This is a genomic window from Bacillus sp. Bvel1 (assembly GCF_014872755.1).
Classification (GTDB): Bacteria; Bacillota; Bacilli; order Bacillales; family Bacillaceae; genus Bacillus; species Bacillus velezensis.
The window spans coordinates 396,707-511,231 of record NZ_JAAOBZ010000006.1 but is presented as its reverse complement, the minus strand read 5'-3'; the positions used below and the strand labels follow the sequence as shown (position 1 = coordinate 511,231).

General features: G+C 46.5%; 110 protein-coding genes, 2 pseudogenes, 7 riboswitches and 1 other annotated feature (1 of these 120 running past the window's edge). Of the genes and pseudogenes, 33 read left to right on the top strand and 79 right to left on the bottom strand.

Annotation, left to right across the window (positions count from 1 at the left end; all coding sequences use genetic code 11):
• Positions 1-5 precede the first annotated feature (5 nt).
• The 4 genes and pseudogenes from HAP68_RS06765 to fadH form a co-directional block, all read right to left on the bottom strand.
• A complete protein-coding gene (locus HAP68_RS06765) occupies positions 6-245 on the bottom strand; it encodes a YkuJ family protein (RefSeq protein WP_003154613.1) in 240 nt (79 codons plus the stop codon).
• A gap of 442 nt (positions 246-687) precedes the next feature.
• Positions 688-1,908 carry an EAL domain-containing protein gene (locus HAP68_RS06760; RefSeq protein WP_003154615.1) on the bottom strand — a complete coding sequence of 407 codons (1,221 nt, stop codon included), beginning with the start codon at positions 1,906-1,908 and terminating at the stop codon, positions 688-690.
• Positions 1,909-2,051: 143 nt separating this feature from the next.
• Positions 2,052-2,597: pseudogene (locus HAP68_RS19530) on the bottom strand (hypothetical protein).
• Positions 2,598-2,706: 109 nt separating this feature from the next.
• Positions 2,707-3,471: a 2,4-dienoyl-CoA reductase gene (fadH, locus tag HAP68_RS06745; RefSeq protein WP_003154618.1), complete on the bottom strand. Its 765-nt coding sequence runs from the start codon at positions 3,469-3,471 to the stop codon at positions 2,707-2,709.
• A gap of 143 nt (positions 3,472-3,614) precedes the next feature.
• Here fadH and HAP68_RS06740 point away from each other — a divergent pair, with 143 nt between their 5' ends.
• The 4 genes from HAP68_RS06740 (at position 3,615) to HAP68_RS06725 (ending at position 7,002) form a co-directional block, all read left to right on the top strand.
• Positions 3,615-4,478: a metallophosphoesterase gene (locus HAP68_RS06740; RefSeq protein ID WP_024085238.1), complete on the top strand. Its 864-nt coding sequence runs from the start codon at positions 3,615-3,617 to the stop codon at positions 4,476-4,478.
• A 74-nt stretch (positions 4,479-4,552) separates the two neighbouring features.
• Positions 4,553-5,047 (top strand): L,D-transpeptidase family protein, encoded by a 495-nt coding sequence (locus HAP68_RS06735; RefSeq protein ID WP_088037173.1) that lies wholly within the window; start codon positions 4,553-4,555, stop codon positions 5,045-5,047.
• Between the two features lie 75 nt (positions 5,048-5,122).
• Complete coding sequence (locus HAP68_RS06730; protein WP_024085236.1) at positions 5,123-6,415, top strand: MFS transporter; 1,293 nt, start codon at positions 5,123-5,125, stop codon at positions 6,413-6,415.
• Between the two features lie 122 nt (positions 6,416-6,537).
• A complete protein-coding gene (locus HAP68_RS06725; protein WP_003154622.1) occupies positions 6,538-7,002 on the top strand; it encodes a YkyB family protein in 465 nt (154 codons plus the stop codon).
• A gap of 42 nt (positions 7,003-7,044) precedes the next feature.
• Here HAP68_RS06725 and cheV read toward each other — a convergent pair whose 3' ends face one another.
• A complete protein-coding gene (cheV, locus tag HAP68_RS06720) occupies positions 7,045-7,956 on the bottom strand; it encodes a chemotaxis protein CheV (RefSeq protein WP_007409609.1) in 912 nt (303 codons plus the stop codon).
• Positions 7,957-8,144: 188 nt separating this feature from the next.
• Here cheV and HAP68_RS06715 point away from each other — a divergent pair, with 188 nt between their 5' ends.
• Both HAP68_RS06715 and HAP68_RS06710 read left to right on the top strand, forming a co-directional pair.
• Entirely contained in the window at positions 8,145-8,306 is a 162-nt protein-coding gene (locus HAP68_RS06715; RefSeq protein ID WP_007409608.1) for a hypothetical protein, read from the top strand.
• A 200-nt stretch (positions 8,307-8,506) separates the two neighbouring features.
• Positions 8,507-9,726: pseudogene (locus HAP68_RS06710) on the top strand (aminotransferase A).
• On the opposite strand, the gene HAP68_RS06705 reads toward HAP68_RS06710, so the two are convergent.
• Positions 9,702-11,522: a PAS domain-containing protein gene (locus HAP68_RS06705; RefSeq protein WP_015417363.1), complete on the bottom strand. Its 1,821-nt coding sequence runs from the start codon at positions 11,520-11,522 to the stop codon at positions 9,702-9,704. The pseudogene HAP68_RS06710 and the gene HAP68_RS06705 overlap by 25 nt on opposite strands.
• A 177-nt stretch (positions 11,523-11,699) precedes the next feature.
• Positions 11,700-13,832, bottom strand: coding sequence for a peptidoglycan D,D-transpeptidase FtsI family protein (locus tag HAP68_RS06700; protein ID WP_024085235.1), 2,133 nt, complete (start codon positions 13,830-13,832; stop codon positions 11,700-11,702).
• A 340-nt stretch (positions 13,833-14,172) separates the two neighbouring features.
• Between HAP68_RS06700 and HAP68_RS06695 the strand changes: the two genes are divergently transcribed.
• Positions 14,173-14,949: a CAP domain-containing protein gene (locus HAP68_RS06695; protein ID WP_021493761.1), complete on the top strand. Its 777-nt coding sequence runs from the start codon at positions 14,173-14,175 to the stop codon at positions 14,947-14,949.
• Positions 14,950-14,985: 36 nt separating this feature from the next.
• Here the strand turns inward: HAP68_RS06695 and HAP68_RS06690 are convergent, their stop codons facing one another.
• From HAP68_RS06690 to HAP68_RS06650, 9 genes are all read right to left on the bottom strand, one after another.
• Complete coding sequence (locus tag HAP68_RS06690) at positions 14,986-15,852, bottom strand: NAD(P)-dependent oxidoreductase (protein ID WP_024085234.1); 867 nt, start codon at positions 15,850-15,852, stop codon at positions 14,986-14,988.
• Between the two features lie 80 nt (positions 15,853-15,932).
• On the bottom strand, positions 15,933-17,900 hold the full coding sequence (locus HAP68_RS06685) for a methyl-accepting chemotaxis protein (RefSeq protein ID WP_024085233.1): 1,968 nt from the start codon (positions 17,898-17,900) through the stop codon (positions 15,933-15,935).
• Positions 17,901-18,027: 127 nt separating this feature from the next.
• Positions 18,028-19,056, bottom strand: coding sequence for a spore photoproduct lyase (splB, locus tag HAP68_RS06680; protein ID WP_003154644.1), 1,029 nt, complete (start codon positions 19,054-19,056; stop codon positions 18,028-18,030).
• An 84-nt stretch (positions 19,057-19,140) separates the two neighbouring features.
• A complete protein-coding gene (gene splA, locus HAP68_RS06675) occupies positions 19,141-19,380 on the bottom strand; it encodes a splAB operon transcriptional regulator SplA (protein WP_003154646.1) in 240 nt (79 codons plus the stop codon).
• An 87-nt stretch (positions 19,381-19,467) separates the two neighbouring features.
• A complete protein-coding gene (ptsP, locus tag HAP68_RS06670) occupies positions 19,468-21,183 on the bottom strand; it encodes a phosphoenolpyruvate--protein phosphotransferase (RefSeq protein ID WP_015417356.1) in 1,716 nt (571 codons plus the stop codon).
• On the bottom strand, positions 21,183-21,449 hold the full coding sequence (locus HAP68_RS06665; RefSeq protein ID WP_003154654.1) for a phosphocarrier protein HPr: 267 nt from the start codon (positions 21,447-21,449) through the stop codon (positions 21,183-21,185). Before HAP68_RS06665 ends, ptsP begins: the two co-directional genes overlap by 1 nt.
• Positions 21,450-21,545: 96 nt before the next feature.
• Complete coding sequence (gene ptsG / locus HAP68_RS06660) at positions 21,546-23,642, bottom strand: glucose-specific PTS transporter subunit IIBC (RefSeq protein ID WP_003154656.1); 2,097 nt, start codon at positions 23,640-23,642, stop codon at positions 21,546-21,548.
• Between the two features lie 230 nt (positions 23,643-23,872).
• Positions 23,873-24,739 (bottom strand): glucose PTS transporter transcription antiterminator GlcT, encoded by an 867-nt coding sequence (gene glcT, locus HAP68_RS06655; protein ID WP_012117426.1) that lies wholly within the window; start codon positions 24,737-24,739, stop codon positions 23,873-23,875.
• 50 nt (positions 24,740-24,789) lie between these two features.
• Positions 24,790-25,755: a LacI family DNA-binding transcriptional regulator gene (locus HAP68_RS06650; protein WP_014304909.1), complete on the bottom strand. Its 966-nt coding sequence runs from the start codon at positions 25,753-25,755 to the stop codon at positions 24,790-24,792.
• 99 nt (positions 25,756-25,854) lie between these two features.
• Here HAP68_RS06650 and HAP68_RS19625 point away from each other — a divergent pair, with 99 nt between their 5' ends.
• On the top strand, positions 25,855-25,980 hold the full coding sequence (locus HAP68_RS19625) for a hypothetical protein (protein ID WP_003154659.1): 126 nt from the start codon (positions 25,855-25,857) through the stop codon (positions 25,978-25,980).
• A gap of 57 nt (positions 25,981-26,037) precedes the next feature.
• On the opposite strand, the gene HAP68_RS06645 is transcribed toward HAP68_RS19625, so the two are convergent.
• The 6 genes from HAP68_RS06645 to HAP68_RS06620 form a co-directional block, all read right to left on the bottom strand.
• Positions 26,038-27,132, bottom strand: a complete 1,095-nt coding sequence (locus HAP68_RS06645; protein WP_003154660.1) for a M24 family metallopeptidase — start codon at positions 27,130-27,132, stop codon at positions 26,038-26,040.
• Between the two features lie 113 nt (positions 27,133-27,245).
• Complete coding sequence (locus HAP68_RS06640) at positions 27,246-29,159, bottom strand: heavy metal translocating P-type ATPase (RefSeq protein WP_024085232.1); 1,914 nt, start codon at positions 29,157-29,159, stop codon at positions 27,246-27,248.
• Positions 29,160-29,401: 242 nt separating this feature from the next.
• Positions 29,402-29,896, bottom strand: a complete 495-nt coding sequence (gene stoA / locus HAP68_RS06635) for an endospore biogenesis thiol-disulfide oxidoreductase StoA (RefSeq protein WP_024085231.1) — start codon at positions 29,894-29,896, stop codon at positions 29,402-29,404.
• 62 nt (positions 29,897-29,958) lie between these two features.
• Complete coding sequence (locus HAP68_RS06630) at positions 29,959-31,299, bottom strand: polysaccharide biosynthesis protein (RefSeq protein WP_003154663.1); 1,341 nt, start codon at positions 31,297-31,299, stop codon at positions 29,959-29,961.
• A gap of 115 nt (positions 31,300-31,414) precedes the next feature.
• Positions 31,415-32,038 (bottom strand): cell wall hydrolase, encoded by a 624-nt coding sequence (locus HAP68_RS06625; RefSeq protein ID WP_024085230.1) that lies wholly within the window; start codon positions 32,036-32,038, stop codon positions 31,415-31,417.
• A 272-nt stretch (positions 32,039-32,310) separates the two neighbouring features.
• Positions 32,311-32,505: a hypothetical protein gene (locus HAP68_RS06620; RefSeq protein ID WP_003154667.1), complete on the bottom strand. Its 195-nt coding sequence runs from the start codon at positions 32,503-32,505 to the stop codon at positions 32,311-32,313.
• A 163-nt stretch (positions 32,506-32,668) separates the two neighbouring features.
• On the opposite strand from HAP68_RS06620, the gene HAP68_RS06615 reads away from it, so the two are divergent.
• Positions 32,669-32,854 carry a YkvS family protein gene (locus tag HAP68_RS06615; protein ID WP_003154669.1) on the top strand — a complete coding sequence of 62 codons (186 nt, stop codon included), beginning with the start codon at positions 32,669-32,671 and terminating at the stop codon, positions 32,852-32,854.
• A 72-nt stretch (positions 32,855-32,926) separates the two neighbouring features.
• Here the strand turns inward: HAP68_RS06615 and HAP68_RS06610 are convergent, their stop codons facing one another.
• From HAP68_RS06610 to HAP68_RS06580, 7 genes are all read right to left on the bottom strand, one after another.
• Positions 32,927-33,202 carry a DUF3219 family protein gene (locus tag HAP68_RS06610; protein ID WP_024085229.1) on the bottom strand — a complete coding sequence of 92 codons (276 nt, stop codon included), beginning with the start codon at positions 33,200-33,202 and terminating at the stop codon, positions 32,927-32,929.
• A 349-nt stretch (positions 33,203-33,551) separates the two neighbouring features.
• Positions 33,552-34,046: a preQ(1) synthase gene (gene queF / locus HAP68_RS06605; protein WP_003154673.1), complete on the bottom strand. Its 495-nt coding sequence runs from the start codon at positions 34,044-34,046 to the stop codon at positions 33,552-33,554.
• Positions 34,047-34,063: 17 nt separating this feature from the next.
• On the bottom strand, positions 34,064-34,795 hold the full coding sequence (gene queE, locus HAP68_RS06600) for a 7-carboxy-7-deazaguanine synthase QueE (RefSeq protein WP_014304903.1): 732 nt from the start codon (positions 34,793-34,795) through the stop codon (positions 34,064-34,066).
• Positions 34,788-35,228: a 6-carboxytetrahydropterin synthase QueD gene (gene queD / locus HAP68_RS06595; protein WP_003154678.1), complete on the bottom strand. Its 441-nt coding sequence runs from the start codon at positions 35,226-35,228 to the stop codon at positions 34,788-34,790. Before queD ends, queE begins: the two co-directional genes overlap by 8 nt.
• Complete coding sequence (gene queC, locus HAP68_RS06590; protein WP_003154679.1) at positions 35,229-35,888, bottom strand: 7-cyano-7-deazaguanine synthase QueC; 660 nt, start codon at positions 35,886-35,888, stop codon at positions 35,229-35,231.
• A 96-nt stretch (positions 35,889-35,984) separates the two neighbouring features.
• Positions 35,985-36,029, bottom strand: a riboswitch (PreQ1 riboswitch).
• 108 nt (positions 36,030-36,137) lie between these two features.
• Positions 36,138-37,259, bottom strand: a complete 1,122-nt coding sequence (locus HAP68_RS06585) for a hypothetical protein (protein ID WP_024085228.1) — start codon at positions 37,257-37,259, stop codon at positions 36,138-36,140.
• Positions 37,260-37,356: 97 nt separating this feature from the next.
• Entirely contained in the window at positions 37,357-38,394 is a 1,038-nt protein-coding gene (locus HAP68_RS06580; RefSeq protein ID WP_003154681.1) for a YkvI family membrane protein, read from the bottom strand.
• Between the two features lie 401 nt (positions 38,395-38,795).
• Between HAP68_RS06580 and clpE the strand changes: the two genes are divergently transcribed.
• From clpE to motB, 3 genes are all read left to right on the top strand, one after another.
• Positions 38,796-40,892, top strand: a complete 2,097-nt coding sequence (gene clpE / locus HAP68_RS06575; protein WP_024085227.1) for an ATP-dependent protease ATP-binding subunit ClpE — start codon at positions 38,796-38,798, stop codon at positions 40,890-40,892.
• A 169-nt stretch (positions 40,893-41,061) separates the two neighbouring features.
• Positions 41,062-41,877, top strand: coding sequence for a flagellar motor stator protein MotA (gene motA / locus HAP68_RS06570; protein WP_003154684.1), 816 nt, complete (start codon positions 41,062-41,064; stop codon positions 41,875-41,877).
• The gene (gene motB, locus HAP68_RS06565) at positions 41,849-42,634 is read left to right on the top strand and encodes a flagellar motor protein MotB (protein ID WP_003154685.1); all 786 of its coding nucleotides are present in this window, start codon (positions 41,849-41,851) and stop codon (positions 42,632-42,634) included. Before motA ends, motB begins: the two co-directional genes overlap by 29 nt.
• Positions 42,635-42,669: 35 nt before the next feature.
• On the opposite strand, the gene mhqR is transcribed toward motB, so the two are convergent.
• Entirely contained in the window at positions 42,670-43,116 is a 447-nt protein-coding gene (gene mhqR, locus HAP68_RS06560; RefSeq protein ID WP_003154686.1) for a MarR family transcriptional regulator MhqR, read from the bottom strand.
• 198 nt (positions 43,117-43,314) lie between these two features.
• Between mhqR and HAP68_RS06555 the strand changes: the two genes are divergently transcribed.
• Complete coding sequence (locus HAP68_RS06555) at positions 43,315-44,832, top strand: ATP-binding protein (RefSeq protein WP_046559543.1); 1,518 nt, start codon at positions 43,315-43,317, stop codon at positions 44,830-44,832.
• 210 nt (positions 44,833-45,042) lie between these two features.
• Here HAP68_RS06555 and spo0E read toward each other — a convergent pair whose 3' ends face one another.
• The 6 genes from spo0E to HAP68_RS06525 all read right to left on the bottom strand — a co-directional run bounded on the left by spo0E (position 45,043) and on the right by HAP68_RS06525 (position 50,052).
• Positions 45,043-45,303: an aspartyl-phosphate phosphatase Spo0E gene (gene spo0E, locus HAP68_RS06550; RefSeq protein ID WP_003154690.1), complete on the bottom strand. Its 261-nt coding sequence runs from the start codon at positions 45,301-45,303 to the stop codon at positions 45,043-45,045.
• Between the two features lie 280 nt (positions 45,304-45,583).
• Entirely contained in the window at positions 45,584-46,120 is a 537-nt protein-coding gene (locus HAP68_RS06545; protein WP_024085226.1) for a 1,2-dihydroxy-3-keto-5-methylthiopentene dioxygenase, read from the bottom strand.
• 15 nt (positions 46,121-46,135) lie between these two features.
• Positions 46,136-46,765, bottom strand: a complete 630-nt coding sequence (locus tag HAP68_RS06540) for a methylthioribulose 1-phosphate dehydratase (RefSeq protein WP_046341248.1) — start codon at positions 46,763-46,765, stop codon at positions 46,136-46,138.
• Positions 46,723-47,427: a 2-hydroxy-3-keto-5-methylthiopentenyl-1-phosphate phosphatase gene (gene mtnX, locus HAP68_RS06535; RefSeq protein WP_003154696.1), complete on the bottom strand. Its 705-nt coding sequence runs from the start codon at positions 47,425-47,427 to the stop codon at positions 46,723-46,725. Before mtnX ends, HAP68_RS06540 begins: the two co-directional genes overlap by 43 nt.
• Positions 47,424-48,638 carry a 2,3-diketo-5-methylthiopentyl-1-phosphate enolase gene (mtnW, locus tag HAP68_RS06530; RefSeq protein WP_024085224.1) on the bottom strand — a complete coding sequence of 405 codons (1,215 nt, stop codon included), beginning with the start codon at positions 48,636-48,638 and terminating at the stop codon, positions 47,424-47,426. The genes mtnX and mtnW overlap by 4 nt, the downstream gene beginning before the upstream one ends.
• Before the next feature lie 81 nt (positions 48,639-48,719).
• A riboswitch (SAM riboswitch) is annotated at positions 48,720-48,819 on the bottom strand.
• Between the two features lie 36 nt (positions 48,820-48,855).
• Entirely contained in the window at positions 48,856-50,052 is a 1,197-nt protein-coding gene (locus HAP68_RS06525; RefSeq protein WP_024085223.1) for a pyridoxal phosphate-dependent aminotransferase, read from the bottom strand.
• A 92-nt stretch (positions 50,053-50,144) separates the two neighbouring features.
• On the opposite strand from HAP68_RS06525, the gene HAP68_RS06520 reads away from it, so the two are divergent.
• From HAP68_RS06520 to mtnA, 3 genes are all read left to right on the top strand, one after another.
• Positions 50,145-50,924: a carbon-nitrogen family hydrolase gene (locus HAP68_RS06520; RefSeq protein ID WP_024085222.1), complete on the top strand. Its 780-nt coding sequence runs from the start codon at positions 50,145-50,147 to the stop codon at positions 50,922-50,924.
• Positions 50,925-51,015: 91 nt separating this feature from the next.
• Positions 51,016-51,171, top strand: a riboswitch (SAM riboswitch).
• A 109-nt stretch (positions 51,172-51,280) separates the two neighbouring features.
• Complete coding sequence (gene mtnK / locus HAP68_RS06515) at positions 51,281-52,465, top strand: S-methyl-5-thioribose kinase (protein WP_024085221.1); 1,185 nt, start codon at positions 51,281-51,283, stop codon at positions 52,463-52,465.
• A 6-nt stretch (positions 52,466-52,471) separates the two neighbouring features.
• Positions 52,472-53,533 carry an S-methyl-5-thioribose-1-phosphate isomerase gene (gene mtnA, locus HAP68_RS06510; protein WP_003154704.1) on the top strand — a complete coding sequence of 354 codons (1,062 nt, stop codon included), beginning with the start codon at positions 52,472-52,474 and terminating at the stop codon, positions 53,531-53,533.
• Between the two features lie 241 nt (positions 53,534-53,774).
• Here mtnA and HAP68_RS06505 read toward each other — a convergent pair whose 3' ends face one another.
• Together HAP68_RS06505 and HAP68_RS06500 are read right to left on the bottom strand one after the other, a co-directional pair.
• The gene (locus HAP68_RS06505) at positions 53,775-54,272 is read right to left on the bottom strand and encodes a methylated-DNA--[protein]-cysteine S-methyltransferase (protein WP_015388319.1); all 498 of its coding nucleotides are present in this window, start codon (positions 54,270-54,272) and stop codon (positions 53,775-53,777) included.
• Positions 54,269-56,488 (bottom strand): PAS domain-containing sensor histidine kinase, encoded by a 2,220-nt coding sequence (locus tag HAP68_RS06500; RefSeq protein WP_024085220.1) that lies wholly within the window; start codon positions 56,486-56,488, stop codon positions 54,269-54,271. Before HAP68_RS06500 ends, HAP68_RS06505 begins: the two co-directional genes overlap by 4 nt.
• A gap of 255 nt (positions 56,489-56,743) precedes the next feature.
• Here HAP68_RS06500 and HAP68_RS06495 point away from each other — a divergent pair, with 255 nt between their 5' ends.
• The gene (locus HAP68_RS06495; RefSeq protein WP_003154708.1) at positions 56,744-57,766 is read left to right on the top strand and encodes an acyltransferase family protein; all 1,023 of its coding nucleotides are present in this window, start codon (positions 56,744-56,746) and stop codon (positions 57,764-57,766) included.
• Between the two features lie 41 nt (positions 57,767-57,807).
• Here HAP68_RS06495 and HAP68_RS06490 read toward each other — a convergent pair whose 3' ends face one another.
• The 4 genes from HAP68_RS06490 to htpX form a co-directional block, all read right to left on the bottom strand.
• Entirely contained in the window at positions 57,808-57,978 is a 171-nt protein-coding gene (locus tag HAP68_RS06490; RefSeq protein ID WP_003154711.1) for a hypothetical protein, read from the bottom strand.
• 1 nt (position 57,979) lies between these two features.
• Positions 57,980-58,654: a DUF421 domain-containing protein gene (locus tag HAP68_RS06485; RefSeq protein ID WP_014304895.1), complete on the bottom strand. Its 675-nt coding sequence runs from the start codon at positions 58,652-58,654 to the stop codon at positions 57,980-57,982.
• Positions 58,655-58,749: 95 nt separating this feature from the next.
• Complete coding sequence (locus HAP68_RS06480) at positions 58,750-60,102, bottom strand: TrkH family potassium uptake protein (protein WP_014304894.1); 1,353 nt, start codon at positions 60,100-60,102, stop codon at positions 58,750-58,752.
• A gap of 158 nt (positions 60,103-60,260) precedes the next feature.
• Positions 60,261-61,154, bottom strand: a complete 894-nt coding sequence (gene htpX / locus HAP68_RS06475; RefSeq protein ID WP_003154715.1) for a protease HtpX — start codon at positions 61,152-61,154, stop codon at positions 60,261-60,263.
• Between the two features lie 148 nt (positions 61,155-61,302).
• On the opposite strand from htpX, the gene HAP68_RS06470 reads away from it, so the two are divergent.
• Together HAP68_RS06470 and HAP68_RS06465 are read left to right on the top strand one after the other, a co-directional pair.
• Positions 61,303-62,004 carry a DUF1836 domain-containing protein gene (locus HAP68_RS06470; RefSeq protein ID WP_003154716.1) on the top strand — a complete coding sequence of 234 codons (702 nt, stop codon included), beginning with the start codon at positions 61,303-61,305 and terminating at the stop codon, positions 62,002-62,004.
• Between the two features lie 134 nt (positions 62,005-62,138).
• Positions 62,139-62,333: an alpha/beta-type small acid-soluble spore protein gene (locus HAP68_RS06465; RefSeq protein WP_003154717.1), complete on the top strand. Its 195-nt coding sequence runs from the start codon at positions 62,139-62,141 to the stop codon at positions 62,331-62,333.
• A gap of 6 nt (positions 62,334-62,339) precedes the next feature.
• Here the strand turns inward: HAP68_RS06465 and HAP68_RS06460 are convergent, their stop codons facing one another.
• From HAP68_RS06460 to HAP68_RS06445, 4 genes are all read right to left on the bottom strand, one after another.
• Positions 62,340-63,518, bottom strand: coding sequence for an anti-sigma-I factor RsgI family protein (locus HAP68_RS06460; RefSeq protein WP_024085219.1), 1,179 nt, complete (start codon positions 63,516-63,518; stop codon positions 62,340-62,342).
• A complete protein-coding gene (sigI, locus tag HAP68_RS06455) occupies positions 63,515-64,270 on the bottom strand; it encodes an RNA polymerase sigma factor SigI (protein WP_003154719.1) in 756 nt (251 codons plus the stop codon). Before sigI ends, HAP68_RS06460 begins: the two co-directional genes overlap by 4 nt.
• Positions 64,271-64,546: 276 nt before the next feature.
• A complete protein-coding gene (locus HAP68_RS06450; RefSeq protein WP_014304892.1) occupies positions 64,547-65,329 on the bottom strand; it encodes a TerC family protein in 783 nt (260 codons plus the stop codon).
• 246 nt (positions 65,330-65,575) lie between these two features.
• Entirely contained in the window at positions 65,576-66,211 is a 636-nt protein-coding gene (locus HAP68_RS06445; protein WP_370648482.1) for a DedA family protein, read from the bottom strand.
• A 580-nt stretch (positions 66,212-66,791) separates the two neighbouring features.
• On the opposite strand from HAP68_RS06445, the gene ku reads away from it, so the two are divergent.
• Both ku and HAP68_RS06435 read left to right on the top strand, forming a co-directional pair.
• Positions 66,792-67,673 (top strand): non-homologous end joining protein Ku, encoded by an 882-nt coding sequence (ku, locus tag HAP68_RS06440; protein WP_003154722.1) that lies wholly within the window; start codon positions 66,792-66,794, stop codon positions 67,671-67,673.
• A 2-nt stretch (positions 67,674-67,675) separates the two neighbouring features.
• Positions 67,676-69,511, top strand: coding sequence for a DNA ligase D (locus tag HAP68_RS06435; RefSeq protein WP_024085217.1), 1,836 nt, complete (start codon positions 67,676-67,678; stop codon positions 69,509-69,511).
• A 9-nt stretch (positions 69,512-69,520) separates the two neighbouring features.
• On the opposite strand, the gene HAP68_RS06430 is transcribed toward HAP68_RS06435, so the two are convergent.
• The 4 genes from HAP68_RS06430 to HAP68_RS06415 all read right to left on the bottom strand — a co-directional run bounded on the left by HAP68_RS06430 (position 69,521) and on the right by HAP68_RS06415 (position 71,287).
• Positions 69,521-70,075, bottom strand: coding sequence for a YkoP family protein (locus tag HAP68_RS06430; RefSeq protein ID WP_003154727.1), 555 nt, complete (start codon positions 70,073-70,075; stop codon positions 69,521-69,523).
• Positions 70,076-70,253: 178 nt separating this feature from the next.
• Positions 70,254-70,718 carry a MarR family winged helix-turn-helix transcriptional regulator gene (locus tag HAP68_RS06425; protein ID WP_007610911.1) on the bottom strand — a complete coding sequence of 155 codons (465 nt, stop codon included), beginning with the start codon at positions 70,716-70,718 and terminating at the stop codon, positions 70,254-70,256.
• 142 nt (positions 70,719-70,860) lie between these two features.
• Positions 70,861-71,043 (bottom strand): Fur-regulated basic protein FbpA, encoded by a 183-nt coding sequence (gene fbpA, locus HAP68_RS06420; RefSeq protein ID WP_003154731.1) that lies wholly within the window; start codon positions 71,041-71,043, stop codon positions 70,861-70,863.
• 88 nt (positions 71,044-71,131) lie between these two features.
• The gene (locus tag HAP68_RS06415) at positions 71,132-71,287 is read right to left on the bottom strand and encodes a hypothetical protein (protein WP_003154733.1); all 156 of its coding nucleotides are present in this window, start codon (positions 71,285-71,287) and stop codon (positions 71,132-71,134) included.
• Between the two features lie 194 nt (positions 71,288-71,481).
• Here HAP68_RS06415 and HAP68_RS06410 point away from each other — a divergent pair, with 194 nt between their 5' ends.
• The gene (locus tag HAP68_RS06410) at positions 71,482-71,814 is read left to right on the top strand and encodes a MerR family transcriptional regulator (protein ID WP_003154734.1); all 333 of its coding nucleotides are present in this window, start codon (positions 71,482-71,484) and stop codon (positions 71,812-71,814) included.
• Between the two features lie 35 nt (positions 71,815-71,849).
• Here the strand turns inward: HAP68_RS06410 and mgtE are convergent, their stop codons facing one another.
• The 3 genes from mgtE to HAP68_RS06395 all read right to left on the bottom strand — a co-directional run bounded on the left by mgtE (position 71,850) and on the right by HAP68_RS06395 (position 75,202).
• Complete coding sequence (mgtE, locus tag HAP68_RS06405; RefSeq protein ID WP_014304888.1) at positions 71,850-73,205, bottom strand: magnesium transporter; 1,356 nt, start codon at positions 73,203-73,205, stop codon at positions 71,850-71,852.
• A gap of 234 nt (positions 73,206-73,439) precedes the next feature.
• Positions 73,440-73,605, bottom strand: a riboswitch (M-box (ykoK) riboswitch).
• A gap of 106 nt (positions 73,606-73,711) precedes the next feature.
• Entirely contained in the window at positions 73,712-73,849 is a 138-nt protein-coding gene (locus tag HAP68_RS06400; RefSeq protein ID WP_003154740.1) for a transcriptional regulator SplA domain-containing protein, read from the bottom strand.
• A 90-nt stretch (positions 73,850-73,939) separates the two neighbouring features.
• Positions 73,940-75,202 (bottom strand): glycoside hydrolase family 18 protein, encoded by a 1,263-nt coding sequence (locus tag HAP68_RS06395; RefSeq protein ID WP_003154742.1) that lies wholly within the window; start codon positions 75,200-75,202, stop codon positions 73,940-73,942.
• 148 nt (positions 75,203-75,350) lie between these two features.
• A riboswitch (TPP riboswitch) is annotated at positions 75,351-75,464 on the top strand.
• Positions 75,465-75,645: 181 nt separating this feature from the next.
• On the opposite strand from HAP68_RS06395, the gene HAP68_RS06390 reads away from it, so the two are divergent.
• Genes HAP68_RS06390 through HAP68_RS06380 form a run of 3 tightly spaced genes read left to right on the top strand, consistent with a single transcriptional unit; the run spans position 75,646 to position 78,605 of the window.
• Positions 75,646-76,245, top strand: coding sequence for an ECF transporter S component (locus tag HAP68_RS06390; RefSeq protein WP_014304886.1), 600 nt, complete (start codon positions 75,646-75,648; stop codon positions 76,243-76,245).
• Entirely contained in the window at positions 76,232-77,869 is a 1,638-nt protein-coding gene (locus HAP68_RS06385; RefSeq protein WP_024085216.1) for an ABC transporter ATP-binding protein, read from the top strand. The genes HAP68_RS06390 and HAP68_RS06385 overlap by 14 nt, the downstream gene beginning before the upstream one ends.
• Positions 77,844-78,605, top strand: coding sequence for an energy-coupling factor transporter transmembrane component T family protein (locus tag HAP68_RS06380; RefSeq protein WP_022553447.1), 762 nt, complete (start codon positions 77,844-77,846; stop codon positions 78,603-78,605). Before HAP68_RS06385 ends, HAP68_RS06380 begins: the two co-directional genes overlap by 26 nt.
• 45 nt (positions 78,606-78,650) lie before the next feature.
• On the opposite strand, the gene HAP68_RS06375 is transcribed toward HAP68_RS06380, so the two are convergent.
• Positions 78,651-79,484: an STAS domain-containing protein gene (locus tag HAP68_RS06375; protein WP_003154749.1), complete on the bottom strand. Its 834-nt coding sequence runs from the start codon at positions 79,482-79,484 to the stop codon at positions 78,651-78,653.
• A gap of 219 nt (positions 79,485-79,703) precedes the next feature.
• Here HAP68_RS06375 and HAP68_RS06370 point away from each other — a divergent pair, with 219 nt between their 5' ends.
• Both HAP68_RS06370 and metE read left to right on the top strand, forming a co-directional pair.
• The gene (locus tag HAP68_RS06370; protein ID WP_014304883.1) at positions 79,704-80,663 is read left to right on the top strand and encodes a S8 family peptidase; all 960 of its coding nucleotides are present in this window, start codon (positions 79,704-79,706) and stop codon (positions 80,661-80,663) included.
• Positions 80,664-80,802: 139 nt separating this feature from the next.
• Positions 80,803-80,957: riboswitch (SAM riboswitch) on the top strand.
• Positions 80,958-81,040: 83 nt separating this feature from the next.
• Positions 81,041-83,329 carry a 5-methyltetrahydropteroyltriglutamate--homocysteine S-methyltransferase gene (gene metE, locus HAP68_RS06365; RefSeq protein WP_003154751.1) on the top strand — a complete coding sequence of 763 codons (2,289 nt, stop codon included), beginning with the start codon at positions 81,041-81,043 and terminating at the stop codon, positions 83,327-83,329.
• Positions 83,330-83,377: 48 nt separating this feature from the next.
• Here metE and yeiL read toward each other — a convergent pair whose 3' ends face one another.
• Complete coding sequence (gene yeiL, locus HAP68_RS06360) at positions 83,378-84,049, bottom strand: transcriptional regulator YeiL (RefSeq protein WP_024085215.1); 672 nt, start codon at positions 84,047-84,049, stop codon at positions 83,378-83,380.
• A gap of 81 nt (positions 84,050-84,130) precedes the next feature.
• On the opposite strand from yeiL, the gene HAP68_RS06355 reads away from it, so the two are divergent.
• A complete protein-coding gene (locus tag HAP68_RS06355) occupies positions 84,131-85,315 on the top strand; it encodes an MFS transporter (RefSeq protein WP_024085214.1) in 1,185 nt (394 codons plus the stop codon).
• A gap of 241 nt (positions 85,316-85,556) precedes the next feature.
• Positions 85,557-86,591, top strand: a complete 1,035-nt coding sequence (locus tag HAP68_RS06350) for a BclA C-terminal domain-containing protein (protein WP_024085213.1) — start codon at positions 85,557-85,559, stop codon at positions 86,589-86,591.
• A 20-nt stretch (positions 86,592-86,611) separates the two neighbouring features.
• On the opposite strand, the gene HAP68_RS06345 is transcribed toward HAP68_RS06350, so the two are convergent.
• The 4 genes from HAP68_RS06345 to ohrB all read right to left on the bottom strand — a co-directional run bounded on the left by HAP68_RS06345 (position 86,612) and on the right by ohrB (position 89,365).
• Positions 86,612-87,739, bottom strand: coding sequence for a glycosyltransferase (locus tag HAP68_RS06345; RefSeq protein ID WP_024085212.1), 1,128 nt, complete (start codon positions 87,737-87,739; stop codon positions 86,612-86,614).
• 4 nt (positions 87,740-87,743) lie between these two features.
• Positions 87,744-88,208: a hypothetical protein gene (locus HAP68_RS06340; protein WP_184123310.1), complete on the bottom strand. Its 465-nt coding sequence runs from the start codon at positions 88,206-88,208 to the stop codon at positions 87,744-87,746.
• Between the two features lie 21 nt (positions 88,209-88,229).
• Positions 88,230-88,814 carry an alpha-helical endospore appendage domain-containing protein gene (locus HAP68_RS19520; RefSeq protein ID WP_003154757.1) on the bottom strand — a complete coding sequence of 195 codons (585 nt, stop codon included), beginning with the start codon at positions 88,812-88,814 and terminating at the stop codon, positions 88,230-88,232.
• A 140-nt stretch (positions 88,815-88,954) separates the two neighbouring features.
• Complete coding sequence (ohrB, locus tag HAP68_RS06330) at positions 88,955-89,365, bottom strand: organic hydroperoxide resistance protein OhrB (protein WP_003154758.1); 411 nt, start codon at positions 89,363-89,365, stop codon at positions 88,955-88,957.
• A 133-nt stretch (positions 89,366-89,498) separates the two neighbouring features.
• Between ohrB and HAP68_RS06325 the strand changes: the two genes are divergently transcribed.
• Positions 89,499-89,945, top strand: coding sequence for a MarR family winged helix-turn-helix transcriptional regulator (locus HAP68_RS06325; protein WP_014304877.1), 447 nt, complete (start codon positions 89,499-89,501; stop codon positions 89,943-89,945).
• Between the two features lie 27 nt (positions 89,946-89,972).
• On the opposite strand, the gene HAP68_RS06320 is transcribed toward HAP68_RS06325, so the two are convergent.
• From HAP68_RS06320 to HAP68_RS06285, 8 genes are all read right to left on the bottom strand, one after another.
• Positions 89,973-90,398 carry an organic hydroperoxide resistance protein gene (locus HAP68_RS06320; protein ID WP_024085208.1) on the bottom strand — a complete coding sequence of 142 codons (426 nt, stop codon included), beginning with the start codon at positions 90,396-90,398 and terminating at the stop codon, positions 89,973-89,975.
• Positions 90,399-90,511: 113 nt separating this feature from the next.
• Positions 90,512-91,759 (bottom strand): glutamate-5-semialdehyde dehydrogenase, encoded by a 1,248-nt coding sequence (proA, locus tag HAP68_RS06315; protein WP_024085207.1) that lies wholly within the window; start codon positions 91,757-91,759, stop codon positions 90,512-90,514.
• A complete protein-coding gene (gene proB, locus HAP68_RS06310; RefSeq protein ID WP_014304874.1) occupies positions 91,756-92,868 on the bottom strand; it encodes a glutamate 5-kinase in 1,113 nt (370 codons plus the stop codon). Before proB ends, proA begins: the two co-directional genes overlap by 4 nt.
• A 69-nt stretch (positions 92,869-92,937) precedes the next feature.
• Positions 92,938-93,150 (bottom strand) — a binding site (T-box leader).
• Positions 93,151-93,236: 86 nt separating this feature from the next.
• A complete protein-coding gene (purU, locus tag HAP68_RS06305) occupies positions 93,237-94,139 on the bottom strand; it encodes a formyltetrahydrofolate deformylase (RefSeq protein WP_003154764.1) in 903 nt (300 codons plus the stop codon).
• Between the two features lie 73 nt (positions 94,140-94,212).
• The gene (locus HAP68_RS06300) at positions 94,213-94,527 is read right to left on the bottom strand and encodes a DMT family transporter (protein ID WP_024085206.1); all 315 of its coding nucleotides are present in this window, start codon (positions 94,525-94,527) and stop codon (positions 94,213-94,215) included.
• Positions 94,527-94,865 (bottom strand): DMT family transporter, encoded by a 339-nt coding sequence (locus HAP68_RS06295; RefSeq protein WP_003154767.1) that lies wholly within the window; start codon positions 94,863-94,865, stop codon positions 94,527-94,529. The genes HAP68_RS06300 and HAP68_RS06295 overlap by 1 nt, the downstream gene beginning before the upstream one ends.
• 66 nt (positions 94,866-94,931) lie before the next feature.
• Positions 94,932-95,040: riboswitch (guanidine-I (ykkC/yxkD leader) on the bottom strand.
• Positions 95,041-95,052: 12 nt separating this feature from the next.
• Positions 95,053-95,598, bottom strand: coding sequence for a GNAT family N-acetyltransferase (locus HAP68_RS06290; RefSeq protein ID WP_015388342.1), 546 nt, complete (start codon positions 95,596-95,598; stop codon positions 95,053-95,055).
• 99 nt (positions 95,599-95,697) lie between these two features.
• Entirely contained in the window at positions 95,698-96,216 is a 519-nt protein-coding gene (locus HAP68_RS06285; RefSeq protein WP_003154772.1) for an acyl-CoA thioesterase, read from the bottom strand.
• 188 nt (positions 96,217-96,404) lie between these two features.
• On the opposite strand from HAP68_RS06285, the gene HAP68_RS06280 reads away from it, so the two are divergent.
• Positions 96,405-97,265, top strand: a complete 861-nt coding sequence (locus tag HAP68_RS06280) for a dimethylarginine dimethylaminohydrolase family protein (RefSeq protein WP_003154774.1) — start codon at positions 96,405-96,407, stop codon at positions 97,263-97,265.
• 70 nt (positions 97,266-97,335) lie between these two features.
• Complete coding sequence (locus HAP68_RS06275) at positions 97,336-98,385, top strand: lactonase family protein (RefSeq protein WP_024085204.1); 1,050 nt, start codon at positions 97,336-97,338, stop codon at positions 98,383-98,385.
• A 26-nt stretch (positions 98,386-98,411) separates the two neighbouring features.
• Here HAP68_RS06275 and HAP68_RS06270 read toward each other — a convergent pair whose 3' ends face one another.
• From HAP68_RS06270 to HAP68_RS06225, 10 genes are all read right to left on the bottom strand, one after another.
• Entirely contained in the window at positions 98,412-99,383 is a 972-nt protein-coding gene (locus HAP68_RS06270) for an ABC transporter ATP-binding protein (protein WP_003154776.1), read from the bottom strand.
• A 3-nt stretch (positions 99,384-99,386) separates the two neighbouring features.
• The gene (locus HAP68_RS06265) at positions 99,387-100,286 is read right to left on the bottom strand and encodes a C40 family peptidase (protein WP_014304869.1); all 900 of its coding nucleotides are present in this window, start codon (positions 100,284-100,286) and stop codon (positions 99,387-99,389) included.
• Complete coding sequence (locus tag HAP68_RS06260; RefSeq protein ID WP_221419323.1) at positions 100,283-101,350, bottom strand: dipeptide epimerase; 1,068 nt, start codon at positions 101,348-101,350, stop codon at positions 100,283-100,285. The genes HAP68_RS06265 and HAP68_RS06260 overlap by 4 nt, the downstream gene beginning before the upstream one ends.
• Positions 101,351-101,386: 36 nt before the next feature.
• A complete protein-coding gene (locus tag HAP68_RS06255) occupies positions 101,387-102,322 on the bottom strand; it encodes a S66 peptidase family protein (protein WP_007407244.1) in 936 nt (311 codons plus the stop codon).
• An 87-nt stretch (positions 102,323-102,409) separates the two neighbouring features.
• On the bottom strand, positions 102,410-104,029 hold the full coding sequence (locus tag HAP68_RS06250) for a peptide ABC transporter substrate-binding protein (protein WP_024085202.1): 1,620 nt from the start codon (positions 104,027-104,029) through the stop codon (positions 102,410-102,412).
• Positions 104,026-105,054 (bottom strand): ABC transporter ATP-binding protein, encoded by a 1,029-nt coding sequence (locus HAP68_RS06245; protein ID WP_184123309.1) that lies wholly within the window; start codon positions 105,052-105,054, stop codon positions 104,026-104,028. The genes HAP68_RS06250 and HAP68_RS06245 overlap by 4 nt, the downstream gene beginning before the upstream one ends.
• 5 nt (positions 105,055-105,059) lie before the next feature.
• Positions 105,060-106,007: an ABC transporter permease gene (locus HAP68_RS06240; RefSeq protein ID WP_024085201.1), complete on the bottom strand. Its 948-nt coding sequence runs from the start codon at positions 106,005-106,007 to the stop codon at positions 105,060-105,062.
• Between the two features lie 5 nt (positions 106,008-106,012).
• The gene (locus HAP68_RS06235; protein WP_014304864.1) at positions 106,013-106,939 is read right to left on the bottom strand and encodes an ABC transporter permease; all 927 of its coding nucleotides are present in this window, start codon (positions 106,937-106,939) and stop codon (positions 106,013-106,015) included.
• A gap of 14 nt (positions 106,940-106,953) precedes the next feature.
• A complete protein-coding gene (locus HAP68_RS06230; protein WP_007407248.1) occupies positions 106,954-107,778 on the bottom strand; it encodes a M55 family metallopeptidase in 825 nt (274 codons plus the stop codon).
• Positions 107,779-107,933: 155 nt separating this feature from the next.
• Positions 107,934-109,493 carry an MFS transporter gene (locus HAP68_RS06225; protein ID WP_024085200.1) on the bottom strand — a complete coding sequence of 520 codons (1,560 nt, stop codon included), beginning with the start codon at positions 109,491-109,493 and terminating at the stop codon, positions 107,934-107,936.
• 288 nt (positions 109,494-109,781) lie between these two features.
• Between HAP68_RS06225 and htrA the strand changes: the two genes are divergently transcribed.
• Positions 109,782-111,131 (top strand): serine protease HtrA, encoded by a 1,350-nt coding sequence (gene htrA / locus HAP68_RS06220; protein WP_024085199.1) that lies wholly within the window; start codon positions 109,782-109,784, stop codon positions 111,129-111,131.
• Between the two features lie 363 nt (positions 111,132-111,494).
• Here htrA and HAP68_RS06215 read toward each other — a convergent pair whose 3' ends face one another.
• Together HAP68_RS06215 and HAP68_RS06210 are read right to left on the bottom strand one after the other, a co-directional pair.
• Positions 111,495-112,466, bottom strand: coding sequence for a glycosyltransferase family 2 protein (locus tag HAP68_RS06215; RefSeq protein WP_003154790.1), 972 nt, complete (start codon positions 112,464-112,466; stop codon positions 111,495-111,497).
• Positions 112,467-112,477: 11 nt separating this feature from the next.
• Positions 112,478-114,525, bottom strand: partial view of a glycosyltransferase family 39 protein gene (locus tag HAP68_RS06210; protein ID WP_024085197.1) — the 3' portion only. It continues 94 nt past the right edge of the window; 2,048 of the gene's 2,142 nt are visible here — the last part of the coding sequence; its start codon lies off the right edge, out of view; its stop codon occupies positions 112,478-112,480.

The following is a 114,525-nucleotide window of genomic DNA, read 5'->3' as shown; positions in this document are numbered from 1 at the left end:
TCACATTACTGAAGGAGCTCAAAAATTTCAATAGAAATCATGTCAATGTTATCAAACGGATATGTGTTAGGTTTTTCACCTTTTTGGAAAACCGTCAGTTCAAACGTTTGATTTTTTTCGAAATATTTAACACTGCAAATTTTTTCGCCGTTAACTTCAAAATAACGCTGCATCGGCTCGTTAGCCGCTTCCGCTGTTTCTTGCAGACTTTGCAGCCGCGTGATGATACCCATTAATTGTGACATTCTAAAAAAAGACTCCTTTCAAAAAACAACTTCAAATCAACAAGTATTTATTATAATACAAGTCCTACAGAGCATCATACCATAAAGTAGACCGGGATGGCATTTTCCCGCTGGATTTTCAAAAAGAAATAAACGGGAAAACCGTGTTTTCGAATAGTTTGAAGCTTTTTTCGGAATGTCATACGCCTTTCAAAAATAATTTTTCGCTTTTTGAGCCGCCATTGTCAGATGTATGTAAGGAGAAGCCCTTTTATGCGCAGACAGCATAAAAAAACTTGGCGGGGGTAGCGCCAAGCTTTTTCGGATCTTGATCTGATAGAGGGGTTGGGGAACAGAGAGTAACTTCTCTCTATAACTAAATGATAATGATTATCACTATCATTGTCAATCGTTTTTTAAAACTTTTTCACATTTATAAAAAAAGCGGCTTACAGCAGCCGCTTTAAAGTAACCCGTCCTGTTCATATAAATAAGAGTAAGGCAGATCGATAAATAAATACATATTGTCATCCATCGGATATGAAAAGGTTCTGATCATCTCACCCGTCTCAATATCACTGTACAGGTCACTGAAAAAGCCTTTTCTTGAATTCCGCATCTTCATAATGTTTTCTAAAAAGTACGGACGCCAGCTCCAGTTTTTCTCCACGTATTCAGGCTGATAAAGCCATTCGCCGGACTGCTTGAACACATTTCCCGTCAGCTGATAGCCTTCTTCATCACACATATAAATTCTGAAACAGCAGTCGGTCAGGTTTTCCGCCAGTTTTTTAATAAACTCATCGTCCGCCTGATGGGTTTTCTTCAGTTCGGAAACTGCCTGATTGACCCGCTTATAAAAATTCTCAGAGTGTTCGTATACTGTCTCCAGCTTCTTTTTTTCTCTCGTGATAAATTGCTGAAACTCCGTTTTCAAGCGTGCTTTTAACAGGCTCCGGTCTATAAAATCGCCGCTCGGCGCCTGCAGATAATAACCTTGAAAAAATCGGCCTCCGTTTCTCCATGCGTACTGGAGCTGAAAATCAGCTTCTATATCTTCATACAGCAGCGCGGCGCCGATTTTTCTCGCCAGCAATGAAATGCTGTACAGCACATGCTCATACGAAGGTGACGGCTGAGATACTTTCAGCGCCTGCAAATCTATTTTCAGAAGGTCCGGTGAAAGGAGCGCGATTCTGTCCAGGTTGCTGCTCTCCTTACCTATATTGTCCACCGCGATTTTAATGCCGTATGTACGATAGTAGGCAAGCATATGGTACAGCTGTTCAATGTCGCCTTCGAAATTGTGCTCGGTGATCTCAAGCACAATACGGTTCAATTCAATGCCCTGCTCTTCGTATTCTTTCAAAAGCTCAAGAAAGCTCTCGCCGTGGTCAAGCATCAATACATTCGCATCCTGATTGATAAAAATCAACAGATCGCGATCAGCTTCTTTAAACCGCTCCAGCGCCTGCCTGATGACTCTGTCATCGACCTCAAGCTTATATTCTTCCGGAATGCCGGAATCTAAGAAAAACGGCCCGAGGCTCTCAATCTCCGCATCTGCCAAAATACGGCCAAGCACTTCGTAGCCTACGACTCTTTGTTCCTCAGCGTTAAAAATCGCTTGGTAATACGGAATAACATCATCAATATTCGTCAGTATATCAAGTGGGTCCAACATGTTATCACCTGCTTCTCTATCTTTGTCTGATTATACACAATTATATCAGCACCACAAATGTTTAGATTAGGGGAAAAAGGAGGCAGTATGGCAGCAGTTTAAAATAAAAGGGGAAAACTTTTTAAGATCACTCTTCAGACCGGTTAATTAAGGACGTTATTCATTTGTTTCACCATCACAAATAAAAGGATAAATATAAGAGCATGATAACCGGCGGCTGTCCAAAAATAATGGCTCCAATCAGTACTGTTAAATATCCAATCATCATGTTTCAACTGAAAGAAAGTTCCTTTTTTATCTAAAGTGCCAAATGTAAGAGTTGTTAACCCGCCAGCACTCTTGGAAACGTCAACTCCATACATTGAACCGGCATGATCAGTATGATTTATTGGCATATACGTATAATCAGATAAAATTGTTTCCGCCAGCTTGGTTGGCAGAGACACATATCATACAGCCGATGTATCGCCTCCGAGCCCACTCAAATACTCCCCGGCTTTAATAAATTTCGTTTCATCAGGAAAATCTATATGATATAGCTTTTCAAATCTGATTATTTCATCAGATGTAAGATTGGTATTTTGATAATACTCCGGAGTAAAAGCGCAAATGATAAAGTACCAAATATTAAAGATGATAACGCAACTGCTTACAAATAGTACAACGAACCATTTTAATAATTTCTTCACTTATTCACCTCTTAATCTTTAAAAATTATATCATAATTTTGAATAGAAAAATAAAACAAGCGAACGGTCACCTTTAACGTTCGCTTGTTTTGCAAATATGTCATGTAAATTAAAACGGGTAAGGATTCAGCCATTGCCCCCCGTCCATTGTGATACAATCCCCGTTTATATAGGATGCTTCATCGGATAGCAAAAACGCTGCCAAAGCGGCGATTTCCTCCGGTGTCCCCAGACGGCCGAGCGGCACACTGTTCATAGTGCGGGACACCGCTTTTTCCGATTCAAACAGCTTCTCCGCACCGCCTGTCCGTTCAATCGGGCCGGGGGCTATCGCGTTTGTGCGGATGCCGTATTTGCTCCCCCATTCAACGGCCAGCGTTCTTGTCAGTGACAATACCCCCGCTTTGGCTGCAGCGGAATGAACGACACCCGCTCCCGCTCCCCATGCGTATGTAGCGGCCATATTTAAGATGACGCCCTTCTGCTCCTGCTCGATCCAATGCCTTGCCGCGGCTTGGCTGCAGAAAAATGTGCCGTTTAAAACAATCTCAATAACAGCTTTCCATCCATTGGGCGTCAGCTTCTCTGCCGGGCAAATAAAATTGCCGGCCGCATTGTTAATCAGCGCATCGAGCCGGCCAAAGACTTTTTTCGCTTCTGTAATCATGTCTGAAGCGGCGGAATCAGAACGGACATCCATTTGAAAACAGGCGACCTGCCCCTCAAAGGTCTCAATTTCTTTTTTTGTTTCCTCAAGTGCTTCATGGTTCCTCCCTGTCACCATGACGTGCCATCCTAATTCAGCCTGTTTTTTCGCCATTGCTTTTCCCATGCCGCTCGAACCGCCTGTAATGATTACCGCTTTCTTATCCATAACAAACCCACCCCTTTTATTGAATGAATAATCATTCATAATTTTATCATAGATGTCTTTCCGCGTCATTACATGCTGAGAAGGGATTTTTCAGCCAGGCTGATGATATAATAGAACAACTCTGACAAAGGTTGGTTTTACATATGGAGAAAATGACGAGAAGAACATTTTTAAAAAGAGGATTCGGCATTTTGGGTGCAGCTCTCGCAACGGCTTGCGGAGGTTACGGCTATGCCCGGTATATTGAACCGCGCATGATTGAGATCACCCGTCATACAATCACCAGCCGCCTGATCCCCCGCGGCTTTGACAATTTTAAAATCGTTCAATTCAGCGATACGCATCTCAGTGATGTGTTTACATCCGGTGACTTGAATAAAGCAGCGGAAAAGATCAATCAGCTGAAACCCGATCTGCTCATCTTTACGGGAGATTTAATTGATAAGCCGCATTTATTTAATGATCACCAGCAAGCACTGGCCGTGCTGCAAAATCTGGAAGCTCCCTTCGGCAAACTTTGTGTTTACGGAAACCATGACCACGGAGGCTACGGTACGAACACGTACAAGGCTCTGATGGAAGCGGCTGATTTTCAAGTGCTTCGAAATGGCTGCCGTCAGGTGCAGCTGACAGACGGAAGCCGGATTGAATTCGCGTTTTTGGATGATGTAATGCTCGGAAAACCCGATTATGAAGGCACCCTTTCCCGCCTTTCCGAAGATGCGTTTTCCATTTTAATCGTCCACGAGCCTGATGCCGCTCTCAAGATCGGCGGATATCCCGTAAACCTCCAGCTCTCGGGACACACTCACGGCGGCCAGGTCCAGCTCCCGTTTTTCGGCCCTCTCATTACGCCTCCATACGGAAAAACGTATACCGACGGCATGTATACGCTGCATGACACAGCCGTTTACGTCAATCGCGGGCTCGGTACGACAAGACTGCCGTATCGATTTTTAGCTAGACCGGAAATCACGTTGTTCACATTGAAAACCGTACAAAAATAAGACTTTTATCCCGATGCACAGACACCCCCTCCGTAATATGTATATGGAAAAGAGCAAAAAGGAGGGTGATGAAACTGCTGACATATCAAGTGAAACAAGGAGAAACCATCTCAAGCATTGCGCAAGACTTCAGAATAAGCACTGCTGCTCTCCTTCAGGCAAATCCCTCAATCCAATCGGTCATATACGCGGGACAGCACATTATCATACCGAATCTTCCCGACCCATCCACCATTCCCTATTCCATTGTCGTGTATATCGGAGCGAAGAAACTGGAGTTATACCGCCTCGGCAGGCTCATCCGTACGTACCCCATCGCCGTCGGAAAAATATTGACGACCACGCCGACCGGAGAATTTTACATTGTGAACCGCCAGCCCAAGCCCGGCGGCCCGTTCGGCGCTTATTGGCTCAGCCTCTCTAAAATTCATTACGGCATTCACGGAACAAATAACCCTTCCTCCATCGGCAAAGCGGTATCAAAAGGATGCATCCGAATGTATAATCAGGACGTCACTGAACTTGCCGCTACCGTGCCTAATGGAACAAGGGTGACGATTATAAGATAGAAAGATCTTATTTGTTAATGGAACGAGCTGATGATAATATATTACAGTGGGACCTTTAGGGTAAGGAGCGTGTTTATGGATATATTTAAAAATCGTAATTTTGTCCGTCTCTTTTTCGCAGCACTCGCTTCTCAAATGGGAACGACTGTAGGTAATATGGCTTTCGCTTTTTACTTGCTGGACCATTTTTCAAACCAGCCGGCATACACAACTTTGGCTGAGCTGATGTATTCACTGCCGACAGTTTTCGTATTTCTGATTGTCGGTGTCGCAGCTGACCGGCTTGACAGGAAAAAGGTCGCAGAGAATTGTGACTGGATCAGAGCCGGACTGACGATCATATTGTTTGCCGCATTATACACCGGGAGCATCCCTCTCGTGTTCTGTATTTTGTTCATCAGAAGCGCCGTGACCAAGTTCTTTTTCCCGGCGGAAGCCAGCCTTGTACAAGCTATTCTGCCTAAGGAGCATTATGCGAAAGCGGCGGGACTTAACCAGATCCTGTTCAGCATCTTTATGGTATTCGGCGTCGGTATGGGCGCGTTTATGTATAAAACGATCGGTATTCACGGAGCCATTATCCTTGATTTTGTCAGCTTTATTGTATCAGGCTTTCTGATCCGCGCCTGCCGCATTCCGAAAGAAGCCCGTCAGCCGAACGGCCCTTTTAAATGGGGAGATTCGTTTCTGAAAGACTCGGTCGCTGATTTTAAGGAAGGGATCGTATATATTGTTAAAAACAAATTGCTTGCTTCCCTTATTTTCGGCTTTTTTATCTTTGGTTTTGTCAACGGCGGCTTTGCCGTACTGCCGATGTTTACGATGAAATACGGACTTGCGCCTGATCATTACGAATCACATACTTCCATCTTCACCGTCGCACTCGGCTTCGGCCTGCTTGCAGGAAGTGTGATCGGAACAATGATCGCAAAAAAAGTCAAACCGCATCATTTGATGTCGATTCCTATTTTGGCAGCCGGACTGCTCATTTTTGTCCTCGGCTATACGGATAAGCTGTGGATTTATTATGCGGCGGCTTTCATCCTCGGCATGTGCATCGGCCCTGTCAATATCGCCATCGGCGGCTGGATGCCGAAAATCGTTCATCCGAAAATAATGGGCCGGGTCAGCGGCTGGCAGGATCCTTTTATGATGTTTGCCCAATCGATTACACTCGGACTGGTTGCCCTGTTATTTCCGAAATTCGTTTCCAATATTGATTACCTTTATTACGGCATGGGAATCGTGATTTTAGCGGTATTTGTGTTCTATTTTATCGCTCTTCCGAAATACAGCGCCGAGGCAGCAGAGGTCGATGTGCAGCAATCATTAAAGGCTGATTCCGAAAAACATGCGAAACCTGTCTAATAAAGGAAAAAAATGCGCCCTTTTCATCAGAAAAAGGCGTATTTTTATAATCAATATTTGCATTTCAACGCTAAAAAAGTATAATCTATATATGAACTTGATCAATGCAAAGGAGAGAAATAATGGACGACCACGCTTATTCGAAAGAGCTGCAGCCAACCATCGAGAATCTTTCAAAAGCTGTTTATACTGTGAACCGCCATGCAAAAACCGCCCCCAACCCTAAATACCTTTATCTGCTGAAAAAACGGGCATTACAAAAGCTTGTGAAAGAAGGCAAAGGGAAAAAAATAGGGCTTCACTTTTCAAATAATCCCAGGTTTAGCCAACAGCAGTCAGACGTACTTATCTCTATCGGAGACTACTATTTTCACATGCCTCCAACAAAAGAAGACTTCCAGCATCTTCCGCATTTAGGTACGTTAAATCAATCGTACCGCAATCCTAAAGCACAAATGTCTTTGACAAAAGCGAAAAACGTATTGCAAAAATATGTGGGCTTAAAGGAAAAACCGCTTGCCGCCAACAGGCAGCAGCCCGCTTATCATAAACCCGTATTTAAAAAACTTGGTGAGAGTTATTTTTAATTCCGCCGCAAAAAAGCCGATGCGTCATGCATCGGCTTTTTTCTATTCAATCACGTACGTATCCACTTTTTTAATGAGCTCGCTGATTTCAGGCTTGCTGATCTGTTCATCCGCTCCGACTACTTCGCCCCGGTGGCGCAGGTCGTCCGTAATGAGGGACGAGAAAATCATAATCGGCACATCAGAGCTTTGCGGGTTATCCTTAAGGAGCTTCGTCAAACGATGCCCGTCCATTTTCGGCATCTCAATGTCACTGATAATCATGTCAATATGATCTGACAGGTTTGCTCCGTTATCCGTCAGTTCCACGACGTAATCATACGCTTCTTTTCCGTTTTCAAATGTAACGATTTCACTGTACCCCGCCTCAGTCAGCTCATCCGTCAAAAGACGCATCAGAAGCGGCGAATCTTCAACGATGATCAGTTTTTTACCCGCCCGTCTTTCATCAAATCCTTCCTGATGGACATGATAAGTCTCAACTCCGGATGCCGATTCAATATCGTAAATGATCTTTTCATAATCAGGCAGAAAGATCATCGTGTCTTCCAGTTTGATGATTCCCGTTAAATGCCGCTCCATGCCCTGGTTCAGGGAAGTCGGCTTTTCAATCGCCTCCCAGGACACCCTGTGGATTTGTGAAACGGAACCGACGTGAAAGACGATTTTCCGCTTGTTGAATTCCGTTACGATATATTTATCGTCTTTTGCTCCTTCGGCATCAACGCCGAAAAAGGTATACAGACTGATGACGGGAAGAATTTCGCCTCTCAGCTTAATCATCCCTTCTACGTCTTTATGAGACTGAGGCACAGATGTGACATCTACCGGCTGAATGATTTCCCGGACTTTCATCACATTTATGCCAAATGTATTGACGCCTACTTCAAATTTGACGATTTCTAATTCGTTTGTGCCTGAATCCAATAAAATATCGTATTGTTGTAAAGACAATTCAATCCCTCGCTATCCGCATTCAGTATTGTACTGTATATATCGGCTGTAAACGGAAAAAGTGAATGTATTCGGGCCAACTGGCCATGAACTCTTTATAAAAAGATGCTTTTTTCTGATATCCCATTGACTTTTTGACATCGAGTGGTAAAATAGTCAAGGATTTTTCAGGAAGAAGGGTGTAATAAATGGGTACAGTAGTCATATTCGACCAAGATCAAATGACGGTGTTAGAAGATATCAGCAAAACGGCTTACCTGCAAATGAAAAAAGAGGCGAAAGAGCGTCCCGACAAGCCCGCTCCATACATCTTATGGCGGGAAGACGTCAGCTTTGAATACGGGTATTAATGACATTCGCCACATATCACAATAGATAGATCATGATACAATGAAGACAATCATTTCAGCTGGTTGTCTTATTTTTTTCTGAAAGAAGGTATGTTTTCACATATCGGACATATACTCGGGATAGTTCAATAAAAAGATGACAAATGCTCAGCTAGTGGTAAAATAGGATAAACTCAATATATAGTATAAGGTGATGAATTATGGAACATTTGCTTAATCCGAATGTAAAAGAAATTGAAATTTCAGGAATTCGCAAATTCTCAAATCTTGTAGCTCAGCACGATAATGTCATTTCGCTTACGATCGGCCAGCCGGATTTCTTCACGCCGCACCATGTCAAAGCGGCTGCCAAAAAGGCAATCGACGAGAACGCAACGGCATATACTCCGAACGCGGGCGGCCTTGAGCTGAGACAGGCCGTTCAGCTTTATATGAAGAAAAAAGCTGATTTGAATTATGAGGCTGAAACTGAAATCATCGTCACAACCGGGGCAAGCCAAGCGATTGACGCGTCTTTGCGGACGATTTTATCTCCAGGCGATGAAGTTATTCTCCCCGGACCGATATATCCGGGCTACGAACCGATCATCCGCATGTCGGGCGCCGTTCCGGTTCATGTGGATACGACGACACACGGATTTAAGCTGACGGCGCGGCTTATTGAAGAATCGCTGACACCAAAAACAAAATGCGTCATTCTTCCTTATCCGTCAAATCCGACCGGTGTGACATTGTCTGAGGAAGAGCTGCAAAACATCGCAGCCGTCCTGAAGGGCAGAAATGTTTTTGTCCTGTCTGATGAGATTTACAGCGAATTAACCTATGACAGACCGCATTATTCGATCGCGTCTTATTTGAGAGACCAGACGATCGTCATCAACGGCCTGTCAAAATCACACAGCATGACGGGCTGGAGAATCGGTTTCATTTTCGCACCGAAAGAAATTGCCAAGCACATCTTAAAAGTTCACCAATACAGTGTGACATGCGCGTCTTCAATCTCTCAGAAAGCGGCTCTTGAAGCGGTGACAAACGGTGTTGATGATGCGCTTATTATGAGAGAACAGTATAAAAAGCGGCTTGACTATGTATATGACCGTCTTGTTTCAATGGGGCTTGACGTCGTAAAGCCGTCAGGCGCATTTTATATCTTCCCTTCCATTAAGTCATTCGGAATGTCATCGTTTGATTTTAGTATGGCTCTTTTAGAGGATGCAGGTGTGGCTCTTGTGCCCGGCAGCTCGTTTTCAAAGTTGGGTGAAGGGTATGTGAGGCTGTCATTCGCATATTCACTGGATACATTGAGAGAAGGCTTGGACCGGCTGGAAGCATTTATTTTAAAAACGAGAGAATCCATGCAGACTATTTAAACAACGGCATAACGCCGTTGTTTTTTTATTGTTTCGGGAATGTAATGTGAAAGGCCGTGCCTCTGTCCGGTTTGCTGTCTACTTGGATGGCTCCCTGGTGGTTTTTAATAAGGTTGAATGTGACCATCAGCCCCAGGCCGGTTCCTTTTTCTTTCGTTGTCAAAAACGGTTCGCCTATTCGTTTCAGCACGTTTTCCGGTATCCCGTCGCCCTCGTCTTTCACCGTCACATTAACGGAATACTCATCTTCTGTCATGATGATGTGAACCGTTCCCCCATCCGGCATCGACTCAACGGCATTTTTAATCAGATTGATAAACACCTGTTTCAGCTGATTTTGATCACCGTTAATATACATGCTGTCATGTTCGTAATCCGTTTTGATAAAAATCCCTTTAAGATTCGCCTGCGTCTCTAAAAGAGCGGTCACTTCACTTATAATTTTCTTTAAGTTTACACGCTCTTTCACGGCGTTTTGCTGAGGTTTGGCAAGCATTAAAAGCTCACTTAAAATTAATTCGATTCTGCTCAGTTCAGAAAACACAATTTCAAAGTAATGTTCGTTTTCCTCCATCGTCGGCTTCATGAGCTGTAAAAATCCTTTGATCGCCGTCAGCGGATTGCGGATTTCGTGAGCGATTCCCGCCGCCAGCTGCCCTGCGATAGACAGCTTCTCCGACTTCAGCATTAATTCCTCCGTCTGCTTCCGCTCAGAAATGTCACGCAGAATGACCTGCACGGCCGTTTCTCCGAAAAACGTCGTCGGAATGCAGACCATTTCCGTGTAGATCAGCCGGTTTTTAAAGGTAAACCACGACTGCTTAATGATTTCTGACTCGGTCTTTCGGTCGATAATATTTTGGATCCGCTGTTTTACGCCGTCATGATCGCAGGGATGAAGCTGATCATAGACGTTTTTCCCGATTAAATCTTCATAGGTTTCAGCCTCAAACAGCGAAATGCCCGACTCATTCATGAATACCCATTTATCATTGTGAATCACGGCGATCGTGTCAATTGAATTCTGAATGAGGAGCTGATAACGCTCTCTGCTTTTTTGCAGAATCGTTTGGAATTTTTTCCGTGAAGAAATATCAATCAGAAGCAGCAATTCCGCCCGCTGATTTTTATATGTCGTCGGTGCCGCCTTCACTTCTAAATGAACGGGCGTGCCGTCGAGCCTTCTCCACGTCTGTTCGATCATTCCGACTTCCATTCCTTTTTGCATCCGCACAATTCGGTTTTTCACAATGTCGTGATACTCTTCTTCAATAAACTCATAGGAGCGCCTGCCGATTACCTCGTCTTTGCTTTCGGCTCCCAGCATGGCAAGCATCGCGTTGTTGGCGTAGGCGATTGTGCCGTTGATGCTGACATATAAAGGATTCGGCAGCATTTCAACAAGACGCTCGAATTCGCCGTTTCCAGCCGCATCTTCCGACTGTTGTTCTGCCTTTTGCTTCTTTTGTTCATACATATAAGGCCGGCGGGGCGTCTTCTCCTCAAGCACCTTGATTTTGAGGATGATTTCCCGATCCGTCCCCTCCATTTGCGGTGTGACAATTTCCACACCCGCTTCAAGCCATACGATGGTATGATCTTTTTTAATAAGACGAAAGGTGCAAGGCATCAAATGATGCTCATTATAGAAGTAACTTTCAACCAAAAATTGATCTTCTTCATGCAGGAACGTTTTGAGAAATGACCCGATCATCTCTTCCTGAGAATAACTGAAATACGATTTGCAGTTTGCAGAAATATACATAATACGCCCGTTAGACGTCAAAACGGCATGAAGATCGGTTTTCGATTGAAACTGTTTGACATGCTGAGTATCCTGTTCCACAGAATCCCTCCTTTGCATTATACTCGCACTGCAGGCTGGACACGGACTGATATAAAAAGAAATTCCACTAGATTGATTCGCTAAAAAATAAGCATTCTCCTTCTATTCTTATTGTGAACGTCAATTTTCCTGAATGAAAGAAAGGGCGCACGAGATGTTCGGCCGCCCTTTCATTTGTTATTTTTTATTGTATTTCTTTTCAAGTTCTTTGTAAGCGTCAATTGCTCCTTTAGCAATGTTTTTGCTGACATGATCGTGATCATCCTGAACAGTCGGTACGACGACGCTGAATGCCACTCGTGGATGTTCTGACGGATAATAGCCGACAAAGGTCAGGTTATACGTGTCTTTCCCCCACCAGTTTTTGTTCGTGCCGTAATAGTGCGTCTCCGCGGTTCCCGTTTTACCGGATACATCAGCGCCTGAACCTTGAAATGTTGAATAAGCCGTTCCCTGAGGTGAGCTTGTAACCAATTTCATCCCTTTATGAACTTGGTCAAAATCGCTCGGGCTGTTATTTACTTTGTTCAAAATTTTACTATCTCGCTGTTCAATCGCTTTTCCAATCTTGTTTTTGCTGTCCGGTTCATGAATGCTTGTGACGATCCGCGGCTGGACGCGATACCCGCCGTTTGCGATGGCTGAAATATATTGAGCCATTTGAAGCGGCGTATACGTATCAAACTGTCCGATCGCAAAGTCAAGCAGCAATCCCCCGACCATTTGCGGATTTGACTGCATGCCCGCTGATTCCTGCGGAAGATCAATCCCGGTCTTCACACCCAAACCGAATTGGGCATAGTAGTTCCGCATTTTTTTAATATCGTCTAATCCGGCAGGCAGTGTACCGTACGGCCTGTAGTTAATGCCGGCGATATGCATGGCCACATGAAACATATATACGTTTGAACTTCTTTGCAGCGCGGTCAGCTCAGTAATGGCTCCCATTTGTGTCCACGATTGTTTTCTCGTTTTGCCTTTAAATACAAGCGGTGCATCGACAAACGTTTTATAATGCGGGAGGCCGCTTTGGTAACCCGCGAGAACAGTCGCTCCTTTAACAGCAGAGCCCATCTCATATTGGGTCGTAAATGATCCGATCGCAAAATCCTGTATTTTATTTGTTTCGAGATCGATGCGTTTCCCCGCCATTGAGAGGATATCCCCGTTGTTCGGGTCCATCATGACGGCAAATCCTCTGTCAACCATATAGTTGCCTGCGGCGCGGCTTCTTCTCAGCTCTTTTTCAATGACTTTTTCAACTTTCGACTGCAATTCCATATCGAGCGAGAGCTGCAGATCGTAGCCTCTGCTGCCTTCATCGACGGGCTTTTGGCTGACGACTTCACCTTTGCTGTTTTCCACATACTCTACTTTTTCTTTATGTGCGTTTAAATAGTCTTCATACTGATATTCAATGTAGCTTTTTCCCACCCGGTCATTCAGTGAGTATCCTCTTGTAACATAATAATCTTTCCGTTCGCCCAACAATCCCTGTTCCGGTGTCGTCACACCGCCGAACAGAGAGTACAGCGTTTTGTCGTACGGATATTTCCGCGTCCAGTCATTAATTACGTCAATGCCGGGGAGCTCTTTCAGGTGCTCAGATACGACAGAAACTTCTTCATATGTCAGGTCGCTTTTCGGTTTCTGTTTGTTGTTTTCATGTTCGTCAAGCAGTGACCCGCTGTTTCCGTTTCCGTTCAGCTTATTCGGGTCCATTGATTTGACGACTTGCGGCTGATAGGCGTTGCCGCTTGAAAAACGCGTATAAATCGCCGCGATTTCCAGCTCTTTTTTATTTTGTTTGATCGCATCAATCTCCTGCTTCGGGACGCGTTCAATCTGGCGTTTGTACACTTCTTGCGGCTTCAGGCTGTTTTCTGAATCCTTCATAAGCTTTTCCGCCTTCTTCGGATGTGCGGCAAGCCAGTAATCAATGATATTTCGATCCTTCATAAATTCAGTATCAATATGAATCAGTGCGGCGAGATTTTTTGCCGTTTTCAATTTGTCCTTTGCCGAGGTTTTTGAGGTAGAAACGTATACAATTTCAGGCACAGCCTGGTTATCAACCGCCACTCTGTTCCGCTTGTCATACATCTTTCCCCGCGGTGTCGGATAATAGGCGGTTTTTGCATTTGCCTTCTCCGCATCCTGGCGGTGTTTATCCCCTTCGACAATCTGGACGATGCCGAGTTTAAAAATCAGTGCCGTAAAGAGAAGAAAAACAATCAAAAAATAGAGATTCATTCTCAGCGCTCTGTAACGTTTCGTTTTTTTCTTTGGTTCGCGCGCAACTTCAGCCACTTTCTGTTACACCTCTCAAATCATTGAATATATTTACATAAACAGATTTTAATTGTAACATTTTTGTAAAAGTTGTTACAGCGAAAACGGGTAAAAAAAACTGTCAAGATCAAATTATCTTAAAATATATCTAACACTTCAAATAATTTGAAGAGATGTAACGGATTTTAAAAAATAAATACAGATCGTTTTTCCCGGTATAGAGCCATTTTTCTGCGCTCAATTACAATTATGACAAGAGTTTGTTGTCAAAGGAAATGGCTGCCTGCATTATGACAAAAAAGCTGTGATAAGATTTTTCATGTAGAAAAAAACAACTTCTCTGGGAGGCTATAAACTTATGAAAAAAGCATTTCTCTTATCTGCCGCCGCGGCAGTCAGTTTGATTACATTCGGAGGCATTCAGCAGGCATCTGCCAAAGAGCTGTCATGCCAGCACGTCGTTACCGTGAAAAAAGGAAACACCGTACAGCATCTGACTCTTCAAGAGGCTGTTGAAAAACTACATATGAAAACGAGCGCGAAACAGCTGAACGTTAAAAATGAGAAAGAACTGAAACAGCTGCTGCAAAAACACGCAAAGCATTCTGACATGACAGTTAAGGATGTACAAAAAGAAACACCGGCAAAAACGGCTCCGGCAGCTGCCGAAAAACCGAAAGCCGATCAAAACAAGACGGCTGACAATGCAAAGCAGACAGATAACACAAACAACAGCAGCGAGAAAACTCCTTCATCTGTCAGTGCGTACGAAAAGAAAGTCGTTGAATTGACAAATGCAGAGAGACAAAAGCAAGGCTTAAAACCTCTGCAGATTGATGAAAAATTAAGCAAATCAGCTCACGCAAAATCACAAGATATGAAAGACAAAAACTATTTCGATCACCAAAGTCCGACTTACGGCTCACCTTTCGATATGATGAAGTCTTTCGGAATCACTTATAAAACTGCCGGTGAAAATATCGCCAAAGGACAGCCGACTCCTGAAGCTGTCGTTAAAGCTTGGATGAACAGTGAAGGCCACAGAAAGAACATTATGAATCCTGAGTTCACTCAAATCGGTGTCGGTTATGTAGAATCAGGAAACATCTGGACACAGCAATTCATCGGAAAATAAATAAAAAAAGATTGCCCCGGCGGGCAATCTTTTTTTTTATTTCACCCAAAGCTTATAAATGCTTTGAGTTCCGCTGTTTTCTTCACCTTGCGCGGAAAGCTTGTCGTACAATGATTTGGCCAGCGCCAATCCGGGCATTTCTTCTCCCATGAGCTCCGCTTCTTCAAGAGCAATTCCCATGTCTTTAATAAAGTGTTTCACGTAAAATCCGGGCGCAAAATCGCCTTTCAGCATACGGGGAGCGAGGTTGGACAATGACCAGCTGCCAGCCGCTCCGGTTGTAATGCTTTTCAGCACTTGTTCCGGGTTCAGACCGGATTTTTCTGCGTAAGCCATCGCTTCAGCCACTCCGACCATCCCTGCTGCAATCGCGATCTGATTGCACATTTTCGTATGCTGGCCGCTGCCAGCCGGCCCTTGATACTGAATGTTTTCCCCCATAACGGAGAAAAGCGGCAGGCATGCTTCAAACGCTTCTTTTTCTCCTCCGGCCATAATGGCAAGCGTTCCGTTCCTCGCGCCGATGTCTCCGCCGGAAACGGGTGCATCCAAGGCGTGAATGGATTTTTCTTTGGCTTTCTCCGCTATCTTCTTCGCCAGAGACGGTTTTGATGTCGTCATGTCAATGACAAACGCCCCTTCTTTTGCGTGCCGGAGAATGCCGCTTTCACCGAGATAGATTTCCTCGACATCACTCGGATAGCCGACCATGGTAATAATGATGTCTGCTTTTTCCGAAAGGTCTTTGACCGTCTCCTGCCAGACCGCTCCCTTATTCAGAATCTCTTCCGCTTTTTGTTTCGTCCGCGTGTAGACTAAAACAGGATAGCCCGCTTTTAAAATGTGCGATGCCATACTGTTTCCCATGACGCCCAAACCGATAAATCCGACCGTTTTGTTCACTGCGCTTTCCTCCCCTGATGCGATTCATATATCACTCTTTCATGTCTATATTACCATATTATAGGCTGATAGAGACTGCGTCACAAGGTGAATTTAGAAATGGCGCTGATCAGATCTTCGCTTGCGCTCTTTAACATATCAGTCGATTGCTTCACTTTTTCAAGCGTAACGAGCTGTTCATCAGTAGAAGCATTCACTTCTTCCGCCGCTGCCGCAGATTCTTGAGAAATGGCGGAGATGCTTTGAATCGCTTCTTGAATCGCGGCTTGTTCTTCACTCATTTTTTGAATGTCATTGTAAATATGATCTATACCTTGAACGAGAGACTGCATTTCCGTTGTAATCAGATTGAGAACCTCACCCGTTTCATGAATGGCGCTGTTTTGTTCATCATTCATTCTGCTTGCCTCAATCATCGCGTGTGACGCTTCTTTTGTCTCAGATTGAATCAGACGGACCGTCTCACTGATATGGCCGGAAGAAAGAGCTGATTGTTCAGCAAGCTTGCGGACTTCTTCCGCGACGACGGCAAAGCCCCGTCCGCTTTCTCCCGCTCTTGCGGCTTCTATGCTCGCATTCAGCGCCAAGAGATTCGTCTGGTCTGAAATAGCGGATATTGCCGTCACGACTTCTTCTATGTTTTTCGTTTGTTCTTCCAGGTCATTCAGCATTGCCTCTACTTTTTTCGTTTCTGAATTGGCTTCGTTTGACTTCATCAGCAGCTGCCCGAGCGCGTCCAATCCTTTGTAGCTGGCATCCTCTGAAGATTTTGAGAGTTGTTTTATGCTGCCTGCGCGATCTGCGATTCCTTTTATTTTGACTGAGAGATTTTCTGATTTTTCGTTGATCGTCTCAACCTCTGACGCTTGCTCTGTCGCTCCGGCGGCGACTTCCTCTATCGCTTTTGCGATTTGTCCGCTCGTTTCATTTGTTTCTTGTGAAATGACGGTTAGCTGGTCAGATGTATCAGACACATTTTCTGAGGAGGCCTTGACCTGTTCGACCATCTCTTTCATATTTTCAACCATTTGGTTAAAGTCTTTTGTTAACTCGCCTACTTCATCTTTTGATTTCGTCTGGGCGCGGACGGTTAAATCTCCCGCTGAGACTGAATTTGTTTTTGCGATCAGCTGCTGAATGGGCCCGGTTATCGTTTTTGCGAGGAAATAGCTGAGTCCGATCGTAATCACAAGGGCGATCAGTGACATAAAAATGCTCACCGTGTTCATTTTGTCGGCTACTCCCATCAGCTGATCTTTTTCAAACTGCGTTCCGACTTTCCACCCTGTTTCTTTTACCGTTTGGTAGACGACCATGTTCCCCTGCAGCTCTTTGATGCCTTCTTTGTCCGCAGTGATGTCTTTTAACGTCTGATCTTCCGAAATATTTTTTCCCTGTTTTGCCGGATGGGCCAGAAGAGAGCCGTTTTCATCCGCCAAAAACGCAAATCCTTTATACGGAACCTTTTGCTCGTTGACCATGCTCTGAATGGAGGACAGCTTCAAATCTAAGCTCGCCACTCCGACGACGGTTCCTCTGTTTTGAATGGCTTTTGACGCCGTCACGATCATGTCTCCCGTCACTGCATCTTTATAAGGGTCAGTCCAGACAACCTTATCGGGTTTTTCAGCCGCCATCTTATACCACGTTCGATTTGTCGGATCATAGTCTTTGGCAAAATCGGCCTTTGGATATGTAAACATTTGTTTGTTTGCGGTTCCGACGTACGCAAGCGCGACATATTTGTCATTCTGTCCGATCTGTTTTAACTCATCGTTAAAAAGCCGCGCGGTTTCTTTCTTCCCATCTGATAGAAAAGACCGGGACAATTCACCGTCTGCTAATCTCATTAATACGGTCTCATCATTTTTCAGCTGAAGCTCAATGTTCTGACCGAGTGAATTGGTGACATTCTCTGTCGTACGTTTTGCTTCCTCCGTCATCATCGGCTTTAATGTCAAATATGAAGAAACCGTTAAAAAAACAACCGTTACAATAAGCATTGCCGATACAAACACAGCAATTTTGATATGCATTTTTTTAAACATAACCATCCCCTCCTGAGAGTTATATCGGTCTTTCGGCCAAGAAAATGAATAAATCTTGAAATAAATATCAAACATTTCCGTCATTTGGCGCAGCAAAAAAAAGAGCCGTCATGCCGACAGCTCCGCCTTACGTAAAATATTCGATTTTCGCTTTCGGAAAATAGGTTTCGATATAAGATTCGAGTGTTTCCCTTAAGGCATGTTCTTCGTCTTTTTGGTATATATATTTGCCGATTCCGTAGCGTCCCCATTTGTACCTGCGCTTTTCTTCATCAAGCTCAAGCTTTGTTTTCGGATAGTTCTTCTCAATCACCCGTTTGGCCGGTTTTGTAAAACGATGCTGGATCAGTTCAAATGTGATGTCATGCCGAACGTCTTCATCAAGCGCCGCATCCAGTTTCTCAAACAGCTCCTTATAGCCTTCCTCCCAGCCATCGTGAATATAAATAGGCGCCACGATGAAACCGAGCGGATAGCCCGCTTTAGCGACTTTGACGGCGGCTTCGATCCGTTTGTCGAGCGGAGAAGTTCCCGGTTCAAAGTTTTTTATGACATAATCCGCATTGATGCTGAATCTGAACCTAGTCTTTCCGTTATGTTTTGCATCAAGCAAATGATCGACGTGGTGAAATTTAGTCACGAATCTGAGCTGCCCCAATTCGCTTTGTCCGAAATGTTCAATGGCTCTTTTTAATGTATGTGTCAGATGATCGATTCCGACGATATCAGACGTACAAGAGGCTTCAAATCTTGTAAATTCCGGCGCCCGTTCTTTCATATACTCATCAGCCTGATCCAGAATCTCTTCCACATTGACATATGTCCGGATGTAAGGCTTTGACCCCATCGTCGTCTGCAGGTAGCAATAGTGGCAATGCCCCATACAGCCTGTCGCAAATGGAATGGCATATTCGGCGGACGGCTTTGAAGAATCGAATTTCAGTGTTTTCCGGACGCCGATTACCAATGTTGATTTCGCGTTCCGGTATTGCTGCAAGTGATTTTTCCCCGGAATATTCCGGACTTGATTATGCGATGTCGTTTCTCTGATCTCAAGCCCCATGTTTTCAAACTTATTCTTCAGCTCTTGTCCTAACGGGTATTCGAGCGCTCTCGGTTCAATATAAACAAGCTGGGGCACAAACGGCTTCAACATAGACAGACACTCCCTTTACATATTCTCATGTTGTTACTTTCCGTTTAAAAGAGAGTGAATATGCGTTGTAAACATTTCCTTTGATCAATGATACCGGTCTTCTTCAAAAAGCTCGCTGTAAAGCGCTTCCGCTTCCTCATATGTCGAAAAGACCGCGTCATCTTCGGCCAGCGGATGATAGGTTTCATATAAAAACAGAGACAGTTCTCCCTCATGATACGGATGATGGACGATCTCCGCCTCTTTAATATGGGCAACATTGGCCGCATGCGGATTGCGGTAAATCACATAGACCGTATCCCCCGCTGCAAATGATTTTGTCATAATAATCCCTCCTGTTGAACGTTATTGTTCCCCCCTTTTTTCCGAATATGAAAAAAACCAGACGGCTTACACCGTCTGGCTTTTGTATTACTTATTGAATGTTTCTTTAACGAATGCGACAACCTCTTCTGTCGTGCTCATAGACAAGATTGTTTCTTTGAATGATTCAGCTTCTTTTTTAGAAAGCTTGCTGATCTGCGTTCTTGCCGGAAGGATGGATGTAGCGCTCATCGAGAACTCATCTAAGCCTAAGCCGAGAAGAATCGGAATCGCAATTTCGTCTCCCGCCATTTCTCCGCACATGCCGACCCATTTGCCCTCTTTGTGAGCGGCTTCAATAACAAGGGTGATCAGACGGAGAATCGCCGGATTGTATGGCTGATACAGATAAGCTACGCGCTCGTTCATGCGGTCAGCAGCCATCGTGTATTGGATCAAGTCATTTGTTCCGATACTGAAGAAGTCAACTTCTGCGGCAAACTGATCTGCGATCACGGCTGTAGACGGAATCTCTACCATCATACCGACTTCAATATCGTCAGAAACCGCTACGCCGGCTTCGACGAGTTTTTCTTTTTCTTCGAGAAGAATCGCTTTCGCCTGTTTAAACTCGTTTACTGTCGCAATCATCGGGAACATGATTTTTAAGTTTCCGTATGTACTTGCACGAAGCAGCGCACGAAGCTGAGTTCTGAAGATTTCTTGCTCTTCAAGGCAAAGGCGGATGGCTCTGTAGCCTAAGAACGGGTTCATTTCTTTAGGGAGCTGCAGGTAAGGAAGCTCTTTGTCGCCGCCGATATCCAATGTCCGCACGACAACTGATTTTCCTTCCATACGCTCAAGAACCGTTTTATAAGCGTCAAACTGCTCGTCTTCCGTCGGAAGCTGGTCGCGTCCCATGTAAAGGAATTCCGTACGGTAAAGCCCTACAGCTTCTCCTCCGTTTTCAAGAACGCCTTTTACATCGTCAGGTGTGCCGATGTTTGCGGCAAGCTCTACATGATGGCCGTCTTTTGAAACAGTCGGTTCATTGACGAGCTTCGCCCACTCAGCTTTTTGCGCCAGGTAAGCACTGTGCTTTTCTTCATATTTCTTTAACGTTTCACTGGAAGGATCGATGATCACATCACCATCGATGCCGTCTACGATTACCGTAACACCGTTTTCAATTGTCCCTGTAGCCGCTTTTGTGCCGACAACAGCCGGAATTTCAAGCGAACGGGCCATGATCGCGGAGTGTGAAGTGCGTCCGCCGATATCAGTTGTAAAACCTTTTACAAACTGGCGGTTTAATTGCGCCGTATCAGACGGTGTCAAATCTTCAGCCACGATAACAACCTCTTCTGAGATCATGCTCGGGTTCGGAATTTCCACGCCCAGCAGGTGCCCCGTCACACGTTTTGTTACGTCACGGATATCCGCCGCACGCTCTTTCATGTATTCGTTATCCATTGATTCAAACATAGTAACGAACATGGAAGCTGTTTCTTTCAAAGCGAATTCAGCATTGACTGAATCTGTGCTGATTTTCTCCTTTACCGGGTTCAGCAGCTCAGGATCACTCAGAACTAAAAGGTGCGCGGAGAAAATGTCAGCTTTGTCTTGTCCCAGTTCTTTTAAAGCATGCTCTTTAATTTTTTCAAGCTCTTCTTTAGAACGTACAATCGCTTCATCAAAACGGCTTACTTCAGCCGCAGCATCAGCAATGTTTTTCTTTTCAACCGTTAAGTCCGGCTCTTCAAGCCGGTATGCTTTCGCAATCGCAATTCCGGCTGAAGCGCCTATTCCTTTTAATTCTTGCATTACTCGCCGAGTCCTTCGCTTTTCATTGTTTCTTCTAAAGCGTTAAGAGCATCGTTTTCGTCAGCGCCTGAAGCGGAAATTGTGATTTCAGCGCCTTTAGCGATACCTAGAGACATAACGCCCATGATTGACTTAAGGTTTACTGTTTTGCCGTTATATTCTAAGTTTACGTCAGCATCGTATTTGCTTGCAGTCTGTACAAGAACTGTCGCAGGACGAGCGTGGATTCCGGAATCTGCTGTTACTTTAAATGTTTTTTGTGCCATGATTATCATTCTCCTTTAAATTAAAGCTATTTTACTACACAATATTATATCATACAGCCGTACTTGTCATCTGACAAGCACGGCGTATTTATATGCTTATTTTCCGATTTTCACAATATCTTTTTGTTCCCGTTTTACGGTACCTTCGGCCGAAAGGGAAATCGCTTCACCCTCGGCAAGATTTGTAAAGACAATCGGTGTCATTAATGAAGGAACATGAGGTTTAACCGCTTCAAGATCAACTTCAAGCAGCTTTTGCCCCGGTTCAACCCGGTCACCCTCAGAAACAAAAGAAGTGAATCCTTCGCCTTTCAGGCTGACTGTGTCGATTCCGAAATGAATCAGGATCTCTCTTCCGCCGTCAGACTGAAGACCGATCGCATGTTTTGTCGGGAAAACATTCAGCACTTTTCCGCGGACAGGCGATACGACGATTCCTTCTTCAGGAAGAATCGCAAAACCGTCACCCATCATTTTTCCTGAGAACACCTGGTCAGGCACATCGGTAATCGGATGGATTTCGCCGGTGATCGGAGAAGCGAACACTTCTTCACCCTGCTCGTTTCGGAGCGGATCTGCGATAACCTCCTCAACCTGCTGGCTGACTTCTTCTTGTGCGGATACTTTCGGTTCAGGGCGCGGCGTGCGTCCGGCGATAATATCCTGCATCTGTGTTTTTAAACCGTCAGAACGCGGGCCGAAAATGGCCTGAATGTTGTTTCCGACTTCAAGAACGCCTGAGGCGCCAAGCTGTTTCAAACGAGTCTTATCCACTTTCTTCTGGTCGTTGACCGTAACGCGGAGTCTCGTGATACAAGCGTCAAGGTGCTTAATGTTTTCCTGGTCACCCATTGCCTGCAGGATTTCATAAGGAAGGTCGCCGGCTTCGCCTGAGGCGCCCGCACCTTCATCCGCAGCCTCTTCTTCACGGCCCGGCGTTTTCAGATTGAACTTTCTGATCGCAAACCGGAAACCGAAGTAGTAAATAACGGCTAATCCTAGGCCGACCGGAATGACAAGCCACCAAGCCGTCCGGTTAGGCAGAATTCCGAACAGGAAGTAGTCAATCAGACCGCCTGAGAACGTCATACCGATTTTTACATGCAGCAGCTGCATAACCATAAAGGAAAGTCCCGCGAATACGCAGTGAATCGCAAACAGGATAGGAGCCACAAATAAGAATGAGAATTCAAGCGGCTCGGTAATTCCCGTTAAGAAACTTGTCAGAGCGGCAGAACCCATGATTCCGGCTACAAGTTTTTTCTTTTCAGGCTTCGCTTCATGATAGATTGCAAGCGCTGCCGCCGGAAGACCGAACATCATAAACGGATATTTCCCCGTCATAAATGTTCCCGCCGTCAGCTGTACGCCGTCTTTGATCTGAGCCATGAAAATCCGCTGATCTCCGCGGATGATGTCTCCGGCCGCATCTTTATAGCTGAAAAATTCATACCAGAACGGCGAGTAGAAAATGTGATGAAGACCGAACGGAATCAATGACCGCTCAATCATCCCGAAAATAAAGGCCGCCAAGGTTGGATTCGCTTCCACAAGACCCGTGGAGAAGGAATTCAGACCGTGCTGGATCGGAGGCCAGATCACTAACATAATAAGTCCGAGAATTAATGCGGAAATTGATGTGATAATCGGGACGAACCGCTTACCCGCAAAGAATCCGAGGTACTGCGGAAGTTCAATTTTATAAAACTTGTTGAACAATAACGCGGCCAGGACCCCGACGATAATACCGCCGAACACGCCAGTCGCCAAAGTGGGTATCCCCAGCATGTTAATATAGGCCGGATGGTTTTCCGCAAAAAACTTTGCCCGTTCAATTTTGTCAGACGGAATACTGCCGTTCGCCATAAGCACGGCGCTCATGGATACGTTCATGACCAGGTATCCGATAATGGCCGCGATTCCGGCAACACCGTCTCCGTTGGCAAGACCGATCGCAACCCCTACTGCAAAAAGAAGCGGCAGGTTGTCAAATACGATTTGGCCGGCGCTTTCCATGACGTTCGCCACAAGCTGAACGTTATCATTGCTTAAGAAATGCATGACTTGAATCATATCTTTGTTCTGCATGGCATTCCCTAACGCAAGCAAGATCCCCGCAGCCGGTAAAATCGCAACCGGAAGCATAAGAGCACGGCCGATTTTCTGGAGAACGCCGAATAATGCTTTAAACATAAAAGATGTACCTCCTCTGTTAGCTAGTGTGACCTTACAGCGAAAATTCATGACAACGAATTCACTGGCGCAAGTCTTCAGTTTAACCGTTTACATTTGCCCTTTTACACAACAAAAAAGGCATGAGTAAAAAGGGTGTGCAAAATAACGGGATCGTTCTTCCCGTTTTTTACCCTCAATCACTCATGCCTGATCGAATCAGTGACACGTTTTTAAGGTTTCAACTGAAATTATGAAATTTTATTGGTTAATCGGTACAAATGAAGCGTGAGATAAACCGCTTCCGCCTCATGAACTGGTTTTTTCAGTATTTGCTGCAAGATTTTTATCAGTTTCCAAGCAGTATTGTAGCATAGCGGGTATTCATTTTTCAATAATAACATTAACTTTTCTGGTTCTTTTGTCTGCTCTTCCCGATTAATCCTGTCTATGGTAAATCTGATATGCCGGATCAGCCGCAAATAGTGGACGCTTTCTTTATTCACTTTCATCTGGAAAGATTCCTCAATCACCTGAACGAGGCGGGACATCAGCTGTGAATGCTGATTGACCTCTGAAAGGGGCCGATTCGTCAGGGCGGAATGGATATGCAGAGCGATAAAGCCGATCTCTCCTTCAGGAAGGCAGATTCCCGTCTTTTCATTAATCATGCCGACGACTTCACGGGCAATTTGGAATTCTTCCGGATAAAGCGTTTCGGTTTCCATGAGAAACGGGTTTTTAATGTCAAACCCCTGCTGCAGCCGCTTTACCGCAAAGGCGATATGGTCAGTCAGCGCAATATGAATATGCTCATTTAACGGTTGGCTTGTCCGCTTCTTGATATGATAAATGACGTCATTGGAGATGTCGACAAGTGTCTCGTCCACATAACCGAGGAGCTTTTTAAATTGTTTTTGTTCTTTTTCATCCTTTAAGATGAACATCTTGTCATACCCTTTATCTTCAATGACATCCGCTTGTTTTTTTCCAAAGCCGATCCCTTTTCCGATTAAGACGACCTCACTGTATCTATCATGTGTTGCGATGAGCACATTGTTATTTAATACCTTTTCAACTGTAAAGGACCCCTTCATGATCCTCAGCTCCTTTGTCATTCAATACCTCATATCGTACAAAACGAACGGAAAGCGCGTCAATTCTTTTTTTAGACGGTTGATCGTTCAATAAGGCGGTAATCAAGAACTTTCCTTCCCGGAGGCCCGCCGCTGATCCGGTTCTCAAGCATGTGAAAAGCCTGCTTTCCCATTTCTTTCGTTTGTATATCTATTGTGGAAATACCTAACATCTTGCTGATATCATGATTGTCGATGCTCAAAATCGCAAGCTCTTCCGGGATGCGCGTCCCGTTTGCCTTGGCTTCAAGGTAAAGACCCGCGGATACTTGATCATTCGCCGCAAACAGCGCAGTCGGTTTGTCATCCCAGCTCTTCCATCTATGAAAAAGGGCTTTCCCGTCAAGCAGCGTCAGCACCTTTTCCACAACCAGCTCTTCCCTGTAAGGCTGCCCGATCTTCTTCAGCGCCTCTTTGTATGCGGCGATGCGGACTTGACTGTTTTTTCCCTTTTTTCTGGCCAGGCTGATCGCTATTTTCCGGTGTCCCTTTTCTATCAGATAATCCAGACCGTGCCGAAATGCTTCCCGATGCGGATTACTGATGGAGGAAAGCCCTGCCGCATCAGTGTACTGGCAGAGGATGAGCGGTTCTTTCACGGCAAGCAGATGCTCATCAGGAATTGCTTTGGAGCAGATAATCAGGCCGTCCACTTGGCGCTCCTGTAATTGTGATAAGGCAAAACGTTCTTTTTGCTGCTCATAATCTGTCTGGTATAAACAAAGATGCACGCCTGACGCTTCGGCAGCCTCGGCAATACCCGCAACAAGGTCTGCAAAATACGGAAGGTTCACCGACGGAAGCACAACGCCGATCATATCGGAAAAACCTTTGGATAAATGCACAGCATGAATGTTGCGCGTGTATCCGAGCGATTGCATCGCTTTTTTCACTCTTTCTCTTTTGTCCTTACTTACATAAGGGTGATCGTTTAAAACTCTTGATACCGTTGTAACGGAAACCCCGGCAGCGCCGGCAATGTCTCTGATCGTAGCCATGGCGTCCCCCCTTTCTTTTTTTCCCTTGATCTGGAATGCGTTTCATACAGTAAGCTAGAAACAGATACATCCTATTCGTTTGAAAGGAGAAGAACAGCGATGGGGATTCTTTGCTTAATCGGTTTGTGTCTGGCCATCCTCGGCGGCAGTTACCTTGCCCTGCGGCCCCTGAATGAAAAGCATGACATCAAACCATTTCAGCATTTTGATGATTTTTTCATTTAAAAGGTGATAAAAAAGGACGCTGCGTTCCAGAACCGTCCTTTTTTATCACAAAGCTTTCTATTTCAGAATCGTTAATTCTTTCGGATACTGCGTTAATGCTTCGGCGCCGTCTTTTGTGACAAACACATCGTCTTCTATGCGCACGCCGCCGACATCCGGCACGTAAATCCCCGGTTCTATCGTGTACACCATGCCTTCTTTGAGGAGTGTGTCGTTCGCGCTGCTCATTGATGGATATTCGTGAACCGAAATCCCGAGTCCGTGGCCGAGGCGGTGCGGGAAATAGTCTCCGTATCCGGCTTTTTCAATAATGCCGCGGGCTTTTAAATCAAGATCGCCGATTCTGACGCCGGGTTTACTTAATTGAAGCGCCGTCTGTTCAGCTTTAAGCACCGTTTCGTAAATCTCTTCCTGTTTCGGGCTGATTGATTGGTATGCGAATGTTCTCGTAATGTCTGAACAGTAGCCGTCAAGAATAACGCCCAGATCAAACAGAACAAAATCCCCTTTTTTCAACCGGTCTGCACCCGGATTCCCATGGGGCTGGCCTGATTTTTCCCCGAACAGCACCATCGTTGAAAATGACATGCCCTGCACACCTTTTTTCTTCAGCTCAAACTCAATCTGCGCGAGTACTTCGGTTTCACTCACACCCTCTTTAAGCGCCGCGACACCGACTTCAACTCCGTAATCCGCGAGTTTTGCCGCTTCCCTGAGAATGCTGATTTCCTTCTCATCTTTCACGAGACGGAATTGGTTGAGCGTTTCTTCTGCCGAAACAAATGCCGCGCCCCCTGAAGCTTGTTTGAGCTGTTCTGAGCGGGAAAGAGAGATCGAATCCTTTTCAACCGCGATGGAATCAAGCGGCACATTTCGTTTTGTGAGCTCGGCTTTGATCAGCTCCCACGGATCTTCGTGATCGCCGTAGCCGATAATACCATGCTCCCATCCGGCGCTGCGGGCTTGTCCGGCTTCCATTCCCGGACAAACGAAAAACGGCTCCTGTTCCTGAAACAGGAACAATCCCATTAACCGCTCATGCGGATCCGTGTAAAAATCAGTTAAATAAAATACGTTTTCCTTTGTATGTATAAACGCCGCATCATGTCCTTCTTTTTTCAGCCAAGATGAAACACGTTCTAATCTGTTCATTTTTTGCTTTTCCTCCTTACCAAAGTGACTCTTTATTCATTCTATCAGTTTTCCGGCGTTTATGCTGTGAACGAACATTAAAAAAACAGCCGCCCGATGTGCGGCTGTCATGTTTATTTTAATAATCTCAGTCCGTTCAGTATAACCAGAATCGTGCTCCCCTCATGCCCGATTACGCCAAACGGCAGTTCCATCACCTGCATAAAGTTAGCGCAGATCAAAAGGCAGATGACCGAGAGCGAGAAAACAATATTCTGCTTAATAATCCGGTTCATTTTCCTTGAGAGTCTGCACATTTTCACAAGCTTGTGAAGATCATTTTTCATAAGGACTAAGTCAGCCGTTTCTAGAGCCACGTCCGTGCCCCCGCCCATCGCAATACCGACGTCAGCGGTTTTCAGAGCGGGCGCGTCATTAATGCCGTCTCCGACCATGGCGATTGTGCCGTACGTTTCTTTCAGCTTCTTCACTTCTTTTGCCTTTTGGTCCGGCAGACAATCGGCAACAACCGTCGTCATGCCCGCCTCTTTCGCGATGGCAGCCGCAGTTTCAGACTGATCGCCGGTGAGCATGGCTGTTTGAATGCCCAGTGATTCAAGCTCAGCCATCACGGCTTTGGCTTCAGGGCGGATTTGATCCTTTAAGGCGAAGCAGCCTGCAATCCGGTCATCTTTTTTAACAAAGACCAGTGTAAAGCCTTTATCCTTTAATTCTTTTCCCGATGTCTGCAAAAAAGCATCTGCCGCATGTTCACCTGCAAATCCCGCTTTTCCGACCATCCATTTGACGCCTTCTATTTCAGCCTGAACACCGAATCCGGACGTCTCGTCAATCGATAGATGGCCTGCGGGCGCGGCGCCCCGGCTTTCGGCAAATTCAGCTATCGCTTTTGCAAGCGGGTGGCTTGATTGCTTTTCTATCGCATACACCGCCTGCATGATCTCATCTTCACTCACATTTTCCGCTGCTTGAAATGCCGCGACTGCCGGCTGTCCCTTTGTGACCGTGCCGGTTTTGTCAAATGCGATCATCCGTACGCTTCCCAGCTGCTCTAAAAACACACTTCCTTTAACCAATAATCCGTTGCGGGCCCCATTTGAGATAAGGGAAAGCGCAGCGGGCATAATAGAAGCAACAAGCGCGCACGGGGAGGCGACCACCATAAACACCATCGCCCGGTAAAAGGTTTCACTCCAGCTCCAGCCTAAAGCGAAATGAGGAACGAATAAAAGCACAGCCACGGCTAACAGCACGCCTTTGACATAGACACTTTCGAATCGCTCAATAAATGCCTGAGCCGGTGACACGCTGTTTTGGGCTGATTCCACCAGCCGGATGATTTTTCTGAATAAAGACTGTTCATTTGTTTTCGTCACACGAACCGTTAAGGAGCCGTTTCCGTTTACCGTTCCTGTAAACACAGAATCTCCTGCTGTTTTTTCCGCCGGCATCGCTTCACCCGTCAGCGCCGATTCATCGAGGCTCGTCACGCCAGACTCAATAATCCCGTCTGCCGCTACGCGTTCGCCCGGCTTAATGACGATCATGTCACCGATCTTAAGTTCAGCAGCCGGCACCCGCTTTTCCCGTCCGTCCGCAAGCAGGGTCGCTTCCTCCGGTTCCAGTTTCATCAAGGATGTTAAATCACGGCTGCTTTTATTCATCGTATATGTTTCGAGCGCGCCGCTTAACGAAAAAATAAAGATAAGAACTGCGCCTTCCGCCCAATAACCGATCAGGGCGGAGCCGACAGCCGCAAATATCATCAGCAGTTCCACATTTAACGCCTTCGTCTCAATGGTATCCTCAATTCCCTCTTTTGCTTTTGCAAATCCCCCGATCAGGAAGGCAAGGATATACAAAGTGACGGACAGGCCTTTTGTTTCGGTAAAAAACCAGGCCGCAAGAATAAGGACGCCGGATACGAGCGCCGCAATGAGTTCTGCATGCTGGAGCCACCTTTTTCCGGCCCGCTCTTCTTGTATCTGCTGTTGTGAATGGGTTTGTGTCATCACTTGTTCATTCATTATGAATTCTCCTCTCTAATTGAGAACGCAAATCATCTTCAATTCCCCGATAAAAGTAAAACAGCCGCCTGACAGGCAGCATTTTCACAGTGTTATCGCAGTGTTTTCTTTATTATAGCATGCCGGCGGAAGATTTCAATTATAATTGTTTTAATTTCTTTATGATAATAATTATCATTAGTGTTTCTTCAGCTGTTCATTATATGCAAAAAAGGTGCGGGAGGAATTCCTCCCGCACCTTTTTATTTCTCTGACCATTCTTTTAATTGTGAGGCGGTCATCGGACCGACGATCTTTTTTTCGATTTCTCCTTTTTCATTCAGCAGAAATGACGTGGGAATCGTCATGACATCGTATTCCTTCATAAGCTCGCCTTTCGTGTCAAGAACAATCGGGAATGTGAGATGGTGCTGATTGACAAAGTTTTGAACGGTATTTTTATTTCGCTCGGCATTCATCAAATTTACCGTTACAAGGCTTACATCATCAGACTGATGCTGTTCAAAATAGGTTTGGAATTGCGGCAGTTCTTTTTTGCACGGCGGACACCACGATGTCCAAAAATGTAAAATCGTTTTCTGCCCTTTATTCGGAATCGATATTTCGTCTCCTTCAATCGTCTTCATCAGAAACACGGCGGGAACTGCCTGTTTTTCTGAGGAGGCTTTTGCTTCAGGCATCCAGACGGCGGCAGCTATCAAAAGGACTGCACATACAATTAGGCGGTTTTTATGCATATGATCTTCCTTTCACGCGTTTCGGATAGCTTGCCCTTCCTTATTGAAATGTATCAGCCTTTTCAGCTTTCGATCCGGGGCGCTGTTCTTCCGCCGCCCGTCAAAAACACGGAGACACCGAGGTCTTTGCAGATCGTCGCGTAATGTAAACTTGTCAGAAGAATCATGCCGGTATTCATACCGAGTATAATGCCGAGCATTTGCAATTCCGGCATAGAACCGAGCACATACATCATCGAAAGCCCTACAATGCTGCTCCATACGTTATGATAAAACGCCGTTTTCACGTGGCCGATGCCGATCAGACAGGCCTGAAGCGGCATCACAAACAGATGAAAAAGAAAAAACGGCCACAAAAGCTGCAAATAATACTGCGCTTCCGGAGACTGAAAAAACAAATGGGTCAGCGGGCCCGCGAACTGAAACATGACCCAGACAGCCGGGATGCCGTAGCCGAATGTAATAAAAATCGCTTGTCTCAGCCGTTTCAGCACAATATCATATTGGGACAGCGCATACGCTTCTGAAATGCTGGGAATCATAACGACCATCAGCGAATGGGCGATAAATGCGGGAAACGAACCGATTGTCATCGCTACACCGGCAAGCATTCCGTATTGATCAATCGCGGCGGTCCCGGCTGCCCCGGACGCCAGCAGCGCTCCTTTAACCAAGAAGGGTTCAATTGCGTTTGTCACCGCATGAAATATACGAAGTCCCGTTGTCGGGATGGATACGGCCAGGAGGCGTTTCCGCACGTCTTTCCCGCGAAGATGAATGTGCTGATGGCCGGAAAGCGCCCTCCGCGCCAAAATAAACTGCGTATACAAGTAAACGAACACCACAACATCGCTTGCGACCAGCACAAATAACGAAATAAGCACGGCCATATCAATTTCAAAAGAGTACCATTGAAAAAAGATAAACAGACAAAGCACTTGAATGATTTTTTTCAAGACATTCGCAACCGCGATTTTTCCCATTTGCTGCACACCCATAAAATAACCTCTGGCGATGGATGTAAAAGCGACGACTGGAATCAGCCCGATGACAATCCCTTTAATAAACGGGTGATACGTATCGAATACAGGAATGAACGGCAGCGCGATGCTTGCGGCCGCGGTTGAAAACGCGGTAAAAACGGCGGTCATTCTGAAGGCATGCCGAAGCATGCTTTCATGCAGCTTCTGATTGGATTCCGCGATGAATTTTGAAATAGAGATCGGAAGCTCCAGACTGGCGATCACGATAATTAAAAAAATGGTGGGCAGAATGCTCATGTAAAGCCCCATTCCATGCTCGCCAAGCTCCCGCGCCAGTATCATATTCACGACAAATTCCAGACATTCCGCGAAAAAGGCGGCGATGGATAAAAGAATGATCCCTTTCACAAATCGATTCATGGTGTCTCTCCTTGTCTCACGTTCTTCCATCATCATATGAGACAAGTTCTGAAAATATTTTCGATTTCTCAAAATTGAAAAAAGCATAGCGGGGATTCTTTTGATCCCGCTATGCTTACATCGCAAATACGTGTCTGCCGATCCGTTCGATAATTTTTCGGGAACGGATCCAGTGGTCAGATGCCGTTTTCGGATTGTAGAAAAACAACGCGTTCGTTTCTCTGCCCGGATGGTCTAGCGCCTCATTTGCGGCGGCGATGGAATCCTTATCCGGCTTTTGATTAATGCTTCCGTTTGCTACCGGTTCAAATGCATTCCTTTGATAGATCACGCCCCGAATGGTATCCGGGAAACCGTTTTTTTCAGTACGGTTCAGCACTACGCTGGCTACCGCAACCTTCCCTTTATAAGATTCACCTTTCGCTTCTGCGTGAACGAGACGTGACAGGAGCTGTCTGTCAGCGCGGGAATACGTTTTTTTCGGCGGCTGATAAGCCGTCTCTTCCGGTTTTGCTTTCTTCTCTTGGTGAGATGACAGCTTTATCGGTTGGATAGAGTGCTTATGATCCGTTTCTGAGAGCTTCGGAACCGGGCTTTTTTTATTTAAATCAGCAACCAGTGTGCTGGGTTCTTGCTTTGGCTTCTTCGCAAAAGTAAACAGAGCTTCTGTATGTTCAATTTTTGATGCAGGCATAAAACATAGAAAAAAGACAGCCAAGGCAGCAAATTTTGTCGTCATACGATTTCCTCCTTAAATACTTCACTACCTTAACAAGAGCTGTACGCAAATTCACGGTTAAAGATTTTCCAATGCTCCCAATCAGCTTTTATGATGGAAGAAGTTTGTTAACAGCCTTGTTATTGGCAGGAAAACAGCCGTCATTTTCACAACATTAACCAAATAGCAGTAAAAGTATCCATCGGAGGGATTTTACATTTTGTTTACATCTGTTACAGCCAGATGAAATAAGCAGCGAAAACAAAAAAAGACTCCTCAAGTGCGAGGAGCCGTCAGCTTCTTGGCTGTTCTAAATACTGGAAGATAACATCTCCGCCCTGCTGGGCAATACCGCGGAAATGCTTAAAATCTTCCTGCTTCGACAAAACTGCTCGAAATGCAAGAAAATGTTCTTTCTGCACCCTGAATTCTTTGATTTCACCGATGCGCATTTGGTTGATACGTTCTGAAATTTCCTCAGGCAGCAACGAATACAGCCTCCTTTTCTCGGCTTTTTCCCGAAAAACAATATACCATCTTTCCCCCGCCGGGACAATGATTGAGCGGGCTGATACCCATATCGCTTTACTTCTTAAAGAAAATACTGCAAAATATTTTCAAACAGGATTTATGATAAAGGAGAGGAAGCTCGTGAAAATTGCTAAGGTTGGAAACGTCATTGAATTTAAAAACGGATTAACCGGTATTGTTGAAAAAGTAAATGAAAACTCCGTCATCGTTGATGTAACCATCATGGATAATTATCGTGACCTTGAATTAGATTCCCTCACTGTCGTCAACCATAAGAATTATAAAATCATCAGAGACTCCTATTAAACTCCCCGAACAATCCGAACCATTTACATATCCCGCACAAAAGCTGCCGCCCGGCAGCTTTTTCAAATGAATTCAGATCTCGGTCATTTCCACAAAAAAATCACCGGCCTCATCTTTATTGTAAAGATTTGTGACGGATGTATAGTAGTTGGTTATTTTACCGCGGAATTCAAGCCCACGCTCGGGCGCCTTGATGTCAAATGTTTTTTCATACAAAAGGACGGCAATATCATGATACGTTTCAGAGGTCACCTTCAATACGAATGAAATCATACGGCCGTTTTTACCCGCACTTTCTTTACAATCATACATTTTCAGCCTTACACCGTTTAACTCTAACGGCTCCATAACGAACACTCCTTCTTTTTACAGGACATGCTATCATGCTGACCATTCCTTTACAATCGATCCGCTCCGAATGAGAAAAAACAGCGCAGTCCTTTACAAACATACGTTCCCTATTTTATAATGAAACAGACGAGCTGCCATCCAGCACCCGTCACGTATTGAAGCGGCGAGTACACTCCCCCCCGGGTTTACTCGTCTTTTTCTTTTCTCCAAATGATCTCTCTATTCCTTATAGAAGTTCTGTGCAAATATCATGCACCTTTTTGGCTGCGTGGCAGAGACGAAAAATACCCCCGCTTAAAAGGCGGGGGTATTTAGGTTATAGTCCGAGTCCGTACTCCGTCTGAAATTAACGATTATCAATCGTCTCCGGATACATATCATGATTCATCATCCGATGTTCGGCCATTTTTTCGTATTTTGTTCCCGGTCTGCCGTAGTTTGTATACGGGTCAATGGAGATTCCGCCTCTTGGCGTGAATTTGCCCCATACTTCAATGTAGCGGGGGTCCATTAATTCGATCAAGTCATTCATGATGATGTTCATGCAGTCCTCGTGGAAGTCTCCGTGGTTGCGGAAGCTGAAAAGATACAGCTTCAGCGATTTGCTTTCCACCATTTTTTCATCCGGAATATAGCTGATGTAGATGGTTGCAAAATCCGGCTGTCCCGTTTTCGGGCAAAGCGACGTAAATTCCGGGCAGTTGAATTTAACGAAATAATCACGGTTCACGTGTTTATTCGGAAATGATTCCAAAACCTCCGGCGCATATTCAAATAAATAGTTTGTCCCTTGATTCCCCAGGAGCGTAACTCCTTCTAATTCTGATTCTTTTCTTGTCATATAAATCTCCCTTTCTATTAAACTCCCCGTTTATTGCCCCAAAGCAATGTATGCAGCTGAGGCAGGACTCTGACGAGATTCAGATCCGAATCGGCTGAAACCTTATCAACGAGTGTTTCGTATTTTCCGAGCAGATGTGCGATCAATGCCCGGTCGTCCGTCGTATGGACGTTATCGTTTCCGACCTGAAGATAAAACGGGATATTCGGATACCGCTTGTGCACGGTTTTCGCGAATTGCAGATCTTCATCATTAAAAATGACGACCTTTAAGCTGACCGCGTTAAGCCTTTCTGCCGCATCAAGCGAAGACATAATATGATCGAGCTTTGCAAAATCGGTTGTCATCCCCGAACTTGGCGGCTTCGGTGAAATCGTCAGGTCGTTAATCATTGTGAACCAATCCTGATAGACTGTTCCCTGCGTTTCTAAAGCGGCGCGCACCCCGTGCTCTTTCAGCAGCAGAATCAGCGCGTCAAGCTGCTTTAACAGCGCCGGGTTTCCTCCTGAGATGGTGACATGAGAAAAGGCGTCTCCGCCGATTTCTCTCAGCTCGCGGTAAATGTCTTCCGCCGTCATCCAGCGGATATCTTTTTTGGCTGATCCGTCCCATGTAAAAGCGGAGTCGCACCAGCTGCAGGAGTAGTCACAGCCCGCCGTGCGGACGAACATGGTTTTCTGGCCGATAACCATGCCCTCCCCTTGTATCGTCGGTCCGAAAATTTCTAATACCGGAATTCCTTTAGCCATTCCTATCACCTTTTTTCGGGCGGTATACGCAATAGCTTGTCGGGGTTTCCCTGACAAAAACCTGCACGCAGACCGGCTGATTCTCCAGTGTTTCGAGGTAGGACTGCACCTTATCATAAATCGTTTTGGCTACGACCTCGGTCGTCGGCAGTGAATATCTGTCATCATCAGAAAATTCCTCATGGTCATTCAGCAATGTATGGTCATAAGCGCCGTGCACCAATTTCTTCAGCACGCTGAAATTCACGAGAAAGCCTGAATCGTCCAGTTCATCCCCCGCAACTGTAATATTTACTGTATACGTGTGCCCGTGGACTCTGCTGCACGCTCCGGCGCTTTCGCGGGGAATAAAGTGCGCGGCTGAAATGTGCATGTCCTTATTCAACTCAAACGAATAAGGATGCTGAACCTGCGGGTAAATTTGAGAAAGCAATTAGTTCCGCTCTCCTTTCATTTTCATATATTCATCATATCCTTTATTGCGGAGCAGGCATGCCGGGCATTCGCCGCATCCGTCCGCAATGATGCCGTTATAGCAAGTCAGTGTGTTATTCTTTACAAAATCAAGCGCGCCGAGCTCATCCGCAAGTTTCCACGTTTCTGCTTTGTTCAGCCACATAAGGGGCGTATGAATGACGAACGGCTTTTCCATCGCCAAGTTGACGGTGACGTTGCAGGATTTGACAAACTCGTCACGGCAGTCCGGGTAGCCGCTGAAATCAGTCTCGCAAACACCGGTAATAATGTGGCGCGCGCCGATTTGATATGCAAGAATCGATGCAAAGGATAAAAATACAAGGTTGCGTCCCGGTACAAAGGTTGTCGGCAATTCCCCGTCCTTCGCTTCAATTTCGATATCATCTCTTGTCAGCGCATTCGGCGCAAGCTGATTTAAAAGAGACATATCAAGCAAGTGGTTTTTGACACCGAGCTTTTCGGCAATCGATTTTGCCACATCGATTTCTTCTTGGTGACGCTGATTATAATGGAATGTAACGGTTTCCACTTCTTCAAAGTTTTGCAAAGCCCATAATAAACAAGTCGTGCTGTCTTGGCCTCCGCTGAACACCACAACCGCTTTTTCTTTTTTCATGTCTTTCTCTCCCTTATCTATCATTCCATAAAAAAAGCGCCTTTTTCGGAGAAGGCGCCCTAAAAAACATAAAAAAACCGTATCCAAGGATACAGCTCGTCCTTAGTTTTTTATAGAGGGTGTAGCTAGAACCTCTCCCGCATCAATACGGATTTTCTTCTTTTTTCACTTTTGCTATCATACCATAATGTTGTTTCCCGTGACAATAAAAAAACAGCCTGAACCCTGTGTCAGGCTGCAAAAGCGGGTTTAAGCCCCGCGTTTCTTCCCCGGAAATGCCATCAGCACAATCCCGATCAGAACAAATAAAGCAGGCCAGAAAACAGAAACCGGAATGATCGGCTGATACGTCATCATAAAGCAAAGTGCTGTCAAGGTCAGCACCGCAACCGGAATGAGCAGCGCCTTCTGTTTCCCGCCGAACAGCCACAGCTCAAATAAACCGAATGCCGTTGCCAACAGGTAAACAGGCCATGTCACATCAGAGTAGGACCAATTGGTTGCCGTTTCAAAGACAAACAAGATCCCCGTAATCAATAAGATGCCGCCCGGTACGAGAAGCCCCGCGTTTTTGACAGGTTTCGGGCCGAAAATCGGAATGTGAAAAGCGGCGCCCAGCAACAGAATGAGAGCGGGCCAGCCGCGTTCGCTGATGACTTCATTTGCATTGGTGAATATGCCGAAAATGCCCGCGGCGCACAGAACCGCCGCAGCAGTCAAAAGCCCTCTTTGCCTTCTGCCGAACAGCCAGGCTTCAAACAGCCCGAATGCAACGGCAAAGAGGTAAACAGGAGATGTCACATTTGCGTATGTCCAATCCGTCAGCGTTTCAAACCATAACAAGCCGCCCGTCACAAGCAAAATGCCGCCCGGAATAAGAAGGCCCGATCTTTTTTTCGGCTGCATAAAGGCAGCGGCGTGAAACAAAAGCGCGGCTGCGATGATCAAAAGCGGCCACAGCCCCGTCATCAGCATACCGGCAAAGCAAAGTGCTCCCGCGGCTGTCAGGATAAAAGCAGGAATCAATACGCCGATCTTTCTCCCGCCGAAATACCACAGCTCAAACAGACCGAGAGCAGGCGCCCATATATAAACAGGCCACGTCACGCCTGAATATGTCCATCCCGTTGCGGTCTCAAAACAAAACAGGCAGCCCAGCACAAGAAACATACCGCCGGGAACGAGCAGTCCCGCCTGTTCAGGCGTTTTTTTCGCAAAAATAAATCCGGCGTGAAACCCTGCGGACATTATAATGAAAAGAAACGGCCACGCCGAACCTGCGGATATATGTATAACTCCCGCCTTCTGTAAAAAAAACGCAATGCCGATACAAATAAAAATAAATCCCAATAATACACGTCGATCCTTCATCTCTTACTCCTCCCCATCATTTCCCAATTCATTATACAGAAAAGGCAGTAAAAAAGAAGGGGAATTCCCAAAATATACAGACATTTTCCTTATATCCTTATTTATCTTTCGGGATTTTTTTGCAAATCAATGCGCCGATGAAAGCGAGGCTCACATACCCAAACACCGGATAAACGGTGGAAATCAGCTGTCCGTAACCGATTTGGCTGATAATGAAAGCAAACGCCAAAATGCCGCCGTAAATATATGTACTTTTTATATGAAGAAAACTGTTTAATTGTTTTTCCAATCCGTATAAATTGCCGATAACCGACGTAAACACTTCCCCGAAAATAATAAACAAATAAATGATATGAAGCGAACGCGAATACGAATAGACAACTTGAGCCATCGGAATGTCAAACTCCAGCACATCCGGCAGCACCGATAATGATAAAAAGCTCGCGGCAAGCACCAGTGTCAACAGAACGCCGCCTATATAAGCTCCTCTTCTGATCACCTTCTCTGAAGACATTTCGTTCGCAAGCGGCACAAGGACGGCTTGGGCGAGCGATAAATTTAACGCGCCGTAAGAGACGGCGGACAAAAGCCAGTTCCACTTGTCAGGCCATACCCATTCGTCCGCGTTTCTCGTGCTTGTAAATACAAATGAATCAGCTGTCACGATAAAAGAGAAAGAAATTAAAAGCGGCACAACCAATATATTGACGCCGAACACACCTTTAACACCGCTTGTCATGACGGCAAAGCTCAGTACGATCGTCAGAAGGATCCCCGCTTGTGCGGGCCAGCCAAGCTGTTCATGAAACAGCGCTCCGGCTCCGGACAGCATGACAGAGGTCACTCCCAGCAATATAAACATCATAAACATGTTCACGGCGCGGCCGATGGACTGGCCGAATAAATATGTGTTCAATTCCTGATAAGATGCTGCATGAATCCGTTTGGAAATAATCATGATTTTGGCGCCTAAATATGTAAACATCAGACCGCTTACCACGATACCGAACAGACCGATCCAGCCAAACTTCAGAAAAAACTCAACGATTTCCCGCCCCGTGGCAAAACCGGCTCCTACAACCGTGCCTACGTATACAAATGCAAGCTGACTTGCAGAACCTTTTGTTTGTCCCATTTCACCCTCCGGCTAAACGCAGATTTGTCCAGGCCTTTATATATGCTTATGAGACAAGTCTCCCGAAAAGACGAACAAATCGTCCTTCCCCGGAAAAAACAGATTCAGCTCTCTCCTCTAAGCAAAAATATTGAAAGAAAAAAAGGGCCGGGGTATACTCTTCATCAAGAAAGGTCAAAGCATTTCATTTCCTTTCCGACTATATTGGTCAAAAATAATCAAACCTCACGAATATCACTTATCATGCTGTAAACATTTATTTTTCGGGGTTTGAAACAAAATACTTGAAAGTCAAAGAAGGTCAGATTATACTGATAATCAAAGAAGGTCAAAGTTTCGGCCTTATTTTCTAACCCATTTGGTCAAAGATGGTCAAACATTTTTCGAGGAGGTTTTGGCAAATGCGTTGTCAACATTGTCAGAAAAACGAGGCGACGATTCGCCTGAACATGCAAGTCAATTCCATTCAAAAACAATTCGTTTTATGTGAAACATGTTATACAGAATTAACCCGAAAACCGTCTATGAGCATGGGGCCGCAATCATTCGGATTCCCGTTTGAGCAAGGTTTCGCTCCCAATCAAAATAAACAGCAGGCCGGCCCTGAAAAAGGCCTGCTCGACGAGCTCGCTCAAAACGTCACAAACGGCGCAAAAGCAGGTCTGATTGACCCTGTGATCGGCCGCGATAATGAAGTGGCGCGCGTAATTGAAATTTTGAACCGCCGGAATAAAAACAATCCGGTGCTGATCGGTGAGCCGGGCGTCGGTAAAACGGCTATTGCAGAAGGCCTCGCGCTTAAAATCGCTGAAGGCGATGTGCCGAACAAGTTGAAAAACAAAGAGCTTTACCTGCTTGACGTCGCTTCTCTCGTCGCCAATACAGGGATCAGAGGCCAGTTTGAAGAAAGAATGAAACAATTAATGAACGAATTAAAAGAACGGAAAAATGTCATCTTGTTCATTGATGAGATTCACCTTCTTGTAGGCGCCGGCTCTGCCGAGGGATCAATGGATGCCGGGAACATCCTGAAACCGGCGCTTGCCAGAGGCGAGCTGCAGGTCATCGGGGCGACAACGCTGAAAGAGTACCGCCAGATTGAAAAAGATGCGGCGCTTGAAAGACGCTTCCAGCCTGTCATGGTTCACGAGCCTACAATAGAACAAGCCATCAGCATTCTTGAAGGCATTAAAGATAAATACGAGAAATACCACGGCGTCACATTCAGCAATGAAGCGATAAACGCCTGTGTTACGCTTTCATCCCGTTACATTCAGGACCGCCACCTGCCGGATAAAGCGATCGACTTATTAGATGAAGCCGGCTCTAAGGCGAACCTGGAACTTGATACCGTAAATGAAGAAGATGCGGCTGAGAGACTCAATGCAATTGACGCGGAGAAAACAAAAGCGCTTCAGGAAGAAAATTATGAGCTTGCCGCGAAACTGCGTGATGAAGAAGCGGCTTTGGAAAAGCAGCTGGCGCATGAAACACCGGCCTCTTCACCTGAAATCGGCGCGGAGCATATTCAAGCCATCATTGAACAAAAAACAGGCATTCCGGTCGGAAAACTCCAGGCTGATGAACAAGTCAAAATGAAGGAACTTGAAGAGCATCTTCATCAGCGTGTCATCGGTCAGGAAAAAGCCGTGAAAAAAGTGACGAAAGCAGTCAGACGAAGCCGCGCCGGTTTAAAATCCAAAAACAGACCTGTCGGCTCCTTCCTCTTTGTCGGACCGACCGGAGTCGGAAAAACCGAGTTATCAAAGACACTCGCAGATGAACTGTTCGGTACAAAAGATTCCATTATCCGTCTCGATATGAGTGAATACATGGAAAAACACGCCGTATCAAAAATTATCGGTTCACCGCCGGGATATGTCGGACACGATGAAGCCGGTCAATTAACGGAAAAAGTGCGCCGCAATCCGTACAGCATCGTGCTGCTCGATGAGATTGAAAAAGCCCACCCTGATGTCCAGCATATGTTTCTGCAGATTATGGAGGACGGCCGTCTGACAGACAGCCAGGGCAGAACGGTCAGCTTTAAAGATACCGTTTTGATTATGACAAGCAACGCTGGAACCGGCGAAAAACAGGTGAAAGTCGGATTCCAATCTGAAGAGAGCGTCATGGAAGAACAAACGCTGATTGATTCACTGAGCGCGTTCTTCAAACCGGAGTTTTTAAACCGGTTTGACAGCATTATTGAATTCCAATCCCTGAAAAAAGAACATCTCGTAAAAATCGTCAGCCTGCTTCTCACAGAGCTTGAAGACACATTAAAAGAGCGCGGCATCAGCCTGAGCGTCACCGATGATGCGAAGGAAAAAATCGCTGAAATCGGCTACCACCCCGCTTTCGGAGCACGCCCGCTCAGAAGAACCATCCAAGAATTGATCGAGGACGAAATGACAGATCTCTTATTGGATGACAACGAAATCAAAGCCTTCCATGTCGTAATGGAAGAGGACGGCATCAAAGTCCGGGCACAATAAGAAAAAAGCGGCTCCCTCCTCGCGGGGAGCCGCTTTTTTGTTTCTTTCTCCATGCCGGAAGGGAGAAACTGTGAAGAATTCGGGAACAATTTTTCAATCACCCTAAAGTTCCATGCACTGCCACCGATATTAACCATAGAAAGCTAGTATAAAGGATTTGGTGAAAACTATGGATAAAACATCGATTATCGGTATCATCCTCGCAGTGATTGCTTTAAGCGTGGGCATGGTGCTGAAAGGGGTCAGCTTAAGCGCACTCGCTAACCCGGCAGCTATTCTGATTATTTTGTTCGGTACGATTTCTGCGGTGATCATCGCATTCCCCGGAAAAGAAATCAAAAAAGTGCCTGCCCTTTTTAAAGTGCTGTTTAAAGAAAACAAACAGCTGACAATTGCGCAACTAATTCCTATGTTCTCTCAATGGGCGCAAATCGCCAGACGTGAAGGTCTGCTCGCATTGGAAGCAAGCATTGAAGACGTGGATGACGCATTTTTAAAAAACGGCCTGAGCATGGCGGTTGACGGACAAAGCGCAGAATTTATCAGAGATATTATGACTGAAGAAGTTGAAGCGATGGAAGACAGACACCAGGCCGGCGCAGCCATCTTTACACAAGCCGGCACATATGCGCCGACACTCGGCGTTTTGGGTGCGGTCATCGGCCTTATCGCCGCTCTTTCCAACATGAACAATACCGAGGCGCTCGGACATGCCATCAGTGCGGCGTTTGTCGCCACCCTTCTCGGGATTTTCACAGGATATGTACTATGGCATCCCTTCGCCAACAAACTGAAACGCAAATCAAAGCAGGAAGTCAAACTGCGTGAAATCATGATCGAAGGCGTTCTGTCAGTGCTTGAAGGACAGGCCCCGAAAGTGATCGAACAAAAACTTCTCATGTATCTTCCTGCGAATGAACGCGCAAAAGTCGCTGAACAAGAAGGAGAGGCAAACAATGGCGAGAAAAAAGAAGAAGAAGCATGATGACGAGCATGTGGATGAGTCTTGGCTGATTCCGTACGCGGATTTGCTCACCCTTCTTTTGGCTCTGTTCATTGTATTGTTCGCCATGAGCTCGGTCGATGCGGCGAAATTCCAAATGCTGTCTAAATCATTTAACGCCGTGTTTACCGGAGGCACGGGTGTTCTTGAATATTCAAGCGTCACCCCTCCTGAAAACGAAAAAGACGGCGTTGATCAGTTAAAAAAAGACAAGGAAAAAGATAAAGAACAGAAAAAGAAAGAAAGAGAAGCAGCCGACCGCGAAGAACTTGAAGGCGTGCAAAAGCAAGTCAATCAATTTATAAAAAACAAAAAGCTTGAAACTCAGCTGGAAACAAAGCTGACTAAAGAAGGACTCTTAATTACCATTAAAGACAGTATCTTTTTTGATTCCGGACGGGCGGATATCCGTCAGGAAGATATTCCGCTTGCCAAGGAAATCTCGAATCTCCTTGTGCTGAATCCGCCGAGGAACATTATCATCAGCGGACATACGGACAATGTGCCGATTAAAAACTCACAATATCAATCTAACTGGCATTTAAGCGTCATGCGGGCCGTCAACTTCATGGCTATTCTCACGGAAAACCCGAAACTTGACGCAAAAGTATTCAGCGCCAAAGGTTTCGGAGAGTATAAACCGGCCGTGTCGAACAAAACCGCTGAAGGGCGCAGCAAAAACAGGCGCGTCGAGGTATTGATACAGCCTAGAAACGCCGCGACTGACCAAAATCAGTAATATAAAAAAGGAAGCCTTTCAAACGGCTTCCTTTTTTATTTCTGATGAAAATGTTTAGCGTTTAACCCCACTCTTTTCAGCATTTCCGTACACATTTCTATCTCTTCATCACTCAGCACACTGATCATTTCTTTAATTTCTTCAGCATGATCAGGGAAAATATCGTCCAAAAGACGGATTCCCTTTTCGGAAATTTGTGCGAAAGTCACTCTTCTGTCAGTCGGCGAGGCTTTTCTGATGAGAAGTTCTTTTTTCTCTAATTTGTCAACAACGTATGTAATACTTCCGCTCGCTAATAAAATTTTGTCGCCGATCTGCTGAAGCGGCTGGTTGCCTTTGTGGTACAGCAGCTCAAGCACCGCAAATTCCGTCGGGTTCAGACCGTGCTTATGAATATGTTTATTCATATGGTCGTTAATAGATCGGTACGCACGTGACAGTACAATAAATAATTTCAATGAGTTTTCTGTTTTATCCGTCATACATTCAATCATCCTTTTACAAAAGAAACCGTTACAGAGAAACATTAATAAACAAAATGAAAAATGTCAACAAAAATGTTTCCAAAATTTCTCTTCTTTTTGTCTGGCCTTAATAAAATAATTTGTTTTTCTATCATTTTGGTTATTTTTTCTTATTAAAGAAGTATAAAAATGATATAATACCTCTATTCAAGTGTAATGTTGGAGCGATGCAGAGTGAATACATTTAAAGGTGCCCGGGGAAAGATCAAACTTTATCTCATATTGGTGATCATCCCGGCACTTATTATCAGCTTTTTCATTTATGAAAAAGAAAAGCAGAAAATAGCCGATAAACACATACAGGAAGCCAGTATGATGCTCAACCTTCACCGCAATAAGCTCAATTATTTAATCGGTGAAACAAAAGCCCGGATGACAACACTTGCGATCGCTGTCGATAAGCCTGTCAATGAAGAAAAGATCATTGATATTCTCGATCAGGCTTTTGAGGATGAACCCAGATTCAGCGGTCTGTATATGCTGAATTCCAAAGGTGATGTCATCGCAAGCACGACTGATCTGAAATCAAAGGTGAATTTGGCCGACCGACCGTATTTTACGAAGGCGAAAAAGACGAAAAAAACGGTTATCACAAATGACTACTCCAGCAGAATTACAGGCCAGCGCATCTTCACGATCTGCGTGCCGGTGTTAGACGCAAAACGGGAAGTCACGGATTATTTAGTAGCCGCCATTCAAGTCGATTATTTGAGAAATATGATCAATATGCTGAGCCCTGACGTTTATGTCAAGGCAACCAATCAGAATAAAGTGATATTTGCCAGCGGACGGGCTGATCAATCAGAAGGGGTGAAACCGGTCAGCGGCTATCTGGATGATATTAATTGGAATATCAATGTTTATCCGAAACCGGTTGAGCTGAACGAGCTGACCAAAAGCGTGCTGCTGCCGATGTCCAGTATTGCCGTGCTGCTGAATATTCTGTTCATCCTCGTCCAATATTATCTGCTTAAGCGCAAGACCCAGCTGGAGCGCGCTCAAAATGAAGCGCAGAAATTGGAGCTGATCGGAACGCTTGCCGCCAGCACCGCCCATGAAATCCGCAACCCGCTTACAGGGATCAGCGGCTTCATTCAGCTTTTGCAGAAAAAATACAAATCGGAGGAAGATCAGCTGTATTTCTCAATTATTGAGCAGGAGATTAAACGGATCAATCAGATTGTCAGTGAGTTTTTAGTGCTCGGTAAACCCACTGCTGAACGGTTGGAAGTGAACTCGCTGCAGGATATTCTTGATGAGATTATGCCGATTATTTATTCTGAAGGGAATCTGTATAATGTGGAAGTGAATGTGGAGATTCTCGTCAATCGGCCGCTCAAGGTCAACTGCACGAAAGACCATATTAAACAGGTGATTTTAAATGTCGCAAAAAACGCGCTGGAATCCATGCAGGAAGGCGGCCGGCTGTCCATCTATTTAGAAGCCCGCGACCATAAAGCAGTCATTAAGGTGGCCGACAACGGAATGGGCATTTCTGAAGATATGCTTGAACACATTTTTCTTCCGTTTGTAACGTCAAAGGAAAAAGGCACCGGCCTCGGGCTTGTCGTATGTAAACGAATCATGCTGATGTACGGCGGTTCGATTGACATTCAAAGCGAAGTCGATAAGGGCACAGAGGTCACCATTACCCTCCCTGCCGCTTCACGATGAAAAAAACACCCTGGGTCGGGGTGTTTTTTATTTAAAGAAGAATATGTGTAAGAGGATATACCAGAGGAACGGCATCATAGCCGGCAGATAGTACGAGGCGCTTCGTGAGCCGTGCCAGCGGAAAAATCTGCTGACTGTACGCGGTCATCTTTCGGATGCGGCGCTTGATCAGGAAGCGCATTCAGTCTTCGTTATCTGTTTTATCATCAATCATTTGTTTGCTTCATATGCAGGCATGACGTCACCGCGGGAGAACAAGCCTATTTTCTTCACAAGGCCCTGTATTCCTTGGTGATGTGTGCGATCACGGTTTACCAGCTGCTGATACGCGTTCATCAGACAGTCCAGTTCCTGGCTGTGCCTGATCGTGTCATATCCGGTAAACCCTTGTCTGTTAGCCGCATCTATCATCATTTTTCTTTTTTTATCAATAGATACAAGCAATTTTTCTTGTTCAGAATAACTGCCCATTCACTTCACCCCTCACCGCTAAAAGAATAGGAAACAAGTTTGATTGGGTTATTGAGCATTATTACAGATTATACTTTATTTGTAAACATTTTTTTACTAAATAACTTATTTTTTCATTTCATATTGGAATCTTTAGCATGAATACGAGAATAATACCCATTCAGGTAATGATATAAACAGAATGCGGCATATTCAAGATTTAAAAAACAGCCACAGCTGACTTTATATTACAATAAAAAACCTCTCATGCCGGCGGGGGCATGAGAGGTTCGGGCGTCTATCAGTTTTGCACACTTTCATTTTCGTAAATCGGCACCCAGCCCTCAGTCGCCACGAAAATTCGGATTGCGACGACCCGGCGGTCTTCCTGAAGCGTAAAGTAGTGGCGGATGTTCTCCGGAACTGAAATCAAATCTCCCGGATTTAAACGGACGTCGAAAAATGTGCCGTCTTTGCCTTGAATGACGAAGATGCCGTGTCCGCTGACGATAAAGCGGACTTCATCATCCGTGTGGTGATGTTCTCTTTGGAAATTTTTTAATAATTGATCAAGATTCGGCGTGGTATCTGATAAAGAAATGACATCCTGAGACTGATATCCGCGCCGGGCTGAAATGTCCTGAATCTCCGTGTCAAACGCCGCGAGAATCCGTTCTTTTTCATCTTCTGTCAGATTGTATTTCTCCGAAAGCTCAGACGGAAGTTTTTCAATGTTCCACTGCTCATAGATCACCTCTTGTTCGTCTAAAAAGCGCGCTACTTCTTCCTGATTTTCAATGAGCGTATTCTTTTCGTCATGAATTCTGATGGTCGCCATTTTCCGTTCCTCCTTTTATTTTACAAGCTGCGGCCGCAGTGACAGAAGCTTGAGGTGGCAGCTGAATAAAAATTCATAGGCTTCCAGCACCCTTTTCGCTTCAAATGCGGTCCGCCCCCATGCCGTAATGCCGTGATTACGGATTAACACCGCGCCTGAGCCGGCGTCCGCATGGTGCGCGAAGTTTTCGGCCAATGCCGGGATGTGCGCCGGATTGTCAATGATCGGAACGGTCACGGACGCGTTTTCCTCCCATAATCCGAGCGCCTTAATCATCTCCTGCCCCTGAAACGTGATTTGTTTTTCATCCCCGTAAAGCTCTGAGATGACATTATTATTGACGGTATGGACATGCAGACAGCAGCCGGCGTCTGTCTTTTGGTATAAGTAAGTATGGAGAAGCGTTTCCGCTGAAGGTTTTAAAGAATGGCCGGTCTCAGCGGGCTTCCCATTCTCATCGATTAAGAGAAAATCTTCGTCTGTTTCTTTTCGTTTGTCTTTTCCGCTCGCCGTAACGAGGAAAGTCAGCGGCGCGTCGGATACTTTGATGGAAAGATTCCCGCTCGTTGCCGGGAACCAGTCTCTTTCGGCCAGCTCGCGCTTTACCTCGGCAAGTTCGCGCCAGCGTTCTTCTTTTGCAGCCATGCCTGCACCTCCCCGATGTTTTCAATGCCTGTTTTCACCTCATGAAAATCTTGAAAAGGCAGATGCCGGAGGCCGAGTTCTTTGCATTCAGTCAAAAGATAATCTCTCGCAAAACACATATCGGATAACTTTGCAGCCTCGACATCCGTGACCGAATCACCGATCATAATGAGAAATTTCTGCTGATCGGACAGCTTCCGGATGACTGACGGTTTGCAGCAGCCGCATTGATTGGTGCAGCCTCCGTCACAGGCGTGCGGCCAGTCTATATGAATATATTCATTGTCAAAGGATGCATGATTGCAGAAAATCCGCTCCTTTTCTACGATCCCTTCCAAAAGCGGATGCACAAAAAAGTCCATTCCTCCGCTTACGATATAAAACGGGAGGCCGTTTGACCGGACAAACGAGACAAAATCCAAAAAGCCGTCCCGTATTTTCGCATCCTTCAGAATAAAGCCGGTCAGTTCTTCTTTTAAGCTGCTCGGCAGCAATCCGAACATCCGGCCGACTCCTTCTTGGATTGATAGGCTTTTAGACAGAACACCGTCTTTTAATTCAAGCCACTCAGGGGGCGCGAATTCTTTCATCATGCTGACAATGTTGTCGTTCATCGTGACCGTTCCGTCGAAATCACAAATAATCAGCGGTGTGCGGGTCATACGGCTTCCACCCTTCCCCATTTGTCTAATGCGAGCTGAAGATCTTTGCACGACGCGGCTTTTTCTTCAATCGGCTGCGCTTCAAGCACCGCATCAATGATGGCGCGGAACGCTCTTCCGCCGCCCTCGGCTCCTTTCGGATGGCCGTGAATGCCTCCGCCGGCATTGATAATGTGATCGATGCCGAAATCGCGCATCAACAATGGCACCATACCGGGATGAATGCCTGCCGACGGGACAGCAAACGACGGATGAAAGACATCGTCTTTTACACATTCATCATGGATTGCAAGCGCGGACTCCTTCGGAAGAGCAACGGATCCGTAAGGTGACGGAAATAAACTGAAATCAGCGCCGCAATAGCGGTTCAGCTTGCCGAGCAAAAGCGCATGCGACAAGCCGTAAACGGGAGATGAAGTGAACGCGCCGCTGACTGCCGGATGCGCCATGATCGGAAGCGGGATTTCCCTGTCTTCTGCAAGGCTCTGCATCACATCTAAACCGTAAGCGAACACATTCAATAAAAGCGCGTCCGCCCCGAGTTCTGCCGCGCGCCTCGCTTTATCCCGCAGTTCAGCGGTCCTTCCCGTAAGGTTTACGGCATACAGCGTTTTATGCCCCATCTCCTCCCGGGTTTCCTTCAGGACTTGTTTTCCTTCGATAATGCGGGTTTCAAACGGAGCCAGTTCATTTTCAAAGAAAATTTCGTCATCTTTAATCAGATCCACGCCTCCGAGCGCCTGCTGTCTGAGCTGTTCTTTAATGTCGGCGAGATTCCGTCCGATCACGCCTTTAAATATGCTCATCAGAAGCGGTCTTTCAAATTCGCCCAGCAGTTTGCGGATGCCGTATATACCGAATTTCGGCCCGGGAAGGGAGCGTTTAAACCCTTCGGAAAATTCAAGATCAGTCAATTTTATTTTTCCGTCCAGTGACAGCTTTCCGAATACCGTCGTCAGGACGGCCGGAATATCTCTTGAAAAGTTCGCCTCGGGATAGGCGATAGTGATGACGGATTGTGTTTCGTTTTCTGAGGTTCCTTCTTTCTCCTCAACTTTTACGACCCGGCCTTTATGTTTTCTGAGCTGTTCCTGCTTCACCAGGGGCAGGTCAGTCCAGGAGCCTACCGTCAGCCCCGCCGCAATCTGTTCCGCCCGCTTTTCACTGTCCGTTGTGTCTGTCAGAAGATATGTTGCCAATACTTCGCTCATGCGTGAACGCCTCTCTTTCTTTCACAAAACATAAAAAAACCTCTTCCCTATGAGCAGAAAGAGGCTTCGTGTTATGTCCGAATCTTATCTCTCAGCTCCTGCTGCAAGAATTAGCACCGTGCTTTATCAGTCGGTTGCCGGGCTTCATCGGGCTCGTCCCTCTGCCTGCTCTTGATAAGAAAAATGATTTTATAAAGTATTTTGAATTATCGCATTGTTATCCAGATATGTCAATGCTTTTTCGGGTGAAAAGATTCAGTTTCCCGATCCGTTCCGCAGCTTCTTTAAGTCTTTCTTCACTTGTCAGAAGACCGACTCTTATATAGCCTTCCCCCCATTTTCCGAACCCGTTTCCGGCAGCGACGGCGACATCCGCTTTCTCGAGCAGCAGATCTGAAAACGACTGTGACGTATAACCGTCGGGCACAGGGAGCCATGCAAAAAAGGAGCCAGCCGGAGCCGTCACATCCCAGCCGATACCGCGGCAGGCTTCAATCCATGCATTGCGCCTCGATTCATATCTGTCATTTTGCGCTGCGACGCATGCCTGATCCTCTAAAAGAGCGGCTGCCGACGCCTGCTGCGCCGCGGGAAACAGGCTGACAAACATATGATCCTGATAAAGATTGATCGCTTCGATGACAGAAGCGTTGCCGACGGCAAATCCGACCCGCCAGCCCGCCATATTATACGTTTTGGACAAGGTATAGATTTCGATTCCCGTCTCCTTTGCGCCTTCCGTCTGCAAAAAGCTCAGCGGTTTATGCCCGTCAAAGCCGACGGCTCCGTACGCGAAATCGTGAACGACACAAATACCGTTTTGTTCCGCAAAACCGACCGTCTCCTCAAAAAACGCCTCTGTCGCCACAGCGCCGGTCGGATTATTCGGATAATTGAGATAAAGCAGCTTCGCCTCGCTCCGCACCTTTTCAGGAATTACGCTGTAATCAGGGAGAAACCCTCTTTCTTCCGTCAGCGGCATCATTTTCATTTTCGCTTTCGCAAGGGCGACGCCCGACCAGTAATCAGGATATCCGGGATCAGGCACCAGAATGGTATCTCCCGGGTTTAAAAGACATTGCGGAAGCTCAACAAGTCCCGCCTTGCCTCCGAACAGCACGGCGACTTCCGTTTCCGGATCAAGCGTGACCCCGTACTCCCTTTCATAAAATGCAGCGGCTGCTTTTTTGAAGCTGTAAGCGCCCCGGAATGATGAGTATTTATGATTTTCCGGCCTTTCGACGGCGCGCTTCATTTCTTCAACGATATGCTGAGGCGTCGGCTGATCAGGGTTTCCCTGCCCTAAATTGATGACGTCTCTGCCTTCTTTCAGCTTTTGATTCACTTTTTGCACCAATGATGCGAAAAATTGTTCCGGCAGCTGTTTGAGTACATCTGAGATTTCAAAGTTCATATTTTTCACCTTCTAAAAATGTCTTGAAATGATAGTCCATCATCATATATGGTTAAATAAAAAAAGTAAAGAGAAACTTGAGGTGTTAAAAAATGAAATGGACCGTTTCCTGTTTGCAATTTGATATTTCATACGGAAATCCTTCAGAAAATTTTAAAAAAGCGGAATCTTTGATTGAGCAAGAAAGCCGCCATGCGGATGTAATCGTGCTTCCTGAGTTGTGGACAACCGGCTATGATCTCACACGGCTAGACCAGCTGGCGGATGAAAACGGCAAAGTTTCGGAACAATGGCTTAAAGAAACGGCAAAAACATACAACGTACACCTCGTTGCCGGATCTTTTGCGGTCAAAGAAGGCGAAAATGTCTATAACACCATGTACATCGCCGATAACAGCGGACAGATCGTGAAGCGGTATCAGAAAGCCCATCTGTTTCAGCTGATGGATGAACACCTTTACTTGTCAGCGGGAAACAGCGACGGTTCCTTTGAGCTCGACGGTGTCAAGTGCGCCGGGCTGATCTGCTATGATATCCGTTTCCCCGAATGGATCAGAAAGCATACGTCCCAGGGCGCGAATGTCCTGTTTATCTCTGCGGAATGGCCTCTGCCCCGCCTTGATCATTGGCGAAGCCTGCTTATCGCCAGAGCAATTGAAAACCAATGTTTTGTCGCAGCCTCTAACTGCACGGGGTCCAATCCCGATAATGAATTTGCCGGCCACAGCCTGATTATTGACCCGTGGGGCCGGATTTTAGCCGAAGGAGACCGGACGGAAGGCGCAGTCCGGGCGGAAATCGATGTGTCAGAAAGCGCGGCCGTCCGCAGAACCATTCCGGTTTTCCAAGACTTGCGGCGTGATTTATATTAATTTTCAAAAAAATGTTGACAAGAATATCCGGCACCTGCTAATATTTTCATCAACTGATTAATCCGAATTGTGATACAAATCAATATATTTTCTCTTATCGAGAGTTGGGCGAGGGAATTGGCCTTTTGACCCCAACAGCAACCGACCGTAATTCCATTGTGAAATGGGGCGCGTACATTTTGCGCCGAGACGATTGTCTCATAAGGCACGGTGCTAATTCCATCAGATGTTATCTGAGAGATAAGAGGCGGACTGCACTGTTTCAGCCTCCTTCTCTTTCAGAGAAGGAGGCTTTTTTTCGGGCGTATTCTCCGTCACGATCTCTTACTGCCACTACATAATTGGAGGGTAAATCCATGTCAGCAACCAAAACAAGTCTTTATGAACAATTAACAGAAAGCTCCGCCGCCGCGTTAGCTGTCAAGCTCGGCTTATTCCAAAGCAAAAGCACTCTGACATGCCGTGAAATCGGCGACGGCAATTTAAATTACGTCTTTCATGTTTACGATAAAGAAAACCAAAAAGGACTGATTATCAAACAGGCGATTCCTTACGCGAAAGTCGTCGGTGAAAGCTGGCCGCTTACAATTGATCGGGCGAGAATCGAAAGCAGCGCCCTCATCCGCCAGGGCGAACACGTGCCGCACCTCGTTCCGGCCGTTTACTATTCCGATACTGAAATGGCCGTCACGGTAATGGAAGACCTCTCACATTTGCAGATTTCAAGAAAAGGGCTGCTGGAAGGGCAGCATTATCCGAACTTATCGGTTCATATCGGTGAATTTTTAGGGAAAACGCTTTTTTACTCATCCGATTATGCGCTTGATGCGAAAGTAAAGCAGCAGCTCGCAAAGCAGTTTACAAATCCTGAGCTTTGCAATATTACAGAAAGGCTTGTGTTTACAGAACCGTTTCTCGACCATGAGACAAACGATTTTGAGGAGGAGCTGCGCCCGTACGCAGAAAAAGTTTGGAACAATTCCCGGCTGAAAGAAGGCGCTGACGAATTGAAAGCCATCTTTCTGAATTCCGCGGAAACATTGGTTCACGGCGATCTGCACACGGGAAGCATCTTCGCCGATGAACATGAAACAAAGGTGATTGATCCCGAGTTTGCTTTCTTCGGACCGATCGGGTTTGACATCGGCCAATTTATCGCCAATCTGCTGTTAAACGCCCTCAGCCGCGACGGTGACGACAGACAGCCGTTATATGACCATACTGCCGCCGTATGGGATACATTTGTGAAAACATTCAGTGAAGCATGGGAGAAAGACTGCCTGCCTTCCCGCAGACACCTGCTGGAAGACACACTGAAAAACGCGTTTGAAGAAGCGGTCGGTTTTGCGGGATGCGAATTGATCCGGCGCACGATCGGACTCGCCCATGTGGCTGACTTAGATGAAATCACTCCGTTTGACAAACGAATCGAACGGAAGAAGCTGGCGCTTGAGATCGGCGCCTATTATATCGAAAACAGAAAAGAACTGAAGCATATCATCGAGGTTCTGGACCAATTTAAGCTCCGTGTAAAGGAATGATGCAGCATGACCAATGAATTTGCCATCCCCCGTTCTGTGGAATGGAAAGAAACCTACATCCGCATTTTAAATCAGCAAAAACTTCCCGACGTCACTGAGTATGTGGAACTTGAAACAAAGGAAGATGTATTCGACGCGATTGTCACGCTGAAAGTAAGGGGCGCCCCGGCCATCGGTATAACCGCGGCATTCGGACTCGCGCTCTCCGCCAAGTCATTTGAAGCCCGCGATCTTTCAGATTTCCGACGTCAGTTCGCGGATGTCAAAGCGTATTTAAACAGTTCGAGGCCCACTGCCGTCAACCTCGCGTGGGCGCTTGACAGACTGACGGATTCCATCAGGGATGCAATCTCAATCAATGAAGCGAAGACAACGCTCGTTCATGAAGCTATTCAAATTCAGATTGAGGATGAAGAAACCTGCCGAATGATCGGCCAAAATGCGCTGCACCTTTTTAAAAAAGGCGACCAGATCATGACCATCTGCAATGCGGGCTCGATTGCTACAAGCCGGTACGGTACGGCGCTTGCTCCCTTTTACTTAGCGAAACAAAAAGACCTCGGCCTTCATATCTACGCATGTGAAACAAGACCCGTTCTCCAAGGATCCCGGCTGACGGCGTGGGAGCTGATGCAGGGCGGAATTGATGTCACACTCATTACGGACAGCATGGCCGCCCATACAATGAAGGAAAAACATATATCAGCAGTCATTGTCGGCGCTGACAGAATTGCTAAAAACGGAGATACGGCCAACAAAATCGGAACTTACGGCCTCGCTATTTTGGCAAACGCCTTTCAGATCCCGTTTTTTGTGGCCGCACCGCTTTCGACCTTTGACTTGCAGATTGAAAACGGCGATCAGATTCCGATTGAAGAAAGAGATCCGGATGAAGTCAGACAGATCTCAGGCATACGCACCGCTCCCGAAGATGTGCCGGTCTTCAATCCGGCCTTTGACATCACACCGGGCAGCCTGATTTCAGGCATTATCACCGAGAAAGGAATTGTGACCGGTTCTTACACGGAAGAAATTGAACAATTATTCGCCGACTGTCAGCTGAGCTGAAAAACCGCTGATGATGTTGCCTCGGGCAATGTCAGCGGTTTTTTTGTCTGCACAATGTAATCACTTCATCTTTTTGGGCGGCTGTAATGAGATGCATTTTAAAAAACAGCTCTGCATAACCGGCTATCTTTTGCGGACGGCTCATTTTCATCAGGCTTCGTCCTCCTTTTTCACCAGACCAACTTTTTTCACTTAATAAAATGATATGTCGGACGCGAAAAAACGGAACGTGCCATATGTTTTATTTTTCTTTATAGGATATTTGTTCGATGTTCAGCAGCACCGCTTTTACATCCGTCTTCGTGCCCGCGTATCCCGTTAAGGCGCTGTTTTTGCCGATTACCCGATGGCACGGGACAAAAATCGGCAGCCGGTTTCGTTTATTGGCTTGTCCGATGGCGCGCACCGCTTTCGGTTTTCCGATCGCTTCGGCCATATCGCCGTAGCTTCGGGATTCCCCGTAAGGAATCATCGTCAGCGCGTTCCATACCCTTTCCTGAAAGGGTGTGCCTTTTTGTCTCAAAGGCAGAGAGAATTGCTTTCTTTCTCCTGAAAAATAGGATGCCAGCTGCTGTTTCGCCTCCGACAGCAAAGCGGTTTCGCACGGCTTTACGCCGGGCGCGTCTTTCCGCCATTCCTCAAAATCTTCCCCGGTGAGAAACAGGCCGGTAATAAAGCCCTCTTCCTCTGTTACGATAACGGTTCCAAACGGCGCTTTTACACTTGTAAAACAGATCATTCCCCGCTCCTTCTTTCTTCGGTATTCTGCCGGATCGGAAGCGTCAAATGAAAAACCGTGCCCTTCCCTTCTTCACTTTCCACATGAATGCGTCCCTGATGTTCTTCGATGATTTTATAGCTGACCATCAGACCGAGGCCCGTTCCCCTGTCTTTTGTCGTGTAAAATGGCTCGCCCAGACGTTTTAGTTTGTCTTCGGAAATGCCTGTTCCTTCATCTTGAAAAGAAATCAAAATGTGGTCTTGATCAGAAGGCTGGATGGTCACGTAGATATTGCCGCCGCCCGGCATGACTTCAATGGCGTTTTTTAAAATATTGATAAACACCTGTTTTAATTGATTCGGTTCACAGTAAATCGGCGGGATGTTTCCGGTCAGGTTCAGATGAATCTGCACATTGACAAGATTGGCCTGGGCATTCAAAAGATCAGCCGTGTCTTTCAGAATCTGCGTCACGTCTTTTTCTTCATATAATATCGCCTGAGGTTTCGCTAAAATTAAAAATTCAGTGATGATAGACTCGATGCGTTTTAATTCTGAGGTAATGACGTTAAAGTACAGGGAATATTCGCCTTCAATGCTTCCTTGAAGAAGCTGAATGAACCCTTTCAGCGCTGTCATCGGGTTTCTGATTTCGTGGGCGATGCCCGCCGCCAGCTCCCCTACAACATGAAGAGTGTCGGATTTCCGCAGCCTCTCTTCAAGCTCTTTGGCCTCTGTGACATCTTTAAAGATGGCCAGATTCATATTTTGAATGATATTTCTTTTGAAGGAGAATTCCAGTTTGCGGCTGTCACTGCTGCTTAACAGGAAGGGGATTTCATTATCCATTCCTTCTAAATCAATCTTTCTGGCGGGAACACCCGCGTTTTCAATATCAAATAAAGAAAGAATATCCGGAACGGTGTACGCTCTCAGCTCCTCATCCGGCATGCCCAGTATACGGCTTGCGAGAGGATTCGCGTCAATAATGCGGAATTGGTTGTCAAATAAGACCTTGCCGTCCATTGAGCCGTTGAATACTTTTCTGAATTTCAGCTCGCTTTCCCGCAATTCTTTTTCCATCCGCTTACGATCGCTGACATTTCTTAAAATGGTTAAATGCTGACCTTCAAGTATGGTTCGTTTTGATGTGAACTCAAGCTCTTTGTATTGGCCGTTTGCCATCTGAAACAGCATTTCTTCACGAATTTCCCCGTATTTTTCATATTTCTTCTTAATCTGCTTGTATTTTTTCTGCGGATCAACGATAAACGTACATAAATTCGTCTCCAGCAGCTTATCCATCGGCAGTTCGAAAATGCGGCACGCCGATTCGTTTGCTTTGGCAATCTTTCCGTCATCAGACCAAATGACAATCGCGTCCATCGCGTTTTCAAAAATTTCGCGGAATCGCTCTTCGCTTTTAAAGAGTTTCAATTCCATCAACCGTTTCTCTGTTATATCTCTCATAATGGACATGTAGAACCCGCTGATTAAGTTGGACGTAATCGTAAATTCAAACAGCTTCTCTTCGCCGGACCGAAGCTTGACGGGCAGTTCTCCTTTGGCATTTCCTTTTCTGCGGAGGGTTTCCCAGATTTCTTTCAGATGCTTTTTGTTTTCGCCGTCGGTAAAATGGCGGAGCGACAGATGCGACAATTCATTCTGGCCGATCTCAAAGCTTTTGCAAAAAGAGAGGTTCGCATCAATAAACCCGCCGTCCTTATCAAACAGCACGATGCCGTCGACAGCCCTGTCAAACAAATCTTTAAACAGCTGCTCGTTCATGGAGAATTCGCGCTCTAATATTTTTTTAGAGGAGATGTCCCTCATCACCACAAAAAAATAATCCTCCCCAATTCCGTCTCTGGCGAGGAATTCAATGTATTTCGTCGCGCCGCTGTCAAGCTTAATCGGCACCTCTTTCCACAGATGGCCTTTTTTTAAAAACTTTTTCACGGCCTTATTCAGTTCTTCCTGAGGCACGGAATATAAAAAGTCCAGGACGGAGCGGTTAATAAGGCTCTCTGCCTCAATCTGCATCATCCGGGCCGCAGCCTCGTTCGCCTGGACGATTTTCATTTCCTTACGGCATATAAAAATGGCATCAAGCGTGTTATTCATAATCACATGATACCGGTTTAAATCACTCTTCAGGCGGTCATTTTCCTCTTTCATCCGCTTCAGCTGCTCTTTCAGCGACTCGTTTGTTTGCAAATCCAGAGTTTCAGCCATTCAGTACACTCCTTCTTCAAAAACCTATCCTTCAATATTTCTACAAAATACCTCATCTTCCTTCATTCGCCCTATACATTTCAGAAAATTTCAATGATATGACAAGTTAAAGTCTTTTTCTACGATCCTTACCTCCCCGTTACATCATCCTAACAATCCCTTTTGTCCTCCTTCAATTTTTTGTTTTTTATTTTAAAATGAACACCAACAGGAAATAATCATGCAGTGGATGATTTTTGAAGAGAAGGTGATGCTATGACAAAATCGCGAGACAGTTACTTTGACAACGCCAAGTTTATCTTGATTTTTCTGGTGGTGTTCGGCCATATCCTCCGGTCATTTATTAACGGAAATGAGTTTATGCTCCATCTCTACAAATTCATTTATACTTTTCATATGCCGGCCTTTATCCTGGTTTCCGGCTATTTCGCAAAAAACTTTAAGCGGAAAGGTTATGTGAAGAAGCTGGCTGTGAAGCTGATTATTCCGTACCTGATTTTTCAGGGCATTTACTCGGTTTTTTACTATTTGATTCAGGATGAAAGCATGGCAAGCGTCAATCCGATTGATCCGCAGTGGTCTCTCTGGTTTTTAGTCAGCTTATTCTTTTGGAATCTGCTGCTTTATCCCTTTACGAAGCTGCCGAAAATGTGGGCGCTTGGGGCGAGCTGCGGGCTTGCCGTCATGATCGGGTATCTCGATTTCATCAGCAGCACGCTGAGTCTTTCACGGACGTTTGTCTTTCTTCCGATGTTTCTCGTCGGGTTTTATTTAAAGAAACGGCACTTTGATTTGCTTCGGGCTAAAAGAGGCAGGCAGATTGCCGCGGGCGTACTGGGGATTGTTTTCCTCTTATGCTGGTGCATTGATTTTGATTACTCGTGGCTGTTCGGATCAGAGCCTTATTCTACATTCGGCACAGTATCGCTGTTGAGCGGTCTGTCACGCATCGGCTGGTATGTTTTGGCCTTTGCCGCCACTTTCAGCTTTTTGGCGCTCGTTCCGCAAAAGCGTTATTTCTTTACGAAATGGGGTACGAGAACGTTTTACGTGTATCTGCTGCATGGATTCATTATAAAAACGCTGCGGCAGATCGGGCTTGAAGATCACTTGTCTGATTATCAGAATTTAGTCATGCTCTTAATGTTAACAGCCGCTCTTACGTCCATTCTCTCCAGCAATGCGGTGAAAACGGCCGCACAGCCGTTTATTGAGCTGCGGATAACCGGCTTGCTTCAAGCGGTGAAAGGAACAAGAAACGGTGCTTATTCGAAATAATGCAAAATACCTCTTAAGCGTTGCCGCTTAAGAGGTATTTTTTATTTTTTGCCGTCTTCTTTTTTCTTCGGCTTCGTCTGTTCAAGCGTTTCAATCCATTTTCCGGCGTTATAATCACCGAGCTCGCTTGAAAACTCTTCTTCAAGCAATTTAGGGTCCATCGGCTTTTTATGGTTTTGCATGTCTTTGCTGTGGCGGTTTTTTTTCGTCATATTACTCGCCTCCTTGTTTGCCGTGTTTTGATTTGCGGTTTGCGCCTCTCAGTCCGGGATCACCGTCATATTGTGTTTTGTATGCATCTTTGTCCATGCTCTCAGTCGGTGTATTGTTGTTGGTTAAAGCTTCATTCTTTGCTGCTTTGCGTTTCATTTGATTTCCTCCTTCTGTAAGCAAATCTGTTTTGAATTCATTAAGCATTTTTTTTAAGTCGCGCACTGTCACGTTTTTGGCCTCATCAATGAGTTCATAGCCGATCTGTCCGTTCGGCTCAAGCAGCACATATTTAAAATCTTGAATGTCTCCGAGGCCTTCCTGCCTGATCCTCATTGACAGCTGGTCTTCGGTAAAACGCATTTTTTTTAAGTTTTCCGGGATGATTTTTCCGTTTCTGACAACGGCGACGGTTTTTCCTGAAAATAAAAACTCAAAAAAGCTTGATTTGATTTCTAAATATTCCATCAGAATCAGTACCGCAATAAAAATCGCCGCCGCGAAAATGGTTTCCCATAAATTATGTTCAATAAACGGCTGAATAATAATCGAGCCGATCGAAATCATGATGACTGTCTGGGTCACCGACAGCTGGCTGATGGATTTCCGTCCGGCAATCCGCAATAAAAAGGTACCGACCGCTATCATAACTACCGACTTCCAAAATACGGCAAACAATGACGTCACCTCTTTACAAGTAGAATCTCCAAAGAAACTGTTTCCACTCATCCATTTTACGGCAATAAAAAAACACCGCTTTCTGAAAAGCGGTGTCAGCCGATAATCATCCTTTCCTTCGGATAATGATAATTTGCTTCGATTTCTTTTCGGCCGATCAAATAAAGGAAAGTCAAAATGCCGATCCGGCCGATAAACATCACAATCATGATCACACATTTTCCGATATCGCTTAAATGCGGAGTAATCCCGAGCGACAGGCCGGTCGTTCCGAAAGCGGAACACACTTCAAAAAGCAGTCCGAGGAGCGTCTGATTTGTCTCCGTCACGGAAAGAATCAGCGTCGACCCGAACACGAGCAGAATTGCCATCATCGTAACGACCAGCGACTTCATGACATCAGCCTGATGAAGCTCGCGTTTAAAGACCTTGACCGCTTTATTCCCTCTGGCAAAATGAAACAGGGCAAGAAGGTTAAGCGCAAACGTCGTCGTACGGATTCCGCCGCCGACCGAGCTCGGTGATGCGCCGATAAACATGAGGGCGCAGATGAAAAATAATGTCGGCGCCGACAGCTGGCTGATATCAATTGTCGCAAGCCCGCCGCTTCGCGTAGCAGTTGATTGAAAGAGACATAAAAATAAAACATCATGCCAGCTTTTCCCCTTCATAACATGGCTTGCTTCAAGCGCGTAAATGCCCACGGCTCCGAACAAAACGAGCATTCCGAACGTAACGGTCGTAATTTTCGTAAACAGCGTGAATGAGTATCTGCGCTGTTTTGAAAACAAAAAGTCTTTTACTTCTACGAGCACCGGAAAACCGATCGCGCCGAAAATAATCAGAAGCATCGTAATAAACTGCACGAAATAGTCATGTCTGAACGGGACGAGTGAATTTCCCGTAATATCAAAGCCGCCGTTTGTCGTGGCGCTGACGCTCGCAAAGAATCCGTGCAAGTACGCCTGTTCAAACGAATCATAGTACGTTAAAAAATATGTTCCTAAGATGATGCCGCCTAAAAACTCGATTAATAAAATCAAAAACAGCACTTGCTTCATCAGGTTGACGATACCGGAAAACTGCGATTGATTCTGATCCACCATAATGAGCTTCCGTTCCCGCAGACCGATCCGTTTGCCCATAATGAGCCAGACGAATGTTCCGAGCGTCATAATGCCGATTCCGCCGAATTGAAGCACGAAAGCCAAAATGACAATCCCGGCCGTGCTGAATGTATCAGCCGTGTTGACGACCGTTAAACCGGTGACACTGACTGAGCTGACAGCCGTAAACAGCGCGTCTATAAACGACCAGCTGGCCCCTTGTTTGTGGGCGGCCGGCAGACTTAGCAAAATAAATGCCACCGTCACAGCAAGAAAATAATATAATGCAATCAGCTGTGCAGGCGACAAGATCTGTATGAATTTCTTCAGTTTTAATTTCATAAGATAGTTCCTTCTGCCTCTCAAATGTAGTACGTAATTATTCTAATGATATTGGGAGAATTTTTAAAGGCCTTTTTAGAAAGATTTTTCATTACCTTATGTAATTTGCCGATCTTTAAACAAAAAACCTCTGAAACGATTGTCAGAGGTTTTGTTTATTATTTTGCTTCCAGCCTGCGGATGCGCTCATCGAGATCAGGGTGTGTGGAGAACAGTGACGAATGCTTTTTGCCGTTAATTTTTAACGTCTGCACCGCCGTCTGGTCTTCTTCATTCACATGTCCTGTATAAGACTTCAGCGTACGCAGGGCGTGAATCATTTTATCCTTGCCGGCAAGGTCTGCACCGCCGCGGTCAGCGTGAAACTCTCTGTGGCGCGAGTAGGCGAAGACGACAAGACTGCCGAGAATGGAAAAGATAATCTGAAACACGATCATCGCGATAAAATGCACGACCGGTGCGAGGTCTTCTTTGACAAAGCGGCTTGCAACCCATGCCGCGATTCGGGAAAGGAATACGACGAACGTATTGACGATTCCCTGCAGCAGCGTCATCGTGACCATATCACCGTTTGTGATGTGTGCGACTTCATGGGCAAGAACCCCTTCCACCGCAGCATCATCCATCTGCTGCAATAAACCTGAAGAAACCGCGACAAGCGAACGGCGCTTAGAAGGTCCGGTCGCAAAAGCATTGACCTCCGGGGACTGATAAATGCCGACTTCAGGCATTTTCGTCATCCCTGCGGCACGGGACAATCTGTGCACACGGTCAACCAATTGCTGTTCTTCATAGCTGAGTGACTGTTTCTTCGGATTTAACACCCGGACGCCCATCATCGTTTTGGCCATCCATCTGGACATTCCGAGAGAAATAAAAGAACCGACAAAACCGACGACAAGACTGAACACGAGCAATGCCATCAGATCAATGCGGCCATTTTGTATATACGAGCCGACACCGGTAACGCTTGTAATAATCGTAAGCACAATTCCGATTGTCGTAATGACCAAAAGGTTCGTTAAAATAAACAGAAATATTCTTTTCGCCATAATTACCTCCGTCTTTTTTAAGATCAAAAGAACTTATTTAATTAAATTATAAATGATCTGTTTGAAAATGCAACAATTTCGACGTATGATGTAAATGTAATTCTCAGTGATATCAGAAAGTGAACACGTAATCAATCAGAGGTGAACCATGAACACGTTTAAACTGACCCGAACTGATATGGTCCGGCTTCTTTACGCGTTAAAAGGCCAAGGAGACGCAACTCCTCTCCAAATCTTATTGCAATCAGCGGAAATGACATTGGATGAAGCGGAAAGCCGTCTGCATATCCCTGAATTTCTGACGAGATTCGAACGAAAAAAAGAGAAAAAGGAATACGGGCTTTCAACTAACGAGATTGTCGAGCTGGGAAATCTGTGCGAGCTGACGTCTTTAAAATCAACCGCCGTCCAAAACTGGGTGAAGCGCGATATTAAAGATTTAATCGGCCACCCCTTACTCGGCAAAAAATATACAATTGAACAAGCTGTCATCCTTCTCATTGTACGTGATTTAAAATCAATTTATGACTTCGAACATATACGCGGCATATTAAAAATCGCTTTTAACACGATCACAGACAGATCAGACGACGTCATCAGCCCGATCAGCTACTATGAAAGCTGCGCTCAAGTGATTGATTATCTTCATCATAAGGCAAACCCGCCGATGAAGGAAACGAGCCTGCAGGAGCTCGTCGAAGAGCAGACGGACAAGCTCAAAGGCTGCTTTAAAGAACTCGGAAGCGGACAATGGAACGATATCAGATCCATCATCGCCGTCACGGTGCTCTCCGTTTTGACTTTCCATATTCAAGCCTCAGCCTACAAAATGACCAGCCATTTATTATAATTCATAACGCTTCTTCGCCCCGGTGTCTGCGCCGGGGTTTTTTGCTGTACAACAATTGCCAGCATAATCAATACCGTTCCGTTTGAAACTAAAATGCGTAAACACATCTTGCCAGAGAAAAGGAGATGAAAAAGATGGCGAGCAGAAATAAACTCTTAGTTCCAGGGGCTGAGCAGGCACTTGACCAATTTAAATACGAAGTGGCTCAAGAATTCGGCGTGAACCTTAGCTCTGATACAGCAGCACGCGCAAACGGCTCTGTAGGCGGGGAAATGACAAAACGTCTTGTACAGCAGGCTCAATCACAATTAAACGGGAAAAATCAATAATGCAGCTTATTCGCCGGGACTTCTCGGCGAATTTTGATATTTATCGGCATTCTCCTTTCCGTGCCGGTAGCCGTTCGGATTCCTGCGGTCTGATGAATCTTCATGATGCCGATAGGAGTCCCAATGTTCATTGCGATCATGATTCCGCTGATTCCAGTAATGATTGTAATACTTTTGCTTAGGCTCTTTGTCATTTCCGTTTTCCTGAGGATTTTGTGTTGGGGGCTGCTCTGTTTCCCCATCTTGTTCCTTCTGTGTGTTTTCTTCTGATCCGGAAGCTGCATTTTTGTCGGTTTGCTGACTGCCGTCCTGACTGTCCGGCTTCGCTTCTTCCGTGCCGGGCGTTGTTTCATTGTTTTCCGGCTTCTCTGCTGCCTTTTCTTCATCAGGAGCTGTCTTTTCATCAGCCGCCGGCTTTTCTGTGTCCGGCTGCTTGCCTTGATCAGCGTCTGTTTCGGTATCTTTTTGATCTGTTTCATTGCCGTCGGTTTGCTTTTCAGACTGTTTTTCTTCTGTTTTCTTTTCGTTTCTTCTTATGTAGCTGCCTGTTGACATCCCTTCCTGTTTTGCTTTTTCTCTTGTTTCCATATCAGATTCAAGAGATTGGACCTGGTAGGTGCCCTTATATTTTTCAGTCATGTCAGCCAGCTGTTTTTTAACGCCTTTTTTATATGTATTGTCATCTGTATTTTCATAAACCGTGGAAATTAAAATCTCTTTTGATTCCTTTACATATCCATGCTTGCTGCAATCGGTAATAATATTATTGATGACTTCCTTAAAATCGCTGCTTTTCCAATCTCCGATGTCACTGATGACCTGTTTGGCGTCATGGTTCAGCGGTGTCAGTTCAATGACTTCATATTTGCTGTTTAAAGCCATTTCAATGCTGGGATTAATGTCAAGCGTCATATACGCGTAAGCTTTGTTATCAGAAAAAACCGGGAGCAAAATTAAAATAAACAAAATAATAGCAGTCATCGTAAACACTCCCAATTTAAAAGGGCGCAGTTTCAGAAAATCAAAAAAGCTGGCCCTTCTTCCCATACGCGTTTCGCCTTCGAACGTAATTTCCTCTCCGATTTCACAAGTGCGGTGATCATTTTTTGTTTTTAAAAATTGTCCGTCAGGGGTTAGCAACGTGACGAATTTTTTATTTTTCTCTACTATGATCCCTCTTCTCATGAGTGCAACACCCCTTTAAGATAATCTTTTAAATAAATATAATCACCGGTAATAATAATACTCATGGCGATGATATATTTTCGGTTCCGTTCGATCGTTTTTCTGCTGACCGACACGAGCTGCTCAAGCTGTTTGACAGGAAGCTGTTTTTTCTGGTGCAAAATGGACGCCAGCTCTTCATTTTCAACAAGCGTGTAGGCTACCTTAATCGCATTCTGCCTCGCATCAGTATGCTTCGGCGATTGTTCCAGCAGCTCTTTAAAAGACAGGCCGTATTCTTTCAGCTGCTTCTGAAAAAAAAGAATTTCTTCCCGGCGCTGTTCCTGTTCTATCTGTTTGCGGTATTCATCAATGGAAAGCTCCGCTTCGATAAGGCTCTGCGAAGATTCCTGGTCGTCGCCCTCCTGCACATCCATATTGATATGCTGAGCGGTTCTTGCTTCTTTTCTGATATAGTCTATCACTTTTCTTTTTATAATCAGCTCTGCAAATGCAAGCAGCGAATTACCTTTTTCAGCCGAATACTTTTCAATAGCTTCGTTAAACGCGATCAGCCCGATGCTGAATTCGTCGTCTTTTTCATCTATATATCGTTTACAAACGGATGAAACCGTCTTCGCGATAAAAGGCTTATATTGCTGTATTAAATCGTTCTGCAGATCTTTGTCGCCTTTTTGTATTTTTTCAACAGATGTTTCAAGCGTTTGCTTCTTTTTTCCCAATTTAAACAAAAGGCTAAGCACTGGTTTCACCTCAGTTCCTCCCTATAACTACTCATAATCATAGCTAATTTAGTAGGGATTCGCAAAGGAAGAAAAAGAGAAATCGATTTCATTTGTCTCAATTATGACAAGCCAATAAGACGTACTATACATGATTTCGTGCCTCCAGGCAGAATTAAGGGGGTTTTCTCTGTGTTTTTTGTAACAATGCTGTTATAAAATTGTTATCATATGTCTTAAATGTAAGCGTTTCAAACAAAAAAGGGAACCTGCTTTCTAAAAAGCCAGACTCCCTTCTTGATCATTTTACGCGTGTTCTCTTTTTTCCGATGCCGCGCCGGACTCTGTTTGTTTTAATCCTGACATAAACCATCCGCAAACCGCAATGGCAGCCAGAACCGCCCAGAAAATGATTTTCCAGGCCGCCGAATGGATGACATCTGCCGGAATTATACCGAGTTCCTCATGGGCCAACGTATAAAGAGCGAGCTTCACGCCTACCCATCCGACAATCACAAATGCCGCCGTTTCAAGGCCCGGCCTGGTTTTCAGTAAGGATACGAACATTGATGCCGCAAAACGCATAATGATTAAACCGATTACGCCGCCGGCTAAAATAACGAGAAACTGACCGCCGTCCAAGCCGCCGATGGCAGGAAGCCGTGTTCCCGGAAGCGTTACGGCAAGTGCGACCGCCGCTAAAATGGAGTCAACGGCAAAAGCGATGTCCGCGAGCTCCACTTTCAAGACAGTCTGCCAAAACCCGCTTTCTTTCTGCGTTTTCTGCCCGGCGTTATCTTTGAATACATACCGCTTCAGCAAATGGCTGACCGCAATGTAAAACAGGTATAAAGCGCCGACGGCCTGGACCTGCCAAACATTCACCAAAAATGAAATGGCGAACAGCGACCCGAAACGCAAAATAAATGCGCCCGCCAATCCGTAAAATAAAGCCTTCTTCCTTTGTTTTTCAGGAAGATGCTTCACCATCACAGCCATCACCAGCGCGTTATCCGCCGCCAAAATCCCTTCCAGCCCGATTAAAACGAGAAGAACCCATCCATACTCCAATAATAATGCAAAGTCCAATCCATTCCCTCCGTTTCTTTTTTCTATCATCCGAGCTTATACCGGCGGTTTTTTTACGCAAAAAAGACCTTTGCCGATATAAGGCAAAGGTCTTGCTAGACATGAATGATTGGCATGCCAACAAAGCCGATGGATATGATCCATGAATTGACGACTTTGTTTCCGGAATATCCGGACGCTACTCCCCTTTGAGATTTCAAGAAATATTTGTTTATACGCTCATGATAAAGCCTGTTTCATCATTTGTCAACGCTTAACTTTTTTAACAAATTGAGAAATTTTTTCTGTTTTGACCCGCTGTTTTCTTCTCTTCAAAAACATCCAAAGAACGAGAAGCAACACAATGAATATACCGAGCGGCAGCATATATTGATCGAGAATGGAACCGACGCTTTTCCAATTTTCCCCGAGTTTCATACCGAGGTATACGTAAGCAAATGTAATCGGCAGCATCGCTGCATATGTATAGAGAGAGAACACCCAGATATTCATCTTCGCAATGCCGCACGGCAAAGAAATCAGCGTCCTGATCCCCGGTATAAAACGGCCGCTGAACGCTACCAAACCTCCGTGCTTCTGAAAGAATTCATCTGATTTCTGCAGGGATTCGGGTTTTATCCATATGTACTTTCCATATTTCAGCAAAAACGGCCGACCGCCCAGCCTGCCGATCCCATATAAGACAAGCGGACCTGAAACACCGCCGAGCGAACCGGCAAACACGGCTCCGGCAAGCGTCATATCCCCTTTTGAGACCCAATAGCCCGCAAGCGGAAGAACAATTTCCGCCGGGATGAATTCTATACTGAGCGCCAAAAAAATTCCGGCGTAAGATAAGCTTTTAAACGCTTCAATTATTGATATGATGAAATCTTCGATGATCTATCACTCCCGGCTTACGTCTATATTCTGAAACTTAAGAATGATTTTAACACAAAACCTTGAGGCTGAAATATCTTTTAGACATGCCCGTTATAAATATGAGTCGTTTCAGATCGGTATAGCGGGAGGGAATGACATGCGCAATACAACGTCCCGCCTGTCTCCTGATTGCTCGTCTGGCGGCGGTTACATCACTTAAGATCTCCGGAAAAGTTACCCTTCGCGGTAAGCGGCGGCTGACCGGAATTCAGTTCATATGGGCAGTGCGTTTTGCCGGGATCTTTGCCATCGCCGAATCTGTTTTTATGGGAGCGGGAAATTCTCTCGGTCACTACATGGAAATGCGTGGGCATTTCCCGGGGAATGATTCTATATAATCTTTTTGATCAACCATTGATGATTTTCGGGGACTTCAGCGATTTAAAGAACTTACCGATTCACATGCGATTTCCTTTTCAGCCGGCCATTACCGCTTGAGGAAATGGAACAGCCGCTCCATGAAGCGCCGCATCACCCATAAGTTGCTACACATGGAACAGACCCGTTTATCCACAATAAAGACAAAAAGGAGTTTTTATTCATGCACACGATGTGGAAGGGTTCGATCAGTTTCGGCCTCGTCAATATCCCGGTCAAGCTTTTTGCGGCCACTGAAGATAAAGATATAAAATTCCGCAGTCTTCATAAAGAAGACCATGCGCCGATTAAATACGAAAAAATCTGCACCGGATGTGAAAAGAGTCTGGAGCCTGATGAAATCGTGAAAGGCTATGAGTATGTAAAAGGAAAATACGTCATTATGACAGACGAAGACTTGAAAGACGTAAAACAGGAACATGAAGAAAAAGCGGTTGAGATTGTTGACTTTGTCCAGCTGCAGGAAATCGATCCGATTTATTTTAACCGGTCATATTATGTCGGGCCGGGAGACAACGGCACAAAAGCCTATACACTTCTGCGGGAAGCGCTGAGGACGACGGGTAAAATCGGGATTGCCTCCATTACGATCCGCTCTAAACAGCAGCTTGCGATTCTTCGCGTGTATGACAACTGCATCGTGATGGAATCCATTCATTATCCAGATGAGGTCAGAAATGCCGGACATGTGCCGGGCGTTCCTGAGCAGACAGCCGTTAATGAAAAAGAGCTGCAGACGGCGATCACATTAATTAATGAGCTGACAACCGAGTTTGACCCGGAACAATACGAAGACACATACCGGAAAGCCCTTCTCGCCAAAATTAACGATAAGCTCGAACATGAAGAAGCGGGCGTGACACCTGCTCCTGCCGGCCCGCGAGAAGATGTCATTGATCTTGTCAGCGCGCTTCAGGCAAGCATTGACCGGACGAAGCGGCCGAATCGCGAACAGGCTGCACCGGCACGGACAAAAGACACAGCGTCAGCTGGCGGCGGAGGCAAAAAGCAGAAGACGACCAGACAAAAAGCCGGAACGTCTTAATCATGGTGCTGACGATGCAGCCGATTTTGACCTCTGTACCGCCTGAAGGCAGTGAGTGGCGCTATGAGGTAAAATATGACGGATTCCGCTGTCTTCTCCGCATAGACGAAAACGGTGTTACATTAACCAGCAGAAACGGACAGACGCTGACGAATCAATTTCCGGAAATCACGGCTTTTGCGGCCCGGTGTTTTCAGCACATGAAAGACAGGTTCCCCATTACGCTTGACGGAGAGCTTGTCTATTTAATCAATCCGTACAGAGCGGACTTTGAGCATCTTCAAATCCGCGGACGTTTAAAACGAACCGAAGCAATTAAAAGCACCGCTGATAGACGGCCGTGCCGCTTTCTGGCATTTGATCTCCTCGTTCTGGAAGGCGCGGGCACCGTCTCATTACCGTATGTGAAACGGAAGCGCGCCCTTTCCAATCTGCTTAAAGAAGCAAATCTTCCCGCCTGCCCTCATCACTTAGCGGAAGAAGCGATTCAATACATTCCGGAGCACACTGACTTTGACGCGCTTTGGGACAAGGTCGTCCGCCATGACGGAGAAGGTATCGTAGCCAAAAGGGCTTCCAGCGGATGGGCGGAAAATAAACGCTCTCCCGACTGGCAGAAGTATAAACATATGAAAACGGCTCACGTGCTATTAACCGGATTCAATCCGAAGAACGGGTATGTGACGGCCTCTGTTTTGAAAGACGGCATCGTCGTCCCGATCGCTTCCGTTTCCCACGGCATGCAGGCGGAAGAAAAAAACGCCGTCAGAACCATTATGGAGACCCACGGAAAAAAACAAAAAAGCGGCGAGTATACACTTGAGCCTTCTATCTGCATGACCGTGCAGTATTTAACCATATTGCAGGACACGCTGCGTGAAGTATCTTTTGTGTCCTTTCAGTTTGAAATGGATTGGACGGAATGCACGTATCAGCAGCTTATCCTCCGCTCTAAAACGCTGCCGCCGAAGCTGCAGTTCACAAGCCTGGATAAGATCGTTTTTAAAAAACGTGAAAAAACGAAAGCAGATTTCCTTAGTTATATGGTGAAAATGAGCGATTTTCTGATGCCCTTTCTTAAAGATCGGGCCGTCACGGTGATCCGTTATCCGCACGGCGCGCCTGGCGAATCTTTCTTTCAAAAAAACAAACCGGACTACACGCCGGACTTTGTCACAAGCGTGTTTGACGGGAGCCACGAGCACATCGTATGCAGCAGCGTACCGTCACTTCTATGGCTGGCTAATCAGCTGGCGCTTGAATTTCACGTTCCGTTTCAGACAGTGCATTCTGAAAGGCCCGCAGAAATCGTCATTGATCTTGATCCTCCGTCAAGGAATGATTTTCCTATGGCAGTGGAGGCTGCGCATGTGCTGAAACAGCTGTTTGACTCATTCAGCATGACGTCATTCCCGAAGCTCTCCGGAAATAAAGGCATTCAGCTTTACATCCCGCTTTCACCGGAAGCATTCACCTATGAAGAAACCCGTGCGTTCACAATGCTCATCGCCGATTATTGCGTCAGGACGCGCCCGGATCTTTTTACGACAGAGCGGTTTATCAAAAACCGAAACGGCAGGCTCTACCTAGATTATTTGCAGCATGCCGAAGGGAAAACCATTATCGCCCCCTATTCGACCCGGGGCAACGAATTGGGAACGGTTGCGGCTCCCCTTTATTGGAGCGAAGTCAACTCCTCTTTAACACCTGATGATTATACGATCGATACAGTAGTGAACCGCGTCAGGACAGAGGGAGATCCGTTTTATGATTTTTACCGGAATCCGCAGGACGGCCCGCTTTCAATCGTGCTTGAGCAAATCAAGAGAAAGAGCTGACGCTTTTGGTCAGCTCTTTTCAGTCTGATACGTGCACATCAATTTTTCTTTGGAAATAAATAAATAGCAGGAGTAAGGAATGTTTTTGAGGGTGAGCTGTTTTGCAGTAAAGTATAAAATCGGAAGATGGGCCGCTTTCTTAAACAGCCTGTAGCAGCCGCTGGACGGTTTTATCACATCAAAACCGAGTCTCGCCGCTCCTTTATGAAGCATTGTAATGCCGACGACTCCCTTAATCTCGTCTTTCCGTTTATGCTGGTTAATATAATCCGCTAAATGAGGCATGGATTGATATACCTTCTGATATAGCATAATCCCCCTTCTGACCGCGCTTTCAATAGGCTGCAGCTCTTTCAGGAGTTTGACATTATGAAGATGAATCTTAACTAACACGTCGTTTTTTTTAATCCTGGTTCCGTCGCTCAGGATGACTTCTTTTCCTTTATATCTAGTCAAACGGACGCGGAATACATTCGATTGCCGTTTATCAATCAGCGTCAGCCGGGTAAAGAAGAAATAAAGCGGATCAAGTAAGTACCATATAGACAGCAGACAGCTTCTCACATGTTCACCTTCTTTATATTCAAAGCACCCTCATATTTTGGCATGAGGCATGACACATTATGATTGGTAAATAATGATGCAGCCCTGTATCAGCTTATGCAAAAACCGCTTCAGGCTCTACTGTCCGAAACAGAAAAAAACACTCTTCATGAAGAAGAGTGTCTGTATCCGCTTTCTTTTAACGGAAAAGCAAATGCTGGCTGTGAATTCCCGCTTTTTTCAGTAAGGCTATCAGCTGTTCCTGTTCCTCAGGCATAAGTCCTGAAAACGCTCTCGCAATTCTCAATGAATGAATCGGATAAATTTTATCCAAATACTCGTTTCCTTTATCAGTTAAATGGGCGTAAACAGACCGTTTGTCCTTCGGGTCTTGTTCTCTGACCAAAAACCCGTTTCTTTCAAGCTTGTCGATGACATAGGTGACATTCCCGCTGACAAGCAAAAGACGCGACCCGATTTGCTGAAGCTTTTGCGGTCCTCTCGTATAGAGCAGCTCCAAAACGGCAAATTCAGTCGGATTAAAACCGTGTTCTTTACTGTCGCGGATGCTGTGTTCAGACACACTCTTGAAAGCCCTCGCAAAAACTTTGTACAAATTCATCGAACGCATCACTTCTTCTTCGTTAAATGATAATCTCATCATATCTACCCCGTATTTAAGATTTTTATAAAAAAATAATGTAAACCCTTACAATTCATAAGAGTCGTTCTTTGTTTTATATTCTATTCGTGCCGTTTTTCAGAATTCCTTCTTTTTTATATAAAAAAATACCCTTATACATCATTTAATTTGTATAAGGGTTCCGTTCTTTATAGGGAATGTTCCGAAAAAAATACGCGTATTCCTTTCTCAGCTCCGTAATTGTCATGGAATTAAGTATTTCTTTCGTATAGACTCCGATCTGCAGAAGCTTTTTGGAATAATGGTTTCTCTCTTTATCCAATGCATTTTGAAGCAAACGACTCATGACGGCCTCCTTTGTTTTCCGTTATTCTATGATCAGAATAACGCTTTTATATCAAAGATGTATAAAGCCATTGTAAAACTTCTGTAGATTATGATGTTTTTCGGTAAAGACCGTTCTGGACGGCTCTGAGCAGCGGAAAAGCGTGTTCCCCGGCAAGCTGCATGAACGCCTCCAGCATTTCATCGCGTTTCATATCTAATTCAATGATTTCTTTTGCCAGCGAAACCGCTTTTTCTTTCTCCATTCCTATCCTTCCTCCTCATTGTATCTGTACAATAAGCATAAAACGGGGGCACAGAACCATGCATTAACCTTGTCAATTTTTCTGCCGCTTTTTTTCTAAAATTTTCTATTTCGCGTCAGAAAACCTGACAAGCGTCAGGTTTTTTCTCTTTTTTTCTTATATAATATGAGTAAAAGACATCCAGGGGTGGAAAAATGACGACAGACGAACAATCTTACAAAGATAAAAAAGTAATCTCGATCGGCATTGTAAGCGAATTAACCGGATTGTCAGTCAGACAGATCAGATACTATGAAGAACGGAAATTAATCTACCCGCAGCGATCATCACGGGGAACGAGAAAGTATTCCTTCGCGGATGTTGAGCGGCTGATGGATATTGCCAACAAGCGGGAAGACGGCGTGCAGACGGCTGAGATTTTAAAAGACATGCGGAAAAAAGAACAGGCTCTCAAAAACGACCCGCAGCTCCGCAAAAAAATGCTGGAAGGACAGCTTAATGCTCATTTTAAGTATAAAAACCGCTGATCAAAAAAGTCCGCCTCCTGTGAGACGGACTTTTTTTATAAAGCATGAAGAAATGCAGTTGCAATGCCGAAATAAATTAATAAGGACAAAATATCGTTCAGCGTCGTAATCAGCGGTCCTGACGCAATCGCCGGGTCAATGTTCAGTTTATGAAGAATAATAGGGACGATCGTTCCGGCCATCGTACCGATAATCAACGTTGCAAGCAGCGATGAACCGACGACAAAACCGAGCGTTAAGTCTTTCTGCCAGACGGTTGCGACGATCGTAATCGCGATCGCACAGACAATGCCGATGTAGATACCGGTTCTTAATTCACGGAAAATCAGTTTAAAAATGGTTTTTTTATTCATTTCTTCTTTAGCCAGTCCTCTGATGACGACGGCGAGTGACTGTGTGCCTGTATTACCCGTCGTTCCCGCGATCATCGGCATGAAAAACGCGAGGGCGACTACTTTTTGCAATGTATCTTCAAAATAATTCAGAATGCTTCCGGAAATCAATCCGATAAACAAAAGCAGAATGAGCCACGGCAAACGGCGGTACGCCGCCACGTATGCTTTCGTATCAAATGTAATCGCCTTACCGGAGGCTGCGAATTTTTCGTAATCTTCATCGGCTTCTTTAATCACGACGTCAATAATATCATCGACAGTGACAATACCGACAAGCACATTATTTTCTTCCACGATGGGAATGGCTAAAAAGTCATACCGCTGGATCAGCCGGGCGACTTCTTCCTGGTCTTGGAGCACCCCGGCCGAGATGACACGCGTAAACATGAGATCCTGCACTTTATCGTCAGGCTCGCCGAGAATTAAATCTCTGTAAGAGAGCACTCCGACAAGCTGCTTGCTGTCATTAATCACGTACAAATAATTTATTGATTCTGCGATTTCTGCAAAACTTTTCAGCTTCACGACCGCATCTTTTACTGTATAATGCTGCGGAATCCAGACGAAGCGGTTCGTCATCATCCTGCCCGCCGATTCTTGCGGATAGTTCATCAAAAGCTGTACGGCCTTTGATTCCTCAGCCTCCATACTGGATAAAAGCTGTTCTTTCAGTTCTTCATCCATCTCTTCAAGCAATGCGGCGAGATCGTCGTTATCCATTTTATTCATTGCGAGAGTGGCTTTCGTTTTACCGACCTTATGCAAAACGGCAAGCTGAAATTCCCGCTCCAGCTCTCCGATCATGTCGGTGATGTCATCAACCGTCATATATGACAGATAGCGGGCCCGGTGCTTTTCCGGCATTTCTTTAAATAAAAATGCCATGTCATAGGGCTGAAGCTCATCTATCATGTTTCGGAATTCTTTTATTTTTCCGTCCCGCAATAAAATGATAATGCGTAATATGAGTTCGTCATAGGTCATGTTTTGGACCATCGGGACTCGTACCTCCTTTACGGAGACGCGCCGTCCGTCAAGGGAAGTGCGGCGGTTTGTCTCCTCATCATGTCGTCACTGGTTATCTGGCTGTATATGGGTACTTCTTCTGACATACTCGAATGGGGAGAATCCATACTCCGCACCTCCTTATCATGCTCAGTCGTGTACGTTTTGAGGCATAAAAAAAACCTTCCGATATGAAGGCGAAAACAAGCACGGCAAATAAACGTGCGGGGCCTCCAATCGTAGAGCTTTAGCACTGTATGGCATAGGACAGCCATCCAGCTGCGTTAAGAATCACCTTATGTCGATGATTCCTGTTGACCCATTGGCGTCTTTGGACATTTTTGGGCAGCAGCGTATCTCCATACAGGAGCCTCACCTAACGAAGTTCTTATTTGAATTGACACACTGAGATTACAGAAAAAAAAGGAATGTGTCAACCTTAAATTTGTGATTTCAGCACATACCTATAAAATAAACGGAATAAAGGCATAAAGCCCTTATTCCGGCAAATCGCTTTCATCCTCTTCTGAAAGGAAATGATAGGATTCATGCAACATGAGCGCGTATTCCCCTTCTTTTGTCGGGTGCGGTACATACTCAGCCTCGTTGATATACTGCTCTTCCCTTTTCTTCATATGACAGACCTCCTTCTCAATTTTAGATTGTCCAAAAGAAGCTCCGTTATCATAGGAAAGAAAAAATCACTTACGGAGAGGGACATGCAGCTATATTTTTCGGATCGTAAAAAAGTTCCTAAGCAGCCACGGGCCCGGTTTGAAACCGAGCGTTAATTGCCACGCGCCGATCGCCTGCAGTCCGAACTCCCGAACGAGAACCATTTTTTCACTCATGCTTCGCACATCCTCAAACCACACTTCATGCGTTCTTCCATTTTCATCAGTATACCGGAAGTAAGGGGAACGCTCCTGCTGGGAATAACGGATCATTGATTGATGCTTCATCGCCGTTTCCATGGCGCGCTGATTGGAGATGGCAGATCCGATCGTTCCGGGACGGTACGGAATCACCCAATCATACCCGTACAGCGGAACACCGAGAATCACTTTTCTTCTCGGCACCCTGCTGATGGCAAAATTGATCGTTTGCCTGACCTCTGTTAAAGGCGCCACGGGTCCCGGCTCACTGCCGGCGTGGTGCCAGTCGTACGCCATAATGAACATATAATCGACGACGGCTCCGATTCCGCCGTAATCATATCCCCTCAGCCACGGCACTGCATCACTTGTTTTCGCCGGAACCGATATCGTTAACGCGAGCTGATGCTCTGAAAGCCGGGTTTTTAACTGCCGGAGAAATCCTGTGAAGAGATCCCTGTCAGCTTCTCTGACCCGTTCAAAATCGATATTTACACCGCCGTATCCCTTTCTTACCGTTAAGGAGACGATATTGTTGACGAGATTCGTTCTTGCCGCCGGATTTTGCAGCACTTGATGGGCTAATTCCGGACTGAATCCCCCTTCTGTCAGATTCGTAATGACGGCAAGCGGGCGCACTCTGTTCTGCCATGTGGTTTCTATTGCGGTTCTGTCGTTTAAATCGTTCATGATATCTCCATTCGGGCCGAAATGATATTCAAACAAAGAAATCGCCGAAGAATACGGCGCAAAATCATTAATCAGCTCTCTATCCGCTTCAGGCGTCCGAATGACATAAAATTGCAGGGTTCCCGCAAGATAGTTAGAGATATCAGGGATCTTCACTTTCATACCCGTCCGCAGCCGGTTCGGCGGAATATCCGGGTTTGCCTGCATCAGCTGCATCTGCGGCACATAAGCCTTACCTGCGATAACGGCATACGTATCATTCGGCTGAACCGTATATTCATTAAGAGGGATTAAAAGCGCCTGCCCCGGAACGATATTCGTTTCCTCAAGCCCGTTGACGCTTCTGATGCTGTCAACAGGGTATCCGTACTTTCTGCTGATGGAAAATAACGAGTCGCCAGACTGCACTGTATGAACAAACATAGATGTCCTCCGTTTCCTTTTGATCAAAAGGGCTCTTCTTATCTTTATGAATGATCTTCCGGTCCGATTCCAAACTCTGTTCGGAGAAAGGCTGTTTACAAATCAGACATGATCAACTATGATGATGTCATCATAAAAAACTGTATAGGAAACGCACTAGGGGTGCTGTTATCGGCTGAGATAAAACATGCGGCAGGCGTGTTTTGATCCCTTATAACCCGATCTGGATAATACCAGCGTGGGGAAGTGCAGATTGACCGGAGCGCAGGGTTTTTCCCCATGCGTTTTCGTTCTGCTGCTGCATATTCCCTCGGATATGCAGTTTTTTATTTTTCATTAAAAAACGGGGGAGGACACCGCAATATGAAACTTACGATCAATCGTCTTTCGTAAAATCAACTCTTTCATACTTACGACTATCGATAAGAAAGCAGGAGATCACAATGAAAAATTGGAAAATGAGAGAAATTGTCGTCATGTCCGTCATCAGTGTTGTATTTGCTGTCATTTATTTAGTATCAACTCATGCAAGCAATATAGCGGCAGGATTTTTCGGCCGGATGAGCTACGAACCGATTTACGGTATCTGGTTTATCGTCTCGGTGATTGCCGCGTACATTATTCAAAAACCGGGAGCGGCTCTCGTTTCTGAAATCATCGCCGCGTTTGTGGAGTGCTTACTCGGAAATCCGTCAGGACCGATGGTGATTCTGATCGGGATCGCACAGGGAATCGGTGCGGAAGCAATCTTTTTAGCGACACGCTGGCGGGTGTATACCCTGCCCGTGCTTCTTTTATCCGGTATGGGGTCTTCTGTGACAAGCTTCATTTATGACTTGTTCGTTTCCGGATACTCTGTTTTGAATCCGGGTTTATTAGCCGTCATGCTTCTCATCCGTCTGGTCTCAGGTGCGCTTCTTGCCGGCCTTCTCGGCAAAGCAATCAGTGATGCGCTGGCTTACACAGGAGTGCTGAACGGCATGGCGCTCGGAAAACAATTCAAGAAGAAAAAGAAACAGGTGAACCAAGATGCAGGCATCTGAACCCCTTCTATCCGCCGGCCGTCTTACCTTTTCTTATGATCAGGATGAAAAGCCGATTTTTCAAAACGTGTCCTTTCAGCTCCGCAAAGGAGAGCGGGCTTTATTGCTCGGGCCGAGCGGATGCGGCAAAAGCTCGCTCGCTCTCTGTTTAAACGGTCTGTACCCGGAAGCATGCGATGGGGTTCAATCGGGAACCGTTTCTTTATACGGAACACCTCTTTCACACCTGACAGAACCCGCCGCCAGATCCATCGGCGTCGTGTTTCAAGATCCGGACCAGCAGTTTTGCATGCTGACCGTTGAAGATGAAATCGCCTTCGGCCTGGAAAATTTGCAATATACAAAAGAAGATATGGACGCAATCATCGATGACGTTTTAGAAAAATTAGAGATCACTCATCTGAAAACGCGAACGATCGCTTCGCTGTCAGGCGGTTCAAAACAAAAAGTGGCGCTTGCCTGTATCATTGCAATGGAACCGGAACTCATTATTTTGGACGAACCGACGGCACAGCTTGATCCATATTCGGCACGTGAATTAGTGCGGCTGATCAAAGATCTTCAAGCAAAAAAAGGCTTCGGCCTTCTCGTTATCGAACATCAGCTTGATCACTGGGCGCCGTGGATGGACAGGACGATTGTCCTTGACGAAACGGGTCAGAAGGTGATGGACGGAGAGACAGACGTTATCTTTGAAACAAAGATTGAAGAGCTGATGCAGCTCGGCATTCCGATTCCGCGTGTGATCTCATTGCAGGAGCACGTCAGCATTCCTTTTACATTGTGTAAAGAAAATCTGTTTGACGAACCTGTACCATCTCTGCCCGAACCCCGGCCCGCCGCGCTTTCGGCAGAAGACGCGCTGAGCGTTCACGAACTGTCATTCTCAAGAGGAGCAGAAGTCATTTTTCAGGATGTGAGCTTTTCCGTAAAAAAAGGTTCAATCACCGCGATTGCCGGTCCTAACGGAACAGGAAAATCCACGCTCCTTTCTGCCGCGGCCAAGCTCATCCGTCCGCTGGGCGGAGACATCAAAATAGACGGCAGACCGATTGATTCCTATTCTGAAAAAGAGCTGCGGCGACAGATCGGATATGTTTTCCAGAATCCTGAACACCAGTTTGTCACAGATTCCGTCATTCAAGAGCTGATGTTCGGTTTTGAAAGCAACAGAGCCGCAAAGGAGAAAGCTCTTCAGCTGTTAACCCGATTCGGCATGAGACGCCATGCCTCACAGCATCCGTTTTCTTTAAGCCAAGGACAAAAACGCAGGCTCAGCGTCGCGACGATGCTTATGCACAATGTGAACGTTTTGATGCTTGATGAACCGACTTTCGGACAGGATGCCAAAACGGCGCGGGAGTGTATGCAAATGCTCCGTGAGATTCAAAAGGAAGGAACGGCTGTTTTGATGGTGACACACGATATGGAACTCGTCTCGGATTATGCCGACACGATCCTTGTGCTCTGCGGCACGAAGCTGGTGTACCGCGGAACGCCCGACTCATTGTTTTCTGATCATATCGGAATCGCGGAGCGGGCGCATTTAGCTTTGCCCCTGCGGTATGAATGGATGAAACACGACAGGAGGCGGAAAAATGAACTTGCGGCTGGAGGCTGTTAACCCGTCAATAAAGGCGGCGGCTGTATTGTTATGCGTCATTATGCTGTCATTTATTTATAATCCGTACACCCCTGCTTTGTTTTATATCATCATTGCGGGAGGCGTCCTCTCGGCGGGGCGTGTGCCGCTGAAAAAATGGCTGCTGTTCACGATTCCGTTTGTCATTCTGGCCTTCGGTTCTTTATGGACAGCCGCCGTATTCGGAAACGTCCCGACAACCGGGAGCAATCTGCTGTTTAAACTCGGGCCGATTGCCGTCAACAGTGATAACGCGGCGCTCGGGATTTCTATCGCGTTTCGTATTTTATGTTTTTCCGCTTTGTCGATGATGTTTCTTTTTACAACCGATCCGATTCTGTTCATGCTCAGTCTGATTCAGCAGTGTAAGCTGCCGCCCAAGCTTGCATACGGCGTTATCGCGGGATTCCGGTTTCTCCCTCTTCTGAAAGATGAAATCCTGATCATCCGGCAGGCGCACAGAATCAGGGGTGCGGCGTCTGATTCCGGGCTGAAAGGAAAGCTCTCCGCCTTCAGGCGCTTCACCATTCCGCTATTGGCAGGCGCAATCAGAAAGGCGGAACGCACGGCCATCGCGATGGAATCTAAAGGCTTTACTGGGAGCCGAAACCGCACGTTTTACAGAACTGTTACTGTGCGCCGCGCCGACTGGTGCTTTTTCCTGCTCGTGCTTCTGTTATTCGGCGCAAGCTGGCTCATTTCATTGTTGTTTGTATAAAAACAGGCCGCCGGAGTGATTCGGCAGCCTGTTTTGTTATGTATGTTATTGATGATAATTGAGAGCCTGAGCGAGATTGGACTTGACCGTAATCTCTGAGAAATTAATGCCGAGCTGTACGGCGGTTTGAGCAATTTCCGGCCTGATTCCGGATAAAGTGGACGTGACGCCGATCAATTTCAGCGCTTCAATTAATTTAAAAATCTGATGCGCCACCATCGTATCGACAACCACTACACCCGACAGGTCAATTAACAGATGTTCAATCAGCCGTTTTGCACATGTGCTCAGCGTATTTTCAAGAATGAATTTGGCGCGCTCCGTGTCAATATCGCCGACAAGCGGCAGCAGCGCCGTCCGTTTGCTCAGCGTGATAACCGGCGAGCTTAACTCCAAAATCATTTCTCTTTGCGCATTCAGCTGCATTTTTGAGTTATGCTCAGCATGATCGACAAACGTGTAAATCGTAAAATCAAATACTTGTGCAATTAAATTCTCCCATTTCTTCCTTTCTCCCTCGGCAAATGAAGATTCATGTTTATCGGCAAACGCATCATAATAACTGATGTATAGTCTCCGGTTTCTCATGAATTCACGGACTACATACTGGACGGGAGTATCCAGATGCTTCTGGTCTTTCGCAAGCTCAATCACCCACCGCTCGAACTCTTCTAAAAATTCTTTTTCCGGCATGATATACATTTTATTAATATGCCGGTAAAATTCTTTATCCTGCTCCGTCAGTTCTTCTGTGATGACGGGATTTGTCAAAGAATAAATCGAATTCGGATCCGAATCTTCCATCGTTTCGATCCACTCTTTCGCAATTTGATCCACTTGTTCTGAAAAATAGCTGTATAACGCTTCATTTATCTTCATCTCTCTTCTCCTTTCCCATTTCCAATTATAGCGTCAGCGGGTCATGAATGAAAATGAAAGCTGTCAAACTATCCATTTATTTGAAATTTTTTAGTCCGATAGATTACGCCTTTTTTATGAAAATGCTTCAAATGACTCTTTCCGGCCGGCATGCTCTGCCATAAAATAGTAGCAACACCCTTGTATCCACTCGCAAGCATAAAAAAGGAGGGCTTTTTTATGAATGGTGAAATGCATTTGATTCCTTATGTCACGGATGAACAGATCATGGATGTGAACGAGCTTCCTGAGGGGATTAAAGTGATTAAGGCGCCAGAGTTGTGGGCAAAAGGGTTTAAAGGCAAGGATATTAAAATCGCGGTGCTTGACACAGGCTGCGACATCAATCATCCTGATTTGAAAGACCGGATTGTCGGCGGGAAAAACTTCACCGATGATGACGGAGGCAAAGAAGACGTGATTTCCGATTACAACGGACACGGGACACACGTTTCCGGAACGATTGCAGCCAATGATTCAAACGGCGGAATTTCGGGTGTCGCGCCGGAAGCAAGCCTTTTAATCGTTAAAGTTCTCGGCGGGAAAAACGGCAGCGGCAAATACGAATGGATTATTAACGGCATCAACTACGCCGTTGAACAAAAGGCGGACATTATTTCCATGTCACTCGGCGGGCCAAGCGATGTGCCTGAACTGAAAGAAGCGGTCACAAATGCGGTAAAAAGCGGTGTTCTGGTCGTTTGCGCGGCAGGAAACGAAGGCGACGGAGACGAGCGTACAGAGGAACTGTCGTATCCGGCCGCTTACAACGAAGTGATCGCAGTCGGATCAGTCTCAATCGCCCGTAAATCGTCTGAATTTTCAAACGCTAATAAAGAGATTGACCTGGTGGCTCCGGGAGAAAATATTCTCTCCACTCTTCCCAACCATAAATACGGGAAGCTGACGGGCACTTCAATGGCCGCCCCGCATGTGAGCGGAGCGCTTGCCTTAATAAAAGGGCTTGAACAGGACGCGTTTCAGCGGACGCTTTCTGAGGCTGAAGTCTACGCCCAGCTCGTGCGGCGGACCCTTCCTTTGGACATCGCCAAAACATTGGCCGGGAACGGATTTCTGTATTTAGACGCGCCTGAAGTGCTGATGGAAAGAGCCGAACAGGCACAGCTGCTGTCTTTCTGATATTTTTCTCGTATAATGATTGATCAGTTTGTCACATCACCAATTTTTAAATTGTGAGATTTTCTATTGACAGTGATCTGAATAAGCTGATAAGATAACCAACAAATGATGTAACTTTTCAAAAAAATTGAAATACTTTCTCTTATCGAGAGTTGGGCGAGGGATTGGCCTTTTGACCCCAACAGCAACCGACCGTAATTCCATTGTGAAATGGGGCGCGTGATTTTTGCGCCGAGACGATTGTCTCATAAGGCACGGTGCTAATTCCATCAGACGTGATCTGAGAGATAAGAGAGGCTTGCATTTTGAAGTTAAAGCCTCTTTCTCTCATGAGAAAGAGGCTTTTTTGTTACATCTCACTTAAAGGAGGAGACTTAATGACAACAATCAAAACTTCGAACCTCGGTTTTCCGAGAATCGGCTTGAACAGAGAATGGAAAAAAGCACTTGAGGCTTATTGGAAAGGAAACACTGATAAAGAAACGTTTCTTAAAGAGCTTGACGGTTTATTCTTATCAGCTGTCAAAACACAGCTTGACCAACATATCGATATCGTGCCGGTCTCTGATTTCACTCATTATGATCATGTGCTTGATACCGCCGTCAGCTTTAACTGGATTCCGGAAAGATTCCGCAGCATCACGGATCCCGTTGATACATACTTTGCGATTGCCCGCGGTGTAAAAGACGCCGTTTCCAGTGAAATGACGAAATGGTTCAATACCAACTACCATTACATCGTTCCTGAATATGACGAAAGCATTGAATTCCGTCTGACGAGAAACAAACAGCTTGACGACTACCGCCGGATCAAAGAAGAATTCGGAGCGGAAACGAAACCTGTCATCGTCGGTCCGTATACATTCGTCACGCTTGCGAAAGGATACGAAGAATCAGAAGCGAAAGCGATTCAAAAACGCCTTGTTCCTCTTTATGTGCAGCTGCTGAAAGAGCTTGAAGCTGAAGGCGTCAAATGGGTTCAGATTGATGAGCCTGCCCTTGTGACAGCTTCCTCTGAAGACGTCCGCGCCGCCAAAGACCTCTATGAAGCGATCACAAAAGAGCTTTCAGGGCTGAATGTCCTCCTGCAGACATACTTCGATTCGGTTGATGCATATGAAGAACTCGTTTCTTATCCCGTACAGGGAATCGGACTTGATTTCGTGCATGATAAAGGCAGAAACCTTGAGCAATTGAAAAAGCACGGCTTCCCGAAAGATAAAGTGCTGGCAGCCGGTGTGGTCGACGGCCGGAACATTTGGAAAATCGATGTTGAAGAACGCCTTGATGCGGCTTTGGATATCCTCAGCCACGCTGATGTTGAGGAGTTATGGATTCAGCCTTCAAGCAGCCTTCTGCACGTGCCGGTGGCGAAACACCCTGACGAGCATCTTGAAAAGGATTTGCTGAACGGCCTGTCATACGCTAAAGAAAAACTGGCGGAACTCGGCGTCTTAAAAGAAGGGCTTCTGTCCGGCAAAGCGGCCGTCAGTGAGCAGATCGAAGAATCAAAAGCGGCACTTAAGGCTTTAAAAGCATTCGCAACAGGAGCGAACTCCGCTCAAAAAGAAGAGCTGAATCAGCTGACGGAAAAAGATTTCTCCCGTCCGGCAAGCTTTGAAGAACGATTGGCGCTGCAGAATGAATCACTCGGTCTTCCCCTTCTGCCGACGACGACAATCGGAAGCTTCCCTCAATCTGCCGAGGTGCGGAGCGCACGGCAAAAATGGCGGAAAAAAGATTGGACGGATGAACAGTACCAAGCCTTTATTAATGCGGAAACGAAGCGCTGGGTTGACATTCAGGAAGAAATCGGCTTAGACGTGCTCGTTCACGGAGAATTTGAGCGGACGGACATGGTGGAATACTTCGGTGAAAAGCTGGCCGGATTCGCCTTTACGAAATATGCATGGGTCCAGTCTTACGGTTCACGCTGCGTACGTCCGCCTGTCATTTTCGGAGATGTCGAATTTATCGAACCGATGACGGTAAAAGATACGGTCTACGCCCAATCGCTGACGGAAAAACACATGAAAGGCATGCTGACGGGACCTGTCACCATCTTAAACTGGTCATTCCCGCGTGTGGATATTTCAAGAAAAGAAATCGCCTTCCAGATCGGGCTTGCCCTCAGAAAAGAAGTAAAAGCGCTTGAAGATGCCGGTATTCAGATTATCCAAGTGGATGAACCCGCGCTCCGCGAAGGACTGCCGTTAAAAACGCAGGATTGGGATGAATATTTAACTTGGGCCGCAGAAGCATTCCGGTTAACGACGTCTTCTGTGCAAAATGAGACGCAGATTCATACGCATATGTGTTACAGCAACTTTGAAGATATCGTAGATACGATCAATGATCTTGACGCGGATGTCATTACAATCGAACACAGCAGAAGCCACGGAGGATTTTTAGAGTACCTGAAAGAACATCCTTACGTGAAAGGCCTCGGACTCGGTGTATACGACATTCACAGCCCGCGTGTGCCGGCAACTGAAGAAATCTATCAAATTATTGATGACGCGCTTGAGGTGTGTCCGACTGACCGCTTCTGGGTAAACCCGGACTGCGGACTGAAAACAAGACAGCAGGAAGAAACCGTTGCGGCATTAAAAAATATGGTCGACGCCGCGAAACAGGCACGAAAAAAACAAGCTCAGCTTGTATAATGAAAACAGCCATCCGTAAATTGCGGGTGGCTGTTTTTTCTGCGCGTGCTACTTATTCTGCAGCGCTTCTGCAAGTTCATACAATGAATCATACTGCTTAATTTGATAGCCCCGCCCCTCTTTTTGCAAATACCCTTTTTGGCAGAATTGCGTCAGCACATGCAAGAGATGACGGTAAGATACACCCAAATAATCACAGACCGTTACGTGCTTCTCTTTATAAACCCCTTTATAAGCCGTCTGCAAAATAAAATCAGCAAGCCGGTTTTCAAGCGGGAACGCCAGACTTTGTGAATATTTCGAAGCCATAAGCGTTGCCTTAGCACTTAAAAACTTAGCCAGCTCACGCAGGAATTTCGCATCCTGCAGCAATTGCGCGCGGCAGCGGTAAATAGGCAGAGCAAAACAAACAGTCTTCGCTGAGGCTTGAATTCCTTTTGTGTAATACACTTCATGTAATAGTTCCATCTCTCCGATGTAATCATTTTTGTTGATAAAATTAATTAAAGAAACTTTCCCGTTTTGGTGGGTTACATATATTTTCGCTTTTCCTTCAATCACGTAAAACAGGAAGTCAGGCCTCCTGCCCTCTTGAATAATCCATTCGTCCCGCTCATATTCGCGCACTTCCATAAACTCTTCAGCGGGGAAAGAGAATAAATGCGCGATTGAGTGTTTTTTTAACTGATGCCGCTTTTTCTCGCCTTTATAAATTTCCATCGTCCACCCCAAAAATATGAGATATCTCATATTGTCTTTATGTCCTTACATGATAACATGCCAATTAAAGGAGGAACGGGAATGAAAGCATATCGCTGGATGAGTCTTCATTTTTTTAGTTTTTTTATGACATGGGGTGTTTTTCTGCCCTATTGGACGGGATGGATGGTGCATATAAAAGGGGTTTCCGTATCCGAAGCCAGTTTCATTATGAGTCTGGGCCTGGCGGCAAGAGGGATTTCCACATTATTTTTCTTCCCTTATTTATCAGGAAAATTCAGCAGCAAAGCCTTATTAAACGGTGCCAGAATCGGGACGCTTCTCGCACTTTTATGTTATATTCCCGCTGATTCTTTTCAAAGCCTGCTTCTTGTCACATTAGTGCTGCATGTGTTTTACCCGGCTTTAATGCCTGCTTTAGACAGCGCTTGCGGCGTCCTTGTACAGCATAACGAATTAAAGGCTTATGGGACTAGTCGACAGTGGGGATCCGCGGGTTTTGTTTCAGCCGGCGTCATCCTGTCCGTCTTTACAGGTATATTCGGAGACCAAGCGATTTTATGGGCACTGCTTTTGGGCGCCCTGATATTCGCATCCCTAAGCTTTATGCATGCGCCAGCTGTTCTTTCAAAACGGCCGGAAACAGACCGCGCAAGAAAAGAGGGCATGTTTGCCTTATTCCGCATCAAATATTTCGGTCTGGTGCTCGCAATCGTTATCTTACTGCAGGCGGCACATGCATCTTACTACAATTACGGTTATCTCTTTTTGCAGGAAATCGATGCGCCCGCATATGCCATCGGAATCATCATCAACATCGCCGTTATCGCGGAGATTATCTTCTTTGCAATCGCTGACCGATACTTTCATCAATTTACGGCAGGCTCTTTGCTCGCCCTGGCGGCGCTTGGTGCTACCGTACGCTGGATACTCGTATTTGCCTTTCCGCATGTCATCATTTTCTGTCTTGCGCAGACGCTGCATGCCTGTTCATTCGCGATGGGACACTATGCATTTATGAAATACTTAATTAAAAATATTTCACCCGCGCAAATCCCGAAAGCCCAAGGTATATATTCAGCGCTTGCTCTCAGCTGGAGCACTGCGGTATTTACTATTTTCGGAGGTTTTTTATATGAAATTGAACCCCGGTATGCCTTTATCGGAATGATTGTTTGTACGATACCGTCCATGCTTCTCGCCCTTTTATACAGAAAACTTGAAATGAAAAAGAGCGTTTTTGCAGGAAACGCACAAGATATATAGCCATCGCTTTATAGACGATCACATGTCCCGCTGTCATTTTGACCGATTTTGTGAATGCTGTGCGATGTATTTTCTCTATATTTAAAGTATTTCCTTCATATATGATGAAATTAATGAAGGGAATTCGTTCAGAAACTTGGACAGAATCAGTGAATATAATGATACAGTACTGCTTACGCTCATTTGGGGGAACTTTGTTCGCAATAAAATGATTTTCAGCCAACTCATAAGGAGGGACATTGTGTCACAGCCTAATTTGCCCAATATCACCCCTGTCGTTACACTGTCCAGAGACGATACCATTAACCTTCTTCTTTCGTCAATTGCTATGGAAGAGCTGGGAATGGCACATATTCTGAATGCGGAAGGGGAAAAAATCCAATACGCGCTCGGAACGATCCCCGGATTAACAGGACCCCCGTCAAGTCTTGCGGATATTCTTAACCTGAATGAGAGCGTCCGGGATACGCTTGACAGCTTAATGAAACAGGAGCTCCTTCTCGGTTCAAAATTGGACAGTATCTCAAATATCCCTACATTGGCGGGACCGACTGGTGCCACGGGGCCGACGGGGGCCACGGGTGCGGGTCTTCAAGGGATTGTTGCTTTTAATCCGCTGATCGCCCCTACTTACACGACCGGACAGGTTGTCTTGTATAACGGCAGCTCTTATGTCGCAAACGTAAACAGCCCGTCGGGAACCCCTGAAACCTCAGCTGACTATACACTTTTAGCTGCGGCGGGAAGCACCGGCGCTACTGGTTCAACCGGGCGGACCGGAATTACCGGGGCTACTGGCGTTACAGGACCGACCGGAGTTACCGGGGCTACCGGCATTACAGGGCCTCCGGGAAGCACCGGAACAAGTCTGACAGCCACTTCCGGCTATGCGAGCAATACGGGCGGCGGTGTTGTCGCAGTTATTGTCGGCGGCACGGACATTTCCTTACCGAATGAACAAAACCTCTCAGCGGATATTACCGCTAATGCCGCAAATACTGTATTCACCGTTGCTCCGGCAGGACGGTACTATATTTCCTACCATATTAATTTAACGGCCGGCCTGCTAGTAAGTTCGCGCATCTTAATCAACGGCACTCCGGCGGCAAGTTCGATTATTGCCCCGGTCGCGTCTTTGGCAAGCTTCAACAACTCCTTTATTGTGACTTTGACAGCAGGCAGCACCATTCAGCTCCAGCTGTTCGGATTATTGGGTGCGGCCACATTGCTTAGAGGAAGTGCCGGCGCAGCTTTAAACATTATTCGATTATCTTAATGGAACATGCAAAAAAAGGATCAGGCGTTTGTCCGCTGATCCTTTTTTAATTGAGACAGAAGTTCTTGCGCGGGTTTAAATTGCGGATTGAATTTCACGGATTTTTTGGCGTAAGCGATGGCCGTCATATCATGGTTTAATGCAGCATGGCATTTCGCCATATAATAAAAAGCTCTGAAATCGGCGGCACCTTTTAAAATGAAGTGATCAGCGTTTTCTCCTTCAACCTGCGTTCCGGCTTCAAATGCTTTGATTGCCGCTCTGTACTTTTCCAAATGATATAATACAAGGCCTTTATAATAATGAAGATTGCTGTAATCAGGATAAAGCTTGAGCACTTTTTCAATCCCTTGTTCGGCTTCTTCATATCGCTTGAGCTCAAGCAATATTGTATATTTTAGAAAATACAGAAGAGACGGAGGCATTCGTTTCTCACTTAAAAATTGAAATATTGAGCCGTTGACAAGATGTAATGCTTTTTCATAGTCTTTTATTCTGTAACATTCACTTGCCAGATGATAGACTAGCCACGGATCAGGATTTTCCTCTGAAAGTTCTTCATTTAATATGCTGATATTCCGTTTATGTTTTTGTTTGATTTTTTCTTCCTGCTCCAAGTAGCCGTAGTGATGAATCACACATGGGAGCGTGAAAAAAGCATTGTTTTCTTCCTCATTGGGAGCCGAGATATTCTCGTGAATTCTGCCTTGATACAGAAGGCCTTTATGATTGCGGAACAGCCTCGGCTGCATGCTTTCAAACGCTTCGTTTTCATCGAGCTGCTTCCCCGTATAATTGATGATTTTCAAAAGTCCCCGGCTCGGTAATCCGTCATGAAGCAGCGAAGTTAAAAAACGGCCCGTCTCCTGATCGAGCTCTTCATCCGCGTCAAGCACTAATATCCAATCCCCTTCGGCATGCTGCAGGGCGTAATTTCTGGCCTTTGCGAAATCATTCTCCCATTCGAAATCAAACACTCTTGCCTGAAAGCTTTTGCATATATCTTTTGTATTATCTTGTGATCCGGTGTCTGCGATGACGATCTCATCAGCGATGTCTTGTACACTTGATAAACAACGGGAGATATATCTCTCCTCGTTTTTCACAATCATGCAAAGAGTCAGTTTACATTCAGCATTTCCGCTCATTTTCTCACCTTTCCCGATTTTGGAGTTGTTGATTGAACCAAGGCGGTCCAGGAGTGCCGTTCATCGTTATGATGACAGGCCGCACCCATCTGACGGCAGGTTCGGCAGTTGATTCTGCATCCCATTCCTGAAGCTGCCTGACAGCCCGCTTCGTAATGGGATGCGCCCGGAATTCGCGCGGGCTTTCACAAATGAATTTTTTCGTTCGTTCCGTCACTGTCTTCATTTCATGAAAGTGCCGCGCATACATCTGCTTCTGTTCTTCTTCCAAGCTGATCATTAAAAACAGCCGGCCGCCTGTTTCCATCTGCCAGCGGCACAATGCGGAGAACAGCCTGATTTCTTCTTTGTAATTTGAACCCCTTCTTTTATCCACGGTCACAGATAATATATTTAACAGCGCCATCGTGAGACAATGCAAGGCTTCAAAAGATGTCTGTTTCGCTTTTGAGATGCTTGGATACGGCATATGCTTCACCCGTCTCTTTTTTTATGAACGCTCCCCGCCTTTTTTCTTCCAATCGCAGTCCTCACAATCCCCGCACTCACAGCAGCCAATACGGCCGTAAAACAGGTCGTCACACGGATCTTCCGGATCACTGGGATCGTCCGGATTCCACGGGTCATCAGGATCGCCCGGATCACTCGGATTACTTGGGTCGTCCGGATTCCACGGGTCATCAGGATCGCCTGGATCACTCGGATTACTTGGATCGTCCGGATTCCACGGGTCATCAGGATCGCCTGGATCACTCGGATTACTTGGATCGTCCGGGTCTATACAGGCTTCAGCATCCTGTAAGTAGATAATGTCTTCAAGCTTCGTCTGCAAAAGGAGTTGTGATTTCATGACGGTGCGCAGGAGCCGTTCAGTGCTTCTATTGATTGATGATAATTCCCCTAAGGAGGGATCGCCGGAAGCGCTGAGAAACATTTGAATCCTTTCCGCTTCCGCCTGCAGAATATGGGATAGTCCGATTTCTTCCATAGCCACGGATGAAAGAAGGAGGTTCAGGGTCTCACATCTGGAGAGTGTAATGTCGGGGGTGATGTTCGGTATGTTTGGAAGAGACATCGATTTCTCCCTCTTTTCTCTTGGTGTCATTATGCAAAAGTGCTATATCGTATTCTTATTCCGGGAGAGAAGAGATCATTACTGATGTTTTCGTTAATAAAATATCCCGGATATGAAATCCGGGATATTCGTTCGTTTCTTTATTTCAATTCAAGTTTGACGTCTACATTTCCTCTTGTTGCTTTTGAATACGGACAGAACTCATGAGCGGCGTGCACCAGCTTCTCCGCCGTTTCTTTATCAAGATCTTTTGTATCAATGACGAGCGTTACGCCGATTTTGTAACCCCCGTCACTCTCATCTTTTAAAAGGCTGACCTGTCCTTCAATTTCAGAGGTCATGTCGATTTTTTGTTTTTGGGCGGCGAGTTCAAGCGCTCCCCCGAAGCAGGCAGCATATCCTGCCGCAAAGAGCTGTTCAGGGTTTGTGCCGGTTTCTCCGTCTTTTTTTGCATTCGGCATGATGATGTCAAAATCCAGCACCCCGTCTTCGGATTTAATATGTCCTGCTCGTCCGCCGACTGCGGTCGCTTTTGAAGTAAATAATGCCATTATTATCAGCCTCCTCATTGTACTTACTGTATATATTGCCCCTGCTCATATTTTTAAACATGATTGCAATAGGAAATGGGCCGTTTTTCGGCTACAATAGGGGTAACGTTAACAAAAAAGAGTTGGTGAAAGAATGGCAGAAAAAGATTTTGAACATATGAAACTGGAGAATCAGCTTTGTTTTTTGCTGTACGCAAGCTCAAGGGAAATGACGAAACGGTACAAACCGCTGCTTGATAAGCTCAACGTAACTTATCCCCAGTATTTGGCGCTGCTTTTATTATGGGAGCACGAAGAACTGAATGTGAAACGGATGGGTGAGCTTTTGCACCTGGATTCCGGAACGCTGACACCGATGCTGAAACGGATGGAGCAGCACGGAATCATCATGAGAAAGCGGTCGGCTGAAGACGAGCGATCCGTGACGATCAGGCTCACAGATGAAGGACGGGCCTTGCAGAATACAGCGGCGGATATCCCCATTGCCATGCTGGAACAGACGGGACTGTCAAAAGAGGAATTAAAGCAGGTAAAACAGTCGCTTTATGAGGTTTTGAAAACGCTGCACGGCAAAAAATAAGGATGCCCCGAATGGGCATCCTTATTTTTATTCTGCTGCCAGAAGCTTCACTTCAATATTTCCCGCTGTCGCTTTTGAATACGGGCACACACCGTGCGCTTTTTGGATAAGGGCTTCAAGCTCCTGTTTCTCAATGCCGGAAGCTTTGACCTCAAGGGTGACGTCGAGTTTATATCCTTGGTCGCTTTCATCTTTCAGCAGACTGACATGCGCAGTGACCTCTGTTTCAATACTCAGACGCTCTTTTCTTGCTACGAGTTGAAGAGCGCTGTCAAAGCAGGCTGAATATCCTGCGGCAAACAGCTGTTCAGGGTTTGTGGCTTGTTCGAGCTTTTTTGCTCTTGGCGTTCCCGGCATGGCAACATCAAGATTCAGCACCCCGTCAGAAGACGTGACTTTCCCTTCACGTCCGCCTGCGGCTGAAACGGTTGCAGTAAATAATGGTTTTGTCATATAAATTCACCTCTATTATATTGTGTACAATCTAATTTTACGAAATATAATGGAAACCGTCAATCTTTCCGCATAAAAAAAGCTTACCCTTTTTGAAGGATAAGCTTAAAAGATTATACCCGGATTTGTCCGTTTCCTTTGATGATGATTTTTGTAGATGTTAACGCCGGAAGTCCCATCGGCCCTCTCGCGTGAAGCTTTTGCGTGCTGATGCCGATCTCGGCTCCGTATCCGAATTCAAAACCGTCCGTAAACCGGGTTGAAGCATTATGATACACGGCGGCGGCGTCAACGGCGGTCTGGAAGTAAGCCGCATGCTCGGCGTTCTCCGTCAGAATGGCTTCTGAATGGTTTGTGCCGTACTGCTGAATGTGGCGGACCGCCTCCTGTACGTCCTGCACCGTTTTTACACTGAGAATCGGCGCCAGGTACTCCGCTCCCCAATCGGCTTCTTCTGCTTGTTTCGCTTGAGGCTCCAGTCCGCAAATCACCTGGTCTCCTCGGAGCTCAACCCCTTTTTCTGTCAGCTGATTCAGCAGCTTTCGTCCGTGTTCTTCGGCCCATTTTTCATGAATCAGAAGAGATTCAATCGCGTTGCAGACCGAAGGGCGCTGTGTTTTGGCGTTGATGACGACCTCGCTTGCCATAAAGGGATCTGCTGACTCATCTATGTACACGTGGCAATTGCCCGCTCCGGTTTCTAAAACGGGTACGGTTGATTCCCTGACCACAAGATCAATTAAATTTTTACCGCCGCGCGGGATCAATACATCCAGCCCATCATTTAATGTAAAGAGCTGTTTGGCGGTTTCTTTGCTTGTATCTTCGATGAGCTGAACGGCATCAATCGGAAGCTTTGACAGCCCAAGTGCGCGTTTCATCACACTGACAAGCGCTATGTTGCTGTGGATGGCGGAAGAACTTCCTCTGAGCACAACCGCGTTTCCGGTTTTCAGACAGAGTGTGGCCGCGTCTACGGTAACGTTCGGTCTGGCCTCATAGATCATGCCCACTACTCCGAGGGGCACGCGGATCTTTTCAATAGATAATCCATTCTCTTTTTGAATGGTCTCCAATGATTCACCGACGGGATCTTCAAGACCGATTAGCAGTTCCACGGCGTCCGCGATATCGAGCAGGCGTTTTTCATCAAGCGTCAGCCTGTCAATAATGTCAGCTGTCAGTCCCCTGTTCCGTCCCGCTTCAATGTCTTTCTGATTCTCTGTTAAAATAAGCCGGCGTTCATTTCTGAGTCCGTCTGCAATACATTGGAGCGCTTCATTTTTTTCAGCCGTCGTTTTCATGACCATTTCGGCAGCCGCTTCTTTTGCCAAAGCTGCTTTTTGCAATACTTCACTCATTTGTGTTCCCCCTCGTCAAATAAATTCACCCAATCATCTCTGTGAATCACTTCCACCTGCTTCGTTCCTGAAAGCTGGTCGCTCCGCTTCCCTTTGGCTTCTAAAATTTCATCGGATGAGTACTGCGTCTGCCCTTTGCCGATAATGCCGCCGGGCCCTCTGACTTCCACTACGGCTCCTTTCGGAAAACTGCCGCAGACATCGGCGACGCCGGCCGGGAGGAGACTTGACCCGTTATGGATCATCGCCTGCTCCGCTCCCCCATCAATGATGATTTCCCCTGATATCGGAGAATGAAACATGATCCATTGCCGTGTATTATTCACTGAGGACAGGTCTTTATCGCCGATATAAGTGCCGTCGCCTTTTCCGTTTAAAATCACCATCAGTTTTTCACGTCCGGAGCCGGTTCCGATAAACACCTTCACCCCGAGCGACAATGCGGTCTGAGCGGCGAGAAGTTTTGACTTCATGCCTCCGGTGCCGACCTTTGAGCCTGCTGACCCGGCATATCCGAGCAATTCAGGTGTGATGTCATTCAGATAGTCAAACCGCTTTGCGTCCGGGTTTTCATTCGGATTGGCATCGTACAGCCCGTTAATGTCTGTGAGAATCATTAATTGGTCTGCATGAATCAAACCGCTTACAAGCGCCGACAGCATGTCGTTATCACCGAACGTCAACTCTTCGACTGATGTGGAATCATTCTCATTAATAATCGGCACGACGCCGCGCTCCAACAGTTCCATTACAGTGGCATAGGCATTTCTGTACCGCTCTCTTTTTGAGAAATCATTTCTTGTTAATAAAATTTGTGCCGGCGTCAGACCGTATCTTTTTAAATGGTCCATATATTGCTGCATTAAAAGCGTCTGGCCGACTGCGGCAGCTGCCTGTTTTCCTTTTATCGTAACGGGTCGCGACGGATAGCCGAGAGCGGAAAAACCCGCTGCCACCGCGCCTGAGGTAATGAGGATCACTTCATGCCCGTTCTCTTTTAATAAAGAAATGGCTTCCGTATGTTCCTTAATTTTTGCTTCATCAATACTTCCGTTACTGTTGGTGAGCGAGCTGCTCCCGATTTTCACAACAATTCTTTGTTTTTTCATCGTTTCTCCTCCGTGGCAATCAATCCAAACCGGCTCTCGTCAATAAAAAAAGCCCATTCCGTCCTGAAAAATAAGGACGAAATGGGCTTTCCGTGGTACCACCTTGTTTGAACGCGTTTTTCACGCGTCCCGCTTTCCTGTAACGCCAGGTATCGCGCCTGAGTTTTCCCCTCAGGACTCCAAGGCAGGTTCGGCAGGTTTCATGCGGCAAAATGTTTCAGCGGGCCATTTTGCTCTCTGTCACAGAAAGTTCTGCGTACTGATCCTCTTCAACGCTCAATGATTTTTTTATATTATGCAAAGAAAACAGGTTCTTGTCAAGACATTTTCATCCATAAAAAACAGCCCGCCTCCCCGGCGGACCGTCATTAATTAAATACGATCGTTTTGTTTCCGTGAACGATGACACGGTCTTCCAGATGCCATTTTACGGCTCTTGCCAACACGCTCCGCTCAATCGTTCTGCCGATATTCTTCAGATCCTCTGCGTGATCTCTGTGATCGACGCGTTCAATATCCTGTTCAATAATCGGCCCTTCGTCAAGATCGTCCGTCACATAGTGAGAGGTCGCGCCGATTAATTTCACTCCGCGCTCATAAGCCCGTTTATACGGATTAGCGCCGATAAAGGCCGGCAGAAATGAATGGTGGATGTTAATAATCCGATTCGGATGGGCAGATACAAAATCAGACGTCAAAATCTGCATGTAGCGGGCAAGAACGATCACATCAATCTTATACTGCTCCAGCAGCTCAAGCTGGCGCCGCTCAACTTCGGCGCGGATATCTTTGTTAGCTTTCATGTAATGGAATGGAATATTCAGCGGCTCGACCACTTCTTTCGCCTCTTCATGGTTGCTGATGACGACCGCAATTTCGGCCATCATATTGCCGCTTTGCCATTCCCAAATCAGTTCATGAAGGCAGTGCAGCTCTTTGGATACAAAGATCGCCACTCGCTTCAGCTCACTTGCCAGAGAGAGGCTCCATGTCATGCCGAATGTCTGCGCGATTGAGGCGAACGCCTGCTGTAAATCCTCTTTTTTCTCACGAATGCCCTTGCAGTCGAATTCGATCCTGAGAAAAAAACGTCCGCCTTCAGGGTCAGTCGTATATTGATTTGATTCAATAATATTCGCGCCGTGTTCAAACAAAAACGCGGACACAGCCGATACAATTCCCGGCTGATCGGGGCAGCTGACAAGCAGGCGCCCTTTTTCCTCATTACCGCGGCGGTATTCTTTCAGCCGCTGTGTCATATATGAATTCATCTGTTTTAATCCCTCGTATCTTCATAATTCGTAACTTATTATAGATTATACTGAAAATTTGATAAAAATCAATTTACGAAAGAATTTTCAGCCCTACGGCTGCGCACAAAATAAGCGCAATGAAAAAGATGCGCTTCGCATCCTTCTGCTCGCCGTAGAAAAGAATGCCGGCTAGTGCGCCGCCCGCCGTGCCGATACCGGTCCAGATCGCATAGGCCGTGCCCATCGCAATCGTCTCCATCGCATAAGAAAGCAGGGAAAAAGAAGCCGCAAATCCGACGATAATGAAAAAAATCCACTTGACTTTCTTTTCTTTTTGAAATTGATTCATTAAAATGACCCCGAGCATTTCACAAAGACCCGCGGCTATCAGGCTGATCCAATGCATTACGCCTTCTCCTCCTTCGTCTCAGGCTTATCCTGTGTGACCAGCTTTAATCCGATGACACCGATCAGCAAAACGCCGATCAGCACGATTTTTACCGGATCGGCCTGTTCTTTGAAAAGCAGGATTTCACTGAGCACGGTGCCCGCTGTCCCGAGTCCGGTAAAGACCGCATATACCGTTCCTACGGGCAGGCTGTCCGTCGCCTTGATTAATAGATAAAAACTGATGATGATTCCCGTAATCGTGCCGCCCCACGTCAGTGCCGAATCAGCATGTTTCAGGCCGGTGACCCATACCACTTCAAATACGGCCGCTATGACCACTAAACCCCATTTCATGTTCTTCATCCTTTCTGTTTCCGGGCAATACAAAAAGCCCGGAATAGTCGTCTCACATGAGATTGACTCTCCCGGGCTTTTTTCCCTCCGTGTGCATATGCGGGATATGTCCGCATATGTGTTTTCTCTCGGACCAGGCCATGTATGAACATGCGGAACCCTAGAAAACATGTCTGTTCGTATCATACTACATTTCGCCGAAACGTTCAACGTCAGATGTGATGTCAAATACCGTCAGCCGCCTCTCCCATTTGGTAACGGTCTCACCGGGCACCATGCCGATTTTTTCCGCGACGCGGACGGAGGCAGCATTTTCCGGATCAATCAGCGCCGCTATGCGTCCGTATTGCTGCGTATGAAAACCGTAGTCCAGACAGGCGTTCGCCGCCTCTGTCGCATAGCCGCAGCCCCAGCGGCAGCGGGCAAACATATAGCCGATTTCCATCAAAGTGTTTCCGCTTATCGTCTGCGGAACGATTCCGCATTGACCGAGAAATGCACCCGACACTTTATCCTCTGCGATCCAAAGACTGACGCCGTATCCTGCGGCCAATCGTTTGTTCCAGGCAATCCATTCCTTCGTTTCCCGTCTGCTTTTAAGAGAAGGATAATATTTCATGACCTCTCTGTCGGTAAACAGCCCGTACAAATTGTCTTCATCGTCATCCCGCATAGTCCGCAGACGGATACGCCCGGTTGTCAGGATGGTGCCGGAAGACTTATGTTTCATCATGCACGCCACGTCTCCTTTCCCTGTAATAAATTATGGACCCGGCAGGAAAAGTCCTTTTTCAGCATAAAAAAACCGCTTTTAAAAAAAGCGGTTTGACGATTACCAAGGTTTATCTGTTCCGAGCGCCTCGGCCAGGGCCTTGCTGTGTTTTAAGCGGTTTTTTCGTTCTCCGGCGCGCTGAACGGCCGTATTGTGAAGCATGATTTCTTCCTCGGTTTCCGGCACGATCCGCGGAACGGGCACCGATTTCCCGTTTGAATCGAGCGCGACGAATGTCAGAAACGACGTTGCCGCAAGCTCGCGTTCACCCGTCATCAGATGTTCTTTAATGACTTTGACAAACACCTCCATAGACGATGTGCCGACCCATGTGACGTAGGATTCAAGGCATACGGAATCCTGTTGGCCGATCGGGCGCAAAAAATCCACAGAATCCATTGAGGCCGTGACTGTTTCACATCGGCAGTGGCGGGCCGCGGAAATTGAAGCGATATCATCAATATAGCTCATCAGCTTTCCGCCAAACAGCGTATTGTGATTATTCGTATCAAGCGGAAAAACCCTGCTTGTCTTGACAACCCTTGTTTCTTTGCAAAATCTTGATTCTGGCAACTTCATATTATTTAAACTCCCCTTTGGTGTCTGGTCGTTTTGACATTTCATCTGTACCCTATTAAACAATACTTTGATCGTTTTGTCTAAAATTTTAAATATTAAGTTGGTTAGATATTCTATCAGGTATGTTTCATTATTCATCACATCCGGGAATAATAAACGCACATTGAATACCGATAGGAGGATATCACATGGACGTATCCATTCCCAAATCCACGCGGAAACCGGCTTGCCGCAGTGAGTTTGATGCTTTGCAGACAGTCATCTTATGCCGGCCTGAACACATGACCATCAAGGATATTATTAACGGAACGCAGAAACATTTCAAACAAGAAAATATTAACATACCCGTTGCCCTCAAACAGCATAGTGAGTTTATTGACATTTTAAGATCTCATCAGATTGAAGTCGTCCTGCTGCCTGCCGATCCCGCTTTGCCTGAGCAGGTATTCACCCGGGATATCGGATTTGTCTTAGGCGAGACAGCGTTTATTTCAAACATGGCGGCTTCAGTCCGGCAGGGAGAAGAAAAAGTGTTTCAAGACCTGCTTGACGATAAGAAAATCCCTTATACGCGACTGAAAAAAGCGAACATTGAAGGCGGCGACATCTTGATCGCAGACGGCACCGTTTACGCCGGGCTGAGCAAGCGTACGGATAAAGCGGCTGTCCGGGAGCTGCGGGAGGCGCTGCCGGAGATGACTGTTGTGCCGATCCCTCTCAAGGAGGATTTCTTACATTTGGACTGTGTATTTAATATGATCTCGGAAACGGAAGCACTATACTGCAAAAATGGCTTGCGGCAGAAAGAAATTGATCTTCTCGCCGAACGTTTTGAGATGATAGAAGTGCCTGAAGAAGAGCAATTCACGCTCGGCCCGAATATCCTGTCAATCGGCAATCAGACAATTATCAGCCTGCCGCAGCACCGTCATACGAACCGCGAGCTCAGAAAAAGGGGTTATACGGTCATTGAAACCGAGTTTTCCGAAATTATCAAATCAGGCGGTTCCTTCCGCTGCTGCACCTTGCCGCTTGTCAGAACATCTTAAACATTTACAAGGCAGTTTCCTTCAAGATACGTTAATATAGAGAAGACAAGACTCTAAAGGGGGAAACCGAATGGCTAAGTACATAGGATACGCGGGAACATATACAAAAGGCGGAAGCGAAGGCATTTATTGTTTTGAACTTGATACAGAAGCGAAAAGGCTCAGCCGGCCGAAGCTGGCAGCAAAGCTCGGCAACCCGACATACGTCACTCCGAATTCTGATAACAGCATGCTGTATTCCATTGAAAAAGCAGACGGAAAAGGCGGCGTCGCAGCCTATCAGATTCATCAGAACAGCGGGGAATTAACGTTTGTAAACCACCAGCTGATTGAAGGCCCGTCTCCATGCCACGTCAGCATTGATGATAAACATGAATATGTGTTAACCGCTAATTACCACAGCGGAAAAGTGCACGCCTTTCCCGTCAATGAGGACGGAAGTCTGCAGGAGCCGGCTGCCGAAGCCGCTCATACGGGAACAGGTCCTCATGAAAGACAAGAGAAACCGCATACCCATTTCGCTGGCTATACACCTGAGCATAACTACATTGCAGCCGTCGATTTAGGGACGGATACGCTGTATACGTACCAAATGAAAAACGGTTCGCTCACAGAGGTGAAAACTCACTCTTTCGCACCGGGTTCAGGGCCGCGCCACATCGTTTTCCATCCGGCGGAAAAATACGCCTATGTCATGACGGAAATCAGCAATGAAGTCATCGCGCTTGAATACAACCCGACCTTAGGTGAATTCAGAGAGCTGCAGGTCATTTCCGCTTTGCCTGAGGGCTTTACGGACAAATCGCAAGGCAGCGCAATCCGCATATCTAAAGACGGCAGATTTCTTTATGCCGCCAACCGCGGACATGACAGCATCGCCATCTTTAAGATCAACCAATATTCCGGTGAATTGTCTCTTATTGAATGGGTGCCGACAGAAGGCAACTGGCCGCGTGATTTCGCGTTTGACCCTTCCGAGACATTCCTTGTCGCGTCAAACGAAGAAACGGGAAATCTGGTTTTGTTTGAACGTGATCCGGAAACAGGCAAATTGACTCTGCTTCAATCCGACATTCCGGTTCCGTATCCGGTCTGCGTGTCATTTCTGCATCAGGTTTAATCAAAAAGAAAGCTGACTTTATATTGTCAGCTTTCTTTTTTGTATAAATGGCAGGCGACAAAACGCCCCGCCTTCACTTCTTCAAGCTCAGGCGTTATCTTACCGCAGAGCTCCATCGCTTCAGGGCACCGCGTCCTGAATACACAGCCGCTCGGCGGGTTAAGGGGGCTCGGCAGCTCCCCTTTCAGAATAATCCGTTCACGCTTGTCCTCAAGAAGCGGATCAGGAATCGGGATTGAGGATAAAAGCGCCTTCGTATAAGGGTGAAGCGGTTCCCGGTAAAGCGCAGCGCTTTCTGTAATTTCCATCATGCGGCCCAAATACATCACGCCGATCCGGTCGCTGATATGCTTGACCATTGATAAATCGTGGGCGATAAATAAAAATGTCAGCCCTTTCTCTTTCTGAAGCCTTTTTAATAGGTTGACGACCTGAGCCTGTACCGACACATCCAGCGCGGAAATCGGCTCATCCGCCACGATAAATTCGGGATGCAGAGAGAGCGCTCTGGCAATCCCGATTCTCTGCCTCTGTCCGCCGCTGAATTCGTGGGGATAACGGCTGCCGAAATCCGGATGGAGCCCGACAGCTTCAAGCAGTTCATCCGCCATCATCATACGGGCTTTTCTTGTATTGTAAAGATTGTGGATTTCCATCGGCTCCATAATAATTTCCCTTACGGTCAGGCGCGGATTTAACGAGGCGTAAGGGTCTTGGAAAATCATCTGCAGCTTGCGGAAGAAGACCGACCGCTGTTCGGCCGCGGCACGGTGTATATCCGTCCCTTCATATGATACCGAACCGGCCGTCGGGTCATACAGACGGAGAATAACTCTTCCGAGCGTCGATTTACCGCATCCCGATTCTCCGACAAGTCCGAATGTTTCCCCTCTTTTAATGTGAAAGCTGACACCGTCGACTGCTTTTACGGCTTTCTTTCTTCCTGCGTCAAAATGCATTTTCAGCCCGCTGACTTCAAGGAGCGGAGATGCCGTCATTTTCTATTCCCCCTTTTCGCTTATACAGCGGCGTACGGTGCATAATTCTTTTTCATAGATCGTTCCTTCCAAGGACAGCACTTCGATTGTTTTTCCCGTTTTCGGGGAGTGCAGCATTCGTCCGTCTCCCAGCGCCAAACCGACATGGTGAATCGCGCCTTTTCCTTCTTCATAGGCGAAAAACAAAAGGTCAGCCGGCCGGATATCGTTTACCGCCGCGCCGCACCCGGCTTTTGCTTGGTCCTTTGCATCACGGGGAAGGGTATAGCCGTTTGCTTTAAATATCGAATACATAAACCCGGAACAGTCAAACCCGAAACCGCTCAGTCCTCCCCATAAATACGGAAGCCCGAGAAACATCATGCCCGTTTCGATGACCTCGGCCGCCCGTCCTTCCGTATGCCGGCACTCGTCTGCGTCAGCTTCATTTACGAACCGTTCTCCGAGAGGCGTCACAACCCGAAAAAAGCCTTTCTCACGTCCTGATGCCGGAAGACGCGTTAAGAAACTTACTTCCAAGTCCGGTTCGCCGTTAGTGTGATATAAAAAAGCTGTCGGTTTGGTAATCCATACGGCGGGCGAAGATGAAAAAAAGCCGTCTTTTGAAAGCTGGCTTTTTTTCATCCAGCCCGGATATCCGCGCGCATCCTTGTTTGAGGGCTGGCCGGGAACGGCGACAAAAGCCCATTCCCCTTCCTCTTTGAGAATGATCACCTCTTCCCCGAAAAGCGCTTGCGTTTGGACAAGGTTGTCTGTGCATAATTGCAGCCGCTCTTCATATCCCATAGACGCTAACCATTTTCTGATCTGCGGCGGGTTTTCAAGCATCGGCGCATCATACGAACGGGGAGATGACGGCATCGTCCATACGTTGGCTGCCGCCGCTGTAACGGCTGCTCTCATCTTTTCGCCTCCTCTTGTTTCGACACCCCGGTAATGCCGAGACCCGGTTCATCGGGAATCGTAATCTGACTGCCGCTGTATGTGATGCCGCCTTTAATCAAATCATCTTTCAGCATAAGCGGCGCATCAAAATCAAACCTTGTCACATTCCGTTTGCCCGCGGCAAAATGAGCCGCGGCGGTGATGCCGAGCTTGGTCTCAATCATGCTGCCGACCATGCATTCCACGCCGCACGTTTCGGCCATCGCATTGATTGTTTCCGCCTGCTTTATGCCGCCCGCTTTCATCAGCTTAATATTGATTAAATCGGCGCTTCTCGTCTGCAGCACGTGGAAGGCCTGACGGGGAGTAAAGACGCTCTCATCCGCCATAATCGGCGTGTCTACGGCATCGGTGACCTGCTTCAGCCCGGCGATATCGTCTTTATGAACAGGCTGCTCGACCAGCTCAATGCCGAGGCCGGCGTCTTCCATCTTTCGGATCGCAGTCACGGCTTCTTTCGGCGTCCAGCCTTGGTTGGCGTCCAATCTCAGTTTGACGTTTCCGCCGACACGTGATCTGATCGCCTGAATCCGGGCAACATCGTCCGATATGTCACCTATGCCGACTTTTATCTTTAAAATATGAAATCCTTTGTTCACATAGCGGTCTGCATCCCCCGCCATCTCCTCAGGAGAATTGACGCTGACGGTAAAATCTGTTTCCAGTGTATTCCGATAGCCTCCGAGAAGCCGGTAAAGCGGCTGTCCGTGCATTTGCGCCCATCCGTCATATACAGCCATATCCACCGCGGCTTTTGCGCTTTGATTTCTTTCCAACAGCCGGCTGATATCATACAAAACAGCTTCTATGCCGGAAAGGCTCCGCCCCAAGAGAGCGGGCTTCAGCACATCGCGGACGGCGCTTTCAATACCGTCCGTGCTGTCGCCTGTAATGACAACCGTCGGCGGCGCTTCGCCCCAGCCGGTCAGACCGTTGTCAAATGTGAGCTTCACAATGACCGATTCAGCATTGTAAACCGTGCGCAAAGCGGTCTTAAACGGCTTTTTCAGCGGCACGGACATCCGTCCCGTTTGAATATCTGTAATCCTCACGCCTGATCACTCCCTTCCGGAAACCCCCGATTCAATCGTTACCGCTTTGGCCGCCGTATCCATAACCGCGCGGGCTCCGATCGGAACGGCGAAGCTCGGTGAACAATGGCCGATTTTAAAGCCTTTGAGCGCGGGCTTCCCTGATTTGACAATGTAATCGTTCAGCACTTGCTCTAAAGTAAGCGACTTTTCTTTATGCTTCGGTTCGCATTGGTGAAAATCACAGACCAGGATTCCGGCTGCGTCTGACAGTTTTCCGGCCATCTTTAATTGATTCAGCATTCTGTCGATTTGGTACGGCTCCTCATCAATATCCTCGATAAACAGCAATTTGTCTTTCGTATCAATTTCAAACGGCGTGCCGAGTGTGGACGTAATGAGCGACAGATTGCCGCCCGCAAGCTCTCCCTCGGCCCTTCCGCCTGTCAGCACCTCCAGCGGAGAAATGTCCTCCGTATAGGTGAATTCCGTTTCTGTAAAAAGCTGATGATACGACGCTTTTGTCAGAGGATCAGCATCTTCAAGCCCGACATCCGTGCTCAGCATCGGGCCGTGAAATGTGACGAGCCCCGTATTTTGATGAATGGCGGTATGTAAAAACGTAATATCGCTGTATCCCCAGAAAATTTTCGGATTGCGGCGGATTAAGCCGAAATCGATGTCGGCGGCAATGCGGCCCGTGCCGAATCCTCCGCACGCGCATATCACCGCTTTGACATTCTGATCACTAAACATATCATGGAGATCATCGAGGCGCGCCCGGTCTTCTCCCGCCAAATAGCCGTGACGGGTCTTCAGCGCCCGGCCGAGTTTCACTTGAAGGCCAAGCTCATTCTCTAAAAACAGCAGCGCGGTTTGCAGCGTCCCGCTCTCAGGCGGGCTTGCGGGCGCAATCACACCGACCGTGTCGCCTTTTTGCAGTGCTTTCGGTTTATGGTTCATGACTTTTTCAATCTCCTTTCCGGATTGAAAAGTGAAACACGCCGCTCCTTTAACGGCAAAAGAGCGGCATATGTTTCCGCTGTAAGATCAGGACTTTTCCGCCCATTTCAGATCAATGTAACCGACGGGGTGCCGGACAATGCCCTTCACGCCGCTGTTCTGCAGATGCACCTGATTGTAAAAGTAAATCGGAATGATCGGAGCCTCGTTCATGAGCAGCTTTTCCGCTTTATGCATGAGCGCAAAACGTTTTTTGGCATCGGCTTCCTGTTTTGCCTGCTTGATGCAGCCGTCGTATGCCGCGCTTCCCCAGCCGGTGCGGTTCATGGAATTATCCGTTTGGAAAGCCTCAAGAAAACTGATCGGATCTGCGTAATCCGGTAAAAATGAGCTTTGAGAGAACTGGAACTTCAGTCCTTTCTGCTCTTCTAAAAAGACGTTCCATTCCATATTGGCGAGCTTAACGTCTATACCGAGCACACTTTTGAGCTTCTGCTGAATCGCTTCCGCTATTTTCTTATGCTCCGGTTTTGTGCTGTATGTCAATGTAACGGCGGGCAGCTTGTCATAATGCTCTTCTGCCATGCCTTTTTCCAGCAGTTTTTTGGCTTCTGATTCATCCGGAGTTAGTAAACTGCCGCCCGCTTCGCGGAAATCTTTCCCGTCAGGCTGAGTAAATCCCGGGGATACAAAGGCATGTGCCGGCTTTTCACTGTTTTTGGTCACATAATCCGTGATTTCTTTCTGATCAATCGCTGCCGCGAACGCTTTTCTGATCTTTTCATTTTGAAACGGCTCCATTTTAACGTTAAAACGATAGAAATAGAGTCCGGCCTGATCCCACGTGCGGACATTTTTTCCTCCCATCAGCTGCTCGCTCAGCTCTGCCGGCACAAAGGCGGTATCCAAATCCCCCGACTGGAACATCTGATAGTCGGTATTTCGGTCACTGACCATCGCCCATGTCACTTTATCCAGTTTCACCGTCTTTTTATCCCAATACGTCTCGTTTTTGACCATCGTCATGCTGTCGTCATGCTTCCATTCCGTCAGTTTGAACGGCCCGTTGCCGACAAAAGTTTTTGCTTCAGTGAACCATTTCGGATCAGCCTTGGCGACCTTCTCATTAATCGGGAAATACGCCGGATTGGACACGGCGCTCAAAAAATAATCCTGCGGGGCCGCCAATGTGACGACAAGCGTTTTTTTATCCTTTGCCGTGACTTTCACGTCTTCTTTTTTGCCTTTTCCGCTGTTAAATTCTTCTCCGCCTTTGATCATATAGCCGAGAAAAGCGGAAGATGCGCCCGTTTTCGGATCGAGCATCCGCTTCCAGGCGTACACGAAGTCTTCCGCCGTGACGGGATCGCCATTTGTCCATTCGGCGTTATCTCGGATATTGAAGGTATATGTCAGCTTATCAGCGGACACCTTCCAGCTTTCCGCCATGGCCGGTTCGGGCTTATTATCTTTTCCGAGCCTCGTCAATCCTTCCATGATGTTATTCAGCGGCTGCCAGGAAACATTATTAAATCCGATCGGCGGATCAAGTGAGGTCGGCTCATTTTCGTTATTGAGCCGCAGCACCGTCTCTCCCCCCTGTTCTTTTGCTTTGCCGGGTTCTGTCCCCGCCTGTTCATTGGCTGTACAGCCCATCAGAGCAAACGAAACAACAGCAATCACACCAATCGCCCATCTCTTTTTCATTTCAATCCCCCTTTTTCCTCTGCTGCAGTCAGCTGCTGCTTCAGCCGCTCTGCACGGTGATCCTGAAGCCAGCAGCTGACGATATGGCTTTTGGATTTCACGGTTGTTGCCGGGTATACCTTTTCACAGACGATCATCCTGTCCGGGCAGCGGGCGGCAAACGGGCAGCCCGGCGGCGGATCAAATAAATCAGGCGGCGTCCCGTCAATCGGCGAAAGCTCACTATCTTCCATATCCAGCCGCGGCACTGAACGAAGCAGCCCCTTTGTGTATGGATGAGCCGGACGGTAAAAAATATCATGCCTCGTGCCGATTTCGGCGATTTTCCCCGCATACATAACGGCGACTCTGTCGGCGGTCTGAGCGACGACGCCGAGATCATGGGTGATCAGAATAATAGACACGCCTGTTTTTCTTTGAATCTTCTTAAATAATTCAAGGATTTGTGCTTGAATTGTCACATCAAGAGCCGTTGTCGGTTCATCGGCGATCATAATTTCCGGCTCGCAGATCAGAGCCATCGCGATCACGATCCGCTGCCGCATGCCCCCGCTTAATTGGTGGGGGTACTGCTTCAGGCGGGATTTCGAGTCCGGGATACCGACCAGATCCAGCATGGCGAGAACCTCGGATTCAGCTTGTTTTCTTGTCATGGCGCGGTATTCCAACAGCGCTTCTGAGAGCTGATCCCCTATGGTCAAAGTCGGATTGAGCGCCGTCATCGGGTCCTGAAAGATCATAGAAATATCGCGCCCCCGGATTCCCCGCATTTCCCGATCCGACATTCGGCAAAGGTCTTTCTGTTTAAATTGTATGCTTCCGGATTCAATCTTTGCCGAATGTTTCGGAAGAAGACCCATCACGGCTTGTGACGTCACGCTTTTTCCGCATCCCGATTCACCGACGATCGCAAACGTTTCACCTTTATATAAATCGAAGCTGACGCCTCTGACGGCTTTTACAGTGCCTCCGTATGTTGAAAAAGTAACATGCAGATTTTGAACGGAAAGAACTTGCTGCGCCATTTTTCCTACCTCCTCAGTTTCGGGTCTAACGCGTCCTGCAAGCCGTCTCCAAGCACGTTAAACGCGTACATCGTTAAGGAAATGAAAAAAGCGGGAAAAAACAGCCGCCACCAATGGCCTGATAAAATCGCCGGCAGCCCGTCGTTTGCCATGACTCCCCAGCTTGCAAACGGCGCCTGAATGCCGAGTCCGAGAAAACTTAAAAATGATTCCGCAAAAATCGCCGCCGGCACCGTCAGCGTCATTTGGACAATAATGGCTCCCATCGTATTCGGCAGCAGATTTTTCTTAATGATCCGAAATGTTTTCGCTCCAAATGTTTTCGATGCCAATACGTGTTCATCATGCTTCATCCTCAGCACCTGCCCTCTCACAATCCGCGCCATGCCGACCCATCCCGTCACTGTCAGAGCGACGATAATGGAACTGAGCCCCGGCCCCATCAGCACCATTAACAAAATGACAACGAGCAGATAAGGCAAACCGTAGAGAACCTCGATGATTCTCATCATGGCGCTGTCTGTCCGGCCCCCTTTGTAGCCGGCGACGCCTCCGTAGATAACGCCGATCAAAAAGTCGATCAGCGCCGCCATCACACCGACAAATAAAGAGATCCTCGCTCCGTACCACGTTCTTGTAAACACGTCCCGGCCAAGTTCATCGGTTCCGAACCAGTGTGAAAAAGACGGCGGAAGATTCTGCTCGGCGAGCGTCTGCCTTGTCACGCTGTGCGGTGATATCAGCGGGCCGAACACAGCCGCTAGAAACAGGCAGCATAATATCACAAGTCCGGCCATCGCCAATTTGTTCTTTTTAAGCCGCCGCCACGCATCCTGACTGTAAGACAGGCTCGGACGCTTGACCGACTCGGTTTCACCCTTTCTTTCCGCGCCCGGCTGAAACCAGTCATCAGGCACTTCTGTGTGTTTTACCGTTTCTTGCGGGAGATTCATCAGGATCACCCTTTCTTATGAAGTTTTATGCGCGGGTCTAACAGGCCGTATGCCAAATCAACCAGAAACAGCAGGACGATCAGAATCACACTGTAAAATACGGTCGTTCCCATGATGACCGGGTAATCGCGCTGATTGATGCTTTCTACGAAATATTTGCCCATTCCCGGTATGGCAAAAATTTTCTCGATGACGAAACTGCCCGTTAAAATACTTGCGGCAAGCGTCCCGAGTACTGTCACAACAGGCATAAGTGCGTTTTTCAATGCGTGTTTGATCACAATTTTGACGGGAGAAAGCCCCTTTGCTTTTGCCGTGCGGATGTAATCCTGAGTCAGCACTTCGGCCATGCTTGATCTTGTCAGCCGCGCGATAATGGCCATGGGACCGACGGCAAGCGCAACAGTCGGCAGAACCATGTGAACGGGACTCGTCCAGGTAGCTGCCGGAAACCATTTCAGATGAACCGCAAATTGCTGAATCAGCAGCGTAGCCATTATAAAATTCGGAATGGAAATCCCGAGCACCGCAAGGCTCATGGCCGCATAATCGAGAAAGCCGCCGCGCCTGAGAGCGGCCGTTATGCCGAGCGCGAGTCCGGAAATCACAGCGATGATGATCGCCGTTATCCCAAGCTCGAAGGAGACGGGAAATCCGCGTTCAAGCATGGCGTTTACACTGTCTGACGGTTTTTTGATTGAAGGACCGAAATCAAAGGTAAGAATGGATTTTAGATAGATGGCGTATTGAGTGATAAGAGGTTCGTTCAGATGGTAGTAGGATTCAAGATTTCGCTGGACCGCTTCGTTTGTGCCCCGCTCTTCGTTAAAAGGCGAGCCGGGTATCACTTTCATCATGACAAATGTCAGAGTGGTGATGACGAGGACGGTCATCATCATGGCGATAAAACGTTTGATAAAATACCGCAGCAATGCCGTTCACCCCTTTAACAGAATGTTGTTCTCATAGCGAGTTCTGTCATGACGAGCATGGCCTGATAGGCTTCCGGCATGTCTTTTGCCTGAAATTGAACGATTGTCGTTCCCGGGATGATTTCTGTGCCCGGCATTAAATGGGCCCATTCAGCCTGTCCGTAATTGGCAAATTCAATGCCTAATACAGGTCTTTCAGGCGGAGTCAGCGGTTTGACCTTATCTTTATTTTTGAGCGCATAGGCTGTTTTTTCCGTCAGGAGCCGTCCGGCTTTTTGAGGGGACAGGCATTTGACCGCAGTTCTTGAAATGGTTTGTTTGACGGCGGCAGTCGTCACATTCGGGATCAGCTCCTCCGCCTCTTTTGCGGCGCAATCATCTCCGGCAGCCATGATGACCGGGACATCGTAAAATCCGGCGAGATAGGCATTTAACCCCAGTTCACCGACAGGCTTATCATTTATGTAAAAGTGGCGGACGCCGAATATCATGCTGTGCGACATGACGCCCGGCATCGACGCTCTCGCATGATAGCCGATAAACATCACACCTGAATACGATTCATCAAGCCCCTGCATCATGGAAAACGGCTTGACATCCCCCGTAATCAGCTCTGCCTCAGGGTGAAGTTTTTCCGCGAGCAGATTATTCATCTTTGAGTGGCTGTCATTCACGGTCACTTCCGTGCATCCGTTATTAAACGCTTCTGCGATGCACCAGTTTGCTTCTTCGGTCATCAGAACCCTGCCGCGCTCATAATTGTGCATGCGGGAATTGACAAATGTTTCATCAGGCAATCCGGAAATCCCTTCCATATCCACAGATAGATACAGTTTCATGTAATGCCTCCTTTTTTATTTAAAATTTCGATATTAAATTATGAATATTCTAACAAATTATATTAAAAAAGGATGAAACATGCAATATACCATTCTGCCATTATGGGAAAAAACAAACCCTTTTCACCGGGAAAAGGGTTTGCTGATAGAAAAAGTTACATACCGTTTTTGTTTATAGGGTGACCCCGAAACTGTCTGACCGCACTTCTGTATTCGCGATCGGGAATGACCTGATGCCTGATCGGTCCAGGATCCTGCGGCGAAGGCTCTTCATCCGCCTGCTTACGGACGGCATGCGGTTTATGCGCCAGCTTATGTCCCATGCCGGTCGCATTCATGACAAATGATAGACACACTAAAAGCAAGCTTAAGATGAAAGCAATAAGAAACAAATCGCTGTATGTCCCCATCAGCAGGTCATGCGGCGATTGTGTGCCGCGCGCGCCCCGAAGCATGCCGGAAGCATCTCTTTTCGTAAAATACCCTATTAAAACAGGTGCGCCCATATAAATGAACAGCCTTAAAAACTGAACGGCCGTCATGCGTTTCACCAGTTCCGGAAGCGGTCCGCCCAACGCGGCGCCCATCAGTCCGGCTGCTACGATAAGCCCTGTCCCGGCCGCCAGCATCACGAAAAGCGCCGCAAATAGAATAAACGGTATATGATGACCCGACGTCATCCATTGGAAATTCACGAACACCAGTATAACAGAGCCTGTTATGCCTAGCATGCCCGGGCCGACTTTATCATATGCTAATGCACTGATAACAGCGGCGATGGCCACGCCTCCCAAAAGGCTCGCATATAAGAATATCAGTTGAGTTTGTGACATGTGATATGCGGTCTGAAGCTCCCCGTGAAATGCAGAAAGACTGACCGCTATGGAAATACTGCCCGCAGCGATCATGAAAACACCCAAAATCGGCTTTGGAATCAGCATAAGTTTAATCGAAATCAGCGCATGTTCGTTTCTGTACTGCATAATCAGCAGGATCAGCAGAATGACGATGCTTCCTCCAAATCCCGCCAATGTCTGCCATGATGAAAAGCCCCATTTCGGCAGATGAATAAAAGTATAGGCGGTCAGCACGGCTGATCCACCCGCTAACAGAAAACCGATGCCGTCAAATGGAGATTTTTCAGTATTTTTATGAGCGTCATCCCGCAGCCACATATAACTGAAAATGAGGCCGAAAAAAGACAGCAGGCCAAAAATGCCGAACAGCCAATGCCAATGGCCGGCGCTTGCCGCCGCCGTGCCTAAAACGGTCCCCAAAATGACGGACCCGTAAAATCCGCTGATTAACACAAATAAGGCGTAATTCCGGCGTTCAATCGGAAACGAAAGCACCAGCATCGGGATCATAATCATCAGCATAGTGCCCGCCGCAGCTCCCTGTAAAAAACGGCCCGCGGCGAGCGGATAAATATCATTTGTCACAGCAGCAAGCAGCGCTCCGATGACACCCGCGGCCATCGAAATCATATAGACAGGCCGGGAGCCGAATCTTTTTCTTAAATACGGCCCCGCCGGCACGAATAAGGCAAATGCCATATTACCGATAATAATCGGATGAAAAGAGTCAAAGTTTTCCCCGCCGACCGTCTGCCGGACAAGGCTTTGGACAGCCGAAAGAGCGGTATTCGACATCAGCCCCGGCCCGACAGCCAGCACAGCAAGCAGAGAAATGATCCAGTGATGTTTTTCTTTCATTTGACAGCTCCTTTCTTAACTATTTGACAAAGTGAAAAAGCTAACAGATTTCCCCCATTAGCTTGACAGAATTTTTTATATCTTTTCATGTGAAGGATTGAACATAATATCCCATTTATTATTTCAAATCCGATGGAAATTGTCAATATAAAGCGCCGCCGTCCGATTTCGTCTTTTTCACAATTTCCCACAATCTTTTCATTATTATCCCACACTTTTTGTTTAAGATGGAGTCAGTAATAATAGGCAAATCATGCTATGATGAAATAGAGAAACGGAGTGAACATGATGGATAACTATCGTGATGAAAATCGGACAGACCAAAAAGAACAGGAAGTCCTTTTAGTAAAAGAAAACCCGCAGCCGGCCGGATATTCCGAGCCGGACGAGGACAAGAAAAAACGAAGCTTCGGCTGGTTCAGACCGCTTCTCGGCGGAGTGATCGGCGGAGGGCTCGCCCTCGGCATCTATACATTTACGCCGCTTGGAGACCATCAGACTCAAGATACTTCCAATCCGGCTCCCGCTCAGGAAACGTCATCGGTAACCGCCAAGCAGACATCTTCTGATTCCGGCAGCGGCAAATCGGCAAACAGCTCATCGGCAAATTCAAGCAGCATTTCGAATATGGTGGAAGACATTTCACCGGCGATCGTCGGAATCACCAATCTGCAGAAGCAGCAAAGCAGTTCCGATTTATTCGGATTCGGATCAAGCTCGGATTCAAACTCTAATGCATCGGGTGATGATGCGGAAACGGGATCGGGTTCAGGCGTTATTTTTAAGAAAGCAAACGGCAAAGCGTATATCATTACGAATAACCACGTGGTCGAAGGCGCCTCTTCCCTTAAAGTGTCATTATATGACGGCACCGATGTAACAGCTAAACTCGTCGGCCGTGATTCGCTGACGGACTTGGCCGTATTAGAAATCAGTGATAAACACGTAACAAAAACGGCAAGCTTCGGCAGCTCATCCGCTCTCAGAACGGGTGAATCCGTCATCGCCATCGGTGATCCGCTCGGAAAAGACCTTTCCCGCACCGTCACACAGGGCATCGTGAGCGGCTTAAACAGAACCGTCTCGATCTCTACGTCAGCCGGTGAGTCAAGCATCAACGTCATCCAAACCGATGCCGCCATCAATCCCGGAAACAGCGGCGGACCGCTCTTGAATACAGACGGCAAAATCATCGGCATCAACAGCATGAAAATCAGTGAAAATGATGTAGAAGGCATCGGCTTTGCGATTCCGAGCAACGATGTAAAACCGATTGCCGAAGAGCTTCTCACGAAAGGACAGGTGGAGCGCCCTTATATCGGCGTGAGCATGATCGACTTGGAACAAGTGCCGCAAAACTATCAGGAAGGCACACTCGGCCTCTTCGGCAAACAGCTGAATAAAGGCGTTTATATTCGTGAAGTGGCGCAGGGATCACCTGCAGCCAAAGCCGGATTAAAAGCAGAAGACATCATTATCAGCTTAAAAGGGAAAGAAACTGACACGGGCAGCGAACTTCGCAATATTCTCTACAAAAATACGAAAGTCGGCAGCACCGTTGACGTGAAAATTATCAGAAACGGCAAGGAAATGACGAAAAAAATGAAACTGACTCAAAAAGAAGAAACATCTTCTTAACAAAAATCCAAGGCAGCCGCCTTGGATTTTTTATATACAGATGAAACTTTAGGCCTGGATCAGCCGTATGACTCAGTGTACAAAGGAGGATACATACACATGAAACAAACCGGACTTTTGCTGGTCGTTACCGGCCTGATCTTGCTGCAGCTGAGCATTCAGCTTCCTCAGCAAAACGCTGCTTGGGGAATGACGCTTGGTGCAAGCATTTTACTGAAATTTTTCGTGAACCGGACTGATCATGCGCTCTCTGCACACCCAGACCGGCCGCAGATGAATAAAAAAAGCCGCGGGACATTCTGTCATCCCGCGGCTTTTATTTTACATAAAAGCACCCTGTCCGCTGGCCGGACAGGGTGTTTGTTAAGACATATGCTGGTCCCGATAAATCTTTTCGTTTTTCATACCGTACGCTTTTTGCACGATATAGAGCGGACGATCTTTTGCTTCGTCATAAATTCTTCCGATATATTCGCCGATCATTCCGAGCATTAATAGAACGATGCCGCTGAATAACAGCTGTATCACAATCAGAGAGGACCAGCCCGTAATGGTGCTGTCTGTAAAAAGCTTCATGTATAAAACGATAAACATATAGAGAAAACCCGCTCCGGACATGAGCATTCCCGCATAGCTTGCCGCCTTGAGCGGTTTATGAGAGAACGTTGTGATCCCGTCCATGGAAAGCTTCAGCATTTTTTTAAGCGGGTATTTCGTTTCCCCCGCAAGCCGCTCATCTCGTTCATATTCTACAGCAGTCTGCTTAAAGCCGACCCAGCTGACGAGTCCTCTGACAAAAGGATTTTTTTCTTTTAATCTTTTCATCTCATCACAGACTTTTCTGTCCAGCAGGCGGAAATCCCCGGTGTCGAGCGGAATATCAATATCAGTCACGCTCCGCAGCAGCCGGTAAAACAGAGAAGCCGTCTGTTTCTTGAAAAAGGTTTCTCCCTTTCGTTTCGTTCTGACGGCGTACACCACATCGTAGCCTTCTTTCCACTGCTCAATCATATCAAGGATTAATTCAGGAGGGTCCTGCAAATCGGCGTCAATGACGGCGATTGCATTCCCCTCTGCATAATCCATACCCGCTGTGATCGCGATCTGATGTCCGAAGTTTCTGGAAAAATCAATAATTTTCACTCTCGGATCAATCAGACTTTGCTCTCTTAAAATCTCAATACTGCGGTCTTTGCTCCCATCATTGACAAAGATCAATTCATAATGCTCTTTTGTTTGATCCATGACTTCTTTCAGGCGCTGATAGGTTGTCTGAATGACGAGTTCCTCGTTATAAACCGGGACGACTATTGAATATTGAATATGTCTGCTCATGTTTTTTCCTCCTATTCATCAGATTGAAGTTCGTATAGTGAAGCTGACTGATTCATTCCGCCCGGCCCGCCGCTCATTCGGCTGTTTTTACCCGCGGCCTTGCTGCTTTTTGTATCAGCTGCATCATGATTTTTCGTTTTCTGATCTGTGCTTGATTGCCATTTGTATGAAGATACTTTCTTTCCGGTTTTCTCAACCCATTCAACAATATCGTTGTTTCCGCCTTTGCCCATTCCGGATGTTAAGAAGTATTTTACTTTCCCTTCTTTTACGAGCTTTTTAAATTGAGTCAGCGTAATGGCCGGGTCAGACCCGCTGAATCCGCCGATCGCCATGACCGCTTTTTTCGTTTTTATAATGTAAGGCGCCGCTGTGTTGGAATCGGTTGCAGCAAATAGATAATCCGCTCCGGCGTTATGTTTCTCTAAATAGTTGATCAGTTTTGTATTGACAGATGCGTTATCCATTCCCATGCCTTTTCCGCCTGCTGACGCAAGCTGAGGGCCTGTTTCAGGCAATGAGCTGTTGCCTCCGTACAGAAGCGGTGTGCTCGCCCAATAAATCGGCATCACCATCAAGACGAGAAGGGCTGCAAGTGAAACATAGTAACTGAGCGGTTTTTGGCGCTGTTTGAATACGAACAGGGCGATTGCCGCCACTGCGCCGAGAACGCCTGCTCCGATGCTCCAGCCTGCGCCGATTTGATCATTGTAGTTTCTAAGGATAAACAGCTCAAATCCGGTAGTCACAAGAATAGCGGCCGGCAATAGCCAAGTTTTCCATCCCGCCTGCTTGCGGTACAGATGAACGAGGGCGACCCATCCCGCACCGGTAAGAGCAGCAATCGGAGGCGCCAGCATAATGAGATAATAATGGTGGAAAAATTCCGCCACACTGAAGAATCCGGCAATCGGCACAAGCCACGCTGCCCAAAAGATCGTTTCCTTCTGTTCTGCTGATAATCTTCTTCTTTCTCTCGCTCCGGCGATCAATAAACCGGCCAGTCCAAAAATCGCAAACGGCAGGAGCCAGCTGATCTGATCAGATAATTCTTGTTGGAAGAGTCTCAGCGGACCGGGTGTTCCCGTACCGAACATTCCTGACCCTGACTGCATTTTCGAGCCGGTGCCTGTACCGCTTTTTCCTCCGCCAGGACCGCCTTTGCCGCCGTCTCCGCCGCTTGGAGGGCCTCCTTGACCGCCGCTTGGCATTTGTCCGTTAGATGGAGGTGCCGTCATACTGCCGGTTTGTGTTTTGTCTCCGCTTGCTGACTGGCCGGGCGGTTTTTGCATTTGTGAAGAACCGCCGGAAGAAGACATCTCTTTCGATGCGTTTCCGTCGGGCCCGCCCTGGCCGCCGCCGGAACTTTGCCCCGTCAGCCGCTGAATCCCGTTATATCCGAAAGCCAATTCCAATACGGAGTTTGTCTGGCTGCTTCCGACATATGGCCTTTTGCCGGCAGGAATATTGTCAACAATGAGCGGCCATGACAATGAAACGGCTGCTAATACGGCCAGCGCGCTTACCAGTGAAATGATTTTTTTCTTAATCGCGGTATTTGCCGCCATCATATAGAACAGCAAGAAGGCCGGTAAGATCATATAAGCCTGAAGCATTTTTGTGTTAAAGCCTACTCCGACGACAAAAAATGCCGCCAAAAGCCAGATCAGTTTTCCTTTTCGAATCGCTTTAAAGAGAAGCCATGTGGCGAACAAGAGGAAAAAGACCAGTAAAGCATCGACATTGTTTGTGCGCGCTACGGCTACAGCAATCGGTGTACACGCCATGACAAACGAAGCGATGCGCGCCGCCGTTTTTCCGAACGTCGGCTTTATTAATAAGTACATGAATAGAACTGAACCTACCCCCGCCAATGCCTGAGGCAGGATGACACTCCACCCGTGCATACCGAATATCAGCGCGCTGATCGTTTGAATCTGGTATGTAACAGGCGGTTTATCTACCGTGATAAATCCGGCTGCGTCAAATGAAGCGTAAAAGAAATTATGAAAGCTTTGAAGCATACTCGTTACCGCTGCGGTGTAATAAGGATTCACCG

Excerpts from the sequence above, each read along its gene's own strand:
- HAP68_RS06765 (WP_003154613.1), bottom strand. The coding sequence starts at position 245 with ATGTCACAATTAATGGGTATCATCACGCGGCTGCAAAGTCTGCAAGAA.
- HAP68_RS06760 (WP_003154615.1), bottom strand. The coding sequence starts at position 1,908 with ATGTTGGACCCACTTGATATACTGACGAATATTGATGATGTTATTCCG.
- fadH (WP_003154618.1), bottom strand. The coding sequence starts at position 3,471 with ATGGATAAGAAAGCGGTAATCATTACAGGCGGTTCGAGCGGCATGGGA.
- HAP68_RS06740 (WP_024085238.1), top strand. The coding sequence starts at position 3,615 with ATGGAGAAAATGACGAGAAGAACATTTTTAAAAAGAGGATTCGGCATT.
- HAP68_RS06730 (WP_024085236.1), top strand. The coding sequence starts at position 5,123 with ATGGATATATTTAAAAATCGTAATTTTGTCCGTCTCTTTTTCGCAGCA.
- HAP68_RS06725 (WP_003154622.1), top strand. The coding sequence starts at position 6,538 with ATGGACGACCACGCTTATTCGAAAGAGCTGCAGCCAACCATCGAGAAT.
- HAP68_RS06715 (WP_007409608.1), top strand. The coding sequence starts at position 8,145 with ATGGGTACAGTAGTCATATTCGACCAAGATCAAATGACGGTGTTAGAA.
- HAP68_RS06695 (WP_021493761.1), top strand. The coding sequence starts at position 14,173 with ATGAAAAAAGCATTTCTCTTATCTGCCGCCGCGGCAGTCAGTTTGATT.
- HAP68_RS06685 (WP_024085233.1), bottom strand. The coding sequence starts at position 17,900 with ATGTTTAAAAAAATGCATATCAAAATTGCTGTGTTTGTATCGGCAATG.
- splB (WP_003154644.1), bottom strand. The coding sequence starts at position 19,056 with ATGTTGAAGCCGTTTGTGCCCCAGCTTGTTTATATTGAACCGAGAGCG.
- splA (WP_003154646.1), bottom strand. The coding sequence starts at position 19,380 with ATGACAAAATCATTTGCAGCGGGGGATACGGTCTATGTGATTTACCGC.
- ptsP (WP_015417356.1), bottom strand. The coding sequence starts at position 21,183 with ATGCAAGAATTAAAAGGAATAGGCGCTTCAGCCGGAATTGCGATTGCG.
- HAP68_RS06665 (WP_003154654.1), bottom strand. The coding sequence starts at position 21,449 with ATGGCACAAAAAACATTTAAAGTAACAGCAGATTCCGGAATCCACGCT.
- ptsG (WP_003154656.1), bottom strand. The coding sequence starts at position 23,642 with ATGTTTAAAGCATTATTCGGCGTTCTCCAGAAAATCGGCCGTGCTCTT.
- glcT (WP_012117426.1), bottom strand. The coding sequence starts at position 24,739 with ATGACAAAGGAGCTGAGGATCATGAAGGGGTCCTTTACAGTTGAAAAG.
- HAP68_RS06650 (WP_014304909.1), bottom strand. The coding sequence starts at position 25,755 with ATGGCTACGATCAGAGACATTGCCGGCGCTGCCGGGGTTTCCGTTACA.
- HAP68_RS19625 (WP_003154659.1), top strand. The coding sequence starts at position 25,855 with ATGGGGATTCTTTGCTTAATCGGTTTGTGTCTGGCCATCCTCGGCGGC.
- HAP68_RS06645 (WP_003154660.1), bottom strand. The coding sequence starts at position 27,132 with ATGAACAGATTAGAACGTGTTTCATCTTGGCTGAAAAAAGAAGGACAT.
- HAP68_RS06640 (WP_024085232.1), bottom strand. The coding sequence starts at position 29,159 with ATGAATGAACAAGTGATGACACAAACCCATTCACAACAGCAGATACAA.
- stoA (WP_024085231.1), bottom strand. The coding sequence starts at position 29,896 with ATGCATAAAAACCGCCTAATTGTATGTGCAGTCCTTTTGATAGCTGCC.
- HAP68_RS06630 (WP_003154663.1), bottom strand. The coding sequence starts at position 31,299 with ATGAATCGATTTGTGAAAGGGATCATTCTTTTATCCATCGCCGCCTTT.
- HAP68_RS06625 (WP_024085230.1), bottom strand. The coding sequence starts at position 32,038 with ATGACGACAAAATTTGCTGCCTTGGCTGTCTTTTTTCTATGTTTTATG.
- HAP68_RS06610 (WP_024085229.1), bottom strand. The coding sequence starts at position 33,202 with ATGGAGCCGTTAGAGTTAAACGGTGTAAGGCTGAAAATGTATGATTGT.
- queF (WP_003154673.1), bottom strand. The coding sequence starts at position 34,046 with ATGACAAGAAAAGAATCAGAATTAGAAGGAGTTACGCTCCTGGGGAAT.
- queE (WP_014304903.1), bottom strand. The coding sequence starts at position 34,795 with ATGGCTAAAGGAATTCCGGTATTAGAAATTTTCGGACCGACGATACAA.
- queC (WP_003154679.1), bottom strand. The coding sequence starts at position 35,888 with ATGAAAAAAGAAAAAGCGGTTGTGGTGTTCAGCGGAGGCCAAGACAGC.
- HAP68_RS06585 (WP_024085228.1), bottom strand. The coding sequence starts at position 37,259 with ATGAAGGATCGACGTGTATTATTGGGATTTATTTTTATTTGTATCGGC.
- HAP68_RS06580 (WP_003154681.1), bottom strand. The coding sequence starts at position 38,394 with ATGGGACAAACAAAAGGTTCTGCAAGTCAGCTTGCATTTGTATACGTA.
- clpE (WP_024085227.1), top strand. The coding sequence starts at position 38,796 with ATGCGTTGTCAACATTGTCAGAAAAACGAGGCGACGATTCGCCTGAAC.
- motA (WP_003154684.1), top strand. The coding sequence starts at position 41,062 with ATGGATAAAACATCGATTATCGGTATCATCCTCGCAGTGATTGCTTTA.
- motB (WP_003154685.1), top strand. The coding sequence starts at position 41,849 with ATGGCGAGAAAAAAGAAGAAGAAGCATGATGACGAGCATGTGGATGAG.
- mhqR (WP_003154686.1), bottom strand. The coding sequence starts at position 43,116 with ATGACGGATAAAACAGAAAACTCATTGAAATTATTTATTGTACTGTCA.
- HAP68_RS06555 (WP_046559543.1), top strand. The coding sequence starts at position 43,315 with ATGTTGGAGCGATGCAGAGTGAATACATTTAAAGGTGCCCGGGGAAAG.
- spo0E (WP_003154690.1), bottom strand. The coding sequence starts at position 45,303 with ATGGGCAGTTATTCTGAACAAGAAAAATTGCTTGTATCTATTGATAAA.
- HAP68_RS06545 (WP_024085226.1), bottom strand. The coding sequence starts at position 46,120 with ATGGCGACCATCAGAATTCATGACGAAAAGAATACGCTCATTGAAAAT.
- HAP68_RS06540 (WP_046341248.1), bottom strand. The coding sequence starts at position 46,765 with ATGGCTGCAAAAGAAGAACGCTGGCGCGAACTTGCCGAGGTAAAGCGC.
- mtnX (WP_003154696.1), bottom strand. The coding sequence starts at position 47,427 with ATGACCCGCACACCGCTGATTATTTGTGATTTCGACGGAACGGTCACG.
- mtnW (WP_024085224.1), bottom strand. The coding sequence starts at position 48,638 with ATGAGCGAAGTATTGGCAACATATCTTCTGACAGACACAACGGACAGT.
- HAP68_RS06525 (WP_024085223.1), bottom strand. The coding sequence starts at position 50,052 with ATGAACTTTGAAATCTCAGATGTACTCAAACAGCTGCCGGAACAATTT.
- HAP68_RS06520 (WP_024085222.1), top strand. The coding sequence starts at position 50,145 with ATGAAATGGACCGTTTCCTGTTTGCAATTTGATATTTCATACGGAAAT.
- mtnK (WP_024085221.1), top strand. The coding sequence starts at position 51,281 with ATGTCAGCAACCAAAACAAGTCTTTATGAACAATTAACAGAAAGCTCC.
- mtnA (WP_003154704.1), top strand. The coding sequence starts at position 52,472 with ATGACCAATGAATTTGCCATCCCCCGTTCTGTGGAATGGAAAGAAACC.
- HAP68_RS06505 (WP_015388319.1), bottom strand. The coding sequence starts at position 54,272 with ATGATCTGTTTTACAAGTGTAAAAGCGCCGTTTGGAACCGTTATCGTA.
- HAP68_RS06500 (WP_024085220.1), bottom strand. The coding sequence starts at position 56,488 with ATGGCTGAAACTCTGGATTTGCAAACAAACGAGTCGCTGAAAGAGCAG.
- HAP68_RS06495 (WP_003154708.1), top strand. The coding sequence starts at position 56,744 with ATGACAAAATCGCGAGACAGTTACTTTGACAACGCCAAGTTTATCTTG.
- HAP68_RS06490 (WP_003154711.1), bottom strand. The coding sequence starts at position 57,978 with ATGACGAAAAAAAACCGCCACAGCAAAGACATGCAAAACCATAAAAAG.
- HAP68_RS06480 (WP_014304894.1), bottom strand. The coding sequence starts at position 60,102 with ATGAAATTAAAACTGAAGAAATTCATACAGATCTTGTCGCCTGCACAG.
- htpX (WP_003154715.1), bottom strand. The coding sequence starts at position 61,154 with ATGGCGAAAAGAATATTTCTGTTTATTTTAACGAACCTTTTGGTCATT.
- HAP68_RS06470 (WP_003154716.1), top strand. The coding sequence starts at position 61,303 with ATGAACACGTTTAAACTGACCCGAACTGATATGGTCCGGCTTCTTTAC.
- HAP68_RS06465 (WP_003154717.1), top strand. The coding sequence starts at position 62,139 with ATGGCGAGCAGAAATAAACTCTTAGTTCCAGGGGCTGAGCAGGCACTT.
- HAP68_RS06460 (WP_024085219.1), bottom strand. The coding sequence starts at position 63,518 with ATGAGAAGAGGGATCATAGTAGAGAAAAATAAAAAATTCGTCACGTTG.
- ku (WP_003154722.1), top strand. The coding sequence starts at position 66,792 with ATGCACACGATGTGGAAGGGTTCGATCAGTTTCGGCCTCGTCAATATC.
- HAP68_RS06435 (WP_024085217.1), top strand. The coding sequence starts at position 67,676 with ATGGTGCTGACGATGCAGCCGATTTTGACCTCTGTACCGCCTGAAGGC.
- HAP68_RS06425 (WP_007610911.1), bottom strand. The coding sequence starts at position 70,718 with ATGATGAGATTATCATTTAACGAAGAAGAAGTGATGCGTTCGATGAAT.
- fbpA (WP_003154731.1), bottom strand. The coding sequence starts at position 71,043 with ATGAGTCGTTTGCTTCAAAATGCATTGGATAAAGAGAGAAACCATTAT.
- HAP68_RS06415 (WP_003154733.1), bottom strand. The coding sequence starts at position 71,287 with ATGGAGAAAGAAAAAGCGGTTTCGCTGGCAAAAGAAATCATTGAATTA.
- HAP68_RS06410 (WP_003154734.1), top strand. The coding sequence starts at position 71,482 with ATGACGACAGACGAACAATCTTACAAAGATAAAAAAGTAATCTCGATC.
- mgtE (WP_014304888.1), bottom strand. The coding sequence starts at position 73,205 with ATGGTCCAAAACATGACCTATGACGAACTCATATTACGCATTATCATT.
- HAP68_RS06400 (WP_003154740.1), bottom strand. The coding sequence starts at position 73,849 with ATGAAGAAAAGGGAAGAGCAGTATATCAACGAGGCTGAGTATGTACCG.
- HAP68_RS06395 (WP_003154742.1), bottom strand. The coding sequence starts at position 75,202 with ATGTTTGTTCATACAGTGCAGTCTGGCGACTCGTTATTTTCCATCAGC.
- HAP68_RS06390 (WP_014304886.1), top strand. The coding sequence starts at position 75,646 with ATGAAAAATTGGAAAATGAGAGAAATTGTCGTCATGTCCGTCATCAGT.
- HAP68_RS06385 (WP_024085216.1), top strand. The coding sequence starts at position 76,232 with ATGCAGGCATCTGAACCCCTTCTATCCGCCGGCCGTCTTACCTTTTCT.
- HAP68_RS06380 (WP_022553447.1), top strand. The coding sequence starts at position 77,844 with ATGAACTTGCGGCTGGAGGCTGTTAACCCGTCAATAAAGGCGGCGGCT.
- HAP68_RS06375 (WP_003154749.1), bottom strand. The coding sequence starts at position 79,484 with ATGAAGATAAATGAAGCGTTATACAGCTATTTTTCAGAACAAGTGGAT.
- HAP68_RS06370 (WP_014304883.1), top strand. The coding sequence starts at position 79,704 with ATGAATGGTGAAATGCATTTGATTCCTTATGTCACGGATGAACAGATC.
- metE (WP_003154751.1), top strand. The coding sequence starts at position 81,041 with ATGACAACAATCAAAACTTCGAACCTCGGTTTTCCGAGAATCGGCTTG.
- yeiL (WP_024085215.1), bottom strand. The coding sequence starts at position 84,049 with ATGGAAATTTATAAAGGCGAGAAAAAGCGGCATCAGTTAAAAAAACAC.
- HAP68_RS06355 (WP_024085214.1), top strand. The coding sequence starts at position 84,131 with ATGAAAGCATATCGCTGGATGAGTCTTCATTTTTTTAGTTTTTTTATG.
- HAP68_RS06345 (WP_024085212.1), bottom strand. The coding sequence starts at position 87,739 with ATGAGCGGAAATGCTGAATGTAAACTGACTCTTTGCATGATTGTGAAA.
- HAP68_RS06340 (WP_184123310.1), bottom strand. The coding sequence starts at position 88,208 with ATGCCGTATCCAAGCATCTCAAAAGCGAAACAGACATCTTTTGAAGCC.
- HAP68_RS19520 (WP_003154757.1), bottom strand. The coding sequence starts at position 88,814 with ATGTCTCTTCCAAACATACCGAACATCACCCCCGACATTACACTCTCC.
- ohrB (WP_003154758.1), bottom strand. The coding sequence starts at position 89,365 with ATGGCATTATTTACTTCAAAAGCGACCGCAGTCGGCGGACGAGCAGGA.
- HAP68_RS06325 (WP_014304877.1), top strand. The coding sequence starts at position 89,499 with ATGGCAGAAAAAGATTTTGAACATATGAAACTGGAGAATCAGCTTTGT.
- HAP68_RS06320 (WP_024085208.1), bottom strand. The coding sequence starts at position 90,398 with ATGACAAAACCATTATTTACTGCAACCGTTTCAGCCGCAGGCGGACGT.
- proA (WP_024085207.1), bottom strand. The coding sequence starts at position 91,759 with ATGAGTGAAGTATTGCAAAAAGCAGCTTTGGCAAAAGAAGCGGCTGCC.
- proB (WP_014304874.1), bottom strand. The coding sequence starts at position 92,868 with ATGAAAAAACAAAGAATTGTTGTGAAAATCGGGAGCAGCTCGCTCACC.
- purU (WP_003154764.1), bottom strand. The coding sequence starts at position 94,139 with ATGAATTCATATATGACACAGCGGCTGAAAGAATACCGCCGCGGTAAT.
- HAP68_RS06300 (WP_024085206.1), bottom strand. The coding sequence starts at position 94,527 with ATGCATTGGATCAGCCTGATAGCCGCGGGTCTTTGTGAAATGCTCGGG.
- HAP68_RS06295 (WP_003154767.1), bottom strand. The coding sequence starts at position 94,865 with ATGAAATGGGGTTTAGTGGTCATAGCGGCCGTATTTGAAGTGGTATGG.
- HAP68_RS06290 (WP_015388342.1), bottom strand. The coding sequence starts at position 95,598 with ATGATGAAACATAAGTCTTCCGGCACCATCCTGACAACCGGGCGTATC.
- HAP68_RS06285 (WP_003154772.1), bottom strand. The coding sequence starts at position 96,216 with ATGAAGTTGCCAGAATCAAGATTTTGCAAAGAAACAAGGGTTGTCAAG.
- HAP68_RS06280 (WP_003154774.1), top strand. The coding sequence starts at position 96,405 with ATGGACGTATCCATTCCCAAATCCACGCGGAAACCGGCTTGCCGCAGT.
- HAP68_RS06275 (WP_024085204.1), top strand. The coding sequence starts at position 97,336 with ATGGCTAAGTACATAGGATACGCGGGAACATATACAAAAGGCGGAAGC.
- HAP68_RS06270 (WP_003154776.1), bottom strand. The coding sequence starts at position 99,383 with ATGACGGCATCTCCGCTCCTTGAAGTCAGCGGGCTGAAAATGCATTTT.
- HAP68_RS06265 (WP_014304869.1), bottom strand. The coding sequence starts at position 100,286 with ATGAGAGCAGCCGTTACAGCGGCGGCAGCCAACGTATGGACGATGCCG.
- HAP68_RS06260 (WP_221419323.1), bottom strand. The coding sequence starts at position 101,350 with ATGTCCGTGCCGCTGAAAAAGCCGTTTAAGACCGCTTTGCGCACGGTT.
- HAP68_RS06255 (WP_007407244.1), bottom strand. The coding sequence starts at position 102,322 with ATGAACCATAAACCGAAAGCACTGCAAAAAGGCGACACGGTCGGTGTG.
- HAP68_RS06250 (WP_024085202.1), bottom strand. The coding sequence starts at position 104,029 with ATGAAAAAGAGATGGGCGATTGGTGTGATTGCTGTTGTTTCGTTTGCT.
- HAP68_RS06245 (WP_184123309.1), bottom strand. The coding sequence starts at position 105,054 with ATGGCGCAGCAAGTTCTTTCCGTTCAAAATCTGCATGTTACTTTTTCA.
- HAP68_RS06240 (WP_024085201.1), bottom strand. The coding sequence starts at position 106,007 with ATGAATCTCCCGCAAGAAACGGTAAAACACACAGAAGTGCCTGATGAC.
- HAP68_RS06230 (WP_007407248.1), bottom strand. The coding sequence starts at position 107,778 with ATGAAACTGTATCTATCTGTGGATATGGAAGGGATTTCCGGATTGCCT.
- HAP68_RS06225 (WP_024085200.1), bottom strand. The coding sequence starts at position 109,493 with ATGAAAGAAAAACATCACTGGATCATTTCTCTGCTTGCTGTGCTGGCT.
- htrA (WP_024085199.1), top strand. The coding sequence starts at position 109,782 with ATGGATAACTATCGTGATGAAAATCGGACAGACCAAAAAGAACAGGAA.
- HAP68_RS06215 (WP_003154790.1), bottom strand. The coding sequence starts at position 112,466 with ATGAGCAGACATATTCAATATTCAATAGTCGTCCCGGTTTATAACGAG.